The organism is Chromohalobacter canadensis, from assembly GCF_034479555.1.
GTDB classification, from domain to species: Bacteria; Pseudomonadota; Gammaproteobacteria; order Pseudomonadales; family Halomonadaceae; genus Chromohalobacter; species Chromohalobacter canadensis.
The window spans coordinates 1,247,591-1,362,933 of record NZ_CP140151.1 but is presented as its reverse complement, the minus strand read 5'-3'; the positions used below and the strand labels follow the sequence as shown (position 1 = coordinate 1,362,933).

Here is a 115,343-nt window from a genome sequence, read left to right as displayed (position 1 = left end):
CAGGCGTGCGCCATTTCCACCGCGCGACGGGTGACGTCGACGTTATAGGCGTAGTCGGCGGGCGTCTTGCCGTCTTCCTTGAGCGAGCCGTCCATCATCACCGATGAGAAGCCGAGCTGGATGGAGCGCTGGCACACGCCGGGGCTGGTGCCATGGTCCTGGTGCATGACCACCGGGATATGCGGGAATTCTTCCACGGCGGCCTGAATCAAGTGACGCAGGAAGGGCGCACCGGCGTATTTGCGAGCGCCCGCGGAGGCCTGCACGATCACCGGCGAGTCGGTGCGGTCGGCGGCCTCCATGATGGCGCGCATCTGTTCCAGGTTGTTGACGTTGAACGCGGGGACGCCGTAAGCGTGTTCGGCGGCGTGGTCGAGCAGTTGACGCAGGCTGATCAGAGCCATGGGGAGTGTGATTCCTCTAGAAGTACAAGGCGGCCCGCAGGCCGCCGATCGTGACGTAGTGGTTTGAGTGGTCGTTTTAAGTAGTGGTTTGAGTGGTCGTTTTAAGTAGTGGCTTGAGTAGTAGTTGTAAGTCGTGGCGTAGTGAGCCGGGTTACCGGGAAGCGGCTTCGAGAGCCGCCACGGCAGGCAGCTGCTTGCCTTCCACATATTCGAGGAAGGCGCCGCCGCCGGTGGAAATGTAAGAGACGTCGTCGGCGACGCCGTACTTGTCGATGGCCGCCAGGGTGTCGCCACCACCGGCGATGGAGAACGCCGAGCTGGCGGCAATGGCGCGCGCGAGCGTCTCGGTGCCTTTACCGAATTGGTCGATCTCGAACACGCCGACGGGACCGTTCCACAGGATGGTACCGGCGTTTTCGAGCAGCTCGGCGAAGCGCTGGGCGGTGTCCGGGCCGATGTCGAGAATCATCTCGTCGTCACCGACCTGGTCGACCGGTTTCACCGTGGCCTCGGCCTGCTCGGAGAATTCGGTGGCGACCACCACGTCGGAAGGCAGCGGAATCTCGACCTTGGCCATGAAGGCCTTGGCCTGATCGATCAGGTCCGCTTCATGCAGTGACTTGCCGACGTTGTAGCCCGCCGCGGCGATGAAGGTGTTGGCGATGCCGCCGCCGACGATGAGCTGATCGCACTTCTCGGAGAGTGCGGTGAGCACGTCGAGCTTGGTGGATACCTTGGAGCCGCCGACGATGGCCAGCATCGGGCGTGCCGGCGTGGCCAGGGCTTTTTCCAGCGCGTCGAGCTCACCCGCCAGCAAGGGGCCCGCGCAGGCGGTGGGCGCGTAGCGGGCCACGCCGTGGGTCGAGGCCTGGGCGCGATGGGCGGTACCGAAGGCATCCATCACATAGACGTCGCAGAGTGCGGCGTAGGTTTTGGCCAGCGCCTCGTCGTCCTTCTTCTCGCCCTTGTTGTAGCGCACGTTTTCGAGCAGCACGATCTCGCCGTCGGCGATCTCGACGCTGCCGTCGAGATAGTCCTTTTCCAGGCGGACCTCACGGTTCAGCAGCTTGCCGAGGTGCGTCGCCACCGGGGCGAGCGAGAACTCGTCGGCGGGCTCGCCTTCGGTGGGGCGGCCCAGGTGGCTCATCAGCATCACCCGAGCGCCGGCGTCGAGCGCGGCCTGGATGGTCGGCAGGCAGGCGCGCAGGCGCGCGTCGCTGGTGACTTGGTCGCCCTTGATGGGGACGTTGAGGTCTTCACGAATCAGTACACGTTTTCCGGCGAGATCCAGATCGGTCATCTTGCGCACGTTCATGGGCGTGTTCCTCACTTGGATGAAGGGATGTCAGACGACAACGAGGAGGTCGAGGGCGCGGTGCACGTCGTCGAAGCGGGAGCGTTCTGGGCGGCGAGTGCCAGCCAGTGCGTCGCCACGTCGAGCATGCGGTTGGCGAAGCCCCACTCGTTGTCGAACCAGCACAGCATCTTGATCAGATGGCTGCCGGCCACGCGGGTCTGGGTGGCGTCCACGATACCCGAGCGCGGATCGTGGTTGAAGTCGACCGACGTCACCGGTTCCTGGGTATGGCCGAGCAGGCCGTTGAGGCGCTCGTGGCTGGCGGCTTGCAACAGCGCATTGACCTGCTCGGCCGAGGTGGTTTCGCGCACCGAGAGCGCCATGTCCATGGCCGAGACGTTGATGGTCGGCACGCGCACGTGCAGGCACTCGAAGCGCCCGGCCAGATGCGGCATGAGGCGTTCGATACCACGGGCCAAGCCGGTGTCCACGGGGATGATCGAATGCATGGCCGAGCGCGTCAGGCGTAGATCGGTCTTGTGGTAGGCATCGATCACCGGTTGGTCGTTCATCGCCGAGTGAATGGTGGTGGTCACGCCATGCTCGAGCCCCAGGGCCTCGTCGATCACCGTCAACAGCGGCACCAGACAGTTGGTGGTGCAGGACGCGGCGGAGATGATGCGCATGTCGGCACGCAGCTCGGCGTCGTTGATGCCATGCACGATGGTGGCGTCGACATCGGCCTCGGCGGGCTGCGAGAACAGCAGCCGTTGGGCGCCGGCGGCGATATGCCGCTCGGCGGTGGCGCGGTCCTTGAAGCTACCCGAGCATTCCAGCACCAGGTCGATGCCTAGTTCATCCCAGGGCAGGCGTGAGGGGTCGGACTCGGACAGCACGCGGATGGCATGACCGTCGATGACCAGCGCGCCGTCGCGGGTTTCCACCTGGCCGGGGAAGCGCCCATGAGTGGTGTCGTAGCGCGTCAGGTAGGCGATGGTATCGAGATCGGAAAGCTCGTTGATGGCGACGACGACCAAGTCAGTCGCATGGCGCTCGGTGAGGGCTCGCAGGACACATTGGCCGATACGGCCGTAACCATTGATGGCGATGCGATAGGACATGGACAGACGCTCGGGAGCCCCGCTTCGACAGTGAAGCGCCGATGTTAGCGCAGTTACGCCCCGCTTGCCCAAGACCGCGTGACGTCGGCATGACATGACACGATTCAGCTTGGGAGCTCATGTCACTACAGACGAGATCTAACCCACGAAATACCACATCATTGGCAGCCATAGCGCCGTGAACACACCGGTCAGGCTCATGCCCAGCGAGGCGAAGGCGCCGGCGGTGGGGCCGATATCGAAGGCACGCACGGTGCCGATGGCGTGGCCGTTGACGCCCAGCGCGAAGCCGATGACGCGCGGATCGTGGATGTTTCCCCAGCGCGCCAACAGCGTGATGCTGAGCGTGGCCATCACCCCGGTGATCAGCAAAGCGCCCATCAACAGCGGAACCGAGCCCCGCAGCTCCTCGACGATGCCCATGGCGATGGGCGCGGTCACCGATTTGGGTGCCAGCGAGGCGAGCACCGTCGGCGGAGCATCCAGTAGCCAGGCGATGCCCACGGCATAGCCCGCGGCCAGGATCGCCGCAGGGGGCAAGGTCAGCACGATGGGCTTCCACAATGTTCGAATGTGATGCACCTGCTGGTAGAGCGGTACGCCCAGCGCAACGGTAGCGGGACCCAGCAACCAGGTCAGCCAGCCGACGCCACGGTGGTATTCGGTGTAGCCGAGTGGCAAAAGTGCCAGCAAGCCGGCCAGCAGGCAGGCGGCGAGCAGGATGGGGGGACACCAGGCGGGCGAGCGCAGCCAGTTAAAGAGTCGCAGGCCTGCGAAATAGGCCGCCAGGGTGAGCACGATGGCGGTTTCGGGGCGTTGCGGGAGCGTGTGGGCCAGGCTTTCCAGGCGGAGTAAAAGCTCACTCATGCGGCCGCTCCCGGGGCGAGGCAACCAGGCGTTGCATCAGCCACAGCGTGGTTAACGAGCTGAGCAGCGTGCCCAGGATAAGAGCGATGAAGATGGTCAGCCATTGGCCGCTGAATTCGTCGGCCTGGAAGAAGATGCCGACGACGCCGGGCATGATGAGTAGCGCCAGCATACCGATCAGCGGTTGGCTGGCGGCGCCGAGGTCGTGGCTCAAGCGGCGGCGCAGCAACAGCCAGAGGGTGAGCAATAACATACCGGCGACCCCGCTGGAGAGCGGGAGTGCGAATAGCTCGACGGTGATGTCGCCAAGCATCAAAAACGCCGTCAGAATCAGAAAACCCCGTAGGATGGACAGCATGCGGATGGCCCTTGCATGAGTGTGCCGGAGATTGATGCGCATCATACCAGAGCACGTGGCGAATGCCGGACGCGACATTGACGCTTACGTGGCGAGCGTGAATTGCTATGCTCCACAAGCATGTGCCAGCCTGACGATCGACGTCGGCTGCCACGCCGTGCGTATAGCCAGGCTTGGATGACAGGGAGGAAGCTACATGACCGATATCGCAAGGCTCTTGGGGGCTGAGGCGGAAACATTGCTGGAGCACCAGTGCCAGACGTTTCGCAAGGAAGATTTATACCTGCCGGGGCCAGATTTCATCGATCGGGTGATGTCGGAAAACGACCGCAGCCCGCACGTGCTGCGCAATATGCAGACGCTTTACAATCATGGCCGCTTGGCGGGGACCGGCTACCTGAGTTTCCTCCCGGTCGATCAGGGGATCGAGCACTCTGCCGGGGCGTCGTTCGCACCCAATCCGCTTTACTTCGATCCCAAGAACATCGTCGAGTTGGCCATTGAGGGGGGCTGCAACGGCGTGGCCTCGACGCTGGGCGTGCTGTCCTCGGTGGCGCGCCGGTATGCGCACAAGATTCCCTTCATGCTCAAGCTCAACCACAACGAGACGCTGACCTATCCAGCGATCTACGATCAGACGCTATTCGCGCAGGTCGAACAGGCGCACGACATGGGCTGCGTGGCGGTGGGCGCAACCATCTACTTCGGTTCGCCCGAGAGCCGGCGCCAGATTCAGGAAATCAGCGAGGCCTTCGAGCGCGCGCATGAGCTGGGCATGGTCACCGTGTTGTGGTCCTATCTGCGCAATCCGGCGTTCAAGCACGAGGGCACGGACTATCACGTCGCCTCGGACTTGACCGGCCAGGCGATCCACATGGCGGCGACCCTCAAGGCAGATATCGTCAAACAGAAACTGCCGGAGAACAACGGCGGTTATCGTGCCGTCGGTTTCGGGCATACCCACGACAAGGTCTACGACGAGCTGACCAGCGACAACCCCGTGGACCTGGCTCGCTATCAGGTGGCGAACTGCTTCATGGGCCGTGCCGGGCTGATCAACTCCGGCGGTGGCTCCAAGGGCCATTCCGACCTCGGTGAGGCCGTGCGCACGGCGGTGATCAACAAGCGCGCTGGCGGCATGGGCCTGATTTCCGGACGCAAGGCGTTCCAGAAGCCGATGAACGAAGGCGTCGAACTGCTCAACGCCATTCAGGACGTCTACCTCTCCCCCGAGGTCACCCTCGCCTGACGCACGACCCAACGACACGTGACGACGACCCGGTCTTGCCGGGTCGTCTTGCCGACTTTTCGTACATAGCGACCCATTGTCACGCTTATGACGCGCGAGCGTCGTGTCGATTATGATGGTGGCGTGCCTAGTCTGGGTACGCTCATTTGACGCGGAGGGCGCATGTCGCAACCTGCCAGAGATGTCGCTCTTAAGGATGTTGCTATCAAAGATGTCGCGATCGTCGGCGCGGGGCCGATCGGGTTGTGCTTGGCATTGGAGCTGGCGGCGCTGGATTTGTCGGTCACGTTGATCGATGCCGCGCCTTACACGGCGTTGGCTTCGCCTGACGACGACGGACGTGAGATCGCCCTGACCCATGCCTCGCGCGAGCAACTGGCGGCGGCGGGCATCGATATCCCCGCAAGACAGATGGCACCGATTCGCGAGGCGCGTCTCTACAACGGAGCCAGCCCGCGGGGCATGACCCTGGCCAGTGCACGAGGAGAGGGCCGTGGGCGAGAGGGTCAAGACAGTATTGGCCAACTCGTCGCTAACCATGTCATCAGGCGTGCCGCGTTCGAGGCGGTGCAGGGCGTCGAACATATCCAGCTCGTCACCGGACGCCGGGTGAGTGCATTGGGCGCCGGCCCTGGCTGGCGTAGTGTATTGCTCGACGATCAGGCGCAAATTCCCGCGCGTCTGGTGGTGGCCGCCGATGGTCGTTTGTCGGCGACGCGCCGCCTGGCGGGACTCTCTGCGCAGATTCACGACACCGGCCAGCGTCTACTGGTGCGACGCATGGCGCATGCGCGGCCCCATCGGGAAGTGACCTGGTCATGGTTCAGTGGTGAACGTGGCTTGGCATTGCTGCCGCTGGCGGGCGATACCGCGTCGCTGGTGATGACGCTCCCGCCACACGACGCCGAATGGCTCAAGGCGTTGTCGTCGGAAGCATTCGCGGCGGAGGCGACGCGCCTTTACCAGGGCAGCGTGGGCGAGATGAGCTGCCGTGGCACGTTGCACGATTATCCGCTCTCGGTCAGTCGTGCCGAGCATCTGGTCGCCGATCGCGTGGCGTTGGTGGGCGATGCAGCGGTGGGGCTGCACCCGGTCACGGCGCATGGCTTCAACGTCGGGTTGGCCAGTGTGCGTCGGCTGGTCGATGCGCTGACACATCACGACAAGGCGGTAGAGGATGTCGGGGCGCCAGCGCAGTTAGCGGTGTATGCGCGGCACCATCAGCGTGTGATCTTGCCTTTGTGGCATGCCTCGCGAGCGCTGGTGGCGTTGTACGGCGATACGCGCCCCCCGGCGCGTATCGTGCGCCATTTGGCCTTGGGAGCCGCGCGCCGGGCCGGGCCGCTGCAATGGCTGATGGAAGGCTATCTGGCCAAGTCGGCCGCGCGTCGCTGAGTCGTTTCTCCCCCGTCATAGATGGGTTTTGCCGACGGATTTGCGCGTAACGAATTTCTGCGTCACCGTCAATATCTATGCGGGCTCCCCAGTTTGTACTACCATATATGGTGTATTGAGACGCGGTGCCTGAGATGGCGGCGCGTCGTCCCTGATCGATTATTTTTTGTCTTATCTCACTTCTTTGCGAAAACAAAGGCTTATCATTCTCATGAGCATCAAGATTTACAGCAAGCCGGATTGCATGCAGTGCCACGCCACCTATCGCGCCCTCGACAAGCAGGGAATCGACTACACGGTGGTGGATATCAGCACGGATCCCGAGGCGGTACGCACCGTCGAATCGCTGGGCTATCGCCAGTTACCGGTGGTCGTGGCGGCGGAATCGCAGCATTGGTCAGGTTTTCGTCCCGAGTTGATTCGCCAACTCGCGTGATAAGGAAGGGGGCAGCATGCGCGATGTAGTGTACTTTTCCACGCAATCGGGCAATACGCGGCGCTTCGTCGAAAAGCTCGACGTGTCGGCGCAGGCCATCCCGCGTAGCCGTAACGATGCCCCGTTGCGCGTGGAACGTCCCTATATCTTGATCTTGCCGACGTATGGCGATGGCGATCCACGTACGGCGGTACCGGGACCGGTGATCCGGTTCTTGAACGATCCCCACAACCGGGCTTTGATCGAGGGCGTGGTGGCCGGCGGCAATACCAACTTCGGTGCCGCCTTCGGCTTGGCCGGTCGCGTGGTCGCGCACAAGTGCCAGGTGCCGTTGCTGCACCGCTTCGAATTGATGGGAACGCCTGAAGATGTCGCCAAGGTGCATGGCTGCCTGGCGACGGAGATGACAGATGCTGGATGACACCGTGGAAACCACCGAGAATACATCGTCCTTGAACGCGTCGTCCGTCGAGCTGAGTCGCACGACGCAGACGCTGGACTATCACGCCCTCAATGCGATGCTCAACCTCTACGATAACGAGGGGCGCCTGCAACTGCAGGCGGACCGTGAGGCGTCGCGTCAGTACTTCCTGCAGCACGTCAACCAGAATACGGTTTTCTTCCATTCGCTGGCGGAAAAGCTCGAGTATCTGGTCGAGGAGAACTACTACGAGAAGGAGGTGCTCGACCAGTACGACTTCGCCTTCATCAAGTCGCTGTTCGAGCGCGCCTATGATGTGAAGTTCCGTTTTCAGAGCTTCCTCGGGGCCTTCAAGTACTACACCAGCTATACGCTCAAGACCTTCGACGGGCGCCGTTACCTAGAGCGTTTCGAGGACCGTGTGTGCATGGTCGCGCTGACCTTGGCGCAGGGGGACGAGACGGTAGCTCGGCAGTTGATGGATGAAATCATCCACGGACGCTTCCAGCCGGCCACGCCGACGTTTCTCAATTGCGGCAAGAAGCAGCGCGGCGAGCTGGTCTCGTGCTTTCTGTTGCGTATCGAGGACAACATGGAGTCCATCGGGCGCTCCATCAATTCGGCGCTGCAGCTCTCCAAGCGGGGCGGTGGTGTCGCGTTCCTGCTCAGCAACATCCGCGAGGCGGGCGCACCGATCAAGCATATCGAGAACCAGTCCTCGGGCATCATTCCGATCATGAAGATGCTCGAAGACGCCTTCTCCTATGCCAACCAGCTGGGCGCGCGGCAGGGTGCCGGTGCGGTGTATCTCAACGCGCACCATCCGGACATCCTGCGTTTCCTCGACACCAAGCGCGAGAACGCCGACGAGAAGATCCGCATCAAGACGCTGTCACTGGGCGTGGTGATTCCGGATATCACCTTCGAGCTGGCCAAGCGCAACGAGCCGATGTACCTGTTCTCGCCCTATGATGTCGAGAGCGTCTACGGCAAGCCGTTCGGCGATATCAGCGTGACCGAGAAGTATTACGAGATGGTCGACGACGCGCGTATCCGCAAGACCAAGATCAGCGCGCGCGAGCTGTTCCAGACGCTGGCGGAAGTCCAGTTCGAGTCGGGTTACCCGTACGTGATGTTCGAGGACACGGTGAATCGCGCCAACCCGATCGCCGGACGCATCAACATGAGCAACCTGTGTTCGGAAATTCTGCAGGTCAACACGCCGTCCGATTACGAGGCGGACCTGGGCTACGAGCGCATCGGCGAGGACATTTCCTGCAACCTCGGCTCGCTGAACATCGCCAAGACCATGGATTCCTCGGACTTTGGGGCCACGGTCGAGACCGCGATTCGCGGGCTGACGGCGGTCTCCGAGATGAGCGACATCAATTCGGTGCCGTCGATCTCCGAGGCCAACAAGCATTCGCATGCGATCGGCCTGGGGCAGATGAACCTGCATGGCTATCTGGCCCGCGAGCACATCCATTACGGCAGCGAAGAAGGGTTGGACTTCACCAACCTGTATTTCTACACCGTGACCTATCACGCGCTGCGCGCTTCCAATCAGTTGGCGATCGAGCGGGGCGTGGCCTTCGCCGGCTTCGCGGCGTCGGACTATGCCAGCGGCGTGTACTTTGACAAGTACACCGAGCAGGCGTGGGGGCCGCGTACCGCGCGTGTCCGCGAGCTGTTCGACAAGGCCGGCATTCACGTGCCGACCCAGGACGACTGGCGCGAGCTCAAGGCCTCGGTCATGGCGCATGGGCTTTTCAACCGTAACCTCCAGGCGGTGCCGCCGACCGGTTCGATTTCCTATATCAACCATTCGACGTCGAGCATTCACCCGGTGGTGTCGAAGATCGAGATCCGCAAGGAAGGCAAGCTGGGGCGCGTCTATTACCCGGCCCCGTATCTCAACGACGACAACCAGGAATATTATCAGGACGCCTACGAGATCGGCCCCGAGAAGATCATCGACACCTATGCCGAGGCGACGCAGCACGTCGACCAGGGGCTGTCGTTGACGTTGTTCTTCCGCGATACCGCGACCACACGCGACATCAACCGGGCGCAGATTTACGCCTGGCGCCAGGGCATCAAGACGCTGTACTACGTGCGTCTGCGCCAGGCCGCGCTGGAAGGCACGGAAGTCGAGGGATGCGTGTCCTGCACCCTGTAACACCGGGCGACGTACCCGCGCGATAGACACTTCCATCGAGATCATCGGCGTGGCTTGGCGATAGGCCAGGCACGCCGTCGGCAATGAGAGAACCCGCCATGACCGCTACCGCGACACCGCGTCCTCTGACGCGCGTCGATGCCATCAACTGGAACCGCCTGCAGGACGACAAGGACCTCGAGGTCTGGAACCGGCTCACCGCCAATTTCTGGCTGCCCGAGAAGGTGCCGTTGTCCAACGACGTGACCTCGTGGAACACGCTGACCGAGCAAGAGCAGACGCTGACTATTCGTGTCTTCACTGGGTTGACGCTGCTCGACACCATTCAGGGGACTATCGGCGCACCGGTGCTGATCGAAGACGCCGTGACGCCCCACGAGGAGGCGGTGTTCACCAACATCAGCTTCATGGAGTCGGTGCATGCGCGCTCCTACAGCTCGATCTTTTCGACGCTGTGCGCGACGCGTGATGTCGACGACGCCTACCGGTGGAGCGAAGAGAATCCGCACCTGCAGAACAAGGCCGAGCTGATTCTCAACCGTTACCGCATGGATGACCCGCTGATGCGCAAGGTCGCCAGCGTCTTCCTCGAGTCGTTCTTGTTCTACTCCGGTTTCTACCTGCCGATGTACTGGGCCAGTCGCGGCAAGCTGACCAACACCGCCGACCTGATTCGCCTGATCATTCGCGACGAGGCGGTCCACGGCTACTACATCGGCTACAAGTTTCAGCAGGCACTGGCCAAGGAAAGCGCCGAGCGCCAGCAAGAGATCAAGGACGCCACCTTCGATCTGCTGCTCGAGCTCTACGACAACGAGGTGCATTACACCGAATCGCTCTACGACGACGTGGGGCTGACCGAAGAGGTCAAGGCGTTCTTGCATTACAACGCCAACAAGGCATTGATGAACCTGGGCTACGAGCCGTTGTTCCCTGGCGCCACCGAAGCGGTCAACCCTGCGATCCTGGCGGCACTCTCGCCCGGGGCCGAGGAAAACCACGACTTCTTCTCCGGCTCCGGCTCTTCCTATGTCATCGGGCGTTCGGAGCGCACCGAGGACGAAGACTGGGCGTTCTGAGCCGGCGGCCAGCACGTCGGAGTCAATACCTACCAGCGCGCATGATGCGCTGATCGACACGCTTCACCCGGATAAAAGCCCCCGCTCGACGCAGCGGGGCGCCGGGAGCGCTCGCCCGTATGCGGTTTCTCTCCTGCAAATCTTGTCAAAGCCGCTGCCGGCGGCCACGCTTGATAGCGTTCCGGGGAAGCGGCACGTATGCCGCTGACAGACAAAGGAGAGCAACATGGAAAGCATCACGATACCGGGGACCGACCTCACGCCGTCACGAGTGGGGCTCGGCACCTGGGCCATCGGTGGTTGGAAATGGGGCGGTGCCGATGACGCCAATGCGGTGCGTACCATTCATGCCGCACTGGATCGCGGCATTACGCTGATCGATACCGCACCGGCCTATGGGTTCGGGCACTCCGAAGAGGTCGTCGGCCGGGCGCTGGCTGAGTACGGGCAGCGTGACAAGGTGGTGCTCGCCACCAAGACGGCGCTCGAGTGGCAGGAAGGGAGCGACGGCGTGGTGCGCAATGCCTCGGCGGCGCGCATCGAGAAGGAGGTGGAAGACTCGCTGCGGCGCTTGCGCACCGAAGCGATCGATCTGTACCAGATCCATTGGCCGGATCCCCGGGTACCGATGGAGGAAACCGCCAACGCCATGCAGCGCCTCTATAGTGCCGGCAAGATCCGTGCGATCGGCGTCAGCAACTTCAGCCCCGAGCAGTGCGATGCCTTTCGTCAGGCAGCGCCGCTGCACAGCGTGCAGCCGCCGCTCAATCTGTTTGAGCGCGATGCTGAGCGCGACATCATTCCTTATGCGCAGCGTGAGGGGCTGATCTTTCTGGCCTATGGTGCGCTGTGTCGCGGCTTGTTGACGGGCAAGATGCACGCGGATTCGGCTTTCACCGGCGACGATCTGCGGAAATCCGATCCCAAATTCCAGGCGCCCCGTTTCACGCAGTACCTGGCGGTGGTCGAGGCGCTGACGAAACTCGCGCGCGAGCGTCACGACAAGCCGGTATTGGCCCTGGCGGTGCGCTGGGTGCTCGATTCCCATCCCAATGCCATCGCCCTGTGGGGTGCGCGACGTCCGGATCAGGTGACGCCCCTTGACGCGCTTGGCGGTTGGTCGCTGACCGCCAGCGATCTACGCGATATCGATGCCATCATCGAGGAGCACGTCACGGACCCCGTGGGCCCTGAATTCATGGCACCTCCCGCGCGGGAGGACTGGTAGCCGCTGGCGCGACCGTCCTCGCGCATGGTAAAGGCGACGGTCGCCATTTCGTCATCAATCAGGAGAGCTAACATGGAATATCGTCATCTCGGCCATTCTGGCCTGCGCGTTTCTGCACTGACGCTTGGCACGATGACCTTCGGCGGCGTCGGCAAGATGGCCAGCGTCGGCGACACCGGCCTGGGCGACGCCCAGCGCCAGATCGACATGGCCATCGAGCGTGGCGTCAACTTCTTCGACACCGCCAACATGTACTCTGAGGGCCGCTCCGAGGAGATTCTCGGCGAGGCGCTCAAGACCAAGCGCGACGATGTGCTGATCGCCAGTAAGGTGCGCTTCCCGATGGGGGGTGGCCCCAACGACGACGGCCTGTCGCGTTATCACATTCTGCGCCAGTGCGAGGCCAGCCTGAAACGGCTGCAGACCGACCACCTGGATCTCTACCTGATGCACCAGTGGGACGGCCTTACGCCGCTGGAAGAGACGTTGGCCACCATGGATCAGCTGGTGCGCGACGGCAAGATTCGCTATTACGGCGTTTCCAACTGGTCCGCCTGGCACGTCATGAAGGCGCTCCAGGTCTGCGAACGGCACAACTTCATCAAGCCGATCTGCCAGCAGATCCACTACACCGCCCAAGCCCGTGACGCCGAGTACGAGCTGATGCCGGCGGCCGTCGATCAGGGGCTGGGTACCATGGTGTGGAGCCCGCTGGCGGGCGGCTTGCTCTCGGGCAAGTATCGCCGCGACCAGCGCCATCTCGATGGCACGCGTTTCAGTCAGGGCTGGACCGAGCCGCCGATCCACGATGAGGACAAGCTCTTCGACTTGATCGACGTGCTGGTCGACGTGGCCGACGGGCACGGTGTGTCCGCCGCCCAGGTGGCGCTAGCCTGGACGCTGACCCGATCCGGCGTGTCCACTGAGGTGATCGGCGCCCGCAAGGATGAGCAGCTCAAGGACAACCTGGCGAGCGCCGAGCTCACGCTCAAGCCCGACGAGATCGCCGCCATCGAGAAAGTCAGCCGCCCGGCGCTGCTGTATCCCTACTGGCATCAGCACAACACGGCCTCCAGCCGCCTGGGGCATGCTGACCGCGTCCTGCATGGCCCGTATCTCGACGATTGACCTTGGGCGAGACACCGCGGTAACGCGGCCCACACAAAAACGCCCGGCAAGCCATGTGAACTGACCCCCAATCGTTGGACGGTTAGTTCTCTTAACCGGCGGCCATGGCCTGAGTCCTGTATTGCACGGGGCTCAGGCCTTTTAGTCTCTGCTTGATCCGCTGATGGTTGTAGTAGTGGATGTACTCGGCAATGCCTTGCTGCAACTGCTCAACGGTATCGAACCGGTTCAGATGGAAGTACTCCGCTTTCAGGGTGCCGAAAAAACTCTCCATAGCGGCATTGTCCAGACAATTCCCTTTCCGTGACATGCTGCGCAGTATCCGCTTCTCCGCCACCAGGCGACGATAGTTAGGGTGGCGGTAATGCCACCCCTGATCCGTGTGCAATAGAGGCCGATCATCCGGCCTGAGCCGGTCAAAGGCGCTCTTCAGCATATGCTTCACTAGGCCGAATACCGGTCGTGGCCCAGTCTGGAAGGCGATGATTTCGCCGTTATACAGATCCATGACCGGTGACAGGTAGAGTTTCTGGTCATTGACCTTGAATTCGGTGATGTCGGTCACCCAGCGTTGATTCGGCCCTTGGGCTTGAAATCGACGCTGTAGCGTATTGGGAGCGGCATAGCCCTCGACGCCGCGATAAGCTCGATATCGTTTGGGGCGAACGCGGGACTTCAAGCCCAGCTGCTGCATCAACCGCTGGACGGTCTTGTGGTTGACCGCCTCGCCTGCCTGGCGCAGCACAGCGGTGATACGGCGATAGCCATAGCGTCCCTTGTGGTGATCATAGATCGCCTGGATACGCGCCTTCAGAGGCGCATACAGATCGTCAGCCCTCAGGGCCTTGAGCTGGTAGTAGAACGTGCTGCGCGGCAGCGATGCCGCACGCAGCAGCAGCGCTAGGGGGTGCTCATGCCTTAACCCTTGGACGGCTTGGGCTTTTTGCCCCGTGTCGTCGCCCGTTTCTCTCGGGCCAAGGCATCGAGCTTTTTTAGATAGGCATTCTCTGCCCGCAGATAGGCCAGCTCCTCGAGCAACTCCTCATGGGAGCGCTCACCATCGGCGGGAGGCTCAGGCGTTGGCGATGGGGGCTTCTGGGGCATCGGGCGGCGTCCCGTACGTTTCGGTTCCAAGGCAGTTAGGCCACCACTATGGTACTGACGCTCCCATCTGCCAATAGCGCCAGCAGCACGGATATCAAACAGGATCTCGGTCTGTCGGATCGACAAGCCGTCGCGCCACCTCCTTTCCAGCACCTCACGCTTGAACGCTGGGCTGTAGTGACGGCGTGTTTGGCGCCATCCCAAAGGCCCATGCTGCCGGTACTGCTCCACCCATCGCCTGACCATGGAATAGTCCAGACCCAACTGATGGGCAACCACTTCTAGGCCGACATCTCCACTCAGGTATTGCTGCACCACTTGCAGCTTAAACTGGTCGCTGTACTGGTTCTTCATAGAAACACCCCGAAGGTTGGATTGGATGTCCAACTTTCGGGGTGCAGTTCAAAGGCCGGGCGTTTGCGTTATGCGACGGAGATTGCGTTTTTTGCCATGACGTGCGTAACACCATTGATACTGGATTGCGGGAGTAGGCCTTCAGTGCGAGGCGACAAGTATCGAGGCCTCGTTAACGATGGTGTTATATGCGGCCGGATCGTGAGCAAAGCGTCCCAGGAATAACCCGTCAGCCTGCCCTGCTAGCTTGGTCAATAAGTTGGGGCCGGCACTGCCGCCATAGATGATGCTGGCTGCGGGGTGTGAGTTCATATGCTCGCGTAGGCCCTGACAGACCGTAGCAATGTGCTCAAGTGATGCTGGTTCTGAAGCGCCGATTGCCCAGTGTGGCTCATAAGCGATGATGATCGGCTGTTGGCATTGTTCCGGCGTGGCCAATGATAGTGCACTGTCGATCTGTGCACGGCAATTCGCGATTGCCGCTTCTGGCGCGCCACATTCAGCTTCACCGATGCAGAGTACCGGTATCAGTTGGTGTGCCAACGCCACCTGTACCTTGGTAGCCACGGTTTCGATATCTTCTCCGAAGAGTCGCATGCGCTCGGCATGTCCGATCTCGACATAGCGGCACCCCATTTCAGCCAGCATGGCGCCACTCACTTCACCTGTATAGGCGCCGTAGGCTGATTGATAGAGGTTTTGGCCGCCAACGCCGACTGGGGTGTCGTTAAAAATATTGAGTACCGGCGCTATTGCGGGGAAGCTGGGCAGTACAAACAACGATACCCGACCATCGAGCACAGCCGGATGTTTTTCCAATGAAGCGGCAATCTCGCGGCACCATGTCAGCGTCTGAGCATAACCAAAGTACATCTTGAAACTGATGCCCAGCGTAATGGTAGAGCGTTGCATGAATGCCTCTATATGGTGACTAACGTTGGTGACTTTGAATTATATTTTGAACGGCACCCACGATCATGGCGAGAGACTTGGCGCCCGGATCAGGTGTTCCAAGGCTCTTCTCGGCAAGCGGGCGGGCGCGCCCAATCTGAGGGATCATGTCTGCTGTTGCCTCGGCCGCTTCGGCGGCTGCCGCAGAGGCTTTGTCCCAGGCGTTTGCCAAATCATCACCGCTGCTGACCTGCTGCTCAAGCGTTTGACTGAAAGGGATCAGTGCATCGACCAGTGTCTTGTCACCAGCCTTGGCTTTGCCAAAGCTCATGACATCTTCTTTGGCTTTGATAAGTGCGCGAGCGTAATGGTCAGCTGTTGGCTTGTCTTGGTCGCCGAAAGTAACGCTCAAGGCGTTAAGTATGACGCCCCAGATTGCTCCGGACGTACCGCCTGCGCGGTCAGCCCAGGCCTTTGCGGAAAGATTTAACAAGGTGCCGGCGCCGGCATTGCTGCTTAGCGCCTTGTTGGCGGCCTCTGATGCTGCCACGGCGCCGCGTTGCATGCCGATACCGTGATCTCCATCTCCGGCAATGGCATCCAGGCGTCCGAGCTCATCGACATGGTCATCGATGAGTTGGCGAATGGTGCTCAGAGCCTCGCTGATGCAATGGGCGGCTTCGCTAGAAGCCTCGCTGGCCGGGGGGATGGTGTCCTCAACTGGGGTGTCGAGCTTGGATCCATCGATCTGGGCGACCGGTTTCGAGTTGCCCTTGCGGTAGGCCGGGCTATCTACAGGCGCCCGCCACAAGCGCTCAAGCTCATCGTCGAGCCAGAACAGGGTCAACGATGTGCCGGCCATGTCCAGACTGGTGACCAGTTCTCCGACCTCTGGCTCGACGATTTCGATGCCTGCTTCTTTGAGGAGCTGATTTACGCGGCGGTAGACAACGAATAGCTCTTCATATTTGATTGCGCCCAGCCCGTTCAGCAGGACAGCTGCCCTTGAGCCGTTAGCACTGACGAGGACGTCAGGGACTTCCTTGAGCAGGTGAGAGACCAGTAACTCCGCAAGTTCGTCTGCACTGGGTACTTCCTGTTCGCTGATACCCGGCTCGCCATGAATGCCCATGCCGACGGCCATTCTGTCCTCGGGGACATGGAACAGCGCGTCGTCAGCTCCCGGAAGGGTGCAGCCATCGAAGGCTACGCCCATTGAGCGGGTGCGCAAATTTGCGGCACGAGTGACTCGGACAACTTCTTCCAACGAGTAGCCTTCTTCTGCGGCAGCGGCGGCGGTCTTAAATACAGTCAAGTCACCGGCAATGCCGCGTCGCTTCTGTAACTCATCAAGGCTGGCACTGGAGATGTCGTCAGTGACCGCCACAATCTCACAGTGAATCCCCTCACGAAGCAGGCGCTCGCGGGCCTGGCCGAAGTGCAGCACATCCCCTGCATAGTTGCCGAAACTTAGCAGTACTCCACCACCATTATTGGCTGCTTTGCAGACGTTATAGATCTGTTGGGCAGAAGGTGATGCAAACAGGTTGCCTATCACTGCACCGTGGGCCAGCCCCTGCCCGACAAGGCCGGCAAATGCCGGATAGTGACCAGAACCGCCGCCGATAACTACGGCGACAGTTCCCTTTTCGCTACGCGTGTTGCGGATGACACCGCCTGGAACCTGGCAGACGTGTTGCGCATGTGCAGCGATGAAACCTTCGATGGCTTCCTCGACGAATTTCACAGGGTCGTTATGCAGACGTGTCATGACCGACGCTCCCGGTTGATGACTTAGCTTGAAGGCCCCTTTCGGCGGAGTGTGCTATCCGTGAAATTGGATTTTCTATCAAGATAATTCGTTTTGAAGATTTGATCTGATGTTGTTCATATGATTTTGCATTGTGTTAAGGCCCATCATAGCGATGGAAAAGGCCATAGATATGCGACTTTGGTGGTGTCTTTGGGGATTTCGTTGAGTGTGATCAGCGGTTTTAGCGTGTTTGTCTGCGTTTACATTCCTGCTTACGAAATTTTTCATGCGCTCTTCTCGGTGTTTTTGATCATGTGTAACCTTATTGTTCATATGAGCGTTTTCGGTCTAGGATGCTGGTGTGGGTTACCGCGGCCCGGTGGTGCTGGGTATCAATATCGAAGTTAGCAATGAGAGGTGAATATGGCGGAGAAGTGGAAAGTTGCTCTCGGGTGTGATGAAGCGGCCTATGACATGAAGCAGGTACTGGTCGCGCACATCGAGTCATTGGGGTACGACGTTGAAGATTTCGGCACTCATGACGCCAAGCCGGTGCTGTATCCCGATGTGGCCCTTGAGGTGGCGCAGGCGGTCTCTGAGGGTCGGGTTGATCGCGGTGTACTGATATGCGGTACCGGGATAGGAGTGGCGGTTTCCGCCAACAAGGTGCCGGGTATTCGCGCGGCGCAGGCGCATGACACCTATTCTGCGGAGCGTGCGCGTAAGAGTAACGATGCGCAAATCGTCACTATGGGGGCTCGTGTCATTGGGCTCGAGTTGGCCAAAATGATTGCTGAGACCTTCCTGTCTAGTGAGTTTTCGGGTGGAAGCTCCCAGGCGAAGGTTGATCGCATCGCAGCATATGAGCGCGATGGTCGCTGAGCCCTATCTTCGGCGCGCTAAGCCTATTGAAATGCATGATCAGGTTGGTCAGTGATGATCATATGTTGCGTATTATGATCATCTGAGTGCTAGTGAATTTCGCCTGTTGCTAACAAGGTGGCGCCTGAATTGTGAATTTATCCATGCATGTTAGTGAGTTGGCGGCATGCCCACTAAAGTCTAGATTGCGTCATTGTCTTTCGTGACCTTTACTCATGGCTAAATGCGCTATACATATGATCAGTCAAATTTCATATGCACCCTAGGTGCCTATTAGGGTAGGCGCCATTTCAGAAGCCTGATGCTGCAGGCCTCCAATTACCCAAAATCATAATCAAGTCAGGAGAGGTGCCATGAAAATCACCAAAGCCGGTATGGTGTTGGCGTTAAGTGTGCTGACTTCCGTAACGCTTGCTACTACAGCTCAGGCGGCCGATAGCCCGGGAACCAAAACTGCCGATAGCTACCGTTTCGTGGTGGTGCCCAAAGTGGTCCATCCATGGTTCGATAAGGTCAATAATGGCGCTCAGCAGGCCGCGGCGGCTATTGAAGCCCAAACCGGTGCTGAGGTCGAAATTCAGTATTCTGCCCCCCAAAGCGCCAGTGTCTCCGAGCAGAATCAGATCATCGAACGTGCTATTGCCACGCGTCCAGATGGCCTGATCGTGGACCTGCTGGATCCTAACGGCAACCGTAGTGTGCTGCGTGATGCCAAGAGCCAGGGAATCCCGATCACATTGTTCGACTCTAGTAATCCGGACGGCATGCACCTGACTACCGTGGGTAGTGACTTCTGTGAGCAGGCCAATATGGCAGCCAATCGTTTGGTGGAGCTGCTCGATGGAGAGGGCCAGGTGGCGATTATGATGGGTGTCCCCACGGCTCCCAACCATGCCGAACGTGCGCGTTGTGCACAGGAAGTATTCGATACTGCAGAGGGTATCGAGGTTGTGGCAACGGGGGTCGACAATGACGATATCAGCACGGCGCAGCAACAGGCTTCTGCGATCATGCAGGCGAATCCCGAGCTTGATGGCTGGGTAGCCTCTGATGCTGCTGGACCAATTGGTATCGGTCAGGCAATCAAAGAAGCTGGCAAGACAGACAAGGTCAAGCTAGTTGGCCTCGATGATCTCAGCCAAATGCTGGAACTTATCAAGGAAGGCGTAGCGGATTCCTCCTCAGCATCACGTCCCAACATGCAGGGATATTGGGCGGTAATGAACATGTGGCAGGACTCCACCGGCGCCGTCACACCTAATCATATCGATACCGGTAATGTGATGATCACGCCGGATAATGTCGACTCGTACAACAAGCAGTAAGGGTTGCTGCTGTTGTTCTGTCACGTCTGTTGATGACCCATGACAGGCCTGAGTCGAGTTCGGGCGCTTCCCGAATGGCGTCCGAACTGAAGTGGTAAGGGGGATCTGATGGCTTATTTGTATGTAGACCACGTAGGCAAGACCTTTCCTGGAGTGACGGCGCTGGATGATATCGAGCTCGAAATCGAGATGGGCAAGGTGCATACACTGGCTGGGGAGAATGGGGCAGGTAAGTCGACGCTGGTAAAGATTCTGACCGGTACTGAGCGTCCAACGTCAGGCAGGTTGATAATTGACGGCGAGGATGCTGCTGAACATTCGCATCTGTATAAGACCGTTGCCTATGTGCCTCAGGAAATCAACCTCTTCACTAATTTGACAGTGGCCGAGAACCTATTCATGCCTTTTTCCCGCTCGCATCATGGCGGCATGATCTTTCGGCGCCGCCAGTTGGAGCGGGAAGCACAATCCTGGATAGAGCGTTTCAATATCGCTGCCCAGCCTAGCGATAAGGTGGGCAACATCTCGATTTCCGACCAGCAGCTTCTGCAGATTGCGCGAGCCTGCACCAACGAATCGATGAAAATTTTGATACTCGATGAGCCGACTTCATCATTGACGGAAACTGAAGTCGAGCGAGTATTTCGTGTAGTGCGCGACGTGGTGGCGAAAGGTTGTGGGGTAATGTTCATTTCGCACAAATTCGATGAGATGTTTGCGATCAGTGACACTATAAGTGTACTTCGTAATGGGCAGAAGGTTGATACCCAACCCGTTTCACAGCTGGATGATAAGCAATTGGTTAAGCTGATGTCCGGTCAGGAAATTAAGACCGATGCTCAGCTGCAGCCGGATGAGAGTGATAGCGCTCATGAGGTTCTGCTCGAGGTGGTCGGATTAAGCGGTAAGAGGTTCGAGGACGTTTCGTTTCAACTGCAACGCGGCGAGATCTTGGGTTTTGCCGGGTTGGTGGGTGCCGGCCGTTCCGAAGTCATGCAGACGTTGTTCGGGTACCTTCCCGCCCGTGCCGGTACGTTACGAGTCGAAGGTCAGGAATGGCAGCTCGGTAATACAAGTAAGTCGGTTCATAATGGATTATTTTATCTTTCCGAAGAAAGAAAGTATCACGGTATTTTTCCTGGGCAGAGTGTGCGCCGAAACATCGGTATGGCACTGTTTAGCGAAACCGCAGTAAGAGGTTTTATTGATTCTCGTAAAGAACGTGGGCGAGTCAGCGCGATCGTCCGCGATTACGATATCAAGACGCCGACACTTAATAAGGATATTACTTTTTTATCCGGAGGGAATCAGCAGAAGGCGATCATTGGCCGGGCCATGGCGTGCAACCCCAAAGTGCTCATTTTTGATGAGCCTACCAAGGGAATCGACCTGCGTACCAAGATGGAGATTTATAGGTTGATGAAAGAGCTTGCCGAACGTGGCGTCGGTATCATTTTAGTATCGTCGGAGATGGATGAGCTCCAGCGCTGTGCCAATCGAATTATCACAATGTATGAAGGGCACATTAGTGGTGATTTCAACATTGAGAACGCTACTGGTGCCGACTTGGTTGGTGCCATTCATGGCCACGGAGGAGATGGTGATGCTGCGTAAATTAATGGGATTCATGGTCAGCAACCCTCTCAGTGGGGTGATTAGTGTTCTAGTGATCATATTGGTCTCCGCATCTATTTTATCAGAGAACTTCCTCAATAGTTATAACTTGGTTATTGTCTCCAGGACACTAGCATTTATTGGTCTTATTACCATTGGGCAGTCGATGTTAATGATTCTCGGTGAGCTGGATCTTTCCTTGGGAGCTATTGGTGGTTTCTGTGGTGTTATCGGTGGGATCATGATGGTAAACATGGGGATTAACCCATGGCTATCTTTCGGACTCTGCCTGGTGATCGGAACCCTTTTCGGGGTAATAAATGGCTTACTGGTTACGCTTTTGCGCTTGCCATCGTTGGTGCTTACTATCGGCATGGCGGGTGTTTATGGGGGCCTTAACCTAGTTATCACTAAAGGGGTGGCGATTACAGGGATCCCTGCCGACATTGGCTTTATGGGTAGTGGCACTTGGTTAGGTATGCCGGTTCCGTTCTGGGTCATGTTGGTATTCTTGGCGCTGGCTTGCTTCCTCACCTTGAAAACACCTTTCGGGCGCTATATGTACGCGGTAGGTAGTAATCTTCCCGCGGCACAGATGCTGGGCATTCGTACCGATAGAGTACGCGTTGGTGTGTTCGCTTTCGCCGGCTTCTTGGCGGCGTTGGCTGGTATGTTGATGGTAGCGAGACTGGGGTCGGCGCAACCCTCGATCGGTGACTCTTGGGTACTGGGCCCAATTGCTGCCGCGGTCATTGGTGGTGTGCCTACGACTGGCGGTATTGGTACACCATTGGGGGCGATCTTTGGTGCGGCGATCATTGGTGTAATCAAAAACATCATCGTACTGATTGGGGTGTCGCCTTACTGGCAAGCGATGGTTACGGGTGCCATCGTGGTTGTCGCTATCGCACTTGACTCGATCTCGCGGCGCTACTTTAAGCGAGATTGATTCCGATATTAGTCAATCTTGGGCCAAGAAGTTGGCCCTGTTTGAAGGAAGGCTCGATAACGAGACTAAGTTAGAGTGACAAGAATAGGGGGAGGTATGTTTAATAATAACCAATTTCGATTTTACGTGACGCGTGCTCACTGGTTGTGCTTGGCATTACTTGTTGTCGCCGTGTTGATAATGCCGATGCTGGCGAAGCAGGCTCATGCCAATGAGCAGCCGCTGTCTTCTTCTTTTACGGGCAAGGACAATTACCGCTTTGTGATTGTACCCAAGGCTGTAGCGCCTTGGTTTGATAGCGTTAATGAGGGGGCGCAGCGAGCGGCGGAGATGATTGAGGCGCAAAGTGGTGCTGATGTAGAAATTGAATACAGTGCACCGCAGCAATCCCAAGTGGCCGTCCAGAATCAGATTCTTGAACAGGCTATAGCGACCCGGCCGGACGGTATTGCCGTAGATCCTTTAGACGCTAATGCCAACCGGGCCATTCTTCAGGAGGCGCTCGATCAGGGCATCAATGTCGTCATTTTTGATTCGCCCGCACCGGAGGGGTTGGAGGTCAGTAGCGTCGGCAATGATTTTTGTGAGCAGGCCAAAATTGCCGCTCGGCGGCTAGTTGAGAGGCTTGGCGAGAAAGGCCAGGTGGCCATCATGATGGGTACGCCGACAGCGCCGAACCACGCTATTCGCGTGCGCTGCCATAAAGAGGTGTTTGCGCAGCACCCCGATATCCAGGTTATAGGCACCGCGATCAATGATGACAGTATTGCCAAAGCTCAGCAGCAGGCTGCCGCTCTAATGCAGTCGAACCCAGAGCTTGATGGCTGGGTCGTGTCGGAAGCTTCCGGCCCCATTGGTGTAGCTCAAGCGATCAAGGAAGCTGGCAAGGTTGGCGAGGTCAAGCTAGTTGGTCTGGAAAAGCTCCCGGAGATGCTACAGTTGATCGAAGAGGGGGTTGCTGACTCGTCCGTTGCCAATCGGCCCGAAGCACAAGGGTATTGGACCGTACAGGCCCTGTGGCAGCAGTCACTGGGGATCAAGCCTCCCGACTACATGGATACCGGTGTCGATCTAATCACTCGGGATAAGCTTGACGACTTTCAGTGAGTTGTGGGCAGAAAAAGTCAGTTCTAGCCAGCATCGGCAAGAATGCCGAGACGCTTTTGAGCTTGGACGCGCCTTCGCCGAAGAGTGCCATCACCTTCGGGGGAGGTTTTCCCTTGCCTTGAGGAAGTGGCCATGTAGTAGCTGCACATTGTTTTATGTGTGCCGCTAAGCAGTCTCCCTCGTGCAACAATGTATAAGGTAGCAGGAAAAAGGCACGGTCGATTGGCCGTGCCTTTTGTGTTCTAAAAGGCTGAGAGGCCGAGCAGACTCAGACCGCCGCGTCGTCGAGCAGTTGCTCGGCTTCGGCGACGACGTTGTCGACGGTGAAGCCGAAGTGCTTGAACAAATCGCCAGCCGGCGCGGATTCACCGAAGGTGGTCATGCCGACGATGCGTCCGTCGAGTCCCACGTACTTGAACCAGAAATCGCGATGCCCGGCTTCGATGGCCAGGCGTGCGGTGACGTTACGCGGCAGTACTGATTCGCGATAATCGGCGTCCTGAGTGTCGAAGGTGTCGGTGGAGGGCATGGAGACCACGCGCACGCGCTTGCCGGCGTTTTCCAGCTCGGCGGCGGCGTCCATCGCTAGCCCCACCTCGGAGCCGGTGGCGATGAGGATCAGCTCCGGCGTGCTGTCACAGTCCTTGAGGACGTATCCACCGCGCTCGATGTTGGCCAGCTGCTGCTTGTCACGGGCTTGATGGGGCAAGCCCTGACGCGAGAGCACCAACGCCGAGGGGCCGGCCTGACGCTTGAGCGCCGTGTCCCAGGCGACAGCAGTTTCCACGGCGTCGCAGGGGCGCCAGGTGGAGAGGTTGGGCGTCGAGCGCAGCGTAGTGAGCTGCTCGATCGGCTGGTGCGTCGGACCGTCTTCGCCCAACCCGATGGAATCATGGGTGAAGACGTGGATGACTCGTTGCCCCATCAGGGCGGCCATGCGCACGGCGTTGCGCATGTATTCCATGAAGATCAGGAAGGTGGCGCCGTAGGGCACGAAGCCCCCGTGCAGGGCGATGCCATTCATGATGGCGGCCATGCCGAACTCGCGCACGCCGTAGTGCAGGTAGTTGCCGCTGGGCTCGGACTGCGTGATGGCCTTTGCGCCTTTCCAGAAGGTCAGGTTGGAGGGCGCGAGGTCGGCGCTGCCGCCCAGCAATTCGGGGAGTTGCGGCCCGAGCTCGTTGAGGCACGCCAGCGAGGCCTTGCGCGAAGCGAGGCTTTCGCCTTTTTCCTGAGCGTCTTCGATCAGCTTTTCGCTGGTCAGCGCCGCCGGCAGTTCACCCTTGAGGCGGCGTTCGAGTTCGCGGGCTTCTTCCGGATAGGCCGCCTGATAGCGCGCGAAACGCTCGTCCCAGTCGGCTTCGGCCTCGCGGCCGCGTTGGGTGGCGTCCCAGGTTTGATAGATGTCTTCCGGCACGTGGAAGGGGGGATGCTTCCATCCGAGCTGCTCGCGGGCAGCGGCGACTTCGTCTTCGCCGAGTGCCGCGCCATGGCTCTCTTCCTTGCCTTGCTTGTTGGGCGCGCCGAAGCCGATGATCGTCTTGCAGATGATCATGCTGGGCTTGTCGTCGTTGGTACGGGCCAATTCGATGGCGGCTTTGACCGCCTCGGGGTCGTGACCGTCGACATTGGGGACCACATGCCAGCCATAGGCTTCAAAGCGCTTGGCGGTGTCGTCGGTGAACCAGCCGTCGACCTCGCCATCGATGGAGATGCCGTTGGCATCGTAAAAGGCGATCAGCTTGCCCAGCCCTTGGGTCCCGGCCAGCGAGGAAACCTCGTGCGAGACGCCTTCCATCAAGCAGCCATCGCCGACAAAGACATAGGTATAGTGGTCGACGATGTCATGGCCGGGGCGGTTGAACTGCGCGGCCAAGGTGCGCTCGGCGATGGCCATGCCCACGGCGTTGGCCAGCCCCTGGCCAAGCGGACCGGTGGTGGTCTCGATGCCCGGGGCGTAGCCGAGCTCCGGGTGGCCGGCGGTTTTCGAGTGCAACTGGCGGAAATTCTGCAGGTCTTCCAGCGAGATGCCGTAGCCCGTTAGATGCAAAAGCGAGTAGAGCAGCATCGAGCCGTGACCGTTGGAGAGCACGAAACGGTCACGGTTGGCCCAGTGCGGATTGGCCGGGTTGTGCGCGAGGTAGTCATTCCACAGCACCTGCGCGATGTCGGCCATGCCCATGGGGGCGCCGGGGTGGCCGGAGTTGGCCTTTTGGACGGCATCCATGGATAGGGCACGAATGGCATTGGCCATTTCGAAACGGGACGGCATTAGCTAGCTCCTCGCCTGCGGCATCGGGTAAAGCGGCGTAGGAAAGAGCCCCGGCGCGTGAGCGCGTCGTCGGTTTTACTTACTCTTTCCTACGCCGCCGATATCGAGCGCGGGGCGCCGCTTGTGCGGGCCCCGGGATTCGGTTGGGTATTGTCGCCGAGAAGCCATGTGGCATCAAATGTCGGAGGTGGCCATTGACCGGTAAGTGCCCATCGACGCATCCTGCCATGCGTGTGGTCAGCGTATTACCGCCTCGTGAAGGCATCCGGCGTTTCGAGCACCGAGGATTTCTGACGATGAACGGTCAAGCCTTGATCAATCGATAAACGATTTCCGCCTCATCCAACGCGGCGCGATGCTCGGCGGAAAGCCCAGCATCGATCAGCACCAGGTCGAATTCTGAGAGATCGGCCAGTCGGTGCAATGCGCTATGGCCGAATTTGGCGCTGTGAATCAGCAAGATACGCCGCTCGGCCGCTGCCATCTGGGCGCGTTTGATTTGGGTCACTGCCGGATCCTGCACGTAAGCCGTGGTGCCGAGTATGGCTGACGCAGAAAGCACCGCGACGCTGGCCCGCAGATTGGCGAGCGTCTGCTCGCATAGCAGGCCGAACGTCGCGTTGAAGCGTGGCTGGTAATCTCCGCCCAGAGTGATCAACTTGATACCGCTGGCGGCCTTCAGGCGACCGATGCTTTCCAGGCCGTTGGTGATCACGGTCAGCGGTTCGCGGGTGGGCAGCAGTGAGGCCAGCTCGCTGGCCGTGGTGGAATCGTCGAGCATCACCGCTTGGCCAGGCGCGATCTCTTCCAGTGCTGCTCGGGCCAGCGCCTGCTTCTCCCGGGCCGCGATATGCGAGCGTAGCGCGAAGTTGCTTTCGAACACGCTGGAGGAGCGAGTGGTGACGCCTCCGTGCTGCTTGTTGACCATGCCCTGTTCGGAAAGCGAGTCGAGGTCTCGATGTACCGTCATGCGGCTGACGCCGAACCGCTCGGCCAGCTCGTCGACCTGCGCCGAGCCGGCTTGAATAAGGTAATCCAGCATCGCCTGGCGACGTGCCGGTGCGCCCTTGATGTGAGCCTTGGTACGGGGCGCAGTGGTATCGAGCGAGGTCATATTTCTCCCGTGGCGAACGTAGACGCTGGCAATAGAGCCGGCACAGCTTACCTCAGCCTGCTGATCCTGGAGAATTGGATGTGTCAGGCGTGGTCAGTGATCAGCACGACCTTGATCGAATCACGCTGGGCGGCGATTTCGAAGCCGCGCTCGAAATCGGTCAGCGGAACTTGGTGCGTGACGATGCCATGCGTCGTCACCAAGCCTCGAGCCAGCAGGCTGATCGCCACCGGGTACGTGTGTGGTGAAAGATGCGAGCCGCGAATATCCAGCTCTTTGCGGTCACTGATGGTCGACCAGTCGACGGTGGTAGGTTCCTTGAACACGCTGAATTCGACGAAACGGCCGAGCTTGCGCAGGGCTTCCAATCCTTGGGCCACGCCACTCGATGAGCCGGTGGCGTCGATATAGACCTCACAGCCGTAGCCACCGGTGAGTGCCCTTATCTCCTTGGCAATGTCGTCGCGGTGCGGATTGAAGCCGTGATCGGCGCCGTAGTCACGGGCCAGCGCCAGGCGGTCGTCATGAGTGTCGACCAGAATCAGCTGTTTGGGCGTTTTGAGCTTGGCTAGCTGGACCATCGCCAGGCCGATCGGTCCGCCGCCAGCGATCACTACGGTATCGTCGAACTGGATGTCGGCCCGATTGACGGCGTGGATGCCGCAGGCCAACGGCTCGAGGAAGGCAGCGTCCTCGACGCTCAGGCGTGGATCGACCGCATGCAACACGGCATTGGCTGGCACGCGTAGATACTCCGACATGCCACCTTCGGCGACGCCGCCTTGAAAGCCGAAGATGTTGTGCACCTCGCACATCCAGTAGTGGCCGCGCTGACAATAGAAACACTGTCGACAGGGCAGGATCTGTTCCGGCACCACGCGGTCACCCAGCGCAACTCCGAAGTGTGCTTTTGCGCCTTCGCCCATCGCGACCACTTCACCGGCGAATTCATGGCCAACGGTCATCGGCGGTTTGACGAAAGGCGGGAAGCGATCTCCGTCACCCCAGTACATGGCGGCGCCATCGCGGCACTTCAGATCGCTCGAACAGATACCGCAGGCCTGGATCTTGAGAACCAGTTCGCTCGGGCCGGGTTGAGGCGTCTGTACGCGCTCCAGGCGATAGTCGCCGGGGCCACGGCAGACCACGGCTTGCATGCTTTCGGGAAGCGTCATGATGGTCTCCTGAGCTGGCATATGGGAAGTGCGCAAGCAGGTTGCTGATTCACAGGTATTCTTCGACGTTGTTCTGGTCGATGAATACATGCCCGGTGTCGATGTACTCGGGCACCTCCGCGCCGTTGGCACGCTGCCAAGCGCTGATGATGAACCAGTAGCCCATCATTCTCGGCCGCAGGGCGGAGGTGGAGTCGATCACGCCTTCTTGGATCAGATCCAAGGTCTGGTTGAGGTCGTCGATACCGACGATCTTGACCTGACCTACCTTGCCGGCTTCCTTGACCGCCTGGCCGATGCCGATGGGGCCGGCGGCGTTGGAGGGCACCCAGCCGTCCAGGTCGGGATGGGACTGCATGATCGCAGCGGCCTGGTTCTGAGCCGTGGAGATGCTGTCGTTGTCGACGCCGGTGGCGACCACTTCGATGTCGGGGTAGCTATCGAATACCGCCTGACTGCACTTGGCACGCTGCGCATGGTTGGAGGCGGTCGGTACGCCCATCATGATCGCCACGTTGCCTTTCTGATCTAGAAGCTCGACCAGGCGTTCTGCCGCGACCTTTGCTTGGGTGCAGTAGTCGCTGCCGACGACGGGCAAGTGCATATCCTCGATCCCCTTGTCGTCGATGACCGAGACGGGGATTTCCTGATCCAGGGCTTCGCGGACCACAGTGCGGTTGCCGGTGGGGTCGAGCAGGTCGGTGATGATGGCATCGGGACGCGTGGCTATAGCGCGCTCCAGGATCTGATTCTGTTCAGCGACGCTGGCACTCTGCGGAGCAGTGTATTGAACCGTCACTTCGGCGCCGGTCAGGCGGTGGATTTCCCGGGCGGCTTCCTGTGCACCTTCGTTGAGCTGGTCGAACCAGGGGTGAACGACCTTGGGGACCACGACGAAACGATATTCGCTCTGGGCATTGTCGGCATTTGCCGTGGTGGTCGTGGCGGCGATGGAGGCCGTGCCGAGAACGAATGGCAGCGCGTGCAAGACGTTGCGAAGTATGGCGTTGGGCATGACGGCGAACTCCTGTGGGGAGGCGGGTTTTTTATTGAAGGTCTCCGGCAACTATCGCAACCGTGGCCGGTAGGTAATAAATAACATCAAGAAGTGACAAATTGCCGTATAACTTTGGTCTTGGATAAGTTTTCTGTCTGGCTATAATTTAATAACTGATTGATATTTATGGTTTGTTTTGAATTATAAAAGTTTTTAAAACTAACGTCTAACGACTTTGTGTCACAGAATAATGTTAGAAATGACCACAAGTGACGTTTGTGCAAGGCGCTAGTGAATGATTCAACGAAGGCGATAGCAGGGAGGCAGCCATGTCACGCGGTTATCTGCTGGGGCTCGATGGCGGTTCCAGTTCCACCAAGGCGGTGATCTTCGATACCACGGGTAATGTCATGGGCGTCGGGCGGGAGGCGTGCTGTCTCGAACATCCTCAGGCGCATTGGGTCGAGCGTGACATGAACGCCGCTTGGGTGAGCGCTGCAGCGGCGATACGCGGCGCTCTGGAAGCGGCCGAGCTGGACGGTGGTGAAATCCTGGCGATCGGCGTCACGGCGCATGGCGACGGGCTCTATCCGCTCGATCGCAAGGGCGAACCGCTCGGTCACGCGATCACCTCATTGGATAGCCGCGCGGCGAGTATGGTGGAGCGCTGGTGCCAGGAGGACGTGCGTGACGAAGCGCTGGCGAGGATCGGGCAGACGCCTTTCGCTTTCTCTCCGGTGACCTTGCTGGCGTGGATGCAGGATCGTCAGCCTGAGCGGTTTGCCGCGCTCGGGAATGTACTGACCTGCAAGGACTGGCTGCGTTTCAAGCTGACCGGCACGGTAGCGACCGATTTCACCGAGGCTAGTACGGGCTATACCGACGTTAACACTCAGCGCTACAGCCTTGACGCGCTGTCGATGCTGGGGATTGATGGCGTCTTCGATGCACTGCCGGAGGTGCGTATGCCCGACGAGATCGCCGGGCATGTCTGCGAAGCGGCGGCCCGCGAGACCGGCTTGAAGGCAGGGATTCCCGTGGCGACCGGGCTTCACGATGTCACGGCCAGCGCGGTGGGTCTGGGCAATATCGAATCGGATACGCTGACCATTGCAGCTGGCACCTTCAGCATCAACGAAGTCTTTTCCGACGCGCCGAACCCCGATCCGCGCTGGGCAACCCGCAACGGCCTGCGCCCGGGCCAGTGGCTCAACATGGCGATTTCACCGGCGTCGTCGAGCAATCTCGAATGGTTTCACCGCCAGTGGGGCCGGACCGGAGATGGCGGTGCCGGGGCGTTTCTCGCTGACATGGAGGAGGCGCTGGACGAGGCATTCCGGAGCCCATCGCGTCTGGTTTATCACCCCTTTCTCTATGGCTCGCCCTATGACGAGCCGGCCAGCGCGGGCCTGTTCGGTCTGCAGGGCTGGCATGGTCGCGGTCATGTGCTGCGCGCGATTCTGGAAGGCGTGGTGTTCAATCATCGCGTGCATGTCGATGCCCTGGCGTCGACCTTTGCCATCGACCGCATCCGCATCACCGGCGGTGGAAGTCACTCGCCGCGGCTGGCCCAGCTCTTCGCTGATTCGCTCGGCCGGCCGCTGGAAACCTCGCGCATTCAGGAGGCGGCGGCCTGGGGCGCGGCGATCTGCGCGGGCGTTGCGGCCGGTGCGTTCTCGTCGATCGAGGCAGCCACACGGCTGTGCGAGGTCGATCACCGCTATATACCGGATGCCCGTCGCCAGGCCGAGTGCCAGCAAGGCTTCGAACGTTACCAGCGGTTGATCGAGTGCCTGCGCCCGCTGTGGCAGATGCTCGATGCCAACGCCTCGTCGCCAGGGGCGCCTGACGCTGAATCCGAATCTCAATCCAGGCTGACGGCGGGAGCCACCCGATGATGGAATCTCTGAATTCACCACCGCTGACTCGTCAGCAGATGCTGGAACGCCTGCGAGCCAACCCCTCGGTCTCGGTGCTGATCATCGGCGCCGGCATCAATGGCGCCGGGCTGTTTCGTGATCTGGCGCTGCAGGGCGTCGATACCCTGATCGTCGACAAGCAGGACTTCTGCGCCGGGGCTAGCGCCGCGCCTTCACGATTGATCCACGGTGGTCTCAAGTATCTGGAAACTGGCGAGTTCCGGCTGGTGGCGCAGTCGACTCGTGAGCGCAACCTGCTGCTGCGCAACGCGCCACACGTGGTGCATCCGCTGCGTACGGCAATGCCGACCCACAGTTGGTGGGGCGGCATCTGGCCGTCGATCCAGCGTTTTTTCCGCCGCCCGGCAAAGATGGATGATCGCGGCATTCTGATCAGTGAAGTGGGGCTGACACTCTACGACTTTTTCGGCCGTCATTTTCGCAGCATGCCACGTCATTCGGTGATGCTGGGCCGCAGGGTGCGTGAATCGCTTCCGGATATACGGCGTGACGTGCGGGCGCTGCACACTTACTACGACGCGGCGATCAGTCAGGCAGAGCGTCTGGGATTCGAGCTGATCGACGATGGCTGTCGAATCCACCGCGGGGCGATGGCGCTCAACCACGTCAACTTGACCGGTGGCGATGGCGGGGGGGTGAATTTCGAAGACGAAGAGGGCAACGCGTTCACGGTGAGGCCGCAGATCATCGTCAACGCCGGCGGCGCCTGGATTGATGAGATCAACCGTCAACTGGGACGGGAAACGCAGCATATCGGCGGTACCAAGGGCGGGCACCTGATCGTCGATGTGCCGAAGATTCGCGAGCAACTCGATGGCCGCATGATCTACTTCGGTGCGCCGGATGGGAGAATCTGCCTGGTATACCCTTTCATGAACCACGTGCTGATCGGTGCCACCGACATTCGTTGCATCGATCCTGATCAGGCTGTCTGCGACGATGCCGAGCGCGACTACATGCTCGAAGCGGTGCGCTACCTGTTTCCCGACGTGACGATTGGGCCTGATCAGGTGCGCTATCGCTACAGCGGGGTGCGGCCACTGCCGCGCAGCGATGCCGCCGACCCGGGCCAGGTCAGCCGCGATCATGCCATCGTCGAGGATCGCATCCACGACTGGTCGGTGCTGTCGCTGGTGGGCGGCAAGTGGACCACCTTTCGTGGCTTTGCAGAAGAGGTGGCGGACGGCGTGCTCTCCAGGCTCGGTCGGCGCCGCGAGATCGATACTCGGCAGTTGGCCATCGGCGGGGGGCGGGATTACCCCCGCGATTCTGCGTCGCGAGAGACGTGGCTTTCCCGCGTGACGGCGCTCTGCGAGGGCGACCGGTACCGGGCGATCACGCTGCTGGATCGCTACGGTACACGGGGCGAAGAGGTGGGTCGGCACTGCGCGAGGATGAGCGCCGAGGGCGTGTGTCGGCAGCGCTCGCTTGTATCGCTTACCGATTATCGTGTAGGCGAGATCGATTTTGTCTGCCGTTTCGAACGCGTCGAGCATCTGGCCGACGTGCTGTTCCGGCGTCTGCCCATTGCGCTCTCGGGCCAGCTCGACAGCGTGGTGATCAATGAGGTTGCGAGCCTGTGCGGCGCGTCGCTTGGCTGGGCCGAGGCACGTCGCCGGGAGGAAATCGACGCGGTGTGCGAGATCGCGACACGCCTGCATGGCGTTTCGCTGATGCCGGAACACGGTCATTCGCCAACCCGAGCCTCGGAGGCCGCATCATGACTGCCACCTTTTCCACAACGGCTGTTTCCAAGGCTACTGTCTCTGCGAGCGGAATGCGCACAGGGCGGCTGTTTCGTCGTGACACCGGCCTGAGCTGCATGGTGGCGTTTGACCGCACTTTGCTGGCGGGGCCAGTGGAACATGCAATCGATGCGCGCCGAGCCTGCGAGGCGATCGTCGCGGCCGGGCCGGAAGCGGTGCTGCTGTCGCCGGGCGTGCTCAAGTCCTGCGGCGACCTGTTTGCCGATAGCCGGGCGCCCAGCATCGTGCTGCGGATCGACTACCCGATGGTGGGCGACTTCACCCTGGCGGGAGAGGAGCATCACCGCATGATCGCCACGCCCGCCCAGGCGCAGGCTATGGGGGCGGATGCCGTGGTGATGTGCCTGATCTCTGGTTACGACGATCCCAGGCGTGAAGCCGACAATCTCGAAGCGGTGGCGGAGGCCGCCCATCAGTGCGAGGCGATCGGGTTGCCGTTGATCGTCGAAGCGGTGGTGTGGGGCAGTCGGGAAGGCGGGCGACTCGATGCTGATCGGATCGCGCGTGTCGCGAGGGTCGGTGCCGAGCTGGGGGCCGATCTGATCAAGGCGCAGTTCACCGGAAACCCCGAAGACATGCAGACCTTGGTGCAGAGTTGTCCGGTTCCGGTGCTCGTTCTGGGTGGGGCGGCGATGAATGATGACGCAGCATTGGCACGTTTCACCCGAGATGCATTGGGTAATGGCGCCCGAGGCGTGATCTTCGGGCGCAATGCCTGGCAGCGCGAGAGCGTAACCCAAGGCATCGAACGGCTGGCGGGTATCGTGCATAAATATGGCGGCAAGTGACATGATGCTGCGGTTGCTGTAAGGCAATGCCGCCGAGGGCCAATCGCTAGGCAGCTAGTCATCCAGCGTGTAAACTTTGCATCCCCGAGCCGGCCTCGTCTCGTGCCGGACCTGTCATGCGTCGTGCCGAAATCGCCATCGGCTGACGGCGTAATTTCATCTCCTTAATGATGGCGGTCGTGTTCCGGCTCGCCAGCATGTGATTGAGAGAGTCGAGGACGCCATGAGCGAATACTCCCTGTTTACTTCCGAATCTGTCTCCGAGGGGCACCCGGACAAGATCGCCGATCAGATTTCCGACGCGGTGCTGGATGCCATCATTGCCCGCGACAAGCAGGCGCGCGTGGCCTGTGAAACCCTGGTCAAGACCGGTGTCGCCATCGTCGCCGGCGAGATTACCACGTCCGCCTGGGTGGATCTGGAAGACTTGGTGCGTAACGTCATCAATGACATCGGTTATACCTCCTCGGAAGTAGGCTTCGATGGAAACACCTGTGGCGTGCTTAATCTGATCGGTAAGCAGAGCGTGGATATCGCCCAAGGCGTCGATCGCAGCAAGCCCGAAGATCAGGGCGCGGGCGACCAGGGGTTGATGTTCGGCTACGCTACCGACGAGACCGAATCCTATATGCCGGCGCCGATTCACTATTCTCACCGTCTAGTGGAACGCCAGGCCGAGTTGCGCAAGCACGGCTTGTTGACGTGGCTGCGTCCAGACGCCAAGAGCCAGCTGACTTTCCGCTACGACGCTCAAGGCAAGCCGTGCAGCGTTGATGCCATCGTGCTTTCCACTCAGCATGATCCGGACATCGACCAGGACGAACTGCGCGATATGATCAAGCGCGAGATCATCGAAGAGGTGATTCCCGCCGAGTGGTTGACCGAGAACACCAAGTACCACATCAACCCGACCGGCAACTTCGTTATCGGTGGCCCGGTGGGCGACTGCGGCCTGACGGGGCGCAAGATCATCGTCGATACCTACGGCGGCATGGCACGCCATGGTGGCGGAGCGTTCTCGGGCAAGGATCCGTCCAAGGTCGATCGCAGTGCTGCCTATGCCGGACGTTACGTGGCCAAGAATATCGTTGCCGCCGGTCTCGCCGAGCGTTGCGAGATTCAGATCTCCTACGCCATCGGCGTGGCCGAGCCAACGTCCGTCTCGGTGGATACCTTCGGTACCGGCAAGATCAGCGATGCCAAGATCGTCGAGCTGGTCCGTGAGCACTTCGACCTGCGCCCGAACGCGATTACCAGCATGCTCAATCTGCTGCATCCCATGTATCAACTCACGGCGGCTTACGGACACTTCGGCCGCGAGCCGTTCGAGCATAGCTACACCTGGACCGATGCCAACGGCAAGCAGCAGACCGAGACCTTCACGGCCTTCCCCTGGGAGAAGACCGACCGCGCCGAAGCCCTGCGGAAGGCGGCTGGTCTGTGAAGGGATGTCTAGCGGTAGAGTCCGACGTATAAGGCCTGACTTGTAAGGTCTGATCGGCAAGCGAGGGTAAAGCGGATCCGGGGCTCCGGGTTCGCTTTTTTGGTTAATTACCCACGCCATAACCCCGCATCATGGTCGCCTCCTTCAAGAGCCACTATCGTTGAGTGGTGGAGGCGAGGGCTCCATCGACAATTCGCCATGGTCGGCGGCGACAGGGAAGTCTTTACATGCTGGAAATCGCAGCAGTCTTCATCACGATCACCGCACTGTTTGCGTGGTTCAACTACCGCTTCATCAAACTACCGGCGACGATCGGTGTGATGTGTATCTCGCTGTTGGCGTCGGTGTTGCTGATCGCATTGAGTCACTTCGGTTTCGACGCGATTACCGATTGGGCCGAAGCCTGGCTGGGGCAGATAAACTTCAACGCCTTGCTGATGGACGGCATGCTGTCGTTTCTGTTGTTTGCGGGTGCGTTGCATGTCGATTTTCACAAGCTCAAACGCTACCGCTATTCGATAGGCTTTCTGGCCACTATCGGCGTGTTGATCTCGACGGTGGCGATCGGCAGTGCGGCCTGGTGGCTCTTCGCCACCTTTCATGTAGGGGTGCCTTATCTCTACTGTCTGGTCTTCGGGGCGCTGATCTCGCCGACAGACCCGATGGCCGTGCTCGGCATCATGCGCAGTGCCGGTGCGCCCGAGGACATGGAGATCAAGATCGTCGGCGAGTCGCTGTTCAATGATGGCGTCGCGGTGGTGGTGTTCACCATGATGCTGGGGGCGGCGACGGCGACTGAAGCGCTGACGGTCACGCATTCCGCGATGCTGTTTCTGGAAGAGGCAGGCGGCGGCATTCTGCTCGGCTTGGTCATGGGTTACATCGCCTACTGGATGATGAAGAGCATCGACCAGTATCAGATCGAGGTGCTGGTCACCCTGGCGCTGGTGCTGGGCGGTTATACGCTGGCAACGCATCTGCACGTCTCGGGGCCGATCTCGATGGTCATCGCCGGTTTATTCATCGGTAATCGCGGCCGCGAACATGCCATGTCGAACACCACTCGCCGCTATGTCGATGGCTTCTGGGAACTGATCGACGAGATTCTCAACGCGGTGTTGTTCGTGCTGATCGGACTCGAGTTGCTGCTGATTCCCTTTCAATGGTCATATTTTATCGTTGCGGGCCCGGTAATAGGCGTCATGCTGGTGACGCGCCTGCTCACTATTGGCCTACCTATATTCGTATTGAGGCGTTGGGTGCCTTATCGCCGCGGGACCACGAGAGTCCTCACTTGGGGTGGGCTGCGCGGTGGCATATCGGTGGCGCTGGCGCTGGGGCTGCCCGAGAGCGACTATCGCAACACCATTGTGATGGTGACCTACATCATCGTTCTTTTTTCGATTCTGGCTCAGGGCTTGACGATCGGCCGCCTCGTTCAGCACGTTTTACCTCAAAACTCCAAAGGAGGTTAGACTTTAGTAGTGGTTATCGGTTCAGGCATGGTATCGGCGCCGGGCGTTCCTTACTCTATCCTTCATTGTGTTGAGTTTTTCTTCGGCCGAATGAGTCGATGACGTTCAAATGACGGGGTGAATAATGATGTTACGCACAGGCGTGTTGGTCGCGGCGCTGGGCCTTTCTGGTGCCCTGTTGGCCGGATGCGGTGACGACGGGAATGACTCCGAGGCCGAAGAGGCAACGCAAAACGGCGAGTCGAGCTCGCAGGCGTCCGAAGAACAGGCCTCGGGCGAGGCCAGTGACACCAATGGCGAAGGCGACACGCAGACCGCGAGTGCCGATCCGGTCAGCCTGATCTTTGGCACCGGCGGTACGGGTGGCACCTACTATCCCATCGGCGGCGCCTTGAAGGGTGTCTTCGAAGCCAGTGATCTCGTCGATGGCGTTCAGGTCGTCTCCACCGGTGCGTCCGTGCAGAACATCAACAACATCACCGATGGCCTCAACCAGATCGCCATCGTGATGAGCGATGTCGCCTACGATGCCGTCAACGGCGAAAACCAGTTCGATGGTCAGCCCGCCGATATTCAGGCGCTCGCTGGGCTTTATCCCAACGTTGTGCAGGTCGTGGCCACCGAGGACAGTGGCATCGAGAGCATTGCTGATCTCGAAGGCAAGCGTGTTGGTGTCGGCAAGGTCGGTTCCGGCGTTGAACAGAGTGCGCAGAAAGTGATCGAGTCCGCCGACTTGAGCTATGACGACCTGGCCCAGGTCAGCCATACCGGGTATGCCGATAGTGTGACCAGCATGAGCAACGGCAATCTGGATGCGGCCTTCTTTACGTCCGGCGTGCCCAACTCGAGCATCACAGGCTTGATGCAAAGCACCGACATCACCTTCGTACCGGTGAGCGGTGACGTGGCGGACAAGCTGCTGGAAGCCTATCCGTATTACGAGACGTATACGCTGCCGGCGGGCGCACCCGAACGTTATGATCTTGGCGAAGAAGTCGACACCGTGGCGATCCGCAACATGTTGATCGTCAGTGGCGATATGCGCGATGACGTCGCCGAAGAGCTGACCCAGCGTTTCCATGACTATCTCAATTCCGAGAACGTCTCGGTCGGCGCTCTCAAGCAGTTCGATCCCGACACCATGAATCAGAACCTGGTGGCGCCGGTGCATCCGGGGGCTCAGGCTTTCTATGATTCGTTGTCCTCTGAGGACGGTGATGCTGACGATGCGAGCGATGAAGCGTCGAGCGAGGATGACGACGACGCGCAATCCTGATGCAAGGCCTGGCGGTATGATGCACTATGCCGCGTAAGCGTTGGTGGATCGGCGGCACGGTGGCGATCATGGTGATCGCCACCGTGTTGTATCCATGGCCTTGGTTGGCGGTACGCGAAGGGTCGCAATGGCGCTATGCCTTCCCGGGCTGGGAAGGGACATCGTTCACTTTGCGCTGGACTCACTCGGTCGAGAAGGAAGACTGGGAGGAGTGGTTCGAGGTGAGCGAAGGTGGCGCAATCGAGATCACTGGCACCCGTTTCAAAACCTTTGGGGCGGGCGTACCGGCATCGGCAGGCAAGGAAACACACCTCGAGGATGGCTGGGTGGTGATGACGGGCATCGACCGTGTCGTTGATCCTCTCGCCGTGCAGGCAGCCCCCGCTGAGCATTATCGCATGCGCTATGCCGGGCATATGTTCGCGTTATCGCATGCCTCTCCGCCGCCGATTTATACGTTTAGCGTCCGCAGGGCCCCACTCTGGCGCGTATTGCCGGCATTGGTGCGGCCCTGGTTGTCGTAATGACTCGCCTTGCGAGGATGAAGATCCCTATGTCTCAAGATAAAAGTGCACCAGCCGCCGATGATGACAAGGCGGTCCAGGAAGCGCTGGAAAAGTTTGACCGTGAAAGTTTGGTACGCGATGCGTTGCCGGGGATGGTGATCAAATTCGTCACCGGCCTGGCGGTATTGCTGGCGCTCTTTCACCTGTATACCTCGTTCGCGGGACCGCTGGTCGATGTGGCACAGCGCAGTATCCACCTGTATACCCTGCTGGGTCTGACGTTTATTCTCTACCCGTTGACTCGCAAGGGCGCGCGTGACCGGGTGCCTTGGGGGGATGCCATTCTGGCGGTGCTGGCGTTTGGCGTCGGCGTTTACATGCTGGTGGTGTCCGATCGCGTCATCGCCTCGGCGGGGCGCATCAACGACGTCGATATGCTGGTGGGCTTTCTGGCCATTCTGCTGGTGCTCGATGCCACCAGGCGTGCGACTGGCTGGGGGTTGACGCTGCTGGCGACGATTTTCCTGGTCTACGGGTTTTACGCCAAGTTGTCGTTTTATCCGCAGTTGAACGAGTCGGTCATCTTGGCGACCTGCCGTCAGGTCATGTCGCATCTGGTGTTCATCACCGAGGGCTTGCTGGGTACCGCCATCGGCGTATCGGCCAGCTATATCATCCTGTTCATTTTGTTCGGTGCCTTCCTGGGTAAATCCGGGCTGGGCCAGCTCTTCAACGACTTGGCGCTCGCTGTGGCCGGACATACACGCGGCGGGCCGGCCAAGGTGGCGGTCATCGCCAGCGGCTTTCTGGGCTCGATCAACGGTTCGGCGATCGCTAATGTGGTGACCACCGGGGCCTTCACCATTCCGTTGATGAAGCGCACCGGTTACAAGCCAAATTTTGCGGGTGCCGTCGAGGCCTCGGCGAGTGTCGGTGGACAGATCCTGCCGCCGATCATGGGGGCGGCTGCCTTCATCATGGCGTAAGTCCTGTCGGTGCCCTACACCCAGGTGGTCCTGGCCGGGATCATCCCCGCTTTGCTGTTCTATCTGGGCGTGTTGTTCCAGGTGCACCTGCGTGCCCTGCGCAATGGCCTTGAAGGGATTCCGCGCTCCGAGCTGACGCCGCTCAAGGCTGTGATGCTCAAGCGAGGCCATCTGCTGGTGCCGATGGTGGTGCTGTTGTGGTTGCTGTTCGATGGCCGGGCGCCGTTCTTCGCAGCCTTCTGGTCGATTGCCGCCACCGTGCTGATCTGCGGCACGCGTCGGGTCACCGTGGGTGTCAGCGCGATTTTGGCGCTTTTGATCTTCGAGCCGCAATTGCGTGCGTTGTTTGCCGGTTATGCACAGCCCAATATGCCGGTCAGTCGCTGGTCACTGTTCCTGATCATTGCGGTGCCGGTGGCGCTCAACGCCGTGCGTGCCAAGCTCGGCCTGGTAGCGGAAAAAATGGATATCGCCGAGTGCCGTGATGCCATGCACGATGGCGTACGCAATGCCATTCCGGTGGCGGTCGCCTGTGGCGCGGTGGGCATCATCGTGGGTATCGCCACGCTCACGGGCATCGCCCTGGACGCTGCCGATGCCGTGGTCACTCTGGGGCAGCAGATTCCGATCCCCATGATTCAGCTTCTGGTCACGCTGTTTCTGACCATGATCGCGTCCATCGTGCTGGGGATGGGGCTGCCGAGCATTCCCACCTACATCATCACCAGTACCATGGCGGCGCCGATCCTGCTCAACCTGCCGTTGTTCCGTGAATTGGCGGGTAGTAACGAGACGGCGATTTTCGTGGCGCACATGTTCGTGTTCTATTTCGGGTTGTTCGCCAACCTGACTCCGCCGGTGGCCCTGGCAGCCTACGCTGGTGCCGGCATCAGCGGTGGCTCGCCCAATGCCACGGGCTTTCAGGCCATGAAACTGGCTGTCGCCGGGTTCGTGGTGCCTTATATGTTCGTGTTCGCGCACAGCATGCTGATGATCGATGCCACGTTGGGCGATATCCTGTTGGTGATCGTCACCGGTGTGGTCGGCGTCTTGTTGCTTGCCGTGGCGGTGGAAGGCTATCTGCGTCGGCCGCTCAATCCGTTCTGGCGTCTGCTGGCAGCCGTTGGGGCGCTGACACTGATCTATCCTGGCTTGATCAGCGATATCGTCGGTGCGGCAATTACGGCCTTCTTGTTCCTGCTGGCCAAGAAGACGCAACCCGAGACGGCGTGACAGGCGGGTGCGACTGCGCATGTCGATAATGCGTATTGATAATCAAGGGCGCCAGCCGGCGCCCTTGATTTTTAGCCTGTCGTTCATTAAAAAGAACGGAAACGTTCTTTATAGTGAACGCACCATGCCATCACCGAGTCCTGCCATTGTTGCCAACTTGCGCCGCCTCCGCGAGATGCGGGGTTATTCATTGAGCGCGCTGGCCGAGCGGGCCGCAATCAGCAAATCGACGCTCTCGCAACTCGAAGCCGGCAAGGGCAACCCCACCATCGAAACGCTCTGGACGCTAGCCAATACGTTGGGCGTGGCTTTCAGTGAGCTGCTCGCCGAGGGCGAAGATGGCATGACCGTCAGCGAACCCGGTGGCGGAAATGTGCAACTGATGGCGCGGGGGCAAGAGTCGCCTCGGGTGGAGGTCTACTTCATGCGGCTAGCGCCGGGGGAGGTGAAAACCTCGCGAGCGCATCCGCGAGGCGTGCGGGAGCATGTCATGGTAGTCGAGGGCACGTTGCGCGTGGGGGCGCTCCATGCGCTGGCCGTTTGCCGGCCGGGTGAAGGGCACGAGTTCGCGGCGGATGTCGAGCATCGCTATGAAGCCCTGCTGGACACCACACGGCTCGTGGTCAGCATCGTGTATCCGCATGACGAGGTGGCTCAATGAATCCCGAACGGGGTAGCTTGTCGCCCTGGCGCTCAGTCGGCCAAGGTCTGCGCGAGAGTTTGTCGCTGGTTGTGGGCTATGCGCCGATCGCGTTCTCGTTTGGGGTCATCGCCGTGCAGTCTGGGCTGACACCATGGCAGGCCGTGGGTATTTCGTTGCTGGTCTTCGCCGGCGCTAGTCAGTTCGTGATGGTGGCGATGATGGCAGCGGGGAGCGGCGGTCTCACGGTGTTGTCGGCGGTGTTGATGATGAATCTACGCCACTTGTTCTATGGCCCGGCCCTGGCGACACGCCTCGTGACACTACCGCGTCGCCTGGCGCCCTGGCTGGCGTTTGGGCTGACCGATGAAGTCTTTGCCACGGCGATGGCCAAGGGGGCGGCGCGGCCTCTCGAGCCGGCCTGGTGCCTGGGCCTGGCGTCGGGTGCTTATCTGGCCTGGGTCGGGGGGACGGCGCTGGGGGCCTGCGTGGGGGCAGGGTGGGCAAGCGAGGGCGGCTACGTGGCGCAGGCACTCGACTTCGTGCTCCCTGCGCTGTTCCTGGCCTTGCTGGCGCAGGCGTGGCGTCGCGCGCGATGGCCGGTGGTGGCGGTTGCGGCCGGCACCACGTTACTGGGAATGATGTGGTGGCCGGGGCATGTAGCCATGTTGGTCGGCATGCTAGCGGGTGCCTTGGTGGGTAGCCGTCAATCCCGTACCCAATGCGCTCAGGAGGTGACGACATGACATGGTGGGGCATCGTGATCGCGGCGGGGGCGGGTACGTTTCTGATACGTTATCTGCCGCTGCTTTCCGGGACGCGCCTGGCGCGTGGTGAGGGCAGGCTGAGCCGCTTCCTCGGGGCGCTGGGACTTGCCGCCATCGCGGCTTTGATCGTTCTCTCGATGAGCGATCTATGGTGGCAGGCGCCGCACTGGCGTGGCGGGGTGCGCTTGGGTCTGGGCGCGACGGCAGTGTTGCTGGTGCAGCGTTTGACGCCTAACGTGGGACTGGCCACGTTGGTTGGCGCTGGCGTCTATGGTGCGGCCGGCTGGGTGCTGGCCGATTGAGATGAGCCGTTGCCATGTCGAATGAATGCTTACTGCCTACCGCCGAGACACGTCGCTACCCGGACCGTGTGCTGACCGATCGTCATGGCTTTCACCAGTGGCTGATCGGGCTCGAGGGGGTTGTCGAGCTGGAAGCTGGCGGACGTGGCGCGCACGTGGATGCTGGGCGGCTAATCACTATCTCCAGCGGTAACGAGCACCACTATCTGGCGCCGGGCCACAACCGTACGCTGGTGCTCGACCTGCCCGTCGCGTGGTGCGAGGCGGCGGGGCTTGGCGATGTCACATCGTGCCGCTTGCCGTCGACCGTGCGCGCGGATGTCTCTGCCCTCGTCGACGCGCGTCCTGACGTGCTGGCGAGGCGGCTTCATGCGCTGCTCGAAATGGGGCGTACCACGCATACCGAGCCGCGTTTGCGCTTACTGCGTTTGTTGCCGGAGATTGAGGCGGATCTGGCGGCACCCTGGCGTGTGCGTGACTGGGCGGTGCGCTGTCACATGGCGGAGGCGGCGTTCGCGCGGCGTTTTCGCGCCCTCACCGGTGCCTCGCCGCATGCCTGGCTGATCGAGCGTCGTCTGCAACGCGCCTGCACGCTGATGCAGGATGCCCACCGTCCCCTTACCGAGATCGCCCAGGCATGCGGGTTTCACGACAGCGCGCATTTTTCGCGTGCCTTTCGCGCACGCCATGCGTTGTCACCACGCGAGTGGCGGCAGTGCCACCAGTCGGCAGATTGACGATAGCCAATACGCTAACCGAGTCCGGCGATTCGCCAGAGAAGGTCGAGATAGGGCGGAATGATCAGCGGCGCCGCCACGGTCGTCAGCAGCACGGCGATGGCGCCCTTGGCGGGGCGGATGTTCAGTTCCATGGCGATGACCACGACATTGGCCGCCATGGGCACCACACCCAGCAAAAGCAGTGCGCCGGCCAGCGTCGATGAAATACCCATTGTCGCTTGCAGGGCGAGCACCAGGCCTAGCATCACCAAGGGCCACATCACATAGCGCGCGGCGATGCAGACACCCAAAAAGCGCCCGTCGAACGCGCGCATCGAGACGCCGCCTAGCGTCATGCCGATGATCATCATGCCGAGTACGGTATAGCTGGCGCGGAAGTAGTCGAGCCCTTCGATCACGGCGCCGGGCACCGACCAGGGCAGATGATAGGCGAGCAGGGCGGCGATGAAAGCATAGAGCAACGGCAGACGGGTGATCTTGCCAAGGCTCTCGCGGACCGAGAATTGACCTCGGGCGCTGATGTAAAAGCCCACGCTGAATTCGAAGAGCGTGACACCTAGCAGGCAGAACAGGTAGGCGGCGACGCCCTCGGGCGGAAGCAACGCCATGGCCAGGGGCAGTCCGAAGTAACCGGTGTTGCCGGTGCCGGCGGAAAATGCCAACAGTGCGGCTTCCTGCGGGGCGAAGTAGCGCCGCACGACGGCGTGGGTAGCCAGGCACAGGACGCTGGCCAGCGCGAACATGCCCGCCGTCAGACCGAGCAAGGCCGGTGAAGGCTCGCCCAGATAGAGCCCGCGAAAGAACGTCAGCGGTGCGATGAGGTAGATCAGCAACGTTGCGATGGGGCGTGGATCGATGGCCAGTCGGCGCGCGCAGAGCCAGCCCAATGCCACGAAGATCAGCAGCATCCACAGCGGTTGGGAAAGGTCGACTTGGGACATGCGGCATTCCTGATGATGAACGCCCATGATGCCCGTTATGCGCCTTGTTGGGCAGCCCTGGATTTGACCTGTCCCTGAGGCGCTTGTAATGCACCTAATGCGGCAGTCCTCGGGTCAGGATTCGACAAGTTTGTGGCGTGTGGGCGTGGCAGCCTGGGAGCTCGCGTTCATGTCACATGGGAGTTAATCATGTCGCTCGAGTCGTCCGCGTCTCGCCGGGCCACGCTGATCGGTGCCACCACGGTACTCAACTGGGCATTACTGGCGGCGTTGACGCAATTGGCGGGGCCGGTGCCGCCGTTTCTGCTCACCGCGCTGGCCTTCGGTCTGGCGTTCGTGTGCTTCATGGTCTGGTTGCGACTACGCGGCGAGTCGCTGCGGGCGCCGCTGCGTCAGCCGCCGCGCGTCTGGGCGTTGGGTGTCGGCGGGCTGTTCGGCTATCACGCCCTGTATTTCGTCGCCCAGCAGAATGCACCACCGGCCAATGCCGGGTTGATCAGCTATCTATGGCCGCTTTTGATTGTGTTGTTCGTGGCGCTGCTGCCCGGTGAGCGACTGCGTGCACGCCACGTCGTGGGAGCGCTGTTGGGCTTCGTGGGCGCTGCCTTGCTGGTGGGAGGCGATGTCAGTGCCTCGGGGAGCGCCGTGGGCTACGTCGCTGCCTTTGCCTGCGCCTTCCTGTGGAGCGGTTACTCCGTTTTGTCGCGCGCCAATCGCGCGGTGCCCACGGCGGCCGTGGGCGGATTCTGCCTGGCGACGGCCGTGCTGGCGGCGTTGTGTCACTGGTTGTTCGAGCCCTCACGGTGGCCGCAAGGCATCGGATGGCTGGGCGTGATTGGTCTGGGCCTCGGCCCGGTGGGTAGCGCTTTCTTTACCTGGGATGTGGGCGTCAAGCATGGCGATCTGCGCTTGCTAGGGCTGCTGGCCTATTTTACGCCTCTGCTATCCACTCTGGTGTTGATCGCGACCGGCTATGCCTCGGCAACCGCCTGGCTGGTACTGGCGGCGGGCCTGATCACGCTAGGTATGCTCATCGGCAGTGGCTGGTTACGCGTGCCTCGACGTGGCACTGGATCGACGGATTGACCCTGAAGTCCACTCCAGACATTACACTGGAGGAAAGCTACCGAGAGGCAGGACGGCATGGGACATTCGACTTCCGGTCACGATCATGCGGCGCATGATCATCACGACCACGACCACGACCACGACCACGACCACGACCACGACCACGACCACGACCACGACCACGCGCCCACGGTCACCGCGGATAGCGCCAAGCGCGTCAAGTGGGCCATGTACTTGACCGCCGGTTTCATGTTGGCGGAGGCAATTGGCGGCTGGGTGTCGGGCTCGCTGGCGTTGCTGGCTGATGCCGGGCACATGTTCAGCGACAGCTTTTCGCTGGGGCTGGCGTTGTTCGCCTTCTACATGGGGGGCAAGGCACCGGACAAGCGGCGTACTTTCGGCTACCAGCGCTTTCAGGTGTTAGCGGCCTTCATCAATGGACTGACGTTGCTGGGGATCGCGGTGTGGATATTCATCGCGGCCATCGAACGTTTCACGCAGCCGATAGAGGTGCTGGCCGGACCGATGATGACCATCGCGATCCTCGGCTTGTTGGTGAACCTCGTGGTGTTCAAGATCCTGCACGGCGGTGATCAGGAGAATCTCAACCTGCGTGGGGCGCTGTTGCACGTGATGGGCGACCTGCTGGGATCGGTGGCGGCGATTGCGGCCTCGGTGGTGATCATGCTGACCGGATGGACGCCCATCGATCCCTTGCTCTCCGTGCTGGCTGCGGCCTTGATTCTACGCGCGGCCTGGAAAATTCTGCGCCGTTCGACCCATACCCTGCTCGAAGGTACACCGGAAGGCGTCGATGTCGACAAGATTCGAGCGGCGCTGGAAGACATCGAGGGTGTGGTGAGTGTGCATGACCTGCATGTCTGGGGGCTGACGCCGCAGGATCCACTACTGAGTCTGCATCTGGTGGTGCGCGATGACATGTCGCACCAGGTGATGCTTCAGGCTGCCTATGCGCGCTTGCAGGAACGCTTCGGGATCAGCCATGCCACCTTGCAAGTCGAAGGTGAGGCTTGCCTGACGGGGGGCGACTGCCAGGTGACGTCGACTACCCATTCTTGAGGCGCGCAGCGGGACATCGGGCACCATGACCCGGATTAATGCCAAGCCGCGAAACTTTCATTGGTCAGCGCGGGCGGGGATCGGCAGAATGCGCGGCATCGAATACGAACGTGACCCGATGCCGGTCGCGCCATGTCATGAAGAGGGTTGCATCGATGAGTACTCGCGAACATCCGTTGGGCATCAGCTTCGAATTCTTTCCGCCCAATACCGATGCCGGACGGGAAAAGCTGAAAGGCGTGCGAGACACGCTTGCCGAGCGGCGCCCGCGTTTTTTTTCGGTCACCTACGGCGCTGGGGGCTCGACTCAGGCACGGACCTTCGAGACCGTTAAGTCAGTGCGCCAGTGTGGCATCGACACTGCGCCGCACTTGTCCTGCATCGGCAGCGACAAGGGCGAGTTGCGCGAGCGTCTGGATAGTTTCCGCGAGGCGGGAATCACCAACCTGGTCGCGCTGCGCGGCGACCTACCCTCGGGAATGGGCGGCATGGGCGAGCTGCGTTACGCCAACGAGCTGGTCGAGTTTATCCGCGATGAAACCGGCGATCATTTCCAGATCGCGGTGGCAGCATATCCCGAGGCGCATCCTCAGGCGCCCAGTTACGAGCACGACCTGCAGAATTTCGTGCGCAAGATGCAAGCCGGTGCCGATATCGCCATCACGCAGTATTTCTTCAACGCCGACGCCTACTTCCATTTTCTCGAGCGGGCCCGCGCGCTGGGGGTCGAGGCGCCGATCGTGCCGGGCATCATGCCGATCAGCAATTACACCAAGTTGGCGCGTTTCTCGGATGCCTGCGGGGCGGACATTCCGCGCTGGATCCGCAAGCAGCTCGAGGCCTACGGCGACGATAGCGAAAGCATCCAGGCGTTCGGCGAGGAGGTGGTGTCGAATCTTTGTCAGCGTCTACTCGACGGCGGCGCCCCGGGGCTACATTTCTATACGCTCAACCAGGCGACGCCGGCGCTGCGAGTGCTCGACAACCTGCGCTGCGATAGCTGATGCATGGCGTCTAGCGTGCTCTTCGTCTAGCCTGACAGGGGTAGACGTCTCACCCATGGATAGGAGAAAGGCATGCTACGTACCCCTCGTATTGCGCTCGGTATCGGCAGTGCCCTGTTGATGCTGGGCAGCGCCCAGGCAGCGGAACATGACATCGAGATGCACCAGGTCGATGCCCAGGGCACCAGCGACAGCGTCGGCAGCGTAACGCTCAAGGACACCGATCACGGCTTGCTGCTGACACCGGATCTTTCGGACCTCGAGCCGGGGATGCACGGCTTTCACGTGCATATGAACCCGAGCTGCCAGCCGTCGGAGCAAGACGGTGAGACGGTGCCGGGAGGTGCCGCCGGCGGTCACTATGACCCCGAAGACACGGGCACGCACCAGGGCCCCTACGCGGAAGGACACCTCGGTGACTTGCCGGTGCTGATGGTCGACGAGGATGGCAACGCTACGACACCGGTGTTGGCGCCGCGTCTTGAAGCCTCCGACTTGGAAGGCCGTGCCCTGATGATTCATGCCGGCGGTGACAATTATTCCGATGAGCCCAAACTGGGTGGCGGAGGCAAGCGCGTCGCTTGCGGAACGTTGTCCGAGTAATCGTTTTCTCGACACAGTAGGTAGGTAACCAAAAGGCTCCTCAACGGGAGCCTTTTTCATGGTGCGCCAGGCATGGCGCGTAGCGCCGATTAGGCGCTATCCGGTCCGCCGTGGTGGTGGGCTGGATGACTTGGGGGTGAAAGTCCCCTACGGACCCTGATAGCGGGAACCGTTAGCTGAACAGCAAGGGTGTCCGCCGCGAGGCGGAATCTGAAGGAAGCTGTAGGCAAACTCCTGGCCCGACGAACAGGAATCGCATATGAGGCAGCCACATCTGGGCGAGAGGGCCATGAAACTCGAAGCCCAATAGCTATCCGGAAGATGTGGAAGTAGATGCGGCGGGTAGATGGGAGGAAGGTCGCGCGTCTTACCCTGGGAGGCCTGTTCGCCTGCCATTGGCTACCGACACCGTGAGGTGTCGGGATGGGCGAACAGGAGTCAGCAGAGGCCATAGTAGGCTCTCTAACCAAGAGCTGAAGGGCTGAACCTGTCACGAGTGGATAGTTGACCGCTCTCTGGTGTGTACGAGCAGAAGCCTCCTCGGAGGGCTCTCGATAACTGTATGGCGGGCCGGAAGCCCAAAGACTGTCGAAGCGCTCAGAGCACACAGGCGGGCGAATTCAGCGGAACGAAGCTCAGCCCAATAATGGGGTACAGGAACCGCCGTGGTACGGATCCGTATGCCCGGTGGTGTGAGAGGACGGGGGAGGCAACTCCCCCTCCTACTCGATCGTCTTGCTTTATACCGCAGCGATGCGGCGTGGTCAGGGATCAGTGCGTCTTGCCGTCACTCGGATCGATTAGACGCACGGTTTGGATGTCGTCGGAGGTGTCGTCCTCGCGTGGCTGGTTGACGCGCGTGGTGAGGTTTTCGGCGAAGCCATTCTCATCGATGGCTAGCTGCTCCAGGTAATCGCAGGACACGCATTCCCGGTAGCGGATGCCGTTATGCTCCCAGGCACGAATGCGGTCCATGGCCGCGCAGCGCGGGCATATGGCGCCGGCGATGAAACGCTTGGGGTTGGCCGTCATTTTGGAGTCCTCTCACGATGGCAACCGGGCGCGAGGCCCGGTTGGAAAAGGCTTGCAAAAGGCTGTCTCAGGCCGCGTCGGCATTCTCGATGCCGGAGTGGCGAAGCAGCGGTTCGATGCTGGGCGCGCGGCCGCGAAAGGCGCTGAACAGCGCGGCGGCGTCGCGCGAGCCGCCCCGTTCGAGAATTTCCTGACGGAAACGCTTGCCCGTAGCGGCATCGAAGATGCCGGCGTCTTCGAAGGCACTGTAGGCGTCCGCCGAGAGCACTTCCGCCCATTTGTAGCTGTAATAGCCCGCCGCGTAGCCACCGGCGAAGATGTGCCCGAACCCGTTTTGAAAACGGTTGAAGTCGACGCGCGGCGTGACGGAGGTTTGGTCGCGTACGTCGTCGAGCAGGGCCTGGACCTCGCCGGCATCGGGTGCTTCGAGTTCATGGTGCAGGCGGAAGTCGAACAGTGACAACTCGAGTTGGCGCATCATGCCCATGGCCGACTGGAAGTTGCGCGCGGCCTGCAGTTTGTCGAGTAGAGCATCGGGGAGCTTCTCGCCGGTATCGACATGCGCGGCGATCATGTCCAGCCCTTCGCGCTCCCAGCAGAAGTTCTCCATGAACTGGCTGGGCAGCTCGACCGCGTCCCAGGCGACGCCGTTGATGCCGGACACATCGGCGACAGTTTGACGCGTCAGCATGTGGTGCAGGCCATGGCCGAATTCGTGGAAGAGTGTGAGCACTTCGTCGTGGGTGAGCAGCGCCGGCTTGCCGCCCACGGGGCGCGTGAAATTGCAGGTCAGATAGGCGACCGGCAATTGTAGGCTGCCGTCCTCGCGGGTACGGCGCACACGGCATTCGTCCATCCAGGCACCGCCACGCTTGCCCTCGCGGGCGTAAAGGTCGAGATAGAAGCCGGCGATCGGGGCGTCACCGTCGAGGATCTCGAAATAGCGTACATCGGAATGATAACGCGGCACGTCGTCGCGCTCGGCGAAGCGGATGCCGTAGAGCGTGCCGGTTACCTGGAACAGGCCCTCGATGACCTTGGGGGCCGGGAAATAGGGGCGCAGCTGTTCTTGCGAGATGGCATAGCGTGCCTCGCGAAGCTTCTCGCTGGCATAGCCGATATCCCACGGCTTCAGCGTCTCGAGACTCAGTGACTCGCGGGCGAAGGCTTCGAGTTCGTTGAATTCGCGCTGGGCTTGGGGGTGCGCACGCTCGGCCAGATCGTTGAGAAAGCCGAGTACCTGCTCGGGCGAGTCGGCCATCTTGGTGGCCAGCGAATAGTCGGCGTAGGTGGCGAAGCCGAGCAGTTCGGCCAATTCGCGGCGCAGGCGCAAGCTCTCTTCGATGATCGGTGCGTTGTCGAAGCGGTCGGCCTGCGGGCCCTTGTCCGAGGCGCGAGTCACGAAGGCAGTATAGACTTCTTCGCGTAGCGCGCGGTCGTCGGCGAAGGAAAGCACCGGGTAGAAACTCGGGAAGTCGAGCGTGATGCGATACCCCTCGACATCCTTGGCTTCGGCGTTGGCCTTGAGCGTTGCCAGTGCGCTTTCCGGCAGACCGGCCAGGCGCGAGTCGTCGGGCAAATCCTTGTGCCATGCTTGGGTGGCGTCGAGCACATGGTTGGAGAAGGTGTTGGCCAGCTCCGACAGGCGTGCCTGAATCTCGCCGTAGCGGCGCTTCTTGTCCTCGGCCAGATCGACCCCGGCGAGACGGAAGTCGCGCAGGGTATTGTCGATGGAGCGCTGCTGGCCTTCCTCGAGGCGGGCGTACTCGTCGCTTTCTTTCAGGCGCGTGAAGGCGTCGAAGAGACCCTGATGCTGCCCCAGCCATGTGCTGTAGTCGGAGAGCATGGCGAGACACGCTTGATAGGCTTCGCGCAGCGCGTCGTTGTTCATGGTGGCATTGAGGTGCGACACCGGCGACCAAGCCTGCGAGAGGCGGTCGTTGAGAGCCTCAAGCGGCGCTACGAGACTCTCCCAGCTGACCTGTGATTGGTTGGCGAGGGCCTCGATGTCACGGCGGTTTTCCGCCAGAAGCTGCTCGATGGCCGGCACCACATGCTCGGGCTGGATGTCATCGAACGGCGGCAGGACATGCGATTCGAGCAAGGGGTTGCGTGACATGGGCACCTCGATATGAACGTGTGAATGGAGCATAAGTGGGGGTGGGGCCGGCCGCTTTCAATGTCACGGCAATTGGCCGTCAACCGCGCGCCTGCTAGGCTTGGCGCTTTCGGCGCGGGTGCGCCATGAGTCGTGCGACGAGGGGAACAACGCCATGAGTGAAACGTTGGAACGCTGGGGGTCACGACGCGCCTTCATTCTCGCGGTGACCGGGGCGGCGGTCGGCCTGGGCAATATCTGGCGCTTTCCCTACATGACGGGCGAAAACGGCGGGGCGGCGTTCTTGCTGCTGTATGTGGTGTTCGTGCTGATCCTGGGGCTGCCGATCATGATGGCCGAGATCCTCGTGGGGCGAGCCGGCCGTCGCGGGCCGATGCAATCGTTGGCGCATCTGGCGCGCCAAGCGGGAGTGTCGCCGCATTGGCGTTGGCTCGGACTGTTCGGGGCGCTGACGGTGTTCTTAATCCTGTCGTTCTATTCGGTGGTCTCGGGGTGGTCGATCGAGTACCTGATAGAATCGGTCAACGGTAACTTCAGCGGTCGCACGCCGGATGAGATCGGCGCCAGTTTCGATGCCTTCCTCGCCGATCCGCTGCGCATGACGTTTAACCATACGTTGTTCATGTTGCTGACCATGTCGGTGGTCGCGGCTGGTATTTCCGGCGGTCTGGAACGGCTCAATAACCTGTTGATGCCGTTACTCTACATCCTGTTGGTGGTGCTGGTCGGTTACGCCGTGACCACCGACGGTTTCGGCACCGCGATGGCGTGGCTGTTCACACCCGATCTCGAGGCCATCACCTTGAGCGTGGTGCTCAATGCCATGGGTCACGCCTTCTTTACCCTGGCGGTAGGCGCCTGCGCGCTGATGGCCTATGGTGCCTATATGCCCGATCACCAGAGTCTGCCGCGTGCCGTGGCGGCGGTGGCGGTGCTGGATGTCGCCGTGGCGTTGCTGGCGGGCATCGCGATCTTCTCGGTGGTGTTCTCGCAGGGGATGGATCCCGCCGAGGGGCCGGGGTTGATGTTCGTGACCTTGCCCATCGCCTTCTCTGACCTGCCGGGCGGGCCGTTGTGGCTGGGTGTTTTCTTCTTGCTGCTGCTGCTGGCGACATGGACCTCGTCGATCAACCTGGCCGAGCCGTTAGTGTCGATCCTTACCGATGCCGGGCTCAAGCGCGGCAAGGCGGCGGCGCTGATCGGCTCATCGGTGTGGTTGGTCGGCTTACTGTCGGTGTTCTCGTTCTCGAGTCTGTCGGAGGTGAAATGGCTGGCGGGCATGAATTTCTTCGAATTGGTGACCACCGTGCCGCTGGAGTTCTTTCTGCCCATCGGTGGATTATTGATCGCCATCTTCGCCGCCTGGGTCATGCCGGCGAACACCGCCATGCGCTCGCTGGACGCGGGCCCCGGCGGGTTCCGGCTATGGCGTGGACTGGTACGCTACGTGTCGATTCCGCTGGTCGTCATCGTGCTGTTGTCGGCGCTATGGTGATGCCCGTCCACCATTAACTGCCTGGTCACCATGAATGGAATAAAGGAGAGAGTGGATGACATTGCGGACGTTCAAAGGGACGACGCCGCGCCTGGGTGCGCGTGTCTATATCGATCCGGCGTGTGTCGTGCTGGGTGATGTCACCTTGGGTGACGATTGCTCGGTATGGCCGATGACCGTGATTCGTGGCGATATGCATCGTATCCGTATCGGCGCGCGTTGCAGCATTCAGGATGGCAGCGTGTTGCACATTACCCATGCCAGCGATTACAACCCTGACGGCTATCCACTGACGCTCGGCGATGATGTGACGGTGGGCCACAAGGCACTGCTGCACGGATGCACCATTGGCAGCCATGTGCTGGTGGGAATGGGCGCTACGGTCATGGATGGCGTAATCGTCGAGGACGAGGTGATCATTGCCGCCGGGGCGGTGGTAACGCCGGGCAAGCACCTGGAAAGCGGGCAGGTCTATGCGGGCAATCCCGCGAAGCCGCTCAGGGCGCTCAAGGAAGCCGAGCGAGCGTTCTTCACTTACACGGCGGGGAATTACGTAAAACTCAAGGACGAGTACCTGGCCCAGCCACCCGTATAACGACACGCCCGCGTGTGCCAGGGCCCGCCCGAGGCGGTATTTTCTTGCTTAACGCATTGTTTTGTCTCGTCACAAAGCCCCATAATCTGGTTTTTCATCCAGTATTGTCGAGGGCGTCCCGGGCGGGCCATGGCCAACTTTCGTACACATTTCGGCGTTGCCCTGGGGGGTGGCGCGTTGGCCGCCTATGCCGGCTGGCAGGCAAGCCTCTGGAGCTTCAACGAGGGCTGGCCTCTGGCGGTATTGACGGCGTTTGGCGGCATCCTGCCCGATATCGACTCCGATCATTCACACGCCATTCGTCTGATTTTCACCCTGCTGGCCGTCCTGGCAGTGATTGCCGGCGCGCTATGGCTGCAATCGCGCCTGGCGCCGGGCCCATTGGTCCTGGCATGTGGCGGTTTGTATCTCGGCGTACGCTACCTGGCCGGCGCAATCTTCAAGCGCTTCACCGTGCATCGCGGCATCTGGCACTCGTTGCTCGCGAGCCTGTTGTGCGGCATGGGCACAGCGGCGATGAGTTTCCACTTGCTGGCTCAGCCTGCACCGATGGCCTGGGCCCAAGGCCTGGCGCTGAGCGGGGGGGCGCTGGTCCATCTCTTGCTCGACGAGCTGTACAGCGTTGATCTGGTCGGCTCGCGGCTCAAGCGTTCCTTCGGTACCGCCTTCAAACTCTTCGATTACCGCGAACCTGGCAACGCCGTGCTGTGGCTGTTGTTGGGCATTGCCCTGGCGCCGTGGTTACCGCCCTGGCCCACGTTGCTGGCGCTGGTGAATCGGGGCGTGGCGTCATGGTTATGACCTGGCGCGCCTGACGAGGCAGCGTCGAGTAGGCTACTCGGGCAACCCTTGGGAACGGCGTTGCGCGCGCTGAGCGCGTGTCTCGGCGCGCTCTAGCTCAAGCAGCCCCTTCTCGACGAAGGCCAGGTGTTCGTGGGCGCGTGCCCGTGCTTCGTCGGCGTTGCCGGCGACGATGCTCTCGAACAATGCACGATGCTGGTCCATGAGGCGGTCGCGGGAGTCCGGCTTCTCGAACAGATGGGCCAGGTTGGCGACGATGCTTTTCTCCAGCAGGTGAAACAACCCGCGCATGGTGTGTAAGAGCAGGACGTTGTGACCCGCCTCGGCGATGGCCAGATGAAAAGCCGCGTCGGCACGGGCCTCGCGCATGGGATCGCTGCTGCGGTCGGGGTGCCGATAGCTGGCCTCGAGTTCCTCGAAACGCGTTTGCAGCATGGCCTTATCGTCGGGTGTGGCACGCAAGGCGGCGTAATAGGTTGAGATGCCTTCCAGGGCGTCGCGGAATTCGAGCAGGTCGAGATTGAACTCTCCGTGCCGCGTCAGCATTTCCAGCAGCGGATCGCTATAGCTGTTGCTGAGCTGTTCGGAGACGAAGGTGCCGCCGCCCTGGCGGCTGGTGAGCAGGCCGCGTGCGGCTAACTTCTGGATGGCCTCGCGCAGGGAAGGGCGCGAAACGCCGAAGTGCTCCGCCAGTTCACGCTCGGGAGGAAGCTTCTCTCCCGGCTTGAGGCTGCCTTCGAGCAGCATGGCCTCGAGCCGCTCGGTGATTACGTCGGCAAGACGCGGTTGTCTGAGGTGTTGTGGGGCCATGAGCGTCGCTCGTTACTCGGTGGTTGATGACAGGTGTAAAGCCAGCCAATAAATGGTATGACCAATTTTACGCAATCTTTCCACGCTACTCCAGCCTTCGTATAGGGCCTGACACTACGGCCTTGACTAAAGTTTAAACCCATTTCTGTGCAATAGATGGGTTCTTTATTGACACTCTTCAGTACACGCTCATAGAGTTGTATCTATCCATTTTTGTAAATTGGTAAAACCAATAGAGAAAGGTGGTGAGGTGCCGTTTCCATATCTTCGTCCGCCTATGCCTTAACCACTCTGTTACCACCACGCTCCGAGCGTTCGGCACGACTCTTCTAGGGCCATTCAACGATAGCGCATCACTTGCACAGGGTTCGTCATGATCATTTCAGCCTCTACGGACTATCGCCAAGCCGCCAAGCGACGTATTCCGCCCTTTCTCTTTCACTATGCCGACGGAGGCGCTTATACCGAGCAGACGCTGCGGCGCAATGTCGAGGATCTTGCCGGTATCGCATTGCGCCAGCGTGTGTTGAAGGACATGTCCAGCTTGTCCCTGGAGACCGAACTGTTCGGCGAATCCCTCGCCATGCCAGTGGCCCTTGCCCCCGTGGGGCTGGCCGGGATGTATGCCCGACGCGGCGAGGTACAGGCGGCGCGTGCAGCAGCCGGGAAAGGCGTACCGTTCACGCTGTCGACGGTATCGGTATGCCCCATCGACGAGGTGGCCTCGGCAATCGATCGCCCTCTCTGGTTCCAGCTCTACGTGCTGAAGGACAGGGGCTTCATGAAGCATGTGCTGGAGCGCGCCAAGGCCGCCGGCGTCAAGACGCTGGTCTTTACGGTCGACATGCCCGTGCCGGGGGCGCGTTATCGCGATGCCCATTCTGGAATGAGCGGCAAGCATGCGGCAGCTCGGCGCATGCTCCAGGCCGTGACGCATCCTTCCTGGGCCTGGGACGTGGGCTTTCATGGCCGCCCCCATGATTTGGGTAACGTCTCGGACTATCGCGGACAACCGACGGGGCTCGAGGACTATATCGCCTGGCTCGGTAACAATTTCGACCCCGCTATCTCCTGGAAAGACCTGGAGTGGATTCGTGAGTTCTGGGATGGCCCGATGATCATCAAGGGGATACTCGACCCCGAAGACGCCCGTGATGCGGTTCGCTTCGGTGCGGATGGCATCGTCGTTTCCAACCATGGCGGTCGCCAGCTAGACGGTGTGCCTTCTACCGCGCGTGCCTTGCCTGCCATCGCTGACGCGGTTAAAGGTGATCTGGCCATTCTGGCCGATTCCGGCGTGCGTAATGGGCTGGACGTCGTACGCATGATCGCCATGGGGGCTGATACTGTATTGTTGGGGCGCGCATTCATCTATGCACTCGCAACCGCCGGGGAGTCGGGCGTTGCCCATCTGCTCGAGTTGTTCGAAAAGGAGATGCGGGTCGCGATGACGCTTACCGGGGCGCGCTCCATCGCCGAGCTGGGTGCGGGTTCACTGGTGTCTGGTGCAAGCCACGGCGCTGATTGATCGGGTGTGCTCCACTCTCGGTGTGCTATGTCAACGTCAGCGCGTGAACGGGAGACGATCGTGCACCATGCTGATGGGACGACATGAACGGGGAGAGACGAATGGCCGACGAAACAGTATTGCTGTTCGACGCTGGCGGGGTGTTGGTCGACTGGCGTGGCACATCCGGGCTAGTTGAGCTGACTCAGGGGCGTTTCGATGCCGAGCAGGCGCGGCGCTTCTGGATGGGCTTCGAAGCGATCACGCCGTTCGAAACTGGTGGGGACGATGGCACACGCTTTGCCCGGGCGGCGCTTGAGGCACTCGAGTTGGACATGTCGCCAACGGCATTCCTGGCAGTGTTCGACGACTGGATGCGGGGACCCTATGCGGGCGCGATGGCACTGGTCGAGCGCATCCGTCCCGTCTACCGTCGCGCTATACTCAGCAACACCAACCCCGTTCACTGGCGGCGGCTGATCGATGACTACCGTATTGATGTGCCCTTCGAGAAGGCTTTCGCCTCCCATGAGATCGGCGCGCGCAAGCCCGACCCCGAGGCCTTCGAGTTTGTCTGTCGCGCGCTCGACGTGAGGCCCGATCAGGTGCGTTTCTTCGACGACAATCCCGAGTGCATCGAAGCTGCCTGCGAACTTGGCATGACGGCGACTCAGGTGCGTGGCCTCGACGAACTCCAGGATGCCCTGGCCGAGTTCGATGCACTGCGTCCGCCGTCTTCTGATAATCGGAACCCGCGATGAACGCGCCCTATAGAGAGCTGCTTGAAGCGCTGCGTGAAAGGTTGCCCGCGCATAAGCTGATCGACGATCCGCTTCGCCTGCTCGCCTACGGTACCGATGCCAGCTTCTATCGGCTCATCCCGCAGGTGGTCGTACGCCCCGACAGTGAAGAAGAGCTGATGAGTGTGCTGGCCGAATGCCGTCATCGGCGCTTACCGGTGACGTTTCGCACGGCGGGGACGTCGCTCTCCGGGCAGGCCGTGACCGATTCGGTGCTCATTCAGCTAAACCAGGGCTGGCGGGATTACCGGATTTTCGACGAGGGTCGGGCGATTCGATTGCAGCCAGGCATCATCGGCGCGCGCGCCAATCAATTGCTGGCTCCATACGGGCGCAAGATCGGGCCCGATCCCGCTTCGATCAATAGCTGCATGATCGGCGGCATCGCTGCCAACAATGCCTCGGGCATGTGTTGTGGCACGGCACAGAACAGTTATCGCACGCTCCGCGATATGCGCGTCATTCTGGCCGACGGTACGCTTTTGGATACCGGCGATGCGGCGAGCCGCGAGGCGTTTCGGACCTCACATGGCGAACTGCTCGAGGCGCTGGAGACGTTGGGATGCGAGACGCGGGCGAATACGCCGCTGGCCGAGCGCATTCGCCACAAGTACCGGCTCAAGAACACTACTGGCTATGCCCTCAATAGCCTGGTCGATTTCGAGGATGGCTTCGATATTCTCGCCCACTTGATGATCGGCTCCGAGGGGACGCTGGGTTTCATTAGTGCCATCACCTACGACACCGTGCCGGACGCGCCCTTGAAAACGGCGGCGTTGGCTTTCTTCCCTGACATGGCGACGGCCTGTCGTGCCACGCTCGCGCTCAAGTCGGCGCCGGTGTCGGCAGTGGAACTGATGGATCGGGCGGCATTGCGCGCCGTGGAAGGGGCACCTGGTATGCCGGCAGGCCTCGACACGCTGCCCGCCGGTGCGACCGCTTTGCTCATCGATGTGCGTGACGAGGAGGAAAGCGCGCTGGAGGCATGTATTGCCGCCGTACATGTGGCACTCGAAGGGCTCAAGACGCTGGAACCGCTGGGCTTCACGCGAGACCCTGAAACCTATGCGCGTTACTGGAAAGTGCGTAAGGGATTGTTCCCTGCGGTAGGGGCGATACGCGATGTCGGTACCACGGTCATCATCGAAGATGTCGCATTTCCTCTCGAGCACCTCGAGGCAGGCGTGGCGGCGCTGACCGAGACATTCCAGCGGCATGGGTATGACGACGCCATCCTCTTCGGCCATGCGTTGGAAGGCAATCTGCACTTCGTCTTTCCTCAGGGCTTCGAGACGCCTGCCGAGGTGCAGCGTTATGCTGCTCTGATGGAGGACGTGGCGACTCTGGTGGCCGACGAGTATGGCGGCTCACTCAAGGCAGAACACGGCACGGGGCGTAACATGGCCCCCTTCGTCGAACGTGAATGGGGCGCCGAGGCATATGCCTTGATGTGGCGGATCAAATCGCTCTTCGATGCCGAGCATCTGCTCAACCCGGATGTCATCCTGAGTCGCAACGCCGAGCTACATCTCCACAACCTCAAGCCGTTGCCGGCCGCCGATCCCATTGTGGATAAGTGCATCGAGTGCGGGTTTTGTGAACCCGTCTGCCCATCCCGCGAGCTAACCCTGACACCGCGCCAGCGTATCGTCATCCAGCGTGAGATGGCGCGACTCGAGGTGTCGGGCGGGCAAGAGGACGCATCGCGTCTGACGGCACTGCGCGACGTCTACCAATATCAGGGCATCGATACGTGCGCGGCTGACGGCTTGTGCGCCACGCAGTGTCCGGTCGGTATCAACACCGGCGATCTCGTGCGTGAATGGCGCCATCGCCAGGTCGTTGAGCGAGGCGGCACGGCCCGTCTGGTCGGGCGTCACTTTTCCGGCACGACCCGCATTGGGCGAGGCGTGTTGCGTCTCGCAGATACCACGCACGGTGTGCTGGGTACGGGCATGATGAGCGCTTGGACGCAGGGCGTGCGTCGACTCAGCGGTGAGCGTCTGCCGCAATGGCTGCCTAGCCTTCCCGGGCCAGCACCTGTGCGCATTCTGGAGCGTCGGGCGGGAAAGGCGGTCGGTGGCAAGCGTGACAAGGTCGTCTACCTACCGGCGTGCGCTACGCGAGTCTTCGGTGTCTCGCGCGGAGATAAGGGTAACGATGCCGTGACGCGCACGACCCTGGCGCTACTCGAGAAGGCCGGTTACGAGGTGGTCATTCCCGCGATGATTGGGCATCTTTGCTGTGGCATGGCATTTCAATCTCGGGGCTATTTCGACGAGGCGGATCACAAGGCGCGCGAGCTCAACCGCGAGTTGTTAATGGCCTCTCAGAATGGGCGTTATCCGGTACTATGCGATACCAGCCCCTGTACGCAGCGCATGAGTGAGCGGCTCGATGCGCGCCTGACGGTGCAAGACCCTGTCGCGTTCGCACACGACCACCTGCTGCCGCGCCTGGAGATTACGCCGAAGCGGGCACGCATCGCGTTGCACATCACCTGCTCAAGCACGTGCATGGGGTTGGGCGATAAGTTTCTCGCTCTCGCCGAACACTGCGCCGATGAGGTCGTGGTACCACCGGAGATCACCTGTTGCGGATTTGCCGGCGATAAAGGCTTCATGGTTCCTGAGCTGAATGCCGCGGCACTACGGGGGCTGGCCGACGCGGTGCGTGGCTGCGAGGTGGGCTACTCCAACTCGCGCACCTGTGAGATGGGGCTGAGCCAGCATGCTGGTATTCCCTACCGCTCGATTCTCGATCTGCTCCATGAAGTCAGTCGTCCCTGTGTGGCCGAAAACGTTGCCACATAAGAGCCAGGCAACTATTTTTAAATCATACCCTTGCGTTCATCCTCTGTGGATCGTAAAGTACGCATCCGCTGCCGGCGACGGACCTCGTGGCCAGCGGTGGAAGGGTGGCGCAAGTGGCTGACTTGCTTGAGAAATTCGAATCGTTGGTTGGTTTTTCTCGCTTGACAGTGACGCCGGATTCGGTAAAATGCGCCGCACCTCGAAAGGCCCCTGACAACGCCGCGGTTCAAAGCGATGTCAGCGATTGTCACCTCGGCTAACGCCTTGACAATCACGGCGCTTTCGGTAGAATACGCCTTCCTTGCGAGGCGCCCATCGGGCACACGCAAGCAGCTCTTTAACAATCGATCAGGTAATTCATGTGGGCGTTTGCTCAGGATAGGGGTGCCAGTCACGACCTATCAAGGCAAACGACTCGTCAAGGATCTTCGGATCTTTTTGAGAACGTTTTAGTCTTGAACCAAGTTTGGTCCGCTCAACGGACTATCAGACTTTCAACTGAAGAGTTTGATCATGGCTCAGATTGAACGCTGGCGGCAGGCCTAACACATGCAAGTCGAGCGGAAACGATCCTAGCTTGCTAGGAGGCGTCGAGCGGCGGACGGGTGAGTAATGCATAGGAATCTACCCAGTCGTGGGGGATAACCTGAGGAAACTCAGGCTAATACCGCATACGTCCTACGGGAGAAAGCGGGGGCTCTTCGGACCTCGCGCGATTGGATGAGCCTATGTCGGATTAGCTTGTTGGTAAGGTAACGGCTTACCAAGGCGACGATCCGTAGCTGGTCTGAGAGGATGATCAGCCACACCGGGACTGAGACACGGCCCGGACTCCTACGGGAGGCAGCAGTGGGGAATATTGGACAATGGGCGAAAGCCTGATCCAGCCATGCCGCGTGTGTGAAGAAGGCTTTCGGGTTGTAAAGCACTTTCAGCGAGGAAGAAAGCGTGCCGGCCAATACCCGGTACGGACGACATCACTCGCAGAAGAAGCACCGGCTAACTCCGTGCCAGCAGCCGCGGTAATACGGAGGGTGCAAGCGTTAATCGGAATTACTGGGCGTAAAGCGCGCGTAGGCGGCGTGTCACGCCGGGTGTGAAAGCCCCGGGCTCAACCTGGGAACGGCATCCGGAACGGGCAGGCTAGAGTGCAGGAGAGGAAGGTAGAATTCCCGGTGTAGCGGTGAAATGCGTAGAGATCGGGAGGAATACCAGTGGCGAAGGCGGCCTTCTGGACTGACACTGACGCTGAGGTGCGAAAGCGTGGGTAGCAAACAGGATTAGATACCCTGGTAGTCCACGCCGTAAACGATGTCGACTAGCCGTTGGGTCCCTTGAGGACTTAGTGGCGCAGTTAACGCGATAAGTCGACCGCCTGGGGAGTACGGCCGCAAGGTTAAAACTCAAATGAATTGACGGGGGCCCGCACAAGCGGTGGAGCATGTGGTTTAATTCGATGCAACGCGAAGAACCTTACCTACCCTTGACATCCTGCGAACCCGGAAGAGATTCCGGGGTGCCTTCGGGAGCGCAGAGACAGGTGCTGCATGGCTGTCGTCAGCTCGTGTTGTGAAATGTTGGGTTAAGTCCCGTAACGAGCGCAACCCTTGTCCCTATTTGCCAGCGATTCGGTCGGGAACTCTAGGGAGACTGCCGGTGACAAACCGGAGGAAGGTGGGGACGACGTCAAGTCATCATGGCCCTTACGGGTAGGGCTACACACGTGCTACAATGGCCGGTACAAAGGGTTGCGAAAGCGCGAGCTGAAGCTAATCCCGAAAAGCCGGTCTCAGTCCGGATCGGAGTCTGCAACTCGACTCCGCGAAGTCGGAATCGCTAGTAATCGTGCATCAGAATGGCACGGTGAATACGTTCCCGGGCCTTGTACACACCGCCCGTCACACCATGGAAGTGGACTGCACCAGAAGTGGTTAGCTTAACCTTCGGGAGAGCGATCACCACGGTGTGGTTCATGACTGGGGTGAAGTCGTAACAAGGTAGCCGTAGGGGAACCTGCGGCTGGATCACCTCCTTAAACGACCGCGCATCCCCCCCTGGGTAAGCGCTCACAATGAATTACCTGATCGAATAGAGCAACGACTGTTTGGGTCCTAGACCCAGTGGTAAGCCGGGTTTGGTGCACAGTTGGTTGGAGCACACCCCCTGACCTTGATGGAAAGGAGGGTGAGGTCGGCCGGCCGAGTACCACAGGCTTAGCAGTTAGCATGGTGCTGGGTCTGTAGCTCAGTTGGTTAGAGCGCACCCCTGATAAGGGTGAGGTCGGCAGTTCAAGTCTGCCCAGACCCACCAAATTTGCGTGATACGTCGTTGAAAGACACCTTGTATAGCAGGCTATACGACGCTGTCTTTCGCCTAGTCTCACATGAATTCCTTTATCGTCTTATTGCGAGAGATTTTCTCTCAGCCAAGGCGTGCAACGAGTGAGCGAGGGAGTTTACGCGAGTAAATGACTGAGTGAACGAGGCGCACAACGCCGAATGAGAGGAAAGGTCGACGCAAGAAGAGGGGCCTTAGCTCAGCTGGGAGAGCGCCTGCCTTGCACGCAGGAGGTCACCGGTTCGATCCCGGTAGGCTCCACCATTTACAGGATGGGTGCCAACACTCCACCATCCCGACAGTCGATATCAATCAAGCCCTAAGCCGTATGCTTTCTCGCAAAGCCTACCGCTTAGAGCTTTTGCTCTAATGCTCTTTAACAATGTGGAATAAGCTGACAAAGCAAGACGATACGTCTCAAGCGTATCCGGCAAAATCGTGTTCGTCGCCAGGCCAGACCCTTTGGGGTTATATGGTCAAGCGATGAAGCGCATACGGTGGATGCCTAGGCAGCCAGAGGCGATGAAAGACGTTGTAGCCTGCGATAAGGCTCGGTGAGGTGGCAAACAACCTACGACCCGGGCATCTCTGAATGGGGAAACCCACCCAGCATCAGCTGGGTATCCCACCCTGAATTCATAGGGGTTGGGAGGCGAACCGGGGGAACTGAAACATCTAAGTACCCCGAGGAAAAGAAATCAACCGAGATTCCCTAAGTAGCGGCGAGCGAACGGGGACTAGCCCTTAAGTCAATGCACGGTTAGGTGAACGGCCTGGAAAGGCCGGCCATAGTGGGTGATAGCCCCGTAACCGAAAACCCGCATTGGTGAAATCGAGTAGGTCGGGGCACGTGAAACCTTGACTGAAGACGGGGGGACCATCCTCCAAGGCTAAATACTCCTGGCTGACCGATAGTGAACCAGTACCGTGAGGGAAAGGCGAAAAGAACCCCGGCGAGGGGAGTGAAATAGATCCTGAAACCGTATGCGTACAAGCAGTAGGAGCAGACTTGTTCTGTGACTGCGTACCTTTTGTATAATGGGTCAGCGACTTATATTCAGTGGCGAGCTTAACCGACTAGGGGAGGCGTAGGGAAACCGAGTCTTAACAGGGCGATGAGTCGCTGGATATAGACCCGAAACCGGGCGATCTATCCATGGCCAGAGTGAAGGTCAGGTAACACTGACTGGAGGCTCGAACCCAAGTATGTTGAAAAATGCTGGGATGAGCTGTGGATCGGAGTGAAAGGCTAATCAAGCCCGGAGATAGCTGGTTCTCCTCGAAAGCTATTTAGGTAGCGCCTCACGTATCACCGTCGGGGGTAGAGCACTGTTTCGGCTAGGGGGCCATCCCGGCTTACCAACCCGAGGCAAACTCCGAATACCGATGAGTGCAGCGTGGGAGACACACAGCGGGTGCTAACGTCCGTTGTGAAAAGGGAAACAACCCAGACCGTCAGCTAAGGCCCCCAAATTCTGGTTAAGTGGGAAACGATGTGGGAAGGCTTAGACAGCTAGGAGGTTGGCTTAGAAGCAGCCATCCTTTAAAGAAAGCGTAATAGCTCACTAGTCGAGTCGGCCTGCGCGGAAGATGTAACGGGGCTCAAACCAGGTGCCGAAGCTACGGACTCATCCTCTGGATGAGTGGTAGAGGAGCGTCGTGTAAGTCTGTGAAGGGGCGTTGAGAAGCGCGCTGGAGATATCACGAGTGCGAATGCTGACATGAGTAACGATAATGCGGGTGAAAACCCCGCACGCCGGAAGACCAAGGGTTTCTGTTCGACGTCAATCGGAGCAGAGTGAGTCGGCCCCTAAGGCGAGGCCGAAAGGCGTAGTCGATGGGAAACGGGTTAATATTCCCGTACCGGATGTGATTGCGATGGGGGGACGAAGAAGGCTAGGTGAGCCAGGCGTTGGTTGTCCTGGTGAAAGCCGGTAGGCCGAGGGTTCAGGGAAATCCGGATCCTCAAGGCCGAGAGGCGAGACGAACAGACTACGGTCTGGAAGTCATCGATGCCACGCTTCCAGGAAAAGCCTCTAAGCTTCAGATCACATGCGACCGTACCCCAAACCGACACAGGTGGTCAGGGTGAGAATCCCAAGGCGCTTGAGAGAACTCGGGTGAAGGAACTAGGCAAAATGGCACCGTAACTTCGGGAGAAGGTGCGCCGGCATAGGGTGACGGACTTCGCGTCCTGAGCTCGAGCCGGTCGAAGATACCAGGTGGCTGCAACTGTTTATTAAAAACACAGCACTCTGCTAACGCGTAAGCGGACGTATAGGGTGTGACGCCTGCCCGGTGCCGGAAGGTTAATTGATGGCGTTAGCTCCGGCGAAGCGCTTGATCGAAGCCCCGGTAAACGGCGGCCGTAACTATAACGGTCCTAAGGTAGCGAAATTCCTTGTCGGGTAAGTTCCGACCTGCACGAATGGCGTAATGATGGCCACGCTGTCTCCACCCGAGACTCAGTGAAATTGAAATCGCCGTGAAGATGCGGTGTCCCCGCGGCTAGACGGAAAGACCCCGTGAACCTTTACTATAGCTTCACACTGGATGCTGATGTTGCTTGTGTAGGATAGCTGGGAGGCTTGGAACCTGGGACGCCAGTCCCAGGGGAGCCACCCTTGAAATACCAGCCTGGCATCATTGGCGTTCTAACTTGGGCCCGTTATCCGGGTCGAGGACAGTGTGTGGTGGGTAGTTTGACTGGGGCGGTCTCCTCCCAAAGCGTAACGGAGGAGCACGAAGGTACCCTCAGCACGGTTGGAAATCGTGCATCGAGTGCAAGAGCATAAGGGTGCTTGACTGCGAGACAGACACGTCGAGCAGGTGCGAAAGCAGGTTCTAGTGATCCGGTGGTTCTGTATGGAAGGGCCATCGCTCAACGGATAAAAGGTACTCCGGGGATAACAGGCTGATACCGCCCAAGAGTTCACATCGACGGCGGTGTTTGGCACCTCGATGTCGGCTCATCACATCCTGGGGCTGAAGTCGGTCCCAAGGGTATGGCTGTTCGCCATTTAAAGTGGTACGCGAGCTGGGTTTAGAACGTCGTGAGACAGTTCGGTCCCTATCTGCCGTGGGCGTTGGAGATTTGAGAAGGGCTGCTCCTAGTACGAGAGGACCGGAGTGGACGCACCTCTGGTGTTCCGGTTGTCACGCCAGTGGCATTGCCGGGTAGCTATGTGCGGACGGGATAACCGCTGAAAGCATCTAAGCGGGAAGCCCCCTTCAAGATGAGATCTCCCCGAGGCCTCGAGCCTCCTGAAGGGCCCAGCGAGACCAGCTGGTTGATAGGCACGGTGTGGAAGCGCTGCAAGGCGTTGAGCTAACGTGTACTAATGGCCCGTGAGGCTTGACCATATAACACCCAAAGGGTCTGGTGACGAGCCGATCCCGGATGCGTGTGAGACGATCGCGTCAGCTTATTCCCGATTGCGTTGTGGCCCTGAGGGCCACGACACCTGTTTCGCCTGACGACCATAGCGAGCGTGTCCCACCTGATCCCATGCCGAACTCAGCAGTGAAACCGCTTAGCGCCGATGGTAGTGTGGGGCTTCCCCATGCGAGAGTAGGTCATCGTCAGGCATTTATTCTAAAACCCCAGCTTCATGCGAAGCTGGGGTTTTTTTATGGCTATGCGGATGCCGTGACGTCGTGCTATTTGCCTGTTGTCGTACCCTATGCTTTAGTAAGCGTCGTACATGGAGTACGTCACCATTAAGGAGAATAGTATGCTGCGTAGTGAATGGCTTCGCAAAATGGCCCTGGCACTGATCATTGGCATGACGGCAGTCGGTGTCGTGGCATGTGACGATGAGGGGCCGGCAGAAGAGGCTGGAGAGTCCGTAGATAACGCTATGGATGATGCTGGCGATAGCATGGAAGAAGCGGGCGAGGATATTCAAAATGCAGCCGAGGATGCGCAGGACTGAAGTATTGCGTTGATCGCTTGGAATTCCTAAAAGGCCGGGCAAATGCCCGGCCTTTTGCATATGTTACGTAGAGCAAGGCGTCATCAATGTGACGTATGTTCGCTGCTATCAGGCGCTTGGATTCTGCTCGATACCCTGCACATACCAAGGTGCTCCATCACGTAAGTCACGGATTAGATGCCAGGTTTCGTTGAACTCGGTTTGCTCGCCATTTTCATCGAGGATGCCGTGGAAAAGGACGCTGGCTTCGGCTTGCTGTCCGATTTCCCTGATGTCTCCCAATTCGGCGAAAAGACGCACGATCTCTGTGCGGTTGTTCGCAGGCTGCTGTGCGCGTTCTTCGCGTAGCAGGTTGTAAAGTGCCGGCGTGACGTATTCTTGGATCTGAGCGAGATCGTTATTGTCCCAGGCGCGTTGCAAGGTCATGAAATGTTCCTTGGCGCCGCCCAGGAATCGCTCCTTGTCGAACCACTCAGGCGTCGAGCCAACGCTTCCTGTGGGGGTGCTGCCGGCATTGGAAAAGGGCGGCGTATCCTGATCCTGAGTGTGGGATTGACGTTCCTGGTGCTGTGGCCCACTAGCGGTTGCAGCGCGGCGCGCCCTCAAGAAGCGGAAGGCCAGCCAGGCGACAAGCGCGACCAGCAGGATGTCAAAAAAACGGAGGCCATCGAAGGCACCGCCGAAGAACAAAGATGCCAACAAGCCGCCGGCAAGCAGACCGGCGAATGGGCCTGCCCAACGTGAAAGCCCAGCACCGGGTTGACGTTGGGGCGTTGTCGCATTGTTACGGCCAGTCGTCGAGGCGGAACTATCTGCGGAGCGCGAATAACTGCCAAAACTCTTGCCGCCACCGAGCCGTTTGGCTTCGGCGTGATCGATACCAAGGCCAAAGCCGAGCAAGCCGACCATAAGCATCACGAAGATGTTGCGCATGCACGTTCTCCCGCAGAATCAGAAGGGTCCGAAAATGGATGCTCGATTCTAGCCGGGATTCAACGTTGAAGATATCTAGCCGGAGGCGGGCCGACTCAACGCCGGCCACGCAACCTCTCAGGAAGTGACCGTCTCGCTTTCTCGACGTGTGAAAACCCAGGTATCGCCATCGGACAGACCGCTGTTGAAGCGATAGCCGCCGACGTCGAAGCGTTTCAAGTCTTCGGGGTCGTCGACACGCTGGTGAATCATCCAGGCGGCCATCAAGCCCCGGGCTTTTTTGGCATAAAAGCTGATGATCTTGAATTGACCGTTCTTCTCATCCTTGAAGACCGGCGTGATGACACGACATGTTAAGCCTTTGGCATCAATGGCTTTGAAGTACTCGTTGGACGCGAGGTTGACCAGCACCGGAGAACCGCTTTCTTCTACGGCTCGGGAAAGATCCCTGGTGAGCCGCTCTCGCCAGAAAGCGTAGAGATCCTTGCCTGCGGGATTGGCCAGCTTGGTCCCCATCTCCAGACGATAAGGCTGTATCAGATCGAGGGGGCGCAATAATCCGTACAGTCCCGAGAGAATGCGCAGACGGTTCTGTGCCTCCTGGTTGTCCTGCTCACTGAACGAGGGTGCGTCCAGCCCCAGGTAGACGTCGCCCTGGAAGGCCTGCGCGGCGGGCTTGGCATTCTCCGGCGAGAACGGCGGTGCCCATTCGGCATACCGTGCGGCATTGAGTCCTGCCAACTTGTCACTGATACCCATCAACTCGGAAAGTCGTTGGGGGGAATAATCGCGCAGGATCTCGATCAACTCGGCGCTTTGCTCAAGGTACTCCGGTTGGGTGTATGTCGCGGTCGTCGGTGGTGTCTCGAAATCCAACGTCTTGGCCGGTGAAATGACGCTTAGCATGCACAGTCCTCGCGTTCGGGATCGAAAAGTTCATCATCGTCAGTATAACAAGCGAGCCAGGGCGCTCCGATGATGGCGTACCTATCGTGGTGATAGGCACGCCATCAGCATCAGGGGCAGGGATTGGGATGCTGACGGTGCACGGCTTCGATGGCCTCGAGAACGCTATCGTCCAGCGTCAGATCCTCGCTGGCCAGATTGGCGTCGAGCTGCTCGAGCGTGGTGGCGCCGATGATGTTGCTGGTCAAGAACGAACGTGAGTTGACGTAGGCCAGCGCCATCTGGGCAGGGTCCAGCCCGTGTTCGCGTGCGATCCCGACGTAGGCGCCGACCGCCTCCTCGGCTAAATCGGACGTATAGCGCTTGAAGCGCTCGAACAATGTCAATCGGCCCTGGGGCGGACGGGCACCATCGAGGTATTTGCCGGTGAGCGCGCCGAAGGCCAAGGGCGAGTAAGCCAGAAGGCCGACGTCTTCGCGATGGGCGATCTCGGCGAGCCCGACCTCGAAGCTGCGATTGAGCAGGTTATAGGGGTTCTGCACGCTGGCCACACGCGGCACACCCAACGAGTCGGCGAGGCGCAGGCTTTGCATCACGCCCCACGGCGTTTCATTGGAGAGCCCGATGGAGCGGATTTTGCCCGCATCGACCAGGTCCTTGAGAGCCATGAGCGTTTCCGCCAACGGTGTAGCATCTTCGTGTGCATCATGCTGATAGCCCAACTTGCCGAAGAAGTTAGCGCTACGGTCGGGCCAGTGGAGCTGGTAAAGATCGATGTAGTCGGTGTTGAGGCGCGCCAAGCTGTCGTCGACGGCACGCTGCAAATGCTCTGGGGTCAGACGCGGACCACCGCGTATATGCTCGAGACCGGGACCGGCTGCCTTGGTGGCGATGACCAGGTCGTCGCGTTTGCCGCGTGCCTTGAGCCAGCTGCCGATATAGGCTTCGGTGAGCCCTTGGGTCTCGCCCTTGGGAGGGACGGGATACATCTCGGCGGTATCGATGAAGTTGATGCCCGCGGCAGTGGCGCGATCGAGTTGTGCATGGGCATCGGCTTCGGTGTTCTGTTCGCCGAAGGTCATGGTGCCTAGGCACAAGCGGCTGACGTTAATGCCGGTCTGACCGAGGGGACGTGTCTGCATATGGGACTCCACACGGGTGTCGAAAAAGGGGTAGAAACGGCATGGTAGCGGTGCCGAGTACGGGCGGCAAACGGGGGTTGAGTCCGCCTGAGGGTAGGCGTATGCTTGGCGCCCCGTTGCCGGGGATAAGAGCACTAAGAGGTATGCTAGGCAACGGTGACAGTGATTTTATCCGGGGTGTTGGCGCGTGCAGGGAGAGCCCGAGCCGACGCAATCGTTTACGTACCTTTCTCGGTCACGACGACTTCAGGGTCGATGGTTATGCAACAGGTATCCTCTCTGCGGATTCGGCTCGAATACCGTCTCGCAGCCCAACTGTTACATGCCCGCTGGATGACGCGCTCTCCCGGCAAGCATCGTTTGACGATGCGACTTTTTCAGCGCTGTGCCGAAGCCGGCCATACCGCCGCGCTTTCGTTCTATGGCCATATGTTGTTTCATCGTGGCAACTCCCCGCAGGATAAGGCCAAGGGCGCGCGCTACGTCTTTCAGGCCGCCTATGCGGGCGATGTGCATGCGCAGTACCAGGCGGGTCGCATTTACGAGTTCGGCTGTGCGCAGTATGCGCGGCGCGAAGAGAAAGCGGTGACATGGTATGCGCGTGCCGCCGAAGCGGGCCATGGCCTAGCCGCCGAGCGTATGGCCGAGGCCTACCGTCATGCTCACCTGGGGCTTCCCGTCGACTCCCGGCGTGCCGCGCAATGGGCGGCGCTTGCCGAACGCGCGCAACGCAGTGAAGCCGGTGAGCCGATCGCGTCACTGACGCACTGAGGAGTGCCGTGAGGGCTCGCATCGTGTTCCCCGTTCACGTAGTCTGATTGGCGTGACCCCGGTAAACATCGTGGGTCACGCCCCGTTCGTGATATCGCTTTGAAGAGGAATGCCGCCACGTGTTGCCGATACTGCTCGATATCGAAGCGTCCGGTTTCGGGCGTGGCAGCTATCCGATAGAGGTAGGCATCGCGCGGGCCGATGGCAGTACCTGCGCCTTCCTTATCCAGCCGTTGGAAGAGTGGGTCCATTGGGATCCCAAGGCCGAACTGTTGCATGGCATTTCGCGTGGCCGACTGCACCGCGAGGGCTACCCCGTCATCGAAGTGGCACGATGGCTAAACGATGAACTGGCGGCCGACGGCATTGCCTATAGCGATAGCTGGGGATACGACAATACCTGGCTTTCGTTATTATTCCACCACGCGGGCATGCTGCCGCGCTTTCGCCTCGAGGCATTGCGTCGTCTGCTGGATGAATCGCAACTCGAGCGGTGGGGGGCGATGAAAGAGGTCATCATCCGCGAGCGGGGCATTCAGCGCCATCGAGCCGGTGACGATGCACGCCTGTTGCAACTGACCTATCAACGCACGCGTGATGCCGCAGGGCTCGCCTAGAAAGTCCTAGTAAAGCCCTAGAGGCGCTCATGAGGCTGTCGGTGATGCGTGTTGCGCAGCCATCAAACAGTCGAGCAATTGATCGGGATCAGCGGCGGCGACGAGTCTTGCGCGTGTCTCGGGATTGAGAAAACCGTGCGCGACGGTGTGGTCCAGAAAATCCAATAATGGGCGATAGAAGCCGCTGACGTCGAGTACACCGATAGGCTTGTCGTGAAGCCCCAGATATTGCCAGGTCCATGTCTCGAATAACTCTTCCAGGGTGCCGATGCCACCGGGCATGGCGATGAAGGCATCGGCGTGCTCGGCCATGGCGGCCTTGCGCGCATGCATATCGTCGACACGCAGCAGGCGCGTCAGCCCCTCATGCGCCATTTCGCGCTCGACCAGGTGATGGGGAATGACGCCGATGACCTCGCCGCCTTCGCGCAGCGCGGCGTCGGCCACAGCCCCCATCAGGCCGACGCGGGCACCACCGTAGACCAGCCCCCAGCCGCGCTGTGCAATGCACCGACCCAGCGCCTCGGCGGCGTGACGAAAGCTGGCATCGCGTCCTTCACGCGATCCCATATAGATACAGATGCGCACTATTCCCCCTTGTCAGATCGATAGATTTGTCTCGACATCCGTGTCTTGCGCGATGAGTGGCCAAGTGCCATAGAACGCTAGCGCAGACAGGCGAGCACATCATACTCGGCATCCATCCAGCGGCCGATGGCGTTGTCGCCGCATAGATGATGGGCGTATTGCATATGCAGACAGCGCACTTGATCCCAGTTGGCGATGCCGCCGATGCCGCGCCGCGTGAAGAGGTCGCGATAGCCTTGGCGGTCGACGATGTCGCGTTCCGCGTCGCTCATGGTCTGCCAGCGCTGAGCCACGTAATCCTCGTGGCTATGGCGATACGCGGCCATGAAGTCTGCCTCTTCCTGGAGGCGTGACTCGAGGGCTTTGATAACGCCTTGGGCCTCGATGCGCGAGATAGCGACCTTCAAGTGGTCGGAGCACAGCCAGAAATGCGTCGGGAACGGTTTGTCGTCGACGATGGCATGCATGCGCAGCACTAGCGGTGTGCCGTCTTGCGTGGCCGCAGCCACGGTTTGGATGCCACGCGGTGCGCGGCCCAGCTGTTGGGTAATGAGAGCCAGTTGGCGCTCGTCGGGCGCCTTTTCAGGGCGAATCACCATCGCGGGGGTCCAGTATGAATTTCGGCGAGTGGGCCACAGCCCGGAAGAATGCCGTATTGAGCTGCGCGGGCGTCGGCACGTAGTGCCATTCACGCTCGCAGTAGTCGCGTGCTCGTGCGAGTAAGGCGTCATACAGGCGGTTGAAGGGAGCATCATAATCGTAGGGATCAGCGCCGGGCAACCGCAGGTGAGGATAGTCGGCGAAGCGTGCCACGAAGAAACGCTCCAGTGCCTGCTCGACCATGCGGTGGCGGGGCTTGTCGTCGGGCATGAGCCATAGATCGTAGCGAATCGCCATGCGAGCCTCCCCGCCTATCGAAGCTGCTTCATGCCCGCGCCAGCGGGGCCGTGGTTGCCTCGAGCAGGGCGATCAATGCCGTCGGCGCCAGGCATATTTCCAGGCCGCGCCTACCGCCACTGACGTGGAGCGACGACAAGGCATGGGCGCTGTCGTCCACGAAGGTAGGCAGGCGCTTGCGCTGCCCTAGCGGGCTGATGCCACCCACGACGTAGCCCGTGGTGCGCTCGGCCAGCATGGGGTCGGCCATCTTGGCTTTTCGTGCGCCGGCAGCCTTGGCGAGTCCCTTGAGGTCGAGTGTGGCCATGACGGGCACCAGGGCGACGACGAGCCGCCCGTCATCGAGTTGGGCGAGCAAGGTCTTGAACACGCTATCCGGTGCCAGCCCCAGCGCCTTTACGGCTTCCTCGCCGTAGGCGGCGACCTTGGGATCGTGCGTGTATTGCAGCACCTCGTGCGGGATGGCCTCGCGCTTCAGAAGTCGAATGGCAGGCGTCATGCGGGGGCGGGCTCCTCGTCGATCAGGTGCTTGGCGAGTGCCTCACGAAGGTCGCCGGTCAACGCCACCGCCGAGCCCTCGATGTGATCGTAATGCACCAGCACCACATGGCCACGGGCGCCCAGTCGACCTCCCTGCCAGGCTTCCTGGGCGACGGTGAAAGAGCTGTTGCCCAGCCGCGAAAGCCAGGTGCGAATCTCGACATCCTGCCCATAGAAAAGCTCGGCGCGGAACTCCACATCCAGCTTGGCCATGATCAACGGCCACTTGCGGGGATCAAGATCGGGCACGAACAGACGAAATAGGTCGTTTCGGGCGAGCTCGAACCAGGCCGGCAAGCGCGTGTTGTTAATGTGTCCTAGGGCATCGGTGTCATAGAAAGCCGGCTCCACGCGGCGTGTGAACATGTCATTTTCCCGGGTCGTCGCCATCGAAAAAGGTGCTTTGCAAGCTAATTAGCATCGGCCGCCGGTGGCATGCGGTCAAGTCTGCTCTTCGTCCTCAGATAAGGCGCAAGGCGTCCTGGTCGACCCAAGCGGCGTCCAAGGCCTTGGCAAGCGGTTCGCGCAAGTGACTCGGCAGGGCCTCGTGGGCGGCGTCCAGGGACTGAAAATCACGGTTGCGTAGCCAGCAGTAGGCCCAGGCACAGGCTTCCTCCTCGTCGTCTGGAGTCGGGCGTGCCGGCATCTGGGTCAGCAGAAAGACGGCGGTACGTGCCGCCCACAGAGGCGGCTGGCAGTCGCTGCTCCATTCACGCAGACAGCGCCCGTCGGGCTCGACCTGTGGTTCGCCGAACCCAGCCAGGCGTGAGGTGTCGGCGAGAATCATCGCCAGACGATCAGGGGCGTCCTGGCCCAGCATCAGCCAGCGTCTCACCAGACGTGGTGTGCCCCGCATGGCCTTGGCATAGAACGAGGTTTCAGGCATGTTCGGGTGTCTTCCGTTCGAGTCGATGAGTCTTAGCATGTCATATGATTTTGCCACGCCGCTGGATCGGCGACAGTATCCTTCCCAGAAATGGCAGCGTTATGCCGAGGACGTATTGCCGTTGTGGGTCGCAGACATGGACTTCGTGTCGCCCCCGGAGGTCGTCTCGGCGCTCGAGGAGCGGGTTTCCCACGGTGTCTTCGGCTATGGCAGATTGACCGATACGCTGCGCGAGACGCTTTGCGCGTGGAGTGTTGATCACTACGGTTGGTCGATCGAGCCTGACTGGCAGGTATGGATCCCCGGCGTGGTGCCGGCGCTACATCTGGCCGCCCAGGCCTTCTGCAGTCCTGGTCAGGCGGTGATGACCGCGACGCCGATCTATCCGCCGTTTCTGCGTGTGGCCGAACGCAGTGGTCGCATCGCAGAACGTGTGATGCTGGCCGAGCCCGAGGCGCCGGGCGCGCCCTGGCGTCTCGATCTCGAAGCGCTGGAAGCCTCGATCACGCCGCAGACGCGTCTGTTGTTGTGGTGCCATCCACACAACCCCACGGGGCGCGTCTGGGACGAGCACGAACTACACGCCTTGGGCGAGCTCGCCGAGCGCCACGACCTTTTGATCGTCTCCGACGAGCTGCATTGCGACCTGATCCTCGACGCGACGCGTCGGCATCGTCCGTTGGCGTCCTTATCGCCGGCCCTGGCTCAACGCACGATTACCCTCTGGGCGCCTTCCAAGACCTTCAATATCGCCGGGCTGTCGAGCGCCTGTGCGGTGATTCCTGATCCCGAGCTACGGCGACGTTTTCGCGAGGCGGCGGAGGGGTTGCTTCCCGAGGTCAATATCCTGGGGCTGACCGCCTCGCAGGCAGCGTATGCGCAAGGTGACGCTTGGCGCCGTGAATTGCTGGTGACGCTCAACACCAATCTGCAGCGACTGCGCGATCATGTAGCCCGGTGGCCTGGGGTCACGATGACGGCGCCTGAGGCGACTTATCTGGCGTGGCTCGATATGCGCGAGGCGGGGCTTGGCGACTCGCCGCAGCGGGCGCTGCTGGACAGCACGCGTGTCGCGCTGTCCGATGGCGCCGATTTTGGGTGCCCGGGGTTCGTGCGGCTTAACTTCGGCACGCCTACCTATCTGCTCGAAGAGGCGCTGGAACGACTCGACTCACGGCTTTGTCCTGCCGGATAGCCAGGCTCAGAGTGGCGCGAATAGCAGGGGATGTCCTGACGCGAGGCATCCCCTGCGGAGGACTCAGTAGAGCAGCGCGAACATCCTGCGGCGGTAGGCCACTGTCAGGGGGTGGTTGGCGCCTAGCGCATCGAAGACGCGCAGCAGGGTCGTGCGAGCGATGTCGTCACCATAGGCACGATCGGACTTCATCAGTGCCATCAAACCATCTAGGCCGGCTTCGTAGTGTCCATCGGCGACCTGGCGCAGGGCGCGCTTGAATTGCGCCTCGCTGTCGTCGCGCTCGCCCAGCGCGGCCACTTCCTCGGCACTCGGCGCTTCCTCGCCGAAGTCCAGTCGCGCGCGGACGCCGCGTGCTTTGGGCGTGTCGCGATGTTCCGGGGGTAGGTTGTCGAGCAGCGCCCGGGCGTCCGCCGCATTGCCTTCCGCAACTAAGGCGCCGGCGAGTTCAATCTGATAGTCATAGTGCTCGGGCCACTCCTTGACCAGCGTTTCGTAGATACCGCGCGCCGTGGCGGCATCGCCCGCGTCCAGGGCCTGCTGAGCTTTCTCCTCAGGGGTGGCTTCGGCGGCCTCGGGTGCCTTGAGATACTGCGACAGCCACTCGCGGATTTGCGATTCAGGCAGCGCCCCCTGGAACTGATCGTAAAGCTGGCCTTGCACGATCAGCTTGACGTCGGGCACCGAGCGGATGCCAAGTTGCGTGGCAATTTCCTGGTTGTCCTCGATGTTCAGCTTGGCCAGGGTAAAAGCGCCGCCGTATTCGTGCGCCAACTTCTCGAGTACTGGCATGAGGTTCTTGCACGGCTCACACCAAGGTGCCCAACTGTCGAGCAACACCGGCCCCTGCATCGAGCCTTCGAGAACGACTTGCTGGAAGTTGGATATGTCGACATCGACGATGAACTGAGAAGCATCCTGAGTGCCGGCATTGGTTTGAGAGGCGCTGGTGTCCCCGTCTTGGGGAGACGTGAGAGGTTCGCCGGTACGCGGGTCGATGATCGGCATGGCAATGGCCTTTCGATAGTATCGTGTGAACGTAAAGCGTAAAGACGCTGCTGAACTGCCTCACGTTATGCGGGTCAAGAGGCGCGGATTCAAGCCCCCGGCGCCGGCGCGTGATGGTATGGAAGTGCATCACGACACCTGGAGACAGCCGCATGCATCGAGCGATCAAGAAAAGCCTATGGCTGATGGTGAGCCTACTCGTCGTGCTGGCCCTGTTGCTGGCTGGCCCGGTCTACATGCTGGCAAGTCAGCGCGTCGCGCTAGGTGGTGTCTGGTCCCAGGCGGATCGCTCCTCGGCGGGTCTGGCACCGGCGCCTAGCACGCATCCCGAGGCTCTGGTGCAGGTATACGCGGCCCGCGCCTTCGACTGGCGTGGTGCTTTCGGCGTGCATACATGGATCGCCACCAAGCCGGCCGGTGCGACGCATTACCAGGTCCATCAGGTTCTCGCCTGGCGGCGGCCCACGGTCTCCTCGCGTCCCGACGAGCCCGACCGCGCTTGGTATGGAAGCGCACCGACCTTGCTGACCGAGTTGCGTGGCGACGCGGCCGAACGTGCGATTCCCGAGATTCGTGAGGCCGTGGCGGCGTATCCTGTGACTGATCGCTACCGAGTGTGGCCGGGCCCCAATAGCAACACCTTCGTGGCTTGGGTGGTGCGTCGGGTGCCGGGGTTGCGTGTCGATTTTCCGCCGACCGCCGTGGGCAAGGATTACCTGCTGGACACTATCGAGGCCGAGGCGCCGAGCGGGACCGGTTATCAAGTCTCGTTGGGTGGGATGCTGGGGCTGACCGTAGCCTATGACGAAGGCATCGAGTGGCAACTGCTGGGCCTGACGCTGGGCGTCGATCTCACGCGGCCGGCGCTCAAGCTGCCGGGAATCGGGCGACTGGGAATGGCGTCATCCGAACACACGCGAGGGCCTGGCGAGGCTGAGTGAGGTGCGACGTTGGCTTCTTCGGGAAGCACAAAAAAAGCGGTGTCCGTAGGGACACCGCTTTTTTATCTGTATGGTAGCGGGGATCGGATTTGAACCGATGACCTTCGGGTTATGAGCCCGACGAGCTACCAAGCTGCTCCACCCCGCATCAACTGTGGCGTATTCTACGGTTTTTATGGCCTGAGTCAAGAATAGATTCGTCCAACGTGCAGCCTGCCCAAACTCGATCATACTGAAGTCAGGTAAGACGCCATGGAGGCGAGTCAAGGTGGCACCTCCCGCCGGGAGCGCCACATAACGACATCATGGGGGGATCGACATGAGCACGCAAACAGCACCCGTCGCTTGGGTCACAGGAGGTACTGGAGGCATAGGAACCGCCATCTGCCTGGCGCTCGCCAAGGCAGGCTATTTCGTCGTGGCGAGTTACCACAACCGCGAGAAAGCTCAGGCCTGGCTGGCCGATCGTCGCGCTGAGGGCGTCGACAATGTGGCACTAGCAGGCATCAATCTCACCGACTTCGATGCCTGCCACGCCGGTGTAGATGACATTCGCCGCGAATACGGTTCGGTGGAGCTGCTGGTCAACTGTGCCGGCATCACACGTGACAGTACGCTCAAGAAGATGTCTCCCCAGCAATGGCGTGAGGTCATCGATTGCAACCTCAATAGTGTGTTCAACACTTGCCGCTGTGTGATCGAAGACATGCTTGAGGCTGGCTACGGACGCATCGTCAACATCGCCTCGATCAACGGGCGTAAAGGGCAGTTCGGTCAGGCCAACTATGCGGCCGCCAAGGCAGGGATGCATGGCCTGACCATGTCATTGGCGCAAGAAACCGCGACCAAGGGTATTACCGTCAATACCGTCTCGCCAGGTTATATCGCCACCGACATGATCATGCTGATTCCCGAGAAGATTCGCGAATCGATCCGTGAGGGCATCCCGGTCAAGCGTTTTGGCGAGCCGGAAGAGGTGGCGCGAGCGGTGGTGTTCTTGGCCGACCGCGAATCGGGTTTCATCACCGGTGCCAACCTGGATATCAACGGTGGTCAGTTCATGGGCTGAACCGGCTGTGGTAGCGCCCCGCCAGAAAATGCCGGGGCGGCCGTCGTGAGCGTGATCAGGTCACGCGTTGGGCGATAACGTCGAACAAGGCATCGAAGCGCGTGACCCGGGAGGCCCAGACATCGGACGCGAGGGGCCCGGTTTCCAGCAATTGCCGCAAGACGTCGGCCAGTTCCTGGTCGGGTTGCGGCGCCTGGCCCAGGCCATTATTGAGCCGCGCGACTTGCACCTCCAGGCGTAGCGGCTCTTCCTGTGCGGCCACCGGCTCGTCGGCGAGCAGCGCCACTTGAACCACCAGTCGGCTCAGTTCGTGATTCGCCGTTTCGCTGTCGCCCTCTCGGCGAGCGGCATTACGTGCCACATGGGCATCCCGTAGATCTTGGGGCATGTCCTCGGGCAGCGCGACGTCCGCCGTTTGACCGTCGCGCAAGGATGCGTCATCCGCGGCGACGTGGGCGTCGAGGAGGGGGCGCAGGTGCGTCCAGCGCTCGGCTTGCTCGGCGAGAACCAGTTGAGCGAGGCGTTCGCGACGGGCACGTACGATTCCTTGCCAGCGGCGGCGCATACCTTCGCTGCGACGGCCGCCGGGCAAGGGTTCCAGCGCCTCGGCGTCACGCACGGCACTCTCCAGCGTCTCGCTGTCGTCGGCGCGCTGGGGCTGCCAGGAATCGAAACGGTCGATCAGGGCTTGCATGCTATCCAGGCGCGACTGGGCTTTTTGGGCTCGGTTTTCCCGCTCGGCCTCGCGGGCGGCGAAGATACTATCGCAAAGCCCTCGGAAATGGCGCCATAGCATCTGCTCTTCGCCCTTGGCGGCACGTCCCAGTTCCCGCCAGCGGGACTGGAGCGCCTTGGCCGCTTCGGTGCGTTGCGAGGAGGGCATGTCGGCTTCCATCAGGGCTTCGGCCTCGGCGATCAGGCCGCGTTTGGCCTCGCCGATTTCATTGGCTCGACGGTCGATTAACGTCTGCAGTTCATGGCGGATGTGGCCGAAGCGTTGTCCGAGCGGCTTGGCGTGCTCGCGTGGGACGGGCGAGAATTGCTGCCATTGCTCACGTGCGCGGTCGCGAATTTGGCGCAGCACGTCCGGGTCGGCTTGCGCATCCGGGTGCGTGATGAGTTCCTCGAGCTGTTCGCACAGTGCTTCGCGTGCCTCGAGGTTACGGGTGCGCGCGGCATCGCGTTGTTGGTACCAGTCGTTCAGTGCCGTGTGAATGCGCTGCGACGCGTTGCGAAAACGCTGCGAAAGCTCGGCTGTGGCGGCGGCATCGCCCAACGCTGCCCATTCCTTGACCAATTGACGATGCCGACGATCACGCTCGGCATCGGGGGATTCGTTGTCCGCAGCCAGTGCTTCGATGCTTTCGATGAGTTGCGTGCGTTTGGGGCCGGCGACGAAGCCTCGCCAATCGCGTAACTCGGCCAACCGTGCACCGAGACGCTTGAGGTGGGCTTCCAGGTCGCCACGCGAAGCGCGGGGCAGAGCATCGATACGCTGTCGAAGCTGCCGATGTAGACGGCTGGCAGTCTTCAGGGTGCCGCGATCGAGCTGGTTCTCTAGTTTGTCGAGGTCCGCACGCAACTCCGAGAGGTCGACGGGCGTGTTCGCATCGGTCGCTTCGGCGTTACGCAGTTGACGGGCCTCGTGAATCAGAGGCGTCGGCGGCAGATCGTGTGGCCAATCGATCTTCGCCAGGCAGTCGTCGATGGCGGCATGGTCTTCGCGCAAGGCGGTTTCTAGTGCCTGGGCCTGCGTTGAGGCACGATCCCAAGCGTCGCCGATGTGCTGGCAAGCGGCTTGTGCTTCAGCATAGCGTGTCTGGATGTCCTCTTCCGGTGGGTAGTGATCGGAAAGGGCCAGCCAGCGTTCGCCATGCAGGCGTTGTTGGGCGCGTAGGCTGTCGATGTCCTGGTGGGTCAGTTGCGAGGCCTGCTTGAGGCTCGCGACGGCATCCTCAAGCGCTTCGACGAGCGCCTCGCGGGTGCGTGCTGCTTCATCCTGGCGTTGTATCGCCTGGTGCTGGGCGTGCCCTTCGGTATCATGATCGGAGAGCGTCTTGCGGCAGCGCTGGCTGGCTTCCTGAAAACGCTGCTCTTGCTCATCGCTGGGGGTGTCGGTCAGCGCTTCCCACTCGCGGACAAGATGGCGATAACGCGCGCCGTATAGCGGCTCCCAGGCATGCAGGGCATGCGCCTCGAGGGCTTCCAGAAGGCGTTGTCGAGCGGCCTGCTGGGCTTGGGTTTCGGCGGCATCGGCGCGTTGGCGTTGCAGGCGCTCGCGCGCCTTGCGCGTGACGATCTTGTCGCGACGCGCTTCACGCGCCAGGCGTTGCAGTCCTTCAAGGCTCGATACGCGATCGGCGGCGGCGTGGCGGACCACGGCAATGCCGTTGTCGCGCGCCTGCTGGATCAGCGTTGCTTCGTCATCGAGCTTGGCCAGCGCGGCCAGACGTAGCTCCTGATTGTCTCCCGTCTCGACGAGTTGCACGAGCAGGTCGTGATCGTTCAGTGTGTCGAGCAAATCGAGGCGTTGCTGCAAGGGCGGTGCTCCGGGCACGCTGCCGGACAACAATTGAGTGAGACGGGCCCGCAACTCGGGGCTGTCATGCGTGCCGAGCCATTCGAGCAGCGTCGAGGGATCCTCGAACTGGGCGAGGGCTTCGCGCTTTACGCCGGCATCCTCATCGTGCGTTAGGCGCTCGAGGGCGTGGCGGTCGGCTGACTTGTGAATATCGAGTTGCGCAATGGCAGCATGACGGACGCGAGGGTCGCGATGTTGCCAGCGTGGCGCAAAAAAACGGCGGAAGAATCCAGACATGACCCGGCATGCATCCCTGTTCTTGGCGTATTGAATGCGTGGCGATAACGCTGAGACAGCGTTCCTGTCGTCTCACGTCGGCCACGATATTAGCAAAAAGCGTCACATGATTGAGTGTCGTGTGTGCCATAGCGTATCAAAGCATGCGAGCCGGCACCGGGAAAAGGCGACGATGGCAAGGGCGTCGGTTTGCGGAGACACCTGACAAAGTCGCGCCGCTGGTCTTATCATCAGTTGCAGCCATCGCGACCCTCGCTTAGCTTTATCTTTATACATCAGTCATCAGCTGTGGAGTGCGGCCATGAGCCTCAACATGGATCGGGTAGCATCGGCGTTCACCTTCAAGGGTGGCATGTTGCCCATGACGGTCATGGAGCTGACGAGCGCCGACCCCGAGCAGATACGAGCTCAGCTCGCCGGCAAGGTGAGCCAGTCGCCGGCTTTTTTTCAACATACCCCGGTGGTGCTCAGCGTCGAGCAGCTCGATGAACCGCACCTGGCGCTGGAGCGTATTTGCGCCGTGTGCCGCGCTCATAAGCTGCTGCCGGTGGCCGTGCGTGGCGGCACCGACCCCGTGAAGCAATCCGCCTGGGCGTTGGGGCTGGGATGGTTCCCGCCGCAAGAAGCGCGTCCGCGTGCCGTGGAAGAAGCACCGCTCGCCGCTGCCGAGCCGCAACCCGAGGGCGAGGCGTCGCCGGCACCGGCCGTGGGACGTATCTATCGTGGTACAGTGCGCTCGGGCCAGCAGGTCACCGCCCCTGAGGGCGACCTGGTCGTGGTCGGTGCGGTCAATCCGGGTGCCGAGGTTCTGGCGGCGGGCAGCGTGCACGTTTATGGCCCGCTGCGTGGTCGCGCATTGGGTGGCATTCACGGGGACCGCCAGGCGGGCATCTTCTGTAAGGAATTGCATGCCGAGCTGTTGTCACTGGCTGGCAATTACAAACGGTTGGAAGATATCGACCCGCGTTTGCTGAACCAACCTGTACAGGTTCAACTGCGCGATAACCAATTGAACATTTCATCGCTCGGCTAGTCGGGATGTCAGGGCGCCATGTTGCGCCAATGTGGATGGCTAGTACGAACGACTCAATAGCAACAGGAAGCTCATCTTGGCCAAGATCATTGTAGTGACCTCCGGCAAGGGCGGAGTTGGCAAGACGACCAGCGCCGCGGCTATCGCCACGGGCTTGGCGTTGCGTGGCAACAAGACCGTGGTGATCGATTTCGACGTGGGCTTGCGTAACCTCGACTTGATCATGGGGTGTGAGCGTCGCGTGGTGTACGACCTGATCAACGTCATTCAGGGAGAAGCTGGCCTCAATCAGGCGCTGATCCGTGACAAGCGGACCGAAAACCTGCATATCTTGCCAGCCTCGCAGACACGCGATAAGGAGGCGTTGACCCCTGAAGGCGTGGAGAAGGTGCTCGAGACGCTTTCCCAGGATTACGACTTCATCGTCTGTGATTCGCCAGCGGGCATCGAACACGGCGCGCAGTTGGCGATGTATTTCGCCGACGAAGCGATTGTGGTGACCAATCCCGAAGTATCGTCGGTCCGCGATTCCGACCGCATCCTCGGGCTATTGGCGTCCAAGACACGTCGCGCCGAGCGCAGCGAGCCACCGGTTCAAGAACACCTGTTGATCACGCGTTACGATCCCAACCGGGTGACCTCGGGCGATATGCTGACGCTCGAAGACGTGCGCGAGATCCTGGCCATCAACCTGGTGGGATTGATTCCCGAGTCGGAAGCGGTGCTGCGTGCCTCGAACCAGGGCGTACCGGTTGTACACGACATGGATAGCGACGCTGGCCAGGCTTATGCCGATACCGTTTCGCGCCTGCTCGGCGAGGAGGTGCCGCTACGTTTTCATGAGTACCAGAAGAAAGGGCTGCTCTCCCGTATGTTCGGAGGAGGTCGCCGGTGAAACTACTCGAATTTCTCAAGCGCGAACGCAAGAAGTCGGCTTCGGTCGCCAAGGAGCGTCTACAGATCATCGTGGCGCACCAGCGCGGTCAGCGTGACCAGCCTGACTACATGCCGATGCTGGAAAAAGAGTTGCTCGAGGTGATCAGGCGTTACGTGCAAGTGGACCAGGATGCGATCAATATCAGTCTTGATCGCGACAATGACTGTTCGGTGCTCGAGCTTAACGTCACGCTGCCGCGTGATGAGTAGGTGCATTCCGGCTGAGTCGATCGGCCGGGTATGCTAGGCTGAGCGCTTTTGGCAGTGGGGAGACTGCGGCCATGGCGCAGGGCAAGAGCGAGCCGACCTTTCTTTGGCATGATTATGAAACTTTCGGTGCCGATCCTCGGCGCGACCGCCCCGCGCAGTTCGCCGCGATCCGCACCGATATGGATTTCAACCCGATCGGCGAGCCGCTGACGTTCTATTGCAAGCCGGCGGATGACTTCCTGCCGCATCCTCAGGCCTGTCTGATCACGGGCATCACGCCACAAGCTGCGCGCCGTCGAGGTCTCGCCGAGATCGAGTTCGCCGCGCGCATTCATGCCGAAATGAGCGTGCCCGGCACCTGTTCGCTGGGCTACAACACGCTGCGCTTCGACGATGAAGTCAGCCGCCATCTCTTCTACCGTAACTTCATCGACCCGTATTCCCGCGAGTGGCAGAACGGCAACTCGCGCTGGGACTTGATCGATGTGGTGCGTACCTATCATGCCTTGCGCCCGGAAGGTATCGAATGGCCGACGCGCGAGGACGGTGCGCCGAGCTTTCGCCTCGAGGATTTGACCGCTGCTAACGGCATCGAGCACGCCGGCGCCCACGACGCCCTGGCTGACGTCCGCGCGACCATCGATTTAGCGCGCCTGCTCAAGTCGCGCAATCCTCAACTGTTCGAGTACCTGCTCAAGCTGCGCGACAAGCGCACGGTTGCCAAGATGCTGGACATCCAGGCCCGCAAGCCGATGCTCCACGTCTCGCGGCGTTACCCTGCCAGTCGAGGGTGTAGCGCTCTGGTGGTGCCGCTGGCCGAGCACCCGAGCAACCCCAATGGGGTGATCGTCTATGACTTGTCGGTGGACCCGACGCCGCTGCTGTCATTGAGCGCCGTGCAGATTCGCGAGCGGGTATTCGCCAGTGCCGATGAGTTGTCCGAGGGCGAGGCACGTATTCCGCTCAAGGTGATTCAAATCAACAAGAGCCCGGTGATCATGCCGACCACCTCGCTCAAGGACACCAGTGGCCCCCATCAGGGTGAATATGGCGATATCGTGGCCCGGCTGGGGCTGGACATGGACGCCTGTCGGGGGCATTGGAAGCAGCTTCAGGCCTCGCCGGACGTGGCGGCCAAGGCCGCCGAGGTGTTCGCCGATGGTCCCGGAGCGCCGCCCAGCGACCCGGACCTGATGCTGTACTCGGGAGGCTTCTTCGCGCCGGCAGATCGTCGCGAAATGCAGCGTGCCCGCGAAATGGCGCCCTGGGATCTGGCTGATGCGCGTTTCGCCTTTCAGGATCCGCGCCTGGAAGAAATGCTGTTCCGTCTGCGGGCGCGTAATTATCCCGATACGCTGAGTAGCGACGAGCAGACGCAGTGGGAAGCCTATCGTTGGGCGCGCATGAACGACGCCGAGGTAGCGAGCCTGACGCTGACAGGGTTCGCGCGCGAGATAGAACGGCTCAACCAGGCCTCGCTGGATCCTGAGCAGCGCCAGGTGCTCGAGGAACTGGTCATGCACGTCGAAGCGATGATGCCGCCGCAGGCGTTCGACTGACTACGCGACATGTGCTGATCAAAGATGAAACGCCCGGGTCATGAGCCCGGGCGTTTTACATGGTGGGTACCGCTGGCGACCGCGTTCAGTCGCTGGCGGGGAGTGGCCGGAAGTCGCGCGTCAACTCCATGACATCGCTGGGCTGGGTGTGCGCGTCGTAGCTCACCGTGAGCGGCTTGGTGTGCCGTAGCGCGTTCCATGCCTGACGGATTGCCGAGGCATCCATGTCTTCAACACGGTCCGCCAGTTTCTCGCGCCGCGAGAAGTCCGGCTCGGCGTAAGCCAGTGTCTGCCAGAGGCGGTTGGTCAGCTCGCCCAGGCTGTTGTCGCGCTCCCTCAAACGACTGCTGACCGCGTCGCGATAAGGTGCCAGCTCGCTATCGTCGAGTGCTTGCAGACGGGCGTCGAAGTCATTCAGGAAGGCGTCCATGCGTGCGGCGATGCGCTTGGTGGGCGTATCCGGGGATTGCACTAGCATTGCCAGGCCCGGCGCATCGAGCACGGGCGAATAGCCAGCCGTGACGATATAGCCAAGTTGTTCCTCGGTGCGTAACTGGTTGTAGAACGGCGATTCGAGCATTTTGCCGAGTACCGCCAGGCGGGCTTGGCTGTCGAGGTCGCGGTCCGGGCCTTGCAGATAGCGCAATACGGCAGCGTCGTTGCGTGTACTTTGCGGATGCAGGGTCGGCGGCGTCTCGGGGATCGCCAGCGGTGACAGAGCGGGGATGTCCGAGGCCTCGAGCCGAGGGGTTAGGGCATTGGCTACTTGCAAGCCCTCACGGCGTGCCAGGTCAGAATCCAGATTGCCCACCGCCATGGCTTGCAGATAGAGGTCCCCGAGGAAGGCGTCGCGATAGTCGCGCAGGTCATCGACGCTCAGCGTATCCAGCGCCTCGAGCATCGAGGATGTCGTCCACTGTGGGCGCAACAACGACTCACTGAGCGTGCGATACATCTGCTGATGCAGTGGCGCCTGGGGCGCATTTTGCCATTGCTGCGAGAGCCGATACTTGACGCGCGAGAAGCTTTCCTCGCTGATGTTACCTTCCTTGAGTCGTTCGACGACGTCGCTCATCAACCTTGCCTGACGATCGCGCCAACCCGAGAAGGTGAGTGTGATGCCGCGTGCGTGAGCGTAAGCATCGAAGGATTGTCCGGCCAGCCGGGCTGGATAGAAGCGCTCATTGAGGCTGTCAGTGACCCAGCCGGCGAGCAGGCGCGTCAAGGCGGCATTGCTGGCGCTGTCGGAGGCGTCGGGATTCTGAAGGCTGAAGCGCCACTCCACGCGCGGGGTGCCGAAACGATCGTTGGCGAGGTGCCAGAGTTCGACGCTCGGGGCCTCGACGATAGCATGCGGTTTATCGCCACTGGCGTCGTGAACCTCCAGGTCGCGGGCGATAAAGGGGTTATGCGGCGGCAGATCGAGGTTGTCGAGTGGCGCGGCGTCCGGCCACGTCGAGAGTCGCGTCAGCGTGTAGGGCGCCTCGAAGTAGGGCGATGTGTCGTCGCCGTCGACGTTCGGGCCGCTGTAGACGCGCAACAAGTGCGACGGCGTCATGTCGGCGAGATAATCTCGAATACGTGCGGCATCGAAACCGTCCATGCGGTACGGCGCGTATTGCACATCCTCGAGCGGATAATCGGCCAGATTCATGGCCAATTGGCTGACCTGATCGATGGGCTCGCCCGGTTGCTGAAAACGAAACTCTTGTTCGTTGAGGCGAGCTTGCTCGTCGTAGCGCCAGGCTTGCAGCCCGTCTTCGCGAATCCGCGTTATCTGATCGAACAGGCTGGCCTGAATGCGATCGATATGTTGAGCGCCTTCCGGCGTGAGGCTGACCGAGACGACGAAGAACGCGTGCTGGCCATCGCCTTTCATGGTGCCTGCCGAGAGGCCATCGGCCCATCCCTCGTGCCGCAATGCCGCAAGCAGGCTTCCTTCGCCTTCATGGCCCAACAGGTTGGCGAGATAGTCGGCCGGCTTGGTGCGATAGTCGCCCTGCGGATCGGGAACCGGGAACAGGAAGCGCACCTGCTTGTCTTGCGATAGGCTCTTGACCTCCAGGCGTGCGGGCAGCTCGTCGTCGGTGGCCAGGGGGGTGTCGATCTCGGTACGCGATAAATGACGGTCGGGCACCTGAGCGAAGCGGTCGCGCAGCATGGCTTCAAGGTCGTCGAGCGACTGGGGGCCGATGACCGTCAGGTGCATGACGTTGGCACCGTAGTGCGCCTTGTAGAAGGCGATCAGCCGTTCGCGAAGCGATGACGTATCGCTGTCCTTGAGTGTCTCCAGGCTACCCACCGAGAAGCGGGTCATGGGGTGTTCGGGATTGAGGGCTTGATTGATGGCCTCTTGAAGACGCCGGCTATCGTCGCGCAGGCGCGCCTGGTACTCCGAGTTGACGGCGTTGCGCTCGCGGTCGACGTACTCGGCATTGAAGCGGGGCGCAATGAAGAAGCGGCTGAAGCGATCCAGAGCTTCGGGGAGTGCCTGTGGCTCGATGTCGAAGAAGTAGTTGGTGTCGCGCGCAGCGGTGAAGGCGTTGTGATCGCCACCGTGGGAGGAAATGAAATTCTGGTAGGCGTCGGCTTCCGGGTAGCGGTCGGTGCCCAGGAACAGCATGTGCTCAAGGAAGTGTGCCAAGCCGGGAGTGGCGTCGGGATCGTCGGCGCTACCGACATCCACGTTCATGGCGGCGGCAGCCTTGTCAGCCTGCGGGTCGCTGACCAGCAGGACCTCGAGGCCATTGTCGAGCGTCAGGGCGCGGTAGTCGCGGGTATCGTTGGGGCTGACGGCTGGCTCGACGACCTCGGCCACCGGGTCGCTGGCGCGCGCCGTCTGGTAACCGACGACGAGAAGGATGAGCGCACCGAGCAGCCAGCGGCATGCAAGGGAAGGGGACGAAAACACGGTAAAGACTCCTTGTTCAGTGATGCCAGTAGGTCATCGGGCCGGTGGGATGTCCGCAGGCCCAGTCTTGATGCTTTGGATCGTTGACACGTCTTGATACAGGAAAAGCGCCCAACAGTTCCAAGGGGGCGGTGGCCAGCATCTCATGGGCACGCTCGTCCGGGGTGGTTGGCGCCAGCCACTCGTGGGCATCGTCCGCCTCGATGACGGCTGGAAAGCGGTCGCTGAGCGGTGTCAGCAACGCATTGCTGGGCACCGTGATCAAGGCCGTGGAGTCGTTGAACTCGGTCAGTGTGGTGTGATAGCGGCACCAGACTCCGGCCAGCAGCAGCGGCGCCCGGTCGACGCGGGTGACCAGAAACGGCTGCTTCATGCGTGGCTGCGGCTTCCATACGTAGACCCCGGCGACCGGAATCAGACAGCGCCTGGCGTGGAAGGCCTCGCGAAACATCGGGCGCTGCTCGAGCGATTCGGCGCGAGCGCAATGCGGGGCATGGTCCAGCACCTTGAGCCAGGGCGGGGTCAAGCCCCAGAATGCCGTGGCCCAATGCGGTTCGCCAACGTCCTGGCGAATGATCGAAATAGGACGACGCGGTGCCAGGTTGGGGCCGACGATCGGCTGGCTGTCCTGGCGAAGCGCGTCGAGCGGCGGCGTTGTCCAGGGCTTGATGTAAAGACGGCCGGCCATGCTCTCTCCTCGCGGGTTGACGCGACAGGGTAAGCCACGCCGGCGGGCGCTTACCAGCGCTGCTTTTGATTTATCGCAGGGCTTGCCACTTGCGTTTGCGTGCGTTCCCGATATGCTGGGGGAAACGCTGTTCGACCACCCGTGGTTCAGACTCTTGCGCTCGCTAAGAGCGAAAGTCGCAAGAGTTAAGTGCCGCGCATGCTCATCACGAGGAATCCGATGGCTCGTCCCAGACAGCATGCACCCGAGGTGCTGCATGGCCAGGTCATGGCGGCGTGTGACGCCTGGCTACGCGATAATCCTGTGCATACGCTGTCGCTGCGCTCGTTGGCGCGCGAGGTGGGATGTGCGCCCAGCACGTTGCTGAAACTCTACGGCAGTTTTGGCAACCTGCTGCAATACGTCAACGTCGAGACGCTGGGGCGCCTGCGGGTAGCCGTGGAGGGGCTCGAGGGTGCCGACCCCGAGCCGCGTCTCAAGGCATTGGCGACGGCTTATTGGATGTTCGCGCAGCACGAGCCCTATCGCTGGCAGATGCTGTTCGATTACCCGCTGGCCCAAGAGGGCGAGTTGGACCAACGTCAGAACGACATGATCGAGGGCCTGTTCGTGCGCGTCGAGGCGGCGCTTGCCGAGTACCAGCCGCTGATGGGCGAGCTCGAAGCAAGGCGCATGGCTCGCACCCTGTGGGGCAGCGTGCATGGTCTGGTCCAGTTGGGGCTCAACGAACGCCTGGGCGTCTGGCAGGGGCAATCGCTGGAAGTCACCGAGTTGCTCGATCAATTGCTGACCACCACGCTGATGGGACTCAAGTACGGTCCGAGAGAGCCGTGATTCCACGATTGCTTACTCAGCGTCGATTCGCTCCCTTCTTCTGGACACAAGCCCTGGGCGCGTTCAACGACAACGTGTTCAAGAATGTCCTGTTATTGTTACTGACCTTCGTCGCTGTGCCGCGCTATGGCTGGGACACGGGATTGCTCAACAATCTCGCGGCGGGGCTTTTCATCCTGCCTTTTCTGTTGTTTTCGGCATGGGGCGGCTTGCTGGCCGATCGTATCGACAAGCGCCGTCTGGTCAGACGCCTCAAGGCGCTGGAACTCGTGACCATGAGCATGGCGGCGGCCGCCGTCTGGTACGAGGCCTATGCCGTGCTGCTGGCATTGTTGTTCATGATGGGCACCCAGTCGGCGCTTTTCGGACCGGTGAAGTACGCCATTCTACCGCAACACCTATCGCCGACCGAGCTCGTCAAGGGCAACGCCTGGGTCAGCCTGGGCACTTTCCTGTCGATTCTACTGGGAACGCTGCTGGCAGGGGTGCTGGCGTCGCTCGATGGTGACTGGGCGCGGGGCAGTATCGCCGCCACCTTGGTGACGTTGGCGCTCCTGGGGCTCGTCGCCAGCCTGTGGGTGCCGAGTGCACCACCCAGCCAGGTGGGCACCACGCCATGGCGACCCTGGCGTGGCGGGCGTGAAGTGCTGCGCGACGCCTGGCGTCAGCCGCAGGTATTTCGCGCCTTGCTGGGCATCAGTCTGTTCTGGTTTCTAGGCGCCTGCTACCTGACCCAACTGCCGGCCTGGACACGCGACGTCGTGCATGGCGACGAAGCCGTGGTCAGTGCCTTGCTGGGGGCGTTCGCGCTGGGGGTCGGTGCGGGCGCGCTGCTGTGCGCGCGTTTGTCGGCGGGGCGCCTGGAGGTCGGCTTGATACCGGCCGGCGCCGTGCTCTTCGGCCTGGCGGGTCTCGATCTGGGGCTGAGTCAGCCACTGGCGGGAAGCGATACCGGGCTGGCGGCATTGAGTCTGTCGCCGGGGTTCTGGCGCCAGCTCCTCGATTTTGCGGTGATCGGTTTGGGCGGCGGCTTGTACATCGTGCCGCTGTACACGCTGATTCAGCTCGAAAGCGATGATGACAATCGTGCCCGCATGATCGCCGCCAACAATATTCTCAATGCACTGTTCATGGTGCTGGCGGCGGGCTTCGGTGTTGTCGTGCTGAGTGTGCTCGATGCCTCGCTCAATACCTTCATGCTGGCCTTGTCGGCGGTGTCCCTGACGCTGGCGGCGATCATCCTGTGCATGGTGCCGCGTCCGGCACTGCGTCTGTCGATCTTCGTGCTGATTCGCGTGCTGTATCGGCTGCGTTTTCGCGGGCGTCAAGCCGTGCCCGCACGTGGCGCGGCGCTGGTGGTGTGCAACCACGTTAGCTTCATGGATGCATTGATCCTGGGGGGTGGGTGCCCGCGCCCGTTGCGTTTCTTGATGGACCGCCCTATCTATGAGTCCCGGTGGCTCAACTGGTTCTTTCGCATTGCCGGCGCGATCCCGGTAGATTCCGAGCGTTGCGACCCCGGCGGCGTGCGGCGAGCCCTGGATGAAGTGAGTCATGCCCTGCGTCAGGGAGAGGTGGTCATGTTGTTCCCCGAGGGACGCTTGACGTCCGATGGTGAGATGCAGCGTTTTCGGCGTGGCGTGGATATCATTCTGGCGCGAGATCCGGTGCCGGTGGTGCCTGCCGGGTTGGCCGGACTGTGGGGGTCCTGGACATCGAATCGCGGCGGCAAGGCGTTGACCAAGTGGCCACGGCGTTTCCGGGCTCGGGTAGCGCTCCACTTCGGTGAACCTATTCCGGTGGGCAAGGCCAGGCGCGCCGACATGGAACGGCACGTGAGCGAACTCAAGCGCAAGGCCGAGGCCGAGATCGGAGTCTCTTCGAGTTAACCCAACACCCGGGCGCGGCGTGCCGATTGCCAGCAGCGCGCCGAGGTGATCAGGTTGTCCTTGATCTGCAGGATTTCCATACGGATCGCCCCCAGCTGCAGGCAGGCGGGCGCGTCGGGAAAGGCCTCCAGGTGCTCGAGGATCAAGCCGTTGAGCGTCTTGGGGCCGTCGGTAGGCAACTGCCAGGCGAGTACTTTGTTGATGTCGCGGATGTTGGTAGTGCCCTCGATGATGTAGCTGCCGTCTTCCTGAGGATGAATTTCGCGGTGCGTGGCTGCTTCGTCGGTAGTGAACTCGCCGACGATCTCCTCGAGGATGTCTTCCAGTGTCGCCAGCCCTTCTACGTCGCCATACTCGTCGACCACGATGCCGATACGGCGCTTCTGTTGCTGGAAATTGAGCAACTGGGTGTGAAGTGGTGTCGACTCGGGGATGAAATAGGGCTCGCGGGCTTCCTGGACGATGGCGGCCTTGGTCACCTCGGGCTTCGAGAGGAAGCGCGCGGCATTACGCAGGTGCAGGATGCCGATGATGTTGTTGATGTCTCCCTTGTAGACCGGCACTCGCGTGTGCTGACTGGAGCGGATCTGGGCGAGAATGGCTTCGAGGTCGTCGTCGAGATCGATGCCGGCGATTTCCTGACGCGGCACCATGATGTCGTTGACGGTCACGTTTTCCAGATCGAGGATCGACAGCAGCATGGACTGGTGACGCCGGGGAATCATGGTGCCGGCTTCGTGAACGACCGTGCGCAACTCATCACGCGTCAGGTTGTCGGCACTGCCGTCGATATCCTTGACGCCCAAGAGCCGTAGCAGGCCATTGGAAATTGCATTGACGAGCCACACCAGCGGATAGAAGAGCTTGAGCAGAGGTTCTAATGCCAAAGACGCGGGATAGGCGATGCGTTCGGGCTTCACTGCGGCGAACGTCTTGGGCGTGACCTCGGCGAAGATCAGAATCACGATGGTCAGCACAGCGGTAGAGATGGCCGGTCCGGAGACATCGCCGAAGAAATGGATGGCGATGATCGTAGCGATGGAAGCAGCGAGGTTGTTGACGAAGTTGTTGCCGATGAGGATGACGCCGATCAGCCGGTCGGGTCGGCTCAGTAGTCGCAAGACCCGCTTGGCGGTGCGCTCTCCGCTATTGGCCTGGTGCGACAGGCGATAGCGGTTGATCGACATCATCCCGGTTTCCGAGCTGGAGAAGAAGGCGGATAGGCAAATGAGCACGAGCAGTAGCGTTAACAACAGCCCTAAGGGTAGGTCATCGCTCAAGGTAGAGAGGTCCTCGCTGAAAAGCCAACATCGTTTGTAGGGTTTCCCCTGGGAAGTGTCAAGTTGCTGCGTTTTGCCTAGATATCGTTAAAGATCAATTGCAGCGCGACCTTGGTGCCGAAGTAGCCGAGCACCAGTAGCAGGCAGCCGCCCAGGGTCCAGCGCATCGCGCGAGCGCCGCGCCAGCCTAGCCAATGTCGGCCGATGAGCAGCCCCGTGAAGACCAGCCAGGCGGCGAGAGAGAATACCGTCTTGTGGACGAGGTGCTGGGCGAAAAGGTTGTCGATGAAGATGAAACCGCTGACGATGGCCGCCGTCAGTAATAGCAAGCCGGCGCCGATGAGCTCGAACAGCAAGCGCTCCATACTCGTCAGCGCGGGCAGCACCTGGATGATCCCGCGTGTATGGCGGTGCTTGAGAGCGTGGTTCTGAAACGCCACCAGCACGGCCTGTACAGCCGCAATGCTGAGCAGTGCCGAAGCCACGCTGGAGGTCACGATGTGAAAGACGATGCCGGGCGAGACGTTGGACTCGACCATGCGGCTCGGATACAGCATCAGTGCTACCAGCGTCAAAGCGGCCAGTGGGAAGAGGCCGACACCGGCATTCAACAATGGCTTGAACAGGCTGACCGCGATCAACAGGGCCGCGATCAACCAGCTAAAGAGTGAGGCGCTTTCGAAAAGCCCCAGATGCAGGCCATGGCCGAGAAACACGCTGTGTGCCACGACCACGGTGTGGGCGCTGACGGCGAGCAGGCCCAGTGAACGCACCAAGATCGTCCTGGGCGGGACACGTCTGGCAAGTGCGAGCGCCTGCCAGGCGCCCGCGGCGAGATAACAGACAATGGCGAGAATCGCAAAAGGCAGCGCCTGCATCAGTGGCCAATCCCTGCGCCGGTCGGCGTCGAAGAAAATGAAGCGTCAATATCACGTGAGCATGTCACATGGGCTCGGGAGCGTTACTATAGCGAATCCCCGCGCCGTAGCGAATCCCCCTGCGGCTTGCGCATCGCGACAGGTGCATGGAGACCGTCGCCACGAACGCGTATAATCGCCTTTTCATGCCTAGGCAATTCCTGCCGGAGAGCGCCATGTTTGAAAGTTTGACCGATCGCCTGTCGGGCACGCTGAAGTCTATCACCGGTCAGGCCAAGCTGACCGAGGACAACATCAAGGACACGCTGCGCGAGGTACGTCGTGCGCTGCTGGAGGCCGATGTGGCCCTGCCGGTGGTCAAGGCGTTCGTCGATCGGGTGCGCGAGCGCGCCGTGGGCCAAGAAGTCTCACGAAGCCTGTCCCCGGGCCAGCAATTCGTCAAGATCGTCCAGCAGGAGCTGGAAGCGATCATGGGCGAGGCCAACGAGGCGCTGTCGCTCAAGAGCACGCCCTCGGTGGTCTTGATGGCCGGCCTGCAGGGCGCGGGTAAAACGACCTCGGTTGCCAAGTTGGCGCGCTTCCTGCGCGAGCGGGAAAAGAAAAAAGTGCTGGTGGTCTCCGCCGACGTCTATCGTCCGGCCGCCATCGACCAGCTCGAGACGCTGGCTAAAGAGGTAGAGGTCGACTTCTTTCCCTCGAGCAGCGCCCAGCAGCCGGTGGACATCGCCCAGGCGGCGATCAAGCATGCCAAGATCCAGTTCCATGACGTGGTGATCGTGGATACCGCCGGGCGACTATCCGTCGATCAGGCGATGATGGAAGAAATCCAGGCCTTGCATGGGGCGACTACGCCGGACGAGACGTTGTTCGTGGTCGATGCCATGACCGGTCAGGACGCCGCCAATACCGCTCAGGTCTTCCATGAAGCGTTGCCGCTAACTGGGGTGATTCTCACCAAGGCGGACGGTGATGCCCGTGGCGGCGCGGCGCTCTCGGTGCGCCACGTCACCGGCAAGCCGATCAAGTTCATGGGCATGGGCGAGAAAGTCGATGCCCTTGAGCCGTTTCATCCGGATCGCGTCGCCTCGCGGATTCTCGGCATGGGCGACATGCTGTCGCTCATCGAGGAAGCCGAGCGAAACGTCGATCAGGGCAAGGCGGAGAAGCTGGCCAAGAAGGTCAAGAAAGGCAACGGTTTCGATCTCGAGGACTTCCGCGAGCAGCTCCAACAGCTCAAGAAGATGGGCGGCATGGGCGGTTTGATGGGCAAGCTGCCCGGCATGGGCCAGATGGCCGAGGCTGCGCAGGGGCCGGGTGCCGAGAAGGAACTAGGCAAGCTCGAGTCGTTGATCAACTCGATGACTCCGAAAGAGCGCCGCAAGCCGGAAATCATCAGTGGCTCGCGCAAGCGTCGTATCGCGGCAGGTGCCGGGTTACAGGTGCCCGATCTCAACCGTTTGCTCAAGCAGCACAAGCAGATGCAGAAGATGATGAAAAAGGCCGGCAAGAAAGGCGGCATGCAGAAAATGATGCGAGACATGGGCGGCGGCATGGGTGGCGGCCCCGGTATGGGCGGCGGCCCTGGCATGGGTGGTGGCCCCGGCGGCAGCTTTCCGCGCCGTTGATAACGCCTTTTGTTGTCAAGGAAAAAGGTTTCCAATACGTGCCTTTTTCCGTAGAATGCTGCGTCTTCGCAGGTGGGTCTTGCCCGCCGCGACAGTCCGTGGCGTAACGTAAAACTTCAACCGTAGGATTATAGCGCATGGTTACCATCCGTTTGGCCCGTGGTGGCGCCAAGAAGCGTCCCTTTTATCACCTCACCGTCAGCGACTCGCGTAAGTCTCGCGACGGCCGTTTCATCGAGCGTATCGGCTTCTTCAACCCGGTAGCACGTGGTCAGGAAGAGCGCCTGCGCGTCGATCTCGAGCGTGCCGAGCATTGGCAGGGTCTGGGTGCCCAGCTCTCTGATCGCGTCGCCGAGTTGCTGAAAGAAGCACGCAAGCAGCAAGCGTGAGTGCATCGCCCTCTATGTCGCACGAGACCGGTCGCGCCGATGCGGCGCAAGACGACGAGCACGTGGTGCTTGGCCGCCTGACCAGTCCCTACGGCGTGAAAGGGTGGTTGAGGGTGTATTCGTACACCAGCCCCATCGAGGGCATCTTCGAGCATGCCGACTGGGTGTTGTCACTGCGCGGCGAGCACCTTGAGTGCAAGCTGAGTCAGGGACGCCCTCAGGGAAAGGGGCTGGTCGCCAGCCTTGAAGGTATCTCGAACCGCGAACTGGCCGAACGTTGGGCCGGCGCGGATATTCTCCTGCCCAAGCAGGCGTTGCCGGCGCTCGCGCCGGGCGATTATTACTGGTATCAGCTCGAAGGCCTGCGGGTCGAGACACTGACCGGTGAGTGTCTGGGGCAAGTGAATTATCTCTTCGAGACGGGGGCCAACGATGTGTTGGTGATCCAGCCCAGCGAGGCGAGTCTCGATGACCGGGAGCGGTTAATACCGTTTCTGCCCGACGGCGTGATCCGCGAGGTGGATCTCGATGCCGGGCGTATGACAGTGGACTGGGATCCTGAATTCTGACGCCGTATCGTCGGTGTCGCTGGCCGAGTGATGAAGCCGTGTGGATTGGTGTTGTCTCCCTGTTCCCGGAGATGTTCGAGGCGATCACCCGTTATGGTGTAACGGGGCGCGCTGTCGACCAGGGATTGCTAGCGGTGGATTTCTGGAATCCCCGGGATTACGCCACGGATAAGCACCGCACGGTGGATGATCGGCCCTATGGCGGTGGCCCCGGCATGCTGATGAAGGTCGACACGTTACGACCTGCCATCGCCGAGGCTCGCCGTGACGCCGAACGCCGTGGTTGTGCGCCAGAACGCACACGCGTGGTTTATCTATCGCCCCAAGGGCGGCGGCTTGATCAACGTGGCGTGCGGGAGCTGGCCGACCTGGAGGCACTGATCGTCGTCGCCGGTCGTTACGAAGGTATCGACGAGCGAGTGGTCGAGGCCGATATCGATGAAGAATGGTCGATCGGCGATTATGTGCTTAGCGGCGGTGAATTGCCGGCCATGGTGATGGTCGATGCCGTCTCCCGGTTGGTGCCGGGGGTGCTTGGCCATGGCGATTCGGCACTTGAGGATTCCTTTAGCGAGGGACTTCTGGATTGCCCGCACTACACGCGCCCCGAGACGATCGATGGGCGTGGCGTGCCGGACATTCTGCTTAGCGGCAACCACGCGGCGATTCGCCGCTGGCGGCTGAAGCAGTCCCTCGGGCGAACCTGGCTCAGGCGACCCGACCTTCTCGAAGGTCGCACTCTGAATCGCGAGCAGCAACAATTGCTTGACGAGTTCAGCGCAGAACATGCCATGGGTCAGCACGTCGGTAGGACGGAGGAGCGACGGACGCTCGATGAATGAGCGCCGCGCGTCACCCACAACGTCGATTCCCGCGTTTCGTGACGCCGGGATCACGACCGACTCTCGACATATGAAGAAGAGACGGTCATCCAAACATCAAGGAGTTTAGTCATGAGTAGCAAGAACAAGGTGATCCAGGCGCTCGAAACCGAGCAGATGAGCAAGCAGATTCCGGAATTCGCGCCGGGCGACACCGTGACCGTGCAGGTCAAGGTTGTGGAAGGTAGCCGCGAGCGTCTGCAGGCTTTCGAAGGCGTGGTGATCGGCAAGCGCAACCGTGGGCTCAACTCCGCCTTCACCGTGCGCAAGATTTCCCACGGTGTCGGCGTCGAGCGTACTTTCCAGACGTACAGCCCGCTGGTCGATTCCATCGAGGTCAAGCGCCGCGGTGACGTGCGCCAGGCCAAGCTGTACTACCTCCGCGAGCGCAGTGGCAAGTCTGCTCGCATCAAGGAAAAGCTGACTCGTTAAGTGGCTTGCGGCGTCCTCGAGACGTCATGAGCGCTCCCCTTTGTGAGCGCTCGACGAGAACCCTGCGGGCCCTTGGCTCGCGGGGTTTTTGCATATGGGGTGAGCGAAGGCGACGCGGGGAGAGCAAAATCGGTGAATGATCTCGAGTGGCGTGATGCTTTTATCGATGGGCTCTGGCTGGAACGCGGGCTGAGTCGGCACACGCTGGATGCTTACCGGCGTGATCTGGATGCCTGGCTCGCGCACCTCGCGTCGCGTAGCGAGCGTCTAATGGCCCCCGGGGAAAGCGCGCTGGAGACGTTTCTGACGGCGCGCCGCGAGCACTATCATCCCCGCTCGGTGGCACGCTTGTTGTCTTGTCTGCGGCGCTTCTATCGCTGGGCGCTGGCCGAAGGGCATATCGCCCATGACCCGCTGGCCGAGGCACGTGCTCCCAAGGCCATCGCCAAATTGCCCAACACGCTGGATGAAACTGAGGTCGAGCGTTTGCTCGAAGCTCCGGACGCGGATACGCCGCTGGGACTGCGTGACCGCACCATGCTCGAAGTGTTGTATGGATGTGGCTTGCGTGTTTCTGAACTGGTCGGTTTGACGGTGGATGCGGTCAACTTGCGTCAGGGTGTGTTGCGCGTGCTCGGCAAGGGCGATAAGGAACGCTTGGTCCCACTGGGCGAAGAAGCGGCCGCATGGCTCGAGCGCTACCTGCGTCAAGGGCGTGGGGGGTTGATGAACGATCCGACCCGACCGCCCCTGTTTCCCGGACGCCATGATGGATTCATGACCCGCCAGACGTTCTGGCATCGTATCAAGCGACATGCCGTGGCGGCTGGCATCGATAAGCCCCTCTCGCCACACACGCTGCGTCATGCATTCGCGACGCACCTGTTGAATCATGGGGCCAATTTACGTGTCGTACAGTTGTTGCTGGGACACAGTGATCTGTCGACCACGCAAATCTACACCCAGGTGGCCCAAGCGCGTCTGGAAGCGCTGCACGCCCAACATCATCCTAGAGGTTGATCATGTCTAGAGCCGTATTGTCCGTCATGGGGGGCGCCTTGGCCCTTCTAGCCGCTCCGCTGAGTCTTGCCGCGCCCCCCGAGGGGCTGGCCGACAAGCTGACCCACAATGGGCAGCCGATGCCGGTGGCGTCGATCGAGGAGTCGCCGTTATCAGGGCTCTATGAGGTACGCCTCAAGGGCGGCGAAACCCTCTATACAGACGCCGATGGGGAATACATGGTCGTCGGTGACCTGTATCGCAACCGTGACGGGCAGATGGTCAACTTGACCGAGCGTGCCGCCAACGAACGCCGCCAGGCGCGTCTCGATGAGGTCCCCGAGGATAAACGCGTCATCTACAAGCCCGCCGGCGAGGTCAAGGCGCGCATTACCGTCTTTACCGATACCTCGTGCCCTTATTGCCAAAAGTTCCATAAGGAAGTCCCCCGTCTCAATCGGATGGGAATCGCGGTAGACTATCTGGCCTTTCCACGTGCCGGCGTCGACTCCGAGGCGGCACGCGTGCTGAGCCAGGCCTGGTGCGCCGACAACGCCACCGAGGCGCTCACCGCCGCGATGCGCGGGGAAACTCCGGATGCCACAGCGCAGTGCGAGGCGCCGGTGGCCGAGCAGTATGAACTGGGGCGTGAACTGGGGATTCAGGGAACGCCCGCCATCGTGTTGCCCAATGGCCGCATGGTGCCGGGATACGTGCCGGCCGAGCGGCTGGCGTCGATGCTTGGCATCGAGGAATGACCGACCGACGATAATATGATGACCTCCGACGCTAGGCGCAGGAGGTCCGCTGGACACATACACTGAGTAAGGGGAGCGGGACGTTGAAACCGGTGAGAGTAGGTATCTGTGGGCTAGGGACCGTGGGTGGCGGTACCTTCAATGTGTTGACGCGCAATGCGGACGATATCGCCCGTCGCGCCAGTCGACCGATTATCGTCGAGCAGGTCGGTACGCGTCGCGATAACCCGCAATGCGAAACCGCCGGGGTCAAGGTCACCCGCGATGTCTTCGAGGTGGCGCGCAATCCCGATGTCGATGTGCTGGTCGAGTTGATCGGCGGCTACGACGTGGCCCGTGAACTGGTGATGACGGCCATCGAGAACGGCAAGCACGTGGTCACCGCCAACAAAGCGCTGATCGCCGTGCACGGCAACGAAATCTTCCAGGCCGCGCACGAAAGGGGTGTGATCGTGGCCTTCGAGGCGGCCGTGGCCGGCGGCATCCCGGTGATCAAGTCGCTGCGTGAAGGCCTGGGTGCCAACCGCATTCAATGGCTTGCCGGTATCATCAACGGCACTGGCAACTACATTCTGACCCACATGCGCGACGAAGGCCGCGCCTTCGACGACGTGCTTGCCGAGGCACAGGCGCTGGGCTATGCCGAATCCGACCCGACGTTCGATGTCGAAGGTATCGACGCCGCCCATAAGTTGACCATTCTGGCTTCGATCGCCTTCGGCGTGCCGCTGCAGTTCGACAAGGCCTACACGGAGGGCATCTCGCGGGTCACGGCCGACGATGTCGAACAGGCCGATCAACTGGGCTATATCATCAAGCACCTGGGGATTTCCAAGCGCACCGAAAAAGGCCTCGAACTTCGCGTGCACCCGACGTTGATTCCTAAAGAGCGCTTGCTGGCCAGCGTGCATGGCGTGAAGAACGCCATCGCGGTGATGGGCGATGCCGTGGGGCCGACGCTTTACTATGGTGCCGGCGCGGGGGCCGAGCCCACGGCCTCGGCGGTGGTCGCCGACCTGCTTGACGTGGCGCGCGACATCACGACCGAGCACCATTACCGTGTGCCGTATCTCGCCTTCAGCGGCATCGACGAAGCCGACGGCTCGCTGCCGATCCTGCCCATGGAAGACATCGTCACTGCCTATTACCTACGCCTGTTGGCGGTGGATCGACCGGGCGTGCTGGCGCGGGTGGCGACGATTCTCTCCGAGCAAGGGATTTCCATCGAGGCGATCATCCAGAAGGAAGCCACCGAAGGCGAGCTGGTGCCCATCATCCTGATGACGCACCGCACCCGCGAGCAGCAAATGAACGAGGTGATCCGTCAGCTCGAATCACTGGCCGATATCGCCGGTCCGGTGACACGGATTCGTGTCGAAGCCCTCGACGAGAACGAATAAACCAAGCTTCGAGTCGCGAGCACCGGGCTTCGAGCAGAACCAGCTCGCCGCTCGAAGCCCGCAGCTCGCCACTCACGGAGTGAAGTATGCGTTACATCAGTACCCGCGGGCGCTCGCCCGCGTTGTCCTTCGAGGATGTCGTGCTCACCGGGATGGCCTCCGATGGCGGTCTTTACGTGCCGGAGACGATTCCCACGCTCTCGACGGAGGATCTCGAGGCGATGGCGGGACTTTCCTACGCCGAGATCGCGTTTCGCGTTATGAAGCCCTTCGTTGGTGGCGAGATCGACGACGACACCTTCCGGCAACTGGTGAAGGACGCCTACGCGACCTTCAGTCATGAAGCCGTCGTGCCGCTCAACCAGCTTGCCAGCAACCACTTCCTGCTCGAGCTGTTCCACGGTCCGACGCTGGCGTTCAAGGATGTCGCCTTGCAGTTGCTGGGGCGCATCCTCGATCACTTCCTGGCCAAGCGTGGCGAGCGTGCGGTGATCATGGGCGCGACATCCGGCGATACCGGGTCGGCGGCGATCGAAGGCTGTCGGCATTGCGACAACCTCGACATCTTCATCCTGCATCCGCATAACCGTGTATCCGAGGTGCAGCGTCGTCAGATGACCTCGGTGCTGGCCGACAACGTCTTCAATATCGCCATCGAGGGCGATTTCGACGACGCCCAGGCAATGGTCAAGGCAAGCTTCGCCGATCAAACGTTCCTGAACGGCACGCGCCTGGTGGCGGTCAACTCCATCAACTGGGCGCGCATCATGGCGCAGGTGGTCTATTACGTGGCCTCTGCGGTGGCCCTGGGCGCGCCGCATCGTGAGGTGAGCTTCTGCGTGCCGTCGGCCAACTTCGGCAATGTCTTCGCTGGCTACGTGGCCTATCGCATGGGCTTGCCGGTCAAGCAGTTCGTCGTGGCGACCAATGCCAATGATATCCTGCATCGCACGCTGGCCGACAACGACTTCTCCAAGCAGGCGCTCAAGGCGACTCTGGCACCGTCGATGGATATCGTGGTGTCGTCGAACTTCGAACGTTTGCTGTTCGAGGCTTATGATCGCGATGGCGACGCCGTGCGCGATCTGCTCGAGCGCTTTCAGCAAGAGCCGGCGGTTCTCGCCGAAGCACCGCTGGCACGGCTACGCGAGAAATTCGTCAGCCACAGCGTCGATGACGACACCATTCTCGAGGTGATTCGCGACGCGCATGGGCGTACCAAGGAATTGCTCGATCCGCATACCGCGACGGGCTATCGTGCCGCCGAGCGTGTTCGCACGGATGCCTCGACGCCGATGATCACCCTGGCGACCGCGCATCCGGCCAAGTTCGCCGACGCGGTGCTTCAGGCGGGTTTCGAAGGCGTGCCGCTGCCCGCACACATGGCCGGTTTGCTCGAGCGTGAAGAGCGTTACACCGTGCTACCGGCCGAGCTTGAGGCCGTGCAGGCCTTCGTCGCCGAACAGCGCCGTTGACGTCCCAGGCGCGTCGTGGTGATTCACGCTGCGCGCCCGAGGCTTGCCATCTGCCGTCTCCCGAGGAGTCATTCGTGTCAGTAGCCGAGCATGACCCGCAACGCCTGCTGAACCGTCGCATCCTGTCACGTCCGCGTGATGAGAGCGTCTACCGCCGCGCGCAGTCGGCTGGGCTCAGCGAACTGCAGGCGCGGATACTGGCTGGGCGTCTGCACGACTACACAGACGATATCGCATCGCTGATCGACCCCAGCTTGCGCTATCTGGCGCACCCCGAACGTCTGCAGGACGCGCGCCGTGCTGCCGAGCGGATCGCCCTGGCGGTGACCGAGGGCGAGCATATCGGCATCTTGACCGATTACGACGTCGACGGTATCACCTCGCACGTCGTCATCCTGCGGACCCTGAACGAGCTGTTCGGCGTGCCGATGCATAAGCTGCACAGCTTAATAGGCCACCGTATCTTCGATGGCTACGGCATTAGTTTGCCGCTGGTGGAGCGTACTCTTGCATTGTCGCCACGACCCAGCCTGGTGATCACCGCCGACTGCGGTAGCTCCGACGAGCCGCGTATTGCGCGTCTGCGTGAGGCAGGTCTCGATGTCGTGGTGACCGACCATCACGCCTTGCCGACGGCGGGGCCTCCGGTGTCGGCGTATGCCACCGTCAATCCCACGCGCAGCGATTGCGATTACCCAGACCCCACCATCGCCGGTTGCATGGTGGCGTGGTTGACCATGTCACTGACGCGTTCGGTGCTCATCGAGCAGGGCGTGGCCGCACCCTCGACCCCGAAATTGTCGCCGTGGCTGTCTTACGTCGCTTTGGGCACCGTGGCGGATTGCGTCTCGCTGGGTGCGAGTCCCGCCAACCGTGCCGTGGTCAGCCATGGGCTGACATTGATCAACCGCATGGGCGCCGCCTGCTGGCGGGTCATGGCCGAGCGGCTGGGGGACGACAGCGTGCCCTTCGATGCCGAAACCTTGGCCTTTCAGATGGGGCCGCGCATCAACGCGCGCTCGCGTCTCGATGACCCCTATGCGGCGCTGCACTTCATGCTCGCCGCCGATGATGCCTCGGCACGGCGTCATCTCGAGGTGCTGGATACCGACAACCAGTCACGCAAGGCGATCGAGGCGGACATGGTCGAGAGCGCCCGGGCATTGGCGTTCGACGCGCTGGCCGAGAGCGCATCGGCCATCGTGGTTTTCCTCGAGGACGGGCATGCAGGCGTGCAAGGTATCGTGGCCTCGCGTCTGGTACAGGCTTTCGGGCGCCCCACGCTGGTGCTTACGCCGGCCGCTGCGCCGGGCATGCTGACCGGTTCGGGACGTTCCATCGAAGGGCTGCACTTGCGAGACGCATTGCAGCGCGCGCATGAACTGGCCCCCGAGGCATTGCCACGTTTCGGGGGACACCGGGGAGCGGCGGGCATTGGCGTACCGCGCGAGCGTCTGGCGGAATTTCGCGATGCCTTTCTCACGGCGGTCGAGCAACAACTCAGTGGCCGCGAACTTTTCCCCTACGTGCTGACCGACGGCGCCTTGCTGCCCGAGCAGCTGTCATTGGCGGCGGTGGATGAACTGGCGCGTCTGGCACCCTATGGTCGTGAGTTCGATGCCCCGCTGTTCGACGGCGAGTTTCGCATCGAGCAGCTACGCCCGGTGGGGGCGGATGGCAATCACCTGATGCTCGAACTCTCGTGTGGCGCGGTGAGCCTCAAGGCGATCTGGTTTCGTGCCCTGACACCTGGCGAGCTGCCGCCGTTCGGACTCGGCGATCGTCTGCGCTGTGCCTACAAACTATCGCGCAACCGCTGGCGGGGGCGTGAGTCGTTGCAGTTGATGATCGAGCACGCCGAGCCAATGAGCTAGAAGCCGAGAACGGTTCTTCTCCCTGGGATTCTTCCAGGCGCGAAGCGCCGGTCTTCCCGCTTCCAGCCGCGCAGCGGCGCTCTTCCAGCTTTATCAGTAGTTCGGCCAGACGCCGGGCGTGGCCAGTTCCAGAAGGTGGCCGTCCGGGTCGCGGAAATAAAGGCTTTCACCGCCTTTCGGCCAGTGGGTGCGGCCTTCGATGGGAATGTCGTGGGCGACGAGTTGGGTTTCCCAGTCTTCCAACTCATCGCGATCAATGGCCAGCGCTAGATGCACGCGCCCGGAACCGTCATGGGGCGGTATGGTGCCCATGCCGTGTGGCAAGTTCACGGTATCTTCGGTGCTGCCTTGTTGAAACAGCAGCAACACGCTGCCTGGCCCGGCCTCGTAAGCGGTGAAGCGATGGTCGGCGGTAAAGGCCGACAGCATCATCACGTTCTCGAAGAAGGCCCGGGCGCGGGCCATATCGTTGACGTAGAGGGCGGTTTCGAGAACGCCTTGAATGCGTGGCATATCACTCCCCGTTTGCTGCGACGCGATGCCTTCCAGCATAGCCAGCACACGGCAATGACCTCAACGTGGCGATAGCCAGAACCACCAGACGATGCCGGCGATCAATGCCAGCCCGATCAGATTGACGAGAAACGTCATGCGTCCTCCTGGGATGTCTTGGCGCTCTGTGGCGTGGATTTAAAAAGCCTTAACCGATTGGCGTTGCTGACCACGGTGACCGAGGACAGCGACATGGCCACGGCAGCGACGATGGGTGAGAGCAGCATCCCCGTCAGCGGATAGAACACCCCGGCGGCGATGGGAATCCCCAGGCCGTTGTAGCCGAAGGCGCCCCACAGGTTCTGCTTGATGTTGCGCAGCGTGGCGCGGCTGATCTCGATGGCATCGGCCACGCCATGCAGGGAGTTGCGCATCAACGTGATACCCGCCGATTCGATCGCCACGTCGGTGCCCTGACCGATGGCGAAGCCCACGTTGGCTTGTGCCAGGGCCGGGGCGTCGTTGATGCCGTCGCCGGTCATGCCAACGAGGTGGCCGTCGCGTTGCAGCTGCGCGACGATCTCGCGTTTGTCCTCGGGCAACAGCTCGGCCTCGACACGCGCGATGCCCAACGCCTGAGCCACGGCCCGGGCGGTATGTGCGTTGTCGCCGGTCAGCATGACGACCTCAATGCCGTCCGTTTGCAGGCGTGCGACGGCGTCGCGGCTATCCTCGCGCAACGGATCGCTGATGCCGAAGACGCCCAGCACTTGCCCGTCGGCGGCCAGATAGAGCGGTGTCTGTGCCTTCTCTTCAAGCTCGGCGCCCCATGCCTGGGCCTGGCCCAGCTCGACATCACCTTCGTGCATCAGAGCGGCGTTGCCCAAGCGCAGCGACTGGCCGGTGTCTGTCATGGCGGTGACACCGCGCCCGCTGAGCGCTTGAAACTCGCGCAGCTCGGGAAGCGCGGTCTGTGTGGCGCCCTGCTGGTCGGCGTAGTCGCCGAGGGCCTCGGCGAGGGGATGCTCGGAGCCACGTTCGAGGGCCGCCACCCAGCTCAAGGCGGTGTGGGTATCCTCGGTGGCCCACTGAGCGGTGGTCATGCGTGGGCGACCCTCGGTCAGCGTGCCGGTCTTGTCGACGACCAGCGTGGTCAACTTGCTGGCAGTCTGCAGTGCATCGCCATCACGCACCAGGATGCCGTGCTCGGCGGCCTTGCCGACGCCGATCATGGTCGACATCGGTGTTGCCAGCCCCAGCGCGCAGGGGCAGGCGATGATCAGTACGGTGGTGGCGGTGACCAGCATGTGGACCAACTGCGGCGCGGGGCCGAAATTGAACCAGGCCAGTGCCGTGAGTACGGCGATGATCAACACACTGGGCACGAAGATAGCGGAAATTCGGTCGGCCAGGGCGCCGATGGGGGGGCGAGAGTTCTGGGCGCTGGCCACCTGCTCGACGATGTGCCCCAGGCGACTGTCGGCGCCGATACGGGTGGCGATATAGACCAGCGTGCCACGGCCGTTGACCGTGCCCGCGCTGACCTCGTCGCCGGGATGCTTGGCGACGGGGTGCGGCTCCCCAGTCAACATCGATTCGTCGATATGGCTGTCGCCTTCTTCAATACGGCCATCCACGGCCAGGCGCTCGCCGGGACGCACGCGAATCCGCTCGTCGATGGCAACTTCCTCGAGCGGTACGTCGTGTTCATCACCGTCGCGGATTACCCGGGCGGTGGGGGCTTGCAGGTCGAGCAGGCGGTTGAGCGCCCGGGACGTGCGTCCCCGGGCGCGCAACTCCATGGCATTGCCGAGACTGATCAAGCCGATGATCATCACCGAGGCTTCGAAATAGAGCCCACGCGCCGCGACTGGAATCGCCTCGGGGATCAGTACCACCGTCATCGAATAGAGCCAGGCGGTGCCGGTGCCGACGGCGATCAGGGTATCCATGTTGGCCTGATGATGACGGAAGGTTTTCCAGGCATTGACGAAGAAGCGCCGGCCCGCCGTGGCCATGATGCCCAGCGTTACCACACCGATCAGCAGCCAGACCCAGCGTTCCGGACCGTTCAACTGTGGATGGTGGAACAGCATGCTGCCCATAAGCAGCACACCGGGGATGAGCCCCAATGCGGTGTCGCGGAGCCGTTGACGGTACTCGTGCGCCTCGTTTTGTTCACGCGTGCGCGCCGCCTGGCCGAGATCCTCGATGCGCTCGGCACCGTAGCCGACCGCTTCGACGGCATCGATCAGTTGCTGGGGGCGCGCGTCGCCGAAGATCTCGGCGGTATGCGAGCCAAAGTTGACGCTGGCCGAGCGCACGCCGGGCGTAGCATTCAAGGCCTGGGTAATGGTGTTGACGCAGCCGGCACAGGTCATGCCGGACAACGATAGACGAACTGGCGCCCCTTCGGACGTTACTTGGGTATCTTGTCGGTCGTCGCTCGAAGCCGTCGCCGATGCGCCGTCGTCAGTGGTGCTCGCCGTCGCTTCCGGTGGGTAGCCGGCCTGCTCGAGCAACGCGCTCAGGCGCGACGCGTCCAGAGATGCTGTGACGTCGAGACGCTTTTCACCGGGCTCGCCGATGACGTCGGCCTGGCCATCCTCGGCTTGGATCGCCTCGCGCATGCGTTTGACGCAGCCCTGGCAGTTCATGCCGGGCACGGTGAAAGAATGGGGAGCCGTTGTGCTCATCTTGCGTTCTCCGTTCGGGGCGCTCATGGCGCCTGGCGTGAGAAACCGTCGTCACTTTCCATGGGCAGACTCTCGATCAGCCGGCACAAGCTATGGCCGTCGGGCGTGCCATCCGGCATGTCCCTCCAGGCGCTCAAAGCGTGTTCCATGCGCGTCGCCAGGGCCTGCAACTCACGGATGCGCGACTGAATTTCCGGCAAGCGTTCGGCCAGCAGGTCGCGCACCATGGGGCACGGCGAGTCGCCATGGTCGGCGTGCTCGAGAATTTCGCGCACCTCGCGAAGACTGAACCCCAGCGTGCGTGCTCGCTGTATGAAGCGCAGGCGATTGAGGTCGTCGGCATCATAGAGCTGATAGCCGTTGCCGGGATCGCGCTGCGGGTGCAGTAGCCCCTCGCGGGTGTAATGGCGCACCGTTTCGCCGGTGACGTCGGCGGCGCGGGCCAGATCGCTGACTTTCATGGGGCCTCCTGAGTGATATGAGAAGTCTAGAACCTTTGGGTAACACAAAGGTCAAGGCAAGCCCAGTCTATTTACAGTTCTTTCGTTTAAAATATTGAAATAAATACATAAATACTCCCGCTACCTTAAAAGGCATGAGATGCAGGATTCTTGGTAAGACTAAAGAATGAGCGTTTCCAAGATTAAAACAAACGTTTGCTCTTGACTTGAAAACGCCCATCGGCCAAAACGAAGAGGCACGCCATTATTCGGGCAAGGGTAAAAAATCTAGAAGATTTTCGCCTCCACGTCTCCGCAGAAGAGGACGTTTTCATGCATAACAAGATCAACAAGCTCACACTCGCCGTGACGCTGGCGTCTGCCGTGATCGCATCCGGTCAGGCTGCCGCGTCGGGCTTTCAGGTTCGTGAACAGAGCGCCAAGGCATTGGGTAACGCCATGGCAGGTGCGGCGGCCGGTGCCGAGGATGTCAGCTATATGACCTTTAACCCGGCAGCCATCGGTAATGTCGAGGGTACCCAAATCGCTGGCGGCATTTCCTATGTTGATGCCAACTTCGAGTTGACCGATGCATCGGCGAGTCCAGCCGGAGTACCTGTCAGCTACGATCGTGGTGGCTCGCGCGAGGGTGGCGAAGAAGCCTGGGTGCCCAGCTTCGCCTTCAAGACGCGCCTGAATGAACGGTTCGATCTGGGGCTGGCGATCTCCGCGCCGTATGGCCTCTCGACGAAATATGACAAGGAATGGATCGGGCGTTATCACGCCGTCGAAACCGAGCTTGAGACTATCGATATCCAGCCGACGCTGAACTATCGTGCCACCGACCGCCTCAACCTCGCCGTGGGGCTACGCGCTCAGTATGCCGATGCCACGCTCTCTAACGCCATTGACCTTGGAGCTGTTGGGGCTAACCCTAACAACACTAACCCGCTCCCACCCACAGCGATCGGTAATGCCGATGGCATGGCCGAGGTGACCGGCGATGACTGGGGCTACGGCTACACCCTGGGGGCGCTGTTCCAGGCCACCGAGCGCACCCGTCTGGGCATCAGCTACCGCTCAGAAGTCGAACTGACGCTAGACGGTGACGTCGACTACAGCTCCGACAATCCGGTCGGCCAGCAGGTGCTGGCGGGAGCGCAGGCATCGGGCCAGCTACAAGATGGAGGGGGCAAGGCAGATATCACCACGCCGGCTAACCTCAATCTGGGTATCTATCATCAGTTGACCGACCGGCTCGCCTTGATGGCCAATGCCGAATGGACCGAGTGGAGTAGCTTCGAGGAGCTTACCGTCGAGTTCGAGAATGGCCCACCTGACACAAGCACCACAACCGAAAACTGGGACGATACCTGGGCCTTCTCGGTAGGGGCTAACTATCAGCTCAACCGGCAGTGGTTGCTGCGCGCCGGCCTGGGTATCGATGAATCGCCGGTGCCGGACAGCGAACACCGCACGCCGCGTGTACCGGATGCCGACCGTCGCTGGGCGACGCTCGGGGCGACCTGGATGCCGACTTCTAACCTTGGCGTGACGGCGGGCTACATGCACGTCTTCGGCGACGATGGCGATATCGATCAATCCGGTACCAAGCCCGAGAATGCCAACCGTGGCAACCTTTCCGGGACCTATGAAGTCGACGCCAACGTCTTCGCGCTGTCGATGGATTATCGCTTCTGACCCATGTCGCGCAATGGGCCTGCATGACGACGAACCCCGGCGATGTGCCAGGGTTCGTCGTTTTCCCACTTTGACTGACGATGTCTTATTCGACAGGTTTCAGGGGGCTCCAGTCCTTGCGGTTGGCCAGGAACTCGGGCCGAGGACGGTTGCCGCAGTACGGGTCGTGCAGCGTGTTCTCGACACTGTTATAGACGAAGAACAGGTTGCTGCGTGGCCAGCACGACATGTTGATGTTGGAGCCATGCAGCGTGTTGCACTCAAACATCACCAGCGAGCCGACTGGCCCCTTGGGCGCCTCGATATCGCCCTTGATCATCAGGTCGCGCAGGCTGGCATCGTCCGGTACGCCGATTTCCTGACTCTTGAGCGACTCTTTATAGTTGTTCTCCGGCGTGCGGCCGACGCAGGGAACGAAGTAGTTGTGCGAGCCGGGCACCAGCATTAGCGGACCATTGAATTCACCATTTTCGGTGAGAATGATCGAACAGCTCACCGAGCGCATGCGTGGCATGCCGTCTTCGCTGTGCCAGGTCTCGAAATCCGAATGCCAGTCGAAGCCCTTGCCCTTGAAGCCGGGCTTGTAGTTGATCCGCGACTGGTGAATATAGGCATCGCCACCGAGGATCTGCTGGACCATCGCCAGCAGGCGCGGGTCGCGAGTCAGGCGGCTGAAACGCTTGGATATCTCGTGGATGCCGAAGATCGAACGAATTTCCTGCTTGCTGGGCTCGAGGATAGTACCTTCCGAGAGCTTGAGGTCATCATCGTTCTCGTAGTCGCCCAACTCCTCGAGGAACGCGGCCATCTCGTCCTCATCGAAGAATCCTTCGAAGGAAAGGAAGCCTTTGCGTTCGAACTCGTCGAGCTCGGCTTCGCTGAGCGGCCCCTTGCGCTGCTCGCCTTCGCTATGCACCACCGGGTCGATGCGCTCGAACATCCCCAGTTTGCGTTCCAGGCGCGTCGGGAATAGGTCTTGAGTCTCTTTCATCGCAAACTCCTCCATTAGTCTGCTGGGAACGGTATTGCGCCATTCCCCCCCGTGTAAACGTAGTCGGAGAGGTTGGCGCCGACAAACACAGCCGTGTATGCCTTTGTAGCTCGCCAGACTTGCTAGGCGAACGCGATGAGGCTACGCCACAGTCGAGAGCGTGTATTTAGCATGTGTTAAGGCCAACCCATTCATCGTCGCCACTGCAAACGTCTTGCGTTTGCAGTGGACTTTACGAGGGAGGGGGGGGTCGGGGTCAAGCGGCGTCGCCGACGAAGGCGGCCCTCATCAATTCTTGGGTATAGCGTTCGCGCGGGTTGGCGAAGATAGCGTCGGTCGCGCCCTGTTCGACGACTTGGCCCTCTTTCATCACCAACACGGTATCGGCTAGCGCACGTACCACCGAAAGGTCGTGACTGATGAACAGGTAGGTCAGGTCGTGCTTCTGCTGCAGGTCGCGCAGCAGGTCGATCACCGTGACCTGCACCGAGCGGTCGAGCGCCGAGGTGGGCTCGTCGAGCAGCAGGAATTCCGGTTTGAGTACCAGCGCCCGGGCGATGGCGATACGCTGGCGTTGGCCACCGGAGAATTCATGCGGGTAGCGGTTGCGCATCGCCGGGTCGAGCGCCACTTCCTTTAGCGCCTCCACCACCTGCGCCTCGCGCTGGCGGCGGTTGAGCTCGGGGTGGTGCACGCGCAGTCCCTCGCTGATCACTTCGCCGACGGTCATGCGAGGCGAAAGCGAGCCGAAGGGGTCCTGGAAGACCACCTGCATGCGCGAGCGCAGCGGTCGCATGTTGGCGGTATCCAGCGCGGCGATGTCCTGGCCGTCGAAGCGAATTTCGCCGCGACTCTTGAGCAGGCGCAGCAGTGCCCGGCCCAGCGTCGACTTGCCCGATCCGGACTCGCCAACGATGCCCACGGTCTGGCCGCGACGAATGCTCAGGTCGATGCCACGGACCGCCTCGAAATACTCGCTGGCGCGGAACAGACGTTTCTTGAGCGCGAAGCGTACGCGCACGTCCTTCGCCTCCAGCAGCATTGGCAGCGTCGCGTCGACCGGTGCCTTGTGGCCACGCGGGTCGGCATCGATCAGCATGCGTGTGTAATCGCGTTGCGGGTTGCTGAATACCTCGGTGGTGGTGCCGGACTCGACGAGCTCACCATAGCGCATGACACACATCCGGTCGGCGAAGTGGCGCACGATCCCAAGGTCATGAGTGATGAACAGGATCGCCATGCCGTAACGTGCCTGAAGATCCTTGAGCAGCGCCAGGATCTGCGCCTGGACGGTGACGTCGAGCGCAGTGGTGGGTTCGTCGGCGATCAAAAGCTCGGGTTCGCAGGCCAGCGCCATGGCGATCATCACGCGCTGGCGCTGGCCGCCCGAGAGCTCGTAGGGATAACTGTCGATGCGCCGGGCAGGCTCGGGGATACCCACTTGCTCGAGCAGTTCGATGACCTTGGGGCGTGCTTGGCGCTTATTGAGGCCGAGGTGTTTTTCCAGCACCTCGGCGATCTGTGCCCCGATGCGCTGCAAGGGATTGAGCGAGGTCATCGGCTCCTGAAAGATCATCGAGATGGCGTTGCCACGGATGCGACGCATGCGCTTGGGTGTGACGCTCAAGAGATCCTCGTTCTTGAAGCGGATGGCGCCAGACGTTCGAGCCAACTCAGGCAAGAGGCGCATCGCGGCGGTCGAAGAGACCGACTTGCCGGAGCCCGATTCGCCAACCAGTGCCAGCGTCTCGCCGGGTTGGATGGAGAAACTCACGTTCTTGACGGCCGGCACCGTGCCGTTAGGCAGTTGGAAGTCGACGCTCAAGTTGTCGATTTCAAGCAGATTGTCAGCCACGGTCACCTCAGCGTGTTTTCGGGTCGAGGGCGTCACGCAACCCGTCGCCCAGGAAGTTGAGACAGAACAGCGTCAGCGCGAGGAATAGCGATGGCACGAGCAGCAGCCACGGTGCGCTCTGCATCATGTCGGTGCCTTCGGAAATCAGCACGCCCCAACTGGTCAGCGGCTCCTGCACGCCGAGACCGAGGAATGACAAAAAGCTCTCGAGCAGGATGACCTTGGGCACGGTCAGGGTGACGTAAATGATCACTGGGCCGATGGCGTTGGGGATCAGGTGGCGGGTGACAATCTTGCGATCGCGGACACCCAGCGCGTGGGCGGCTTCGATGAACTCGCGTTGCTTGAGCGCCAGTGTCTGGCCACGCACGATGCGCGCCATGTCGAGCCACTCGACCGCGCCGATGGCGGCGTAGATCAGGAAGATATTGCGCCCGAAGACCACCATCAAGAGGATCACCAGGAACATGAACGGCAGTGAGTACATGATGTCGACGAAGCGCATCATGACGCTGTCCAGGCGCCCGCCGACATAGCCGGAGATGGCGCCGTAGAGCACCCCGATCACCAGGCTGACGAAGGTGGCTACCAAGGCTACCGAGAGCGACACGCGACCGCCGTAAAGCGTGCGCGTGAGCAAGTCGCGTCCGTTGGCATCGGTACCCAGGAAATGTCCGCTCTCGAGGCTCGGCGCGGCGCTGAAGGCGTTCCAGTCGACTTCGGCGAGTCCCCAGGGGAGCAGGTAGGGCCCAACCACACAGACCGCGCTGATGAGGACCAGCAAGATCAGGCTGACCATCGCTGCCTTGTTCTGCTTGAGGCGCCGCCAGGCGTCTCGGCCGAGACTCTCGCCAGCGACCGCGCCGACTTCGAGGTCGGGCTCGACGGGTGGGTTGGGGCCACCGGTCGGCGGGGTGTGCTCGCTGTAGGGTGTGGTGTCCGTCGTCATGGTCATTCCTCGCCGGTCAGTCGTCATAACGGATTTGCGGATCGAGTGCGGAATAGAGCAGGTCGACGAGCAGGTTCATCAGTACGATCAGGGCGCCGTAGAACACGACCGTGCCCATCACCAGGGTGTAGTCGCGGTTGAGCGCGGCCTGCACGAAGTAGCGACCGATGCCGGGAATGCCGAAGATCTGCTCGATCACCACCGAGCCGGTGATGATCCCGGCAATCGCTGGCCCCAGGTAGGAAGTCACGGGGAGCAGCGCCGGGCGGATGGCGTGGCGCCAGATCACCTGACGCTCGGAAAGCCCCTTGGCGCGTGCGGTGCGGATGTAATGACTGCCCAGGACCTCGATCATGCTGGCGCGCATCATGCGTGCGATATAGGCGATCTGCTGAATCGACAGCGCGATCACCGGCAACACCAGGTTGGGTAAGGCGCCGCCATTCCAACCCCCGGCTGGCAGCCAGGCGAGCAGGACGCCGAAGACCAGCGCCAGGATCGGCGCGATCACGAAGTTGGGCACTGCGATACCTGCCAGTGCCGTACCCATGACCGTGTAATCGATCATCGTGTTGCGTCGCAAGGCGGCGATGATGCCCAGCGGGAGGCCAATCAAAAGTGCGAGAAGAATTGCCAGGCCGCCGATCTCGAGGCTCACGGGAAAGCCCTGGGCGATCAGCTCGGTGACCGAGAAATCCTTGTACTTGAACGACGGCCCGAAATCGCCCTGTAGCAGGTTACCCATGTAGCGCAGGTATTGCTGGGGAAGAGGCTCGTCCAGGTGATAGGCCGCCTCGAGATTGGCCTCGATCTCCGGGGGCAATTGGCGCTCGCCGTCGAACGGCCCTCCCGGCGCGATGCGCATCAAGAAAAACGAGATGGTGATCACGATCAGCAGGGTGGGAACCGCCATGAGCAGGCGCTTCAGGGTATAGGTCAGCATGGGGTATTCCGTACGTCGCTCTGTAGACGGGGCGGCATCACTGGGTTGGGTTGATCCGATAGCAAGCCTGTGCGAGGGCGCTGTGAACCCATCCTTGGGCGCTACATTCGTCATCCATGACGAATGACCCTCGCTTCGGCTTGCTATCGGCGCCCACCTATCACTGGGAGGTGGTGAAAAGGTGTTCTTACTCGGTGAAGCTTACCCAGCGTGATGGATGGTCATCCTCGGCATTGTCCTGCCAGCCGCTGAGCTCGGGATTGACCAGGTTGCGGGTGACATAATAGAGCAGCGGCACCAGGGCGTAGTCATCGAGGGCGACGTTCTCGGCTTTCTCGAGGAGCGCCTCGCGCTTATCGAGGTCCAGGGTACTTGCTGCTTGGTCGAGCAGCTTGTCGTATTCGGCGTTGTCGTAGCCGCCGTAGTTGTTGCCGACGCCGCTGCGCAGCAGGGTCAGGAAGTTTTCGGCATCGTTGTAGTCGGCGATCCAGCCGGCGCGGGCGATATCGAAGTCGCCTTCTTGAATGGTCTGGTAGTGCACGGTGGCTTCGGCGTTGGTCATCTCGACGTCGACACCCAGCGGCTTCCACATCGCGGCCAGGGCTATGGCGATCTTCTTGTGCTCGTCGGACGTGTTGTAGCGCAGTTGCAGGTGCAGCGGGTTGTCGGGGCCGTAGCCGGCCTCCTTGATCAGTTGCTTGGCCCTGGCCAGACGCTCCTGGTAGTCGCCATCGACACCGTCCATGCGCTGGACGTCGTAGTGGCTGGTGCCCGGCGGGACCAGCGAGTAGGCGTCCTTGAAACTGCCGGCCATGATCTGCTCGGAAAGTACCTTGCGGCGCGCGACCAGGTTCAGGGCCTCGCGGACCCGCTTGTCGGCGGTCGGTCGGCCTTCGCGGGTGTTGAGCACATAATAGTAGGACCCCAGCATCGGGCTCAGGTGGGTGGCTTTTGGCAGGTTTTCTTCGAGCCACTGGTAACGGCTCGAGGGGTAATCGCGGACGATGTCCAGCTCGCCGGCGCGGAAGCGCGAGATGGCGGCATTGCGATCCTCGGTATTGAAGTAGTTGACGCCGTCAAGATCGACCTCATCGGCCTCGTAGTAGTCGGGATTCTTCTCGACGCTGATACGCGATTGCGAGACCCACTCGACGGGCGTGAAGGCGCCGTTGGTGACGATGTTGTCCATCTTGACCCACTGCTTGCCGTATTCGTCCACGGCATGCTTGGGCAAGGGGTAGGCGGTGTAGTGAGTCAGTAGCTGCAGAAAGAAGGGGGTCGGCGACTTGAGGGTTACCTTGAGGGTCTTGCCATCGTCGAGTGATTCCACGCCCAAGGTATCGAGCGGCTTGTCGCCGGTATTGACGGCTTCGGCATTGTTGATCGGGTAAAGCAGGTAAGCGTATTTCGAGGCGCTGGCGGGGTCGAGAAGGTGTTGCCAGCCGAAGACGAAATCTTCCGCGGTGACTGGCTCGCCGTCCGACCACTTGGCGTCGTCGCGTAGATGGAAGGTGTAGGTCTTGCCGTCCGCGGAGATGTCCCAGTCGGTGGCCATGCCGGGCATGACTTCGCCCTTGGGGTTTTCCTTGAGCAGGCCTTCGTAGACATCTCTCAGGACTTGGGATTCCCAGACACCGCCGGAGACCTGTGAGGTATCGAAAGACGCCAGTTCGCCCATCACGCCGATATTCAGTGTCTCGGCCTGGGCTGGTGTCGCCAGGGCCAGGGATGTCAATGACAGAGAAGACAGCACCATGGCGCCGAGTAGGGTGTGCGAGTGTCGAAGCATATTGTCTATTCCGCTTGTTGTTGTGCCGGATGCCGCGAAGGCGTCACATCGTGGAGTTACCCTCTCCCCGTCTGGTGAAACATGTCCATTGCAAATTTCGTATATGCTTTTTCACATATTCGATAGAGCGCATTATTAATGCCGCGAAGTGCGGCATGGGATAGCCGCTCGCGGGTGCATTGGCTACAATGTGCTTCTTTTCTTCACCGTGTGCCGGCAAGCATGCCGCTGCGGTGCGAATCAGCGCGCCTGAAAAGGATTCCCATGCAAGAGATCAGCCCGATCAACCACCTCCTCAAGGACCTGTCCGAACGGACAGAAGTCCTGAGGGGGTATCTTTGACTATGCCGCAAAGAAAGAACGGCTAGAGGAAGTCACCCGCGAACTGGAAAATCCGGATGTGTGGAGCGATCCGGATTACGCGCAAAAGCTGGGCAAGGAGCGCGCGACTCTTGAGGCGGTCGTCGAGACCTTCGACGTGTTGGAGCGGGGCCTGACGGATCATCAGGAACTGCTGGAGCTGGCGGTGGTGGAGGAAGACGACGCCACCATCGACGAAGTGCGAAGCGAACTCGAAAAGCTCGAGTCCCAGCTCGCCAAGCTCGAGTTCCGGCGTATGTTTTCCGGCGAGATGGACCCCAATAACGCCTATCTCGATATCCAGGCCGGCTCCGGCGGCACCGAAGCGCAGGATTGGGCCAATATCTTGCTGCGCATGTATTTGCGCTGGTGCGAACATCACGGCTTCAAGACCGATATCATCGAGTTATCCAGCGGCGACGTAGCAGGCATCAAGTCGGCGACCTTGCATATTCAAGGCGATTACGCCTTCGGCTGGCTACGCACCGAGACCGGCGTGCATCGCCTGGTGCGCAAGAGCCCGTTCGACTCGGGCGGGCGTCGGCATACTTCGTTCGCCTCGGTGTTTCTATCGCCGGAAATCGACGACAACTTCGAGATCGAGGTCAATCCGTCCGATCTGCGCGTCGATACCTATCGTTCCAGCGGTGCAGGTGGCCAGCACGTCAACACCACCGACTCAGCGGTGCGTATC

The 115,343-nt window shown here is 61.0% G+C and carries 97 protein-coding genes, 3 tRNA genes, 3 rRNA genes and 1 pseudogene (2 of these 104 running past the window's edge); 64 read left to right on the top strand and 40 right to left on the bottom strand.

The window, feature by feature from the left end; all coding sequences use genetic code 11:
• The 5 genes from fba to SR908_RS06450 all read right to left on the bottom strand — a co-directional run.
• Positions 1-404: the start of a class II fructose-bisphosphate aldolase gene (gene fba, locus SR908_RS06470; RefSeq protein ID WP_246923692.1), read on the bottom strand. 661 nt of this gene lie to the left of the window's left edge; 404 of the gene's 1,065 nt are visible here — the first part of the coding sequence; it begins with the start codon at positions 402-404; its stop codon lies beyond the left edge, outside the window.
• Between the two features lie 151 nt (positions 405-555).
• Positions 556-1,719 carry a phosphoglycerate kinase gene (locus SR908_RS06465; protein ID WP_246923688.1) on the bottom strand — a complete coding sequence of 388 codons (1,164 nt, stop codon included), beginning with the start codon at positions 1,717-1,719 and terminating at the stop codon, positions 556-558.
• A gap of 11 nt (positions 1,720-1,730) precedes the next feature.
• Positions 1,731-2,822, bottom strand: coding sequence for a type I glyceraldehyde-3-phosphate dehydrogenase (locus SR908_RS06460; RefSeq protein ID WP_246923685.1), 1,092 nt, complete (start codon positions 2,820-2,822; stop codon positions 1,731-1,733).
• Positions 2,823-2,960: 138 nt separating this feature from the next.
• Positions 2,961-3,689 (bottom strand): LrgB family protein, encoded by a 729-nt coding sequence (locus SR908_RS06455; protein ID WP_246923682.1) that lies wholly within the window; start codon positions 3,687-3,689, stop codon positions 2,961-2,963.
• Positions 3,682-4,047, bottom strand: coding sequence for a CidA/LrgA family protein (locus tag SR908_RS06450; protein ID WP_246923679.1), 366 nt, complete (start codon positions 4,045-4,047; stop codon positions 3,682-3,684). Before SR908_RS06450 ends, SR908_RS06455 begins: the two co-directional genes overlap by 8 nt.
• Positions 4,048-4,243: 196 nt before the next feature.
• On the opposite strand from SR908_RS06450, the gene SR908_RS06445 reads away from it, so the two are divergent.
• From SR908_RS06445 to SR908_RS06410, 8 genes are all read left to right on the top strand, one after another.
• Positions 4,244-5,296: a class I fructose-bisphosphate aldolase gene (locus SR908_RS06445; protein WP_246923675.1), complete on the top strand. Its 1,053-nt coding sequence runs from the start codon at positions 4,244-4,246 to the stop codon at positions 5,294-5,296.
• A gap of 162 nt (positions 5,297-5,458) precedes the next feature.
• Entirely contained in the window at positions 5,459-6,691 is a 1,233-nt protein-coding gene (ubiM, locus tag SR908_RS06440) for a 5-demethoxyubiquinol-8 5-hydroxylase UbiM (protein WP_246923673.1), read from the top strand.
• Between the two features lie 211 nt (positions 6,692-6,902).
• Complete coding sequence (gene nrdH / locus SR908_RS06435) at positions 6,903-7,127, top strand: glutaredoxin-like protein NrdH (RefSeq protein ID WP_040240876.1); 225 nt, start codon at positions 6,903-6,905, stop codon at positions 7,125-7,127.
• 16 nt (positions 7,128-7,143) lie between these two features.
• Positions 7,144-7,548: a class Ib ribonucleoside-diphosphate reductase assembly flavoprotein NrdI gene (gene nrdI, locus SR908_RS06430; RefSeq protein WP_097021768.1), complete on the top strand. Its 405-nt coding sequence runs from the start codon at positions 7,144-7,146 to the stop codon at positions 7,546-7,548.
• On the top strand, positions 7,538-9,727 hold the full coding sequence (nrdE, locus tag SR908_RS06425) for a class 1b ribonucleoside-diphosphate reductase subunit alpha (protein ID WP_097021769.1): 2,190 nt from the start codon (positions 7,538-7,540) through the stop codon (positions 9,725-9,727). Before nrdI ends, nrdE begins: the two co-directional genes overlap by 11 nt.
• A gap of 98 nt (positions 9,728-9,825) precedes the next feature.
• A complete protein-coding gene (gene nrdF, locus SR908_RS06420) occupies positions 9,826-10,806 on the top strand; it encodes a class 1b ribonucleoside-diphosphate reductase subunit beta (protein WP_097021770.1) in 981 nt (326 codons plus the stop codon).
• Between the two features lie 226 nt (positions 10,807-11,032).
• Positions 11,033-12,034, top strand: coding sequence for an aldo/keto reductase (locus SR908_RS06415; RefSeq protein WP_246923669.1), 1,002 nt, complete (start codon positions 11,033-11,035; stop codon positions 12,032-12,034).
• 72 nt (positions 12,035-12,106) lie between these two features.
• Positions 12,107-13,162, top strand: coding sequence for an aldo/keto reductase (locus tag SR908_RS06410; RefSeq protein WP_246923666.1), 1,056 nt, complete (start codon positions 12,107-12,109; stop codon positions 13,160-13,162).
• Positions 13,163-13,253: 91 nt separating this feature from the next.
• Here SR908_RS06410 and SR908_RS06405 read toward each other — a convergent pair.
• From SR908_RS06405 to SR908_RS06395, 3 genes are all read right to left on the bottom strand, one after another.
• Positions 13,254-14,620 (bottom strand): IS3 family transposase gene (locus SR908_RS06405; RefSeq protein ID WP_407652255.1). Its coding sequence is split into 2 segments (ribosomal slippage): positions 13,254-14,158 and positions 14,158-14,620, totalling 1,368 coding nucleotides; the frame shifts between segments, so codons are not numbered across the junction.
• 141 nt (positions 14,621-14,761) lie between these two features.
• Positions 14,762-15,532, bottom strand: a complete 771-nt coding sequence (locus SR908_RS06400) for a triose-phosphate isomerase family protein (protein ID WP_246925599.1) — start codon at positions 15,530-15,532, stop codon at positions 14,762-14,764.
• A gap of 19 nt (positions 15,533-15,551) precedes the next feature.
• Complete coding sequence (locus SR908_RS06395) at positions 15,552-17,282, bottom strand: dihydroxyacetone kinase family protein (protein ID WP_246925597.1); 1,731 nt, start codon at positions 17,280-17,282, stop codon at positions 15,552-15,554.
• Positions 17,283-17,687: 405 nt separating this feature from the next.
• Between SR908_RS06395 and rpiB the strand changes: the two genes are divergently transcribed.
• The 5 genes from rpiB (at position 17,688) to SR908_RS06370 (ending at position 23,141) form a co-directional block, all read left to right on the top strand.
• A complete protein-coding gene (gene rpiB / locus SR908_RS06390; protein ID WP_246925585.1) occupies positions 17,688-18,146 on the top strand; it encodes a ribose 5-phosphate isomerase B in 459 nt (152 codons plus the stop codon).
• A gap of 353 nt (positions 18,147-18,499) precedes the next feature.
• Positions 18,500-19,471 (top strand): substrate-binding domain-containing protein, encoded by a 972-nt coding sequence (locus tag SR908_RS06385; RefSeq protein ID WP_246925582.1) that lies wholly within the window; start codon positions 18,500-18,502, stop codon positions 19,469-19,471.
• Positions 19,472-19,579: 108 nt separating this feature from the next.
• Positions 19,580-21,085 carry a sugar ABC transporter ATP-binding protein gene (locus SR908_RS06380; protein ID WP_246925567.1) on the top strand — a complete coding sequence of 502 codons (1,506 nt, stop codon included), beginning with the start codon at positions 19,580-19,582 and terminating at the stop codon, positions 21,083-21,085.
• Positions 21,075-22,034, top strand: a complete 960-nt coding sequence (locus tag SR908_RS06375; protein ID WP_246925564.1) for an ABC transporter permease — start codon at positions 21,075-21,077, stop codon at positions 22,032-22,034. Before SR908_RS06380 ends, SR908_RS06375 begins: the two co-directional genes overlap by 11 nt.
• 96 nt (positions 22,035-22,130) lie before the next feature.
• Positions 22,131-23,141 (top strand): substrate-binding domain-containing protein, encoded by a 1,011-nt coding sequence (locus tag SR908_RS06370; protein WP_246925561.1) that lies wholly within the window; start codon positions 22,131-22,133, stop codon positions 23,139-23,141.
• Positions 23,142-23,409: 268 nt separating this feature from the next.
• Here SR908_RS06370 and tkt read toward each other — a convergent pair whose 3' ends face one another.
• The 4 genes from tkt to SR908_RS06350 all read right to left on the bottom strand — a co-directional run bounded on the left by tkt (position 23,410) and on the right by SR908_RS06350 (position 28,717).
• The gene (tkt, locus tag SR908_RS06365) at positions 23,410-25,413 is read right to left on the bottom strand and encodes a transketolase (protein WP_246925544.1); all 2,004 of its coding nucleotides are present in this window, start codon (positions 25,411-25,413) and stop codon (positions 23,410-23,412) included.
• Positions 25,414-25,717: 304 nt separating this feature from the next.
• Positions 25,718-26,527 carry a DeoR/GlpR family DNA-binding transcription regulator gene (locus SR908_RS06360; protein ID WP_246925541.1) on the bottom strand — a complete coding sequence of 270 codons (810 nt, stop codon included), beginning with the start codon at positions 26,525-26,527 and terminating at the stop codon, positions 25,718-25,720.
• An 83-nt stretch (positions 26,528-26,610) separates the two neighbouring features.
• Entirely contained in the window at positions 26,611-27,702 is a 1,092-nt protein-coding gene (locus SR908_RS06355) for an alcohol dehydrogenase catalytic domain-containing protein (RefSeq protein ID WP_246925538.1), read from the bottom strand.
• Positions 27,703-27,751: 49 nt separating this feature from the next.
• Positions 27,752-28,717: a substrate-binding domain-containing protein gene (locus tag SR908_RS06350; protein WP_246925535.1), complete on the bottom strand. Its 966-nt coding sequence runs from the start codon at positions 28,715-28,717 to the stop codon at positions 27,752-27,754.
• A gap of 311 nt (positions 28,718-29,028) precedes the next feature.
• Here SR908_RS06350 and SR908_RS06345 point away from each other — a divergent pair, with 311 nt between their 5' ends.
• The 12 genes and pseudogenes from SR908_RS06345 to SR908_RS06290 all read left to right on the top strand — a co-directional run bounded on the left by SR908_RS06345 (position 29,029) and on the right by SR908_RS06290 (position 42,559).
• Positions 29,029-30,597 (top strand): FGGY-family carbohydrate kinase, encoded by a 1,569-nt coding sequence (locus tag SR908_RS06345; RefSeq protein WP_246925533.1) that lies wholly within the window; start codon positions 29,029-29,031, stop codon positions 30,595-30,597.
• The gene (locus SR908_RS06340; RefSeq protein ID WP_246925530.1) at positions 30,594-32,363 is read left to right on the top strand and encodes a glycerol-3-phosphate dehydrogenase/oxidase; all 1,770 of its coding nucleotides are present in this window, start codon (positions 30,594-30,596) and stop codon (positions 32,361-32,363) included. The genes SR908_RS06345 and SR908_RS06340 overlap by 4 nt, the downstream gene beginning before the upstream one ends.
• A complete protein-coding gene (locus SR908_RS06335) occupies positions 32,360-33,193 on the top strand; it encodes a class I fructose-bisphosphate aldolase (protein ID WP_246925527.1) in 834 nt (277 codons plus the stop codon). The genes SR908_RS06340 and SR908_RS06335 overlap by 4 nt, the downstream gene beginning before the upstream one ends.
• Positions 33,194-33,416: 223 nt before the next feature.
• Complete coding sequence (metK, locus tag SR908_RS06330) at positions 33,417-34,637, top strand: methionine adenosyltransferase (RefSeq protein WP_040240887.1); 1,221 nt, start codon at positions 33,417-33,419, stop codon at positions 34,635-34,637.
• Between the two features lie 227 nt (positions 34,638-34,864).
• The gene (locus tag SR908_RS06325) at positions 34,865-36,112 is read left to right on the top strand and encodes a cation:proton antiporter (RefSeq protein WP_246925524.1); all 1,248 of its coding nucleotides are present in this window, start codon (positions 34,865-34,867) and stop codon (positions 36,110-36,112) included.
• A gap of 124 nt (positions 36,113-36,236) precedes the next feature.
• Positions 36,237-37,388: a TAXI family TRAP transporter solute-binding subunit gene (locus SR908_RS06320; protein WP_097021775.1), complete on the top strand. Its 1,152-nt coding sequence runs from the start codon at positions 36,237-36,239 to the stop codon at positions 37,386-37,388.
• A gap of 26 nt (positions 37,389-37,414) precedes the next feature.
• Positions 37,415-37,912, top strand: coding sequence for a DUF1850 domain-containing protein (locus tag SR908_RS06315; protein ID WP_097021776.1), 498 nt, complete (start codon positions 37,415-37,417; stop codon positions 37,910-37,912).
• A pseudogene (locus SR908_RS06310) lies at positions 37,912-40,113 on the top strand (TRAP transporter permease). The gene SR908_RS06315 and the pseudogene SR908_RS06310 overlap by 1 nt, the downstream one beginning before the upstream one ends.
• A gap of 124 nt (positions 40,114-40,237) precedes the next feature.
• Positions 40,238-40,774, top strand: coding sequence for a helix-turn-helix domain-containing protein (locus SR908_RS06305; protein ID WP_179702996.1), 537 nt, complete (start codon positions 40,238-40,240; stop codon positions 40,772-40,774).
• Positions 40,771-41,499: an AzlC family ABC transporter permease gene (locus SR908_RS06300; protein WP_097021779.1), complete on the top strand. Its 729-nt coding sequence runs from the start codon at positions 40,771-40,773 to the stop codon at positions 41,497-41,499. Before SR908_RS06305 ends, SR908_RS06300 begins: the two co-directional genes overlap by 4 nt.
• On the top strand, positions 41,496-41,822 hold the full coding sequence (locus SR908_RS06295; RefSeq protein ID WP_246894791.1) for an AzlD domain-containing protein: 327 nt from the start codon (positions 41,496-41,498) through the stop codon (positions 41,820-41,822). The genes SR908_RS06300 and SR908_RS06295 overlap by 4 nt, the downstream gene beginning before the upstream one ends.
• Before the next feature lie 14 nt (positions 41,823-41,836).
• A complete protein-coding gene (locus SR908_RS06290; RefSeq protein ID WP_245846314.1) occupies positions 41,837-42,559 on the top strand; it encodes a helix-turn-helix transcriptional regulator in 723 nt (240 codons plus the stop codon).
• Between the two features lie 14 nt (positions 42,560-42,573).
• Here SR908_RS06290 and SR908_RS06285 read toward each other — a convergent pair whose 3' ends face one another.
• Positions 42,574-43,503 carry an AEC family transporter gene (locus tag SR908_RS06285; protein WP_097021781.1) on the bottom strand — a complete coding sequence of 310 codons (930 nt, stop codon included), beginning with the start codon at positions 43,501-43,503 and terminating at the stop codon, positions 42,574-42,576.
• 189 nt (positions 43,504-43,692) lie between these two features.
• Here SR908_RS06285 and yddG point away from each other — a divergent pair, with 189 nt between their 5' ends.
• The 4 genes from yddG to sodC all read left to right on the top strand — a co-directional run bounded on the left by yddG (position 43,693) and on the right by sodC (position 47,258).
• Positions 43,693-44,589, top strand: a complete 897-nt coding sequence (gene yddG, locus SR908_RS06280; RefSeq protein ID WP_097021782.1) for an aromatic amino acid exporter YddG — start codon at positions 43,693-43,695, stop codon at positions 44,587-44,589.
• A 57-nt stretch (positions 44,590-44,646) separates the two neighbouring features.
• A complete protein-coding gene (locus SR908_RS06275) occupies positions 44,647-45,651 on the top strand; it encodes a cation diffusion facilitator family transporter (protein ID WP_246925521.1) in 1,005 nt (334 codons plus the stop codon).
• A gap of 155 nt (positions 45,652-45,806) precedes the next feature.
• On the top strand, positions 45,807-46,655 hold the full coding sequence (gene metF, locus SR908_RS06270; protein WP_246925517.1) for a methylenetetrahydrofolate reductase [NAD(P)H]: 849 nt from the start codon (positions 45,807-45,809) through the stop codon (positions 46,653-46,655).
• A gap of 72 nt (positions 46,656-46,727) precedes the next feature.
• The gene (gene sodC / locus SR908_RS06265; protein WP_246925513.1) at positions 46,728-47,258 is read left to right on the top strand and encodes a superoxide dismutase [Cu-Zn] SodC; all 531 of its coding nucleotides are present in this window, start codon (positions 46,728-46,730) and stop codon (positions 47,256-47,258) included.
• A 771-nt stretch (positions 47,259-48,029) separates the two neighbouring features.
• On the opposite strand, the gene SR908_RS06260 is transcribed toward sodC, so the two are convergent.
• Both SR908_RS06260 and prlC read right to left on the bottom strand, forming a co-directional pair.
• Positions 48,030-48,290: a YheV family putative zinc ribbon protein gene (locus tag SR908_RS06260; RefSeq protein WP_246925497.1), complete on the bottom strand. Its 261-nt coding sequence runs from the start codon at positions 48,288-48,290 to the stop codon at positions 48,030-48,032.
• A 67-nt stretch (positions 48,291-48,357) separates the two neighbouring features.
• Positions 48,358-50,409: an oligopeptidase A gene (gene prlC / locus SR908_RS06255; protein ID WP_246925494.1), complete on the bottom strand. Its 2,052-nt coding sequence runs from the start codon at positions 50,407-50,409 to the stop codon at positions 48,358-48,360.
• 154 nt (positions 50,410-50,563) lie between these two features.
• Here prlC and SR908_RS06250 point away from each other — a divergent pair, with 154 nt between their 5' ends.
• From SR908_RS06250 to SR908_RS06240, 3 genes are all read left to right on the top strand, one after another.
• A complete protein-coding gene (locus SR908_RS06250; protein ID WP_097021788.1) occupies positions 50,564-51,904 on the top strand; it encodes a sodium-dependent transporter in 1,341 nt (446 codons plus the stop codon).
• A 55-nt stretch (positions 51,905-51,959) separates the two neighbouring features.
• Positions 51,960-52,499, top strand: a complete 540-nt coding sequence (locus SR908_RS06245; RefSeq protein WP_246925489.1) for a gamma carbonic anhydrase family protein — start codon at positions 51,960-51,962, stop codon at positions 52,497-52,499.
• Positions 52,500-52,628: 129 nt separating this feature from the next.
• On the top strand, positions 52,629-53,300 hold the full coding sequence (locus SR908_RS06240) for a metal-dependent hydrolase (protein WP_246925487.1): 672 nt from the start codon (positions 52,629-52,631) through the stop codon (positions 53,298-53,300).
• Positions 53,301-53,333: 33 nt separating this feature from the next.
• Here SR908_RS06240 and SR908_RS06235 read toward each other — a convergent pair whose 3' ends face one another.
• Complete coding sequence (locus SR908_RS06235) at positions 53,334-54,110, bottom strand: GntR family transcriptional regulator (protein ID WP_246925483.1); 777 nt, start codon at positions 54,108-54,110, stop codon at positions 53,334-53,336.
• A 373-nt stretch (positions 54,111-54,483) separates the two neighbouring features.
• Between SR908_RS06235 and lldD the strand changes: the two genes are divergently transcribed.
• The 9 genes from lldD to SR908_RS06190 all read left to right on the top strand — a co-directional run bounded on the left by lldD (position 54,484) and on the right by SR908_RS06190 (position 65,502).
• Positions 54,484-55,638 (top strand): FMN-dependent L-lactate dehydrogenase LldD, encoded by a 1,155-nt coding sequence (gene lldD / locus SR908_RS06230; RefSeq protein WP_097021792.1) that lies wholly within the window; start codon positions 54,484-54,486, stop codon positions 55,636-55,638.
• 101 nt (positions 55,639-55,739) lie between these two features.
• Complete coding sequence (locus tag SR908_RS06225; RefSeq protein WP_179702998.1) at positions 55,740-56,378, top strand: HAD family hydrolase; 639 nt, start codon at positions 55,740-55,742, stop codon at positions 56,376-56,378.
• Positions 56,375-59,230: an FAD-binding and (Fe-S)-binding domain-containing protein gene (locus tag SR908_RS06220; RefSeq protein WP_246925463.1), complete on the top strand. Its 2,856-nt coding sequence runs from the start codon at positions 56,375-56,377 to the stop codon at positions 59,228-59,230. Before SR908_RS06225 ends, SR908_RS06220 begins: the two co-directional genes overlap by 4 nt.
• A 495-nt stretch (positions 59,231-59,725) precedes the next feature.
• A 16S ribosomal RNA gene (locus SR908_RS06215) occupies positions 59,726-61,265 on the top strand.
• 198 nt (positions 61,266-61,463) lie between these two features.
• Positions 61,464-61,540 (top strand) — tRNA-Ile (locus SR908_RS06210).
• A gap of 215 nt (positions 61,541-61,755) precedes the next feature.
• Positions 61,756-61,831, top strand: a tRNA-Ala gene (locus SR908_RS06205).
• Between the two features lie 210 nt (positions 61,832-62,041).
• Positions 62,042-64,930, top strand: a 23S ribosomal RNA gene (locus tag SR908_RS06200).
• A 109-nt stretch (positions 64,931-65,039) separates the two neighbouring features.
• Positions 65,040-65,155: ribosomal RNA gene (rrf, locus tag SR908_RS06195) — 5S ribosomal RNA — on the top strand.
• The 16S, 23S and 5S rRNA genes sit together here with 2 tRNA genes alongside, the layout of an rRNA operon.
• A gap of 116 nt (positions 65,156-65,271) precedes the next feature.
• A complete protein-coding gene (locus SR908_RS06190) occupies positions 65,272-65,502 on the top strand; it encodes a hypothetical protein (RefSeq protein WP_246919092.1) in 231 nt (76 codons plus the stop codon).
• A 108-nt stretch (positions 65,503-65,610) separates the two neighbouring features.
• Here SR908_RS06190 and SR908_RS06185 read toward each other — a convergent pair whose 3' ends face one another.
• The 3 genes from SR908_RS06185 to SR908_RS06175 form a co-directional block, all read right to left on the bottom strand.
• The gene (locus SR908_RS06185; protein WP_246919094.1) at positions 65,611-66,435 is read right to left on the bottom strand and encodes a Tim44 domain-containing protein; all 825 of its coding nucleotides are present in this window, start codon (positions 66,433-66,435) and stop codon (positions 65,611-65,613) included.
• A gap of 117 nt (positions 66,436-66,552) precedes the next feature.
• Positions 66,553-67,341: a peroxide stress protein YaaA gene (gene yaaA / locus SR908_RS06180; protein WP_246919096.1), complete on the bottom strand. Its 789-nt coding sequence runs from the start codon at positions 67,339-67,341 to the stop codon at positions 66,553-66,555.
• A gap of 110 nt (positions 67,342-67,451) precedes the next feature.
• Positions 67,452-68,483, bottom strand: coding sequence for an NADP(H)-dependent aldo-keto reductase (locus tag SR908_RS06175; RefSeq protein ID WP_246919098.1), 1,032 nt, complete (start codon positions 68,481-68,483; stop codon positions 67,452-67,454).
• A gap of 261 nt (positions 68,484-68,744) precedes the next feature.
• Here SR908_RS06175 and SR908_RS06170 point away from each other — a divergent pair, with 261 nt between their 5' ends.
• The gene (locus SR908_RS06170) at positions 68,745-69,254 is read left to right on the top strand and encodes a tetratricopeptide repeat protein (protein ID WP_075367776.1); all 510 of its coding nucleotides are present in this window, start codon (positions 68,745-68,747) and stop codon (positions 69,252-69,254) included.
• 119 nt (positions 69,255-69,373) lie between these two features.
• Positions 69,374-69,871 carry a hypothetical protein gene (locus SR908_RS06165; RefSeq protein ID WP_075367775.1) on the top strand — a complete coding sequence of 166 codons (498 nt, stop codon included), beginning with the start codon at positions 69,374-69,376 and terminating at the stop codon, positions 69,869-69,871.
• Positions 69,872-69,898: 27 nt separating this feature from the next.
• Here the strand turns inward: SR908_RS06165 and SR908_RS06160 are convergent, their stop codons facing one another.
• From SR908_RS06160 to SR908_RS06135, 6 genes are all read right to left on the bottom strand, one after another.
• The gene (locus SR908_RS06160; RefSeq protein ID WP_246920507.1) at positions 69,899-70,462 is read right to left on the bottom strand and encodes an LOG family protein; all 564 of its coding nucleotides are present in this window, start codon (positions 70,460-70,462) and stop codon (positions 69,899-69,901) included.
• Between the two features lie 74 nt (positions 70,463-70,536).
• Entirely contained in the window at positions 70,537-71,058 is a 522-nt protein-coding gene (locus SR908_RS06155) for a DUF501 domain-containing protein (protein ID WP_246919100.1), read from the bottom strand.
• Positions 71,042-71,356, bottom strand: coding sequence for a hypothetical protein (locus SR908_RS06150; RefSeq protein ID WP_097024167.1), 315 nt, complete (start codon positions 71,354-71,356; stop codon positions 71,042-71,044). The genes SR908_RS06155 and SR908_RS06150 overlap by 17 nt, the downstream gene beginning before the upstream one ends.
• Before the next feature lie 28 nt (positions 71,357-71,384).
• Positions 71,385-71,855, bottom strand: a complete 471-nt coding sequence (gene ybaK / locus SR908_RS06145; protein ID WP_246919101.1) for a Cys-tRNA(Pro) deacylase — start codon at positions 71,853-71,855, stop codon at positions 71,385-71,387.
• Entirely contained in the window at positions 71,852-72,262 is a 411-nt protein-coding gene (locus SR908_RS06140; protein WP_246919103.1) for an acyl-CoA thioesterase, read from the bottom strand. The genes ybaK and SR908_RS06140 overlap by 4 nt, the downstream gene beginning before the upstream one ends.
• 94 nt (positions 72,263-72,356) lie before the next feature.
• Positions 72,357-72,782 (bottom strand): hypothetical protein, encoded by a 426-nt coding sequence (locus SR908_RS06135; RefSeq protein ID WP_246919105.1) that lies wholly within the window; start codon positions 72,780-72,782, stop codon positions 72,357-72,359.
• Between the two features lie 37 nt (positions 72,783-72,819).
• On the opposite strand from SR908_RS06135, the gene SR908_RS06130 reads away from it, so the two are divergent.
• The gene (locus tag SR908_RS06130) at positions 72,820-73,977 is read left to right on the top strand and encodes a MalY/PatB family protein (protein WP_246919107.1); all 1,158 of its coding nucleotides are present in this window, start codon (positions 72,820-72,822) and stop codon (positions 73,975-73,977) included.
• Positions 73,978-74,040: 63 nt separating this feature from the next.
• On the opposite strand, the gene SR908_RS06125 is transcribed toward SR908_RS06130, so the two are convergent.
• The gene (locus SR908_RS06125; protein ID WP_246919109.1) at positions 74,041-74,985 is read right to left on the bottom strand and encodes a thioredoxin family protein; all 945 of its coding nucleotides are present in this window, start codon (positions 74,983-74,985) and stop codon (positions 74,041-74,043) included.
• A 152-nt stretch (positions 74,986-75,137) separates the two neighbouring features.
• Here SR908_RS06125 and SR908_RS06120 point away from each other — a divergent pair, with 152 nt between their 5' ends.
• Positions 75,138-75,926 carry a DUF3750 domain-containing protein gene (locus SR908_RS06120; protein ID WP_246919111.1) on the top strand — a complete coding sequence of 263 codons (789 nt, stop codon included), beginning with the start codon at positions 75,138-75,140 and terminating at the stop codon, positions 75,924-75,926.
• A gap of 71 nt (positions 75,927-75,997) precedes the next feature.
• Here the strand turns inward: SR908_RS06120 and SR908_RS06115 are convergent.
• Positions 75,998-76,074, bottom strand: a tRNA-Met gene (locus SR908_RS06115).
• A gap of 171 nt (positions 76,075-76,245) precedes the next feature.
• Here SR908_RS06115 and phbB point away from each other — a divergent pair.
• Positions 76,246-76,995 carry an acetoacetyl-CoA reductase gene (phbB, locus tag SR908_RS06110; RefSeq protein WP_246919113.1) on the top strand — a complete coding sequence of 250 codons (750 nt, stop codon included), beginning with the start codon at positions 76,246-76,248 and terminating at the stop codon, positions 76,993-76,995.
• Between the two features lie 55 nt (positions 76,996-77,050).
• Here phbB and SR908_RS06105 read toward each other — a convergent pair whose 3' ends face one another.
• Entirely contained in the window at positions 77,051-79,813 is a 2,763-nt protein-coding gene (locus tag SR908_RS06105) for a DUF349 domain-containing protein (RefSeq protein WP_246919115.1), read from the bottom strand.
• 301 nt (positions 79,814-80,114) lie between these two features.
• Between SR908_RS06105 and minC the strand changes: the two genes are divergently transcribed.
• From minC to sbcB, 4 genes are all read left to right on the top strand, one after another.
• Positions 80,115-80,846, top strand: coding sequence for a septum site-determining protein MinC (gene minC, locus SR908_RS06100; RefSeq protein ID WP_246919117.1), 732 nt, complete (start codon positions 80,115-80,117; stop codon positions 80,844-80,846).
• A 76-nt stretch (positions 80,847-80,922) separates the two neighbouring features.
• Entirely contained in the window at positions 80,923-81,741 is an 819-nt protein-coding gene (gene minD / locus SR908_RS06095; RefSeq protein ID WP_097024159.1) for a septum site-determining protein MinD, read from the top strand.
• Positions 81,738-81,992 (top strand): cell division topological specificity factor MinE, encoded by a 255-nt coding sequence (minE, locus tag SR908_RS06090; protein WP_011508315.1) that lies wholly within the window; start codon positions 81,738-81,740, stop codon positions 81,990-81,992. The genes minD and minE overlap by 4 nt, the downstream gene beginning before the upstream one ends.
• Positions 81,993-82,063: 71 nt before the next feature.
• Positions 82,064-83,551, top strand: coding sequence for an exodeoxyribonuclease I (sbcB, locus tag SR908_RS06085; protein ID WP_246919119.1), 1,488 nt, complete (start codon positions 82,064-82,066; stop codon positions 83,549-83,551).
• Positions 83,552-83,636: 85 nt separating this feature from the next.
• On the opposite strand, the gene SR908_RS06080 is transcribed toward sbcB, so the two are convergent.
• Positions 83,637-86,462 carry an insulinase family protein gene (locus SR908_RS06080; protein WP_246919121.1) on the bottom strand — a complete coding sequence of 942 codons (2,826 nt, stop codon included), beginning with the start codon at positions 86,460-86,462 and terminating at the stop codon, positions 83,637-83,639.
• A gap of 16 nt (positions 86,463-86,478) precedes the next feature.
• Entirely contained in the window at positions 86,479-87,150 is a 672-nt protein-coding gene (locus tag SR908_RS06075) for an SOS response-associated peptidase (protein ID WP_246919122.1), read from the bottom strand.
• A 219-nt stretch (positions 87,151-87,369) separates the two neighbouring features.
• Between SR908_RS06075 and SR908_RS06070 the strand changes: the two genes are divergently transcribed.
• Together SR908_RS06070 and SR908_RS06065 are read left to right on the top strand one after the other, a co-directional pair.
• On the top strand, positions 87,370-87,984 hold the full coding sequence (locus tag SR908_RS06070; RefSeq protein ID WP_097022226.1) for a TetR/AcrR family transcriptional regulator: 615 nt from the start codon (positions 87,370-87,372) through the stop codon (positions 87,982-87,984).
• Positions 87,981-89,873, top strand: a complete 1,893-nt coding sequence (locus SR908_RS06065) for an MFS transporter (RefSeq protein ID WP_246919124.1) — start codon at positions 87,981-87,983, stop codon at positions 89,871-89,873. Before SR908_RS06070 ends, SR908_RS06065 begins: the two co-directional genes overlap by 4 nt.
• On the opposite strand, the gene SR908_RS06060 is transcribed toward SR908_RS06065, so the two are convergent.
• Positions 89,870-91,153: an HlyC/CorC family transporter gene (locus tag SR908_RS06060; protein ID WP_097022224.1), complete on the bottom strand. Its 1,284-nt coding sequence runs from the start codon at positions 91,151-91,153 to the stop codon at positions 89,870-89,872. The two genes, SR908_RS06065 and SR908_RS06060, sit on opposite strands and share 4 nt — an antisense overlap.
• A 77-nt stretch (positions 91,154-91,230) precedes the next feature.
• Positions 91,231-92,031: a cytochrome C assembly family protein gene (locus SR908_RS06055; protein WP_246919126.1), complete on the bottom strand. Its 801-nt coding sequence runs from the start codon at positions 92,029-92,031 to the stop codon at positions 91,231-91,233.
• 215 nt (positions 92,032-92,246) lie between these two features.
• Between SR908_RS06055 and ffh the strand changes: the two genes are divergently transcribed.
• The 10 genes from ffh to SR908_RS06005 all read left to right on the top strand — a co-directional run bounded on the left by ffh (position 92,247) and on the right by SR908_RS06005 (position 102,433).
• The gene (ffh, locus tag SR908_RS06050) at positions 92,247-93,656 is read left to right on the top strand and encodes a signal recognition particle protein (protein WP_246919128.1); all 1,410 of its coding nucleotides are present in this window, start codon (positions 92,247-92,249) and stop codon (positions 93,654-93,656) included.
• Between the two features lie 137 nt (positions 93,657-93,793).
• The gene (gene rpsP / locus SR908_RS06045; RefSeq protein ID WP_075367760.1) at positions 93,794-94,045 is read left to right on the top strand and encodes a 30S ribosomal protein S16; all 252 of its coding nucleotides are present in this window, start codon (positions 93,794-93,796) and stop codon (positions 94,043-94,045) included.
• Positions 94,046-94,059: 14 nt separating this feature from the next.
• On the top strand, positions 94,060-94,614 hold the full coding sequence (gene rimM, locus SR908_RS06040; RefSeq protein ID WP_097022221.1) for a ribosome maturation factor RimM: 555 nt from the start codon (positions 94,060-94,062) through the stop codon (positions 94,612-94,614).
• Between the two features lie 38 nt (positions 94,615-94,652).
• Entirely contained in the window at positions 94,653-95,456 is an 804-nt protein-coding gene (gene trmD / locus SR908_RS06035; RefSeq protein WP_097022220.1) for a tRNA (guanosine(37)-N1)-methyltransferase TrmD, read from the top strand.
• A gap of 111 nt (positions 95,457-95,567) precedes the next feature.
• The gene (gene rplS, locus SR908_RS06030; protein ID WP_097022219.1) at positions 95,568-95,927 is read left to right on the top strand and encodes a 50S ribosomal protein L19; all 360 of its coding nucleotides are present in this window, start codon (positions 95,568-95,570) and stop codon (positions 95,925-95,927) included.
• A gap of 132 nt (positions 95,928-96,059) precedes the next feature.
• Positions 96,060-96,947: a site-specific tyrosine recombinase XerD gene (gene xerD / locus SR908_RS06025; protein ID WP_097022218.1), complete on the top strand. Its 888-nt coding sequence runs from the start codon at positions 96,060-96,062 to the stop codon at positions 96,945-96,947.
• A 2-nt stretch (positions 96,948-96,949) separates the two neighbouring features.
• Positions 96,950-97,684: a DsbC family protein gene (locus SR908_RS06020; RefSeq protein WP_246919130.1), complete on the top strand. Its 735-nt coding sequence runs from the start codon at positions 96,950-96,952 to the stop codon at positions 97,682-97,684.
• Between the two features lie 83 nt (positions 97,685-97,767).
• A complete protein-coding gene (locus SR908_RS06015) occupies positions 97,768-99,084 on the top strand; it encodes a homoserine dehydrogenase (RefSeq protein WP_246919132.1) in 1,317 nt (438 codons plus the stop codon).
• A gap of 86 nt (positions 99,085-99,170) precedes the next feature.
• Positions 99,171-100,559 carry a threonine synthase gene (gene thrC / locus SR908_RS06010; protein WP_246919134.1) on the top strand — a complete coding sequence of 463 codons (1,389 nt, stop codon included), beginning with the start codon at positions 99,171-99,173 and terminating at the stop codon, positions 100,557-100,559.
• Between the two features lie 74 nt (positions 100,560-100,633).
• Positions 100,634-102,433, top strand: a complete 1,800-nt coding sequence (locus SR908_RS06005; RefSeq protein ID WP_246919136.1) for a single-stranded-DNA-specific exonuclease RecJ — start codon at positions 100,634-100,636, stop codon at positions 102,431-102,433.
• A gap of 93 nt (positions 102,434-102,526) precedes the next feature.
• On the opposite strand, the gene SR908_RS06000 is transcribed toward SR908_RS06005, so the two are convergent.
• The 3 genes from SR908_RS06000 to SR908_RS05990 form a co-directional block, all read right to left on the bottom strand.
• Positions 102,527-102,946, bottom strand: coding sequence for a VOC family protein (locus tag SR908_RS06000; RefSeq protein ID WP_246919138.1), 420 nt, complete (start codon positions 102,944-102,946; stop codon positions 102,527-102,529).
• 134 nt (positions 102,947-103,080) lie between these two features.
• On the bottom strand, positions 103,081-105,621 hold the full coding sequence (locus tag SR908_RS05995; RefSeq protein WP_246919140.1) for a heavy metal translocating P-type ATPase: 2,541 nt from the start codon (positions 105,619-105,621) through the stop codon (positions 103,081-103,083).
• 23 nt (positions 105,622-105,644) lie between these two features.
• Positions 105,645-106,082, bottom strand: a complete 438-nt coding sequence (locus tag SR908_RS05990; protein ID WP_246919142.1) for a MerR family transcriptional regulator — start codon at positions 106,080-106,082, stop codon at positions 105,645-105,647.
• Between the two features lie 312 nt (positions 106,083-106,394).
• Here SR908_RS05990 and SR908_RS05985 point away from each other — a divergent pair, with 312 nt between their 5' ends.
• Complete coding sequence (locus tag SR908_RS05985; protein WP_246919144.1) at positions 106,395-107,762, top strand: OmpP1/FadL family transporter; 1,368 nt, start codon at positions 106,395-106,397, stop codon at positions 107,760-107,762.
• Positions 107,763-107,847: 85 nt separating this feature from the next.
• On the opposite strand, the gene thpD is transcribed toward SR908_RS05985, so the two are convergent.
• The 5 genes from thpD to SR908_RS05960 form a co-directional block, all read right to left on the bottom strand.
• The gene (thpD, locus tag SR908_RS05980) at positions 107,848-108,753 is read right to left on the bottom strand and encodes an ectoine hydroxylase (RefSeq protein WP_246919146.1); all 906 of its coding nucleotides are present in this window, start codon (positions 108,751-108,753) and stop codon (positions 107,848-107,850) included.
• A 256-nt stretch (positions 108,754-109,009) separates the two neighbouring features.
• On the bottom strand, positions 109,010-110,608 hold the full coding sequence (locus tag SR908_RS05975) for an ABC transporter ATP-binding protein (RefSeq protein ID WP_246919148.1): 1,599 nt from the start codon (positions 110,606-110,608) through the stop codon (positions 109,010-109,012).
• Positions 110,609-110,615: 7 nt separating this feature from the next.
• Complete coding sequence (locus SR908_RS05970) at positions 110,616-111,557, bottom strand: ABC transporter permease (RefSeq protein WP_246919150.1); 942 nt, start codon at positions 111,555-111,557, stop codon at positions 110,616-110,618.
• A 16-nt stretch (positions 111,558-111,573) separates the two neighbouring features.
• The gene (gene oppB / locus SR908_RS05965) at positions 111,574-112,500 is read right to left on the bottom strand and encodes an oligopeptide ABC transporter permease OppB (protein WP_097022210.1); all 927 of its coding nucleotides are present in this window, start codon (positions 112,498-112,500) and stop codon (positions 111,574-111,576) included.
• 187 nt (positions 112,501-112,687) lie between these two features.
• Positions 112,688-114,289: a peptide ABC transporter substrate-binding protein gene (locus tag SR908_RS05960; RefSeq protein ID WP_246919152.1), complete on the bottom strand. Its 1,602-nt coding sequence runs from the start codon at positions 114,287-114,289 to the stop codon at positions 112,688-112,690.
• 264 nt (positions 114,290-114,553) lie between these two features.
• Here SR908_RS05960 and prfB point away from each other — a divergent pair.
• A protein-coding gene (prfB, locus tag SR908_RS05955) for a peptide chain release factor 2 (RefSeq protein WP_097022208.1) occupies positions 114,554-115,343 on the top strand; the annotation gives its coding sequence in 2 pieces (ribosomal slippage) (positions 114,554-114,628 and positions 114,630-115,343; 1,098 coding nt in all) (it continues 309 nt past the right edge of the window).

Excerpts from the sequence above, each read along its gene's own strand:
- SR908_RS06465 (WP_246923688.1), bottom strand. The coding sequence starts at position 1,719 with ATGAACGTGCGCAAGATGACCGATCTGGATCTCGCCGGAAAACGTGTA.
- SR908_RS06460 (WP_246923685.1), bottom strand. The coding sequence starts at position 2,822 with ATGTCCTATCGCATCGCCATCAATGGTTACGGCCGTATCGGCCAATGT.
- SR908_RS06455 (WP_246923682.1), bottom strand. The coding sequence starts at position 3,689 with ATGAGTGAGCTTTTACTCCGCCTGGAAAGCCTGGCCCACACGCTCCCG.
- SR908_RS06450 (WP_246923679.1), bottom strand. The coding sequence starts at position 4,047 with ATGCTGTCCATCCTACGGGGTTTTCTGATTCTGACGGCGTTTTTGATG.
- SR908_RS06445 (WP_246923675.1), top strand. The coding sequence starts at position 4,244 with ATGACCGATATCGCAAGGCTCTTGGGGGCTGAGGCGGAAACATTGCTG.
- ubiM (WP_246923673.1), top strand. The coding sequence starts at position 5,459 with ATGTCGCAACCTGCCAGAGATGTCGCTCTTAAGGATGTTGCTATCAAA.
- nrdH (WP_040240876.1), top strand. The coding sequence starts at position 6,903 with ATGAGCATCAAGATTTACAGCAAGCCGGATTGCATGCAGTGCCACGCC.
- nrdI (WP_097021768.1), top strand. The coding sequence starts at position 7,144 with ATGCGCGATGTAGTGTACTTTTCCACGCAATCGGGCAATACGCGGCGC.
- nrdE (WP_097021769.1), top strand. The coding sequence starts at position 7,538 with ATGCTGGATGACACCGTGGAAACCACCGAGAATACATCGTCCTTGAAC.
- nrdF (WP_097021770.1), top strand. The coding sequence starts at position 9,826 with ATGACCGCTACCGCGACACCGCGTCCTCTGACGCGCGTCGATGCCATC.
- SR908_RS06415 (WP_246923669.1), top strand. The coding sequence starts at position 11,033 with ATGGAAAGCATCACGATACCGGGGACCGACCTCACGCCGTCACGAGTG.
- SR908_RS06410 (WP_246923666.1), top strand. The coding sequence starts at position 12,107 with ATGGAATATCGTCATCTCGGCCATTCTGGCCTGCGCGTTTCTGCACTG.
- SR908_RS06400 (WP_246925599.1), bottom strand. The coding sequence starts at position 15,532 with ATGCAACGCTCTACCATTACGCTGGGCATCAGTTTCAAGATGTACTTT.
- SR908_RS06395 (WP_246925597.1), bottom strand. The coding sequence starts at position 17,282 with ATGACACGTCTGCATAACGACCCTGTGAAATTCGTCGAGGAAGCCATC.
- rpiB (WP_246925585.1), top strand. The coding sequence starts at position 17,688 with ATGGCGGAGAAGTGGAAAGTTGCTCTCGGGTGTGATGAAGCGGCCTAT.
- SR908_RS06385 (WP_246925582.1), top strand. The coding sequence starts at position 18,500 with ATGAAAATCACCAAAGCCGGTATGGTGTTGGCGTTAAGTGTGCTGACT.
- SR908_RS06380 (WP_246925567.1), top strand. The coding sequence starts at position 19,580 with ATGGCTTATTTGTATGTAGACCACGTAGGCAAGACCTTTCCTGGAGTG.
- SR908_RS06375 (WP_246925564.1), top strand. The coding sequence starts at position 21,075 with ATGCTGCGTAAATTAATGGGATTCATGGTCAGCAACCCTCTCAGTGGG.
- SR908_RS06370 (WP_246925561.1), top strand. The coding sequence starts at position 22,131 with ATGTTTAATAATAACCAATTTCGATTTTACGTGACGCGTGCTCACTGG.
- tkt (WP_246925544.1), bottom strand. The coding sequence starts at position 25,413 with ATGCCGTCCCGTTTCGAAATGGCCAATGCCATTCGTGCCCTATCCATG.
- SR908_RS06360 (WP_246925541.1), bottom strand. The coding sequence starts at position 26,527 with ATGACCTCGCTCGATACCACTGCGCCCCGTACCAAGGCTCACATCAAG.
- SR908_RS06355 (WP_246925538.1), bottom strand. The coding sequence starts at position 27,702 with ATGACGCTTCCCGAAAGCATGCAAGCCGTGGTCTGCCGTGGCCCCGGC.
- SR908_RS06350 (WP_246925535.1), bottom strand. The coding sequence starts at position 28,717 with ATGCCCAACGCCATACTTCGCAACGTCTTGCACGCGCTGCCATTCGTT.
- SR908_RS06345 (WP_246925533.1), top strand. The coding sequence starts at position 29,029 with ATGTCACGCGGTTATCTGCTGGGGCTCGATGGCGGTTCCAGTTCCACC.
- SR908_RS06340 (WP_246925530.1), top strand. The coding sequence starts at position 30,594 with ATGATGGAATCTCTGAATTCACCACCGCTGACTCGTCAGCAGATGCTG.
- SR908_RS06335 (WP_246925527.1), top strand. The coding sequence starts at position 32,360 with ATGACTGCCACCTTTTCCACAACGGCTGTTTCCAAGGCTACTGTCTCT.
- metK (WP_040240887.1), top strand. The coding sequence starts at position 33,417 with ATGAGCGAATACTCCCTGTTTACTTCCGAATCTGTCTCCGAGGGGCAC.
- SR908_RS06325 (WP_246925524.1), top strand. The coding sequence starts at position 34,865 with ATGCTGGAAATCGCAGCAGTCTTCATCACGATCACCGCACTGTTTGCG.
- SR908_RS06320 (WP_097021775.1), top strand. The coding sequence starts at position 36,237 with ATGATGTTACGCACAGGCGTGTTGGTCGCGGCGCTGGGCCTTTCTGGT.
- SR908_RS06315 (WP_097021776.1), top strand. The coding sequence starts at position 37,415 with ATGCCGCGTAAGCGTTGGTGGATCGGCGGCACGGTGGCGATCATGGTG.
- SR908_RS06305 (WP_179702996.1), top strand. The coding sequence starts at position 40,238 with ATGCCATCACCGAGTCCTGCCATTGTTGCCAACTTGCGCCGCCTCCGC.
- SR908_RS06300 (WP_097021779.1), top strand. The coding sequence starts at position 40,771 with ATGAATCCCGAACGGGGTAGCTTGTCGCCCTGGCGCTCAGTCGGCCAA.
- SR908_RS06295 (WP_246894791.1), top strand. The coding sequence starts at position 41,496 with ATGACATGGTGGGGCATCGTGATCGCGGCGGGGGCGGGTACGTTTCTG.
- SR908_RS06290 (WP_245846314.1), top strand. The coding sequence starts at position 41,837 with ATGTCGAATGAATGCTTACTGCCTACCGCCGAGACACGTCGCTACCCG.
- SR908_RS06285 (WP_097021781.1), bottom strand. The coding sequence starts at position 43,503 with ATGTCCCAAGTCGACCTTTCCCAACCGCTGTGGATGCTGCTGATCTTC.
- yddG (WP_097021782.1), top strand. The coding sequence starts at position 43,693 with ATGTCGCTCGAGTCGTCCGCGTCTCGCCGGGCCACGCTGATCGGTGCC.
- SR908_RS06275 (WP_246925521.1), top strand. The coding sequence starts at position 44,647 with ATGGGACATTCGACTTCCGGTCACGATCATGCGGCGCATGATCATCAC.
- metF (WP_246925517.1), top strand. The coding sequence starts at position 45,807 with ATGAGTACTCGCGAACATCCGTTGGGCATCAGCTTCGAATTCTTTCCG.
- sodC (WP_246925513.1), top strand. The coding sequence starts at position 46,728 with ATGCTACGTACCCCTCGTATTGCGCTCGGTATCGGCAGTGCCCTGTTG.
- SR908_RS06260 (WP_246925497.1), bottom strand. The coding sequence starts at position 48,290 with ATGACGGCCAACCCCAAGCGTTTCATCGCCGGCGCCATATGCCCGCGC.
- prlC (WP_246925494.1), bottom strand. The coding sequence starts at position 50,409 with ATGTCACGCAACCCCTTGCTCGAATCGCATGTCCTGCCGCCGTTCGAT.
- SR908_RS06250 (WP_097021788.1), top strand. The coding sequence starts at position 50,564 with ATGAGTGAAACGTTGGAACGCTGGGGGTCACGACGCGCCTTCATTCTC.
- SR908_RS06245 (WP_246925489.1), top strand. The coding sequence starts at position 51,960 with ATGACATTGCGGACGTTCAAAGGGACGACGCCGCGCCTGGGTGCGCGT.
- SR908_RS06240 (WP_246925487.1), top strand. The coding sequence starts at position 52,629 with ATGGCCAACTTTCGTACACATTTCGGCGTTGCCCTGGGGGGTGGCGCG.
- SR908_RS06235 (WP_246925483.1), bottom strand. The coding sequence starts at position 54,110 with ATGGCCCCACAACACCTCAGACAACCGCGTCTTGCCGACGTAATCACC.
- lldD (WP_097021792.1), top strand. The coding sequence starts at position 54,484 with ATGATCATTTCAGCCTCTACGGACTATCGCCAAGCCGCCAAGCGACGT.
- SR908_RS06225 (WP_179702998.1), top strand. The coding sequence starts at position 55,740 with ATGGCCGACGAAACAGTATTGCTGTTCGACGCTGGCGGGGTGTTGGTC.
- SR908_RS06220 (WP_246925463.1), top strand. The coding sequence starts at position 56,375 with ATGAACGCGCCCTATAGAGAGCTGCTTGAAGCGCTGCGTGAAAGGTTG.
- SR908_RS06190 (WP_246919092.1), top strand. The coding sequence starts at position 65,272 with ATGGAGTACGTCACCATTAAGGAGAATAGTATGCTGCGTAGTGAATGG.
- SR908_RS06185 (WP_246919094.1), bottom strand. The coding sequence starts at position 66,435 with ATGCGCAACATCTTCGTGATGCTTATGGTCGGCTTGCTCGGCTTTGGC.
- yaaA (WP_246919096.1), bottom strand. The coding sequence starts at position 67,341 with ATGCTAAGCGTCATTTCACCGGCCAAGACGTTGGATTTCGAGACACCA.
- SR908_RS06175 (WP_246919098.1), bottom strand. The coding sequence starts at position 68,483 with ATGCAGACACGTCCCCTCGGTCAGACCGGCATTAACGTCAGCCGCTTG.
- SR908_RS06170 (WP_075367776.1), top strand. The coding sequence starts at position 68,745 with ATGCAACAGGTATCCTCTCTGCGGATTCGGCTCGAATACCGTCTCGCA.
- SR908_RS06155 (WP_246919100.1), bottom strand. The coding sequence starts at position 71,058 with ATGGTGATTCGCCCTGAAAAGGCGCCCGACGAGCGCCAACTGGCTCTC.
- SR908_RS06150 (WP_097024167.1), bottom strand. The coding sequence starts at position 71,356 with ATGGCGATTCGCTACGATCTATGGCTCATGCCCGACGACAAGCCCCGC.
- ybaK (WP_246919101.1), bottom strand. The coding sequence starts at position 71,855 with ATGACGCCTGCCATTCGACTTCTGAAGCGCGAGGCCATCCCGCACGAG.
- SR908_RS06140 (WP_246919103.1), bottom strand. The coding sequence starts at position 72,262 with ATGTTCACACGCCGCGTGGAGCCGGCTTTCTATGACACCGATGCCCTA.
- SR908_RS06135 (WP_246919105.1), bottom strand. The coding sequence starts at position 72,782 with ATGCCTGAAACCTCGTTCTATGCCAAGGCCATGCGGGGCACACCACGT.
- SR908_RS06130 (WP_246919107.1), top strand. The coding sequence starts at position 72,820 with ATGTCATATGATTTTGCCACGCCGCTGGATCGGCGACAGTATCCTTCC.
- SR908_RS06125 (WP_246919109.1), bottom strand. The coding sequence starts at position 74,985 with ATGCCGATCATCGACCCGCGTACCGGCGAACCTCTCACGTCTCCCCAA.
- SR908_RS06120 (WP_246919111.1), top strand. The coding sequence starts at position 75,138 with ATGCATCGAGCGATCAAGAAAAGCCTATGGCTGATGGTGAGCCTACTC.
- phbB (WP_246919113.1), top strand. The coding sequence starts at position 76,246 with ATGAGCACGCAAACAGCACCCGTCGCTTGGGTCACAGGAGGTACTGGA.
- SR908_RS06105 (WP_246919115.1), bottom strand. The coding sequence starts at position 79,813 with ATGTCTGGATTCTTCCGCCGTTTTTTTGCGCCACGCTGGCAACATCGC.
- minC (WP_246919117.1), top strand. The coding sequence starts at position 80,115 with ATGAGCCTCAACATGGATCGGGTAGCATCGGCGTTCACCTTCAAGGGT.
- sbcB (WP_246919119.1), top strand. The coding sequence starts at position 82,064 with ATGGCGCAGGGCAAGAGCGAGCCGACCTTTCTTTGGCATGATTATGAA.
- SR908_RS06075 (WP_246919122.1), bottom strand. The coding sequence starts at position 87,150 with ATGGCCGGCCGTCTTTACATCAAGCCCTGGACAACGCCGCCGCTCGAC.
- SR908_RS06070 (WP_097022226.1), top strand. The coding sequence starts at position 87,370 with ATGGCTCGTCCCAGACAGCATGCACCCGAGGTGCTGCATGGCCAGGTC.
- SR908_RS06055 (WP_246919126.1), bottom strand. The coding sequence starts at position 92,031 with ATGCAGGCGCTGCCTTTTGCGATTCTCGCCATTGTCTGTTATCTCGCC.
- ffh (WP_246919128.1), top strand. The coding sequence starts at position 92,247 with ATGTTTGAAAGTTTGACCGATCGCCTGTCGGGCACGCTGAAGTCTATC.
- rpsP (WP_075367760.1), top strand. The coding sequence starts at position 93,794 with ATGGTTACCATCCGTTTGGCCCGTGGTGGCGCCAAGAAGCGTCCCTTT.
- rimM (WP_097022221.1), top strand. The coding sequence starts at position 94,060 with ATGTCGCACGAGACCGGTCGCGCCGATGCGGCGCAAGACGACGAGCAC.
- rplS (WP_097022219.1), top strand. The coding sequence starts at position 95,568 with ATGAGTAGCAAGAACAAGGTGATCCAGGCGCTCGAAACCGAGCAGATG.
- SR908_RS06020 (WP_246919130.1), top strand. The coding sequence starts at position 96,950 with ATGTCTAGAGCCGTATTGTCCGTCATGGGGGGCGCCTTGGCCCTTCTA.
- thrC (WP_246919134.1), top strand. The coding sequence starts at position 99,171 with ATGCGTTACATCAGTACCCGCGGGCGCTCGCCCGCGTTGTCCTTCGAG.
- SR908_RS06000 (WP_246919138.1), bottom strand. The coding sequence starts at position 102,946 with ATGCCACGCATTCAAGGCGTTCTCGAAACCGCCCTCTACGTCAACGAT.
- SR908_RS05995 (WP_246919140.1), bottom strand. The coding sequence starts at position 105,621 with ATGAGCACAACGGCTCCCCATTCTTTCACCGTGCCCGGCATGAACTGC.
- SR908_RS05990 (WP_246919142.1), bottom strand. The coding sequence starts at position 106,082 with ATGAAAGTCAGCGATCTGGCCCGCGCCGCCGACGTCACCGGCGAAACG.
- SR908_RS05985 (WP_246919144.1), top strand. The coding sequence starts at position 106,395 with ATGCATAACAAGATCAACAAGCTCACACTCGCCGTGACGCTGGCGTCT.
- thpD (WP_246919146.1), bottom strand. The coding sequence starts at position 108,753 with ATGAAAGAGACTCAAGACCTATTCCCGACGCGCCTGGAACGCAAACTG.
- SR908_RS05970 (WP_246919150.1), bottom strand. The coding sequence starts at position 111,557 with ATGACGACGGACACCACACCCTACAGCGAGCACACCCCGCCGACCGGT.
- oppB (WP_097022210.1), bottom strand. The coding sequence starts at position 112,500 with ATGCTGACCTATACCCTGAAGCGCCTGCTCATGGCGGTTCCCACCCTG.
- SR908_RS05960 (WP_246919152.1), bottom strand. The coding sequence starts at position 114,289 with ATGCTTCGACACTCGCACACCCTACTCGGCGCCATGGTGCTGTCTTCT.